We start from the raw sequence: 115,343 nt of genomic DNA on the forward strand, positions 1-115,343 counted from the left end.
TCCCCGCCCCCCGGGGGGGGCTCGCCGCCCCCCCCCGGGGGGGGCGCGGGGGGGGGCCGCCCCCGGGGGGGGGGCCCCCCCCGCCGGGGCCCCCCCCCCCCCCCCCCCCCCCCCCACCACGTCACTCCGAGTCGCGCTCCGGCGCCAAGCCACCGGCATCACCCCGGGGACGAGCGCCCGTGCCGCCAGTAGCCCACGAAGTCCACGTGCGTCTTCGGCACCCCGCACTCCCCCACCAGGTACCGGCGCGCGCCCGTGGCCAGCGACGACTCGCCGACGGCGAAGGCGTGCACCGCTCCGCCGGCCCCGGCGAGGTCGAGCTCGCACAGCGCTGCGAGCGCCGCCTGGCCCGGCACCGCGTCGGCGGCGTCCCGCACCACCCAGCGCAGCTCCACGCCGGCCGGAGCCCGGACCTCCTGCCGGTCCTCGGCGGTGGGTACCTCGACGACGGCGATCCCGCGGGCGTCACGCGGGAGCGACTCGCAGATGCCCGCCACGGCGGGCAGGCCGGACTCGTCGGCGACGAGGAGGGTCCAGTCGTGCGCGTGCCGTGGGTCGTAGCCGATTCCCTGGTCGAGCAGGCCCACGCGCGCGCCCCGCTCGGCCGCCTCCGCGAACCCGGCGCCCGGCCCGGACGGGTGGGCGTCGCCGGGGTGCTGGTCGCCGTCGCCGTGGAGCACGAAGTCGACGTCGATCTCGTTCAGGTCGGGCCGCGCGGCGCGGACGGTGTAGTTGCGGACCCAGGGGCGCCGCGCCTTCGGCGTCGTCAGGTACTCGGCGTACCAGAGGGCGGAGGAGCGGGTGGGCAGACGCAGCATGTCCTGGCCGGCGCGGGGCAGGAAGAGGCGGAACCACTGGTCGTACCCGGCCGGGGTGAACTGGGCCAGCCCGTCACCGCCGAGCGTCACGCGCATCATGCTGGGCGTGACGCGCTTGGTGTTGACGACCTCAGCCATGACGACATGCGGATCGACCGCTTTGCGTCCCTTGTATCCCATGCACTGAGGTTAGGCATACCTAAGTAGGTTTGACCAGGGTCTGGTCCGCATCGATCTCGCGCGGGTTCCGGATGCCGATCAGGGAGAGCAGACCGCCGGCCACCAGCAGCGCCGCGGTCACGAGCAGGGCACGGTGGAACGAGGCGACGTCGAGCACGCCGCCGGTGATGATGCCCGCGAACGCGACCGTCACCAGCCCGGCCACCCGGGCGACCGCGTTGTTGACCGCCGACCCGATCCCGGCGTCGTGGGGCGGGACGGCACCGAGGATGGCCGCGGTCAGCGGCGCCACCGTGATCGAGAGACCGAGCCCGAACACGAGCTGGCCCGGCAGCACCTGCGTCGGGTAGAACGCGGTCTCGTCCATCGCGAGCATGAGGAGGAACCCGCCCGCGGCCACGATCGGCCCGACCGTCATGAACAGCCGCGGCCCGTACCGGCCGGACAGGGTGCCGAACCACGCGGACAGCGCGATCATCGCGAGCGTGGTCGGCAGCTGCGCCACCCCGGACCAGGTGGCCGAGTACCCGGCGACCTGCTGCAGGAACAGCGTCAGCACGAACCCGCCGAGCGAGAGGGCGCCGTAGATGGCCGTGGTGGCCAGGTTGCCCCACGCGAAGTTGCGCGCCCGGAACAGCCGCAGCGGCAGCATCGGGTCGACCGCCCGCCGCTGGTGGATGACGAACGCCACCAGCAGCAGGGCACCACCCAGCGCCGACACGAGGACGCCGGGCGAGGTCCACCCGAGCCGGTCGCCCTCGATGAGCCCGAACACCACGCCCGCGAGCCCGAGCGCGGCGAGCACGGCGCCCGGGACGTCCACCCGGCGGCCCGGTTCGCCCTCCCCGGCAGGGACACCGCGCAGCAGCCAGAGCGTGAGCGCGACGACGGGCACGTTGATCCAGAACACCCAGCGCCACGACACGAAGTCGACCAGCATGCCGCCGACGAACGGGCCGACGATCATCGCCGCCGTCGTCCAGGACGTCCACCGCCCGATCGCGCGGGACTGCGCCTCGCCGGAGAACGTCGCGACGATCAGCGCCAGGGAGCTGGGCACCAGCAGGGCGCCCGCCACGCCCTGGAGCGCACGGGCGACCACGAGGACGGGCCCCGTCACCGCCACCGCGCACAGCACGGAGGCCACGGCGAAGCCCACCAGCCCGACCGCGAGCACCCGCCGGCGCCCGTAGACGTCCGACACCGAGCCCGCCACGAGCATCAGCGCACCCAGGGTCACCAGGTACGCGTCCACCACCCACTGCTGCAGCGCCAGGCCCTCGGCGCCCGGGCCGCCGAGCTCCCGCGCGATGGCGGGCAGCGCGACGCTCACGACCGTGCCGTCGAGGAAGGACACGAACGAGCCGAGGATCGCGACGAGGAGCACTCGCCGCTGGAGCGTGGTCACGAGACACACGCTATGCCCCGCCACCGACACCCGCGCCGCCTCGGGGCCGGCACCGCCCGGACCCGGCGATGCGGCACCATCGGACCATGGACCTGACGATCCGCCCCGCGACCGCCGACGACGCGGCCGCCTGCGCCGACATCTACGGCTTCTACGTGCGCCACACCCACGTCAGCTTCGAGACCGAGCCGCCCGGCACCGCCGAGATGGCCCGACGCATTGCCGGCTACGCGGCCGGCCACGCCTGGCTCGTCGCCGAGGACCGGGCCACGGGCGACGTCGTCGGCTTCGCCTACGGCAGCCCGTACTCCGCGCGCGAGGCCTACCGCTGGGCCGTCGAGACCAGCGTGTACCTGGAGGTGGGCCGACGCCGGACCGGCGCCGGCCGGGCGCTCTACGAGGCGCTCTTCGAGCGGCTGGCCGAACGCGGCTACCGGCGCCTCGTGGCGGGCCTGGCCCTGCCGAACGACGCCAGCCTGGGCCTGCACATGGCGCTCGGCTTCGAGGTGGTCGGCACGCTGCGCCGCATCGGGTGGAAGCACGGCCGGTGGCGCGACGTCATGCGCCTCCAGAAGGACCTCGTGCCCGAGCTCGGCGGGGCGCCGCCCGCCGGCGAGCCCGGCTGACCCGCCCGCCCGGCACCTACCCGCTGCACCCACCGCCGTCAATTCGGCGCTGCGATCATCGCCCTGCACCGCTGCGGTGCAGGATCCGTGCATGGACCGCATCGTCCGCGTCGCGACACCAGACGACGCCGCAGCCTGCGCCGGGATCTACGCCCCCTTCGTCGCCGACTCGGCGGCGACCTTCGAGACCACCCCGCCGGACGCTCGCGAGATGACGCGCCGCATCGAGCGGTTCTTCGGCCGGGAGACCTGGCTGGTGCTGGAGACCGAGGGGGTCGTGGCGGGCTTCGCCTACGCCAAGCCGTTCGCCGACCGGCCCACGTTCCGCTGGACGCTGGAGACCAACGTCTACGTGGCCACGGACCACCAGCGCCGCGGCGCCGGCCGCGCGCTGTACGACGCGCTGCTGGAGCGGCTCGCCCGGCGCGGCTACCACCGCGTGGTGGCCAGCATCGTGCTGCCGAACGACCCCGCCGTCGCCCTGCACGAGGCCGCCGGGTTCCAGCGGGCCGGCTCGTTCGAGCGCATCGGCTGGAAGCACGGCCAGTGGCACGACGCCGTCATGTTCCAGCGCGACCTCGTACGCGACGACGGCATCACGCCGGGCAACCGCACCGCCGACGCCGAGCTGCCGAGCCTGCTCACGCCCGAGCCGCTGGAGGTCACGCGCACGCCGCTGGTGCGCCCGCACCCCGCCGAGGACCTGGTTGCGTACTTCGGCGACTGAGCTTTTTGGGCTCGCAGGCGGCCCCGCCCGTTCCCTAGGGTCGCTCCCATGAGCATCACCGTGCGCCCCGTCGGCTACGACGACCAGCCCGCCTACACCCGCCTCGGCGGCGAGGCGTTCGGCGCGCCCGACGGCGGACGCGCCGTCCCCACGCGCGAGGAGTGGACGGCCGCCGGCTTCCGGGAGTGGGGCGCCTTCGACGGCGACGACCTGGCCGCCCGCCTGCGCGTGTACGGGTTCACGTCGTGGTTCCACGGCGCGCAGGTGCCGACGGCGGGCGTCGCCGGGGTCGCCGTCGAGCCCGAGCGACGCGGCTCGGGGCATCTCGCGCGGCTCTTCGCGGCCGCCCTGGCCGAGGCCCGCGAGGGCGGCGAGACCATCTCGACGCTCTACCCGACCGCACCCGGCATCTACCGGGGGCTCGGGTACGAGGTGGTCGGCTCGTTCGACGACGTCGACGTGCCGCTGCCGAACCTGGGCCGGGTGGCCGTGCCCGACGGCGTGGTCACCCGCAGGGCCGGCGTGGCCGACTTCGATGCCGTCGTCGCCGTCCACCGCGCCTGGGCCGCCCGGCAGAACGGGCCCGTCTCGCGAGCCGAGAAGCCGTTCTGGACCCCGCCCGAGAAGTTCTTCGCCGACTACACGGGCGTCACGCTCGCGATCGACGAGCGGGGCGCCGCAGGTCCGGCGGGCGAGGTGGTCGGCTTCGCGAGCTGGATCCGCGGCGAGGGGTACACGCCCGCCACGGCGGTCATGGAGGTCGACGACCTCATCGCCCTCACGCCGGACGCCGCCCGCGCCCTGTGGCGCACGGTCGGCAGCTTCTCGACGGTGGTCGGCACGGCCCGCGTGTCGACGTCGGGGCTGGACCCCGCCTGGCTCGTGCTCCCCGACCTGACCACCACCGTGCACTCCGCGCACCCGTACATGCTGCGGGTCCTGGACGTCGCCGGAGCGCTGCGCGGCATCGAGTCCCCGCTGGAGGGCGTGCGCGTCCCGTTCGCCGTCCGGGGCCCGGCCGACCTCACGGGCACCTGGACGCTCACCGTGTCCGACGGCGTCACGCACGTCGAGCAGGACGACGTCGCCGTCGAGGACGCGCACCACGAGCGGCCCGTGCTCACCGCGAACGGGCTGGCGCTGCTGTACGCGGGCGTGCAGTCGGCGGCGAACCTGCGGTTCGGGGGCCACCTGACCGGCCCGGACACCCACGACGCGCCCCTGACGACCCTCTTCGCGGGCCGTCAGCTCCACGTCCGCGACTACTTCTGATCCTCCCCCGTCCCCGGCGGCGGATAATCGGCGGGTGGAGATTCCTGCCGGCTGGTCCGTCGTCCTCGTCGTCACCGCGCTCTGGAACCTGGTCATCTGGCCGCGGTTCTGGCAGCGCATCGCCGCCGACCCGCGGTCGCGCGACGCCGAGGGCCGGGCCACGCGGTTCCGTACCGTGCACGCCGTCCTGATCACGGTCTCGCTCGCCCTCGCCCTGGCGGTCGGCGTCCTGGGCGTCCTCACCCTGTTCTGACGACGGCGCCCGCCGACGTCCGGGCACTGCCCGCTTGTCACCATACCTGGAGGTAGGTATGGTGCCGCCATGACCACGGCCACAGCCCGCGACCGGCTCGTCGACGCCGCGCAGGACCTCTTCGCCACCCAGGGTGTGGGCGCCACGAGCCCGCGCGCCGTGCTGGTCGCGGCGGGCGTCGGCCAGGGCAGCCTCTACCACCACTTCCCCACCAAGCACGACCTCGCGGTGGCCGCCGTCGGCGCCACGGTGGACGACGCGCTCGCCCGCGCGATGCGGACCCTGCGCAGCGACTCCCCCGCCGTCCAGCGCGTGATCGCCTACCTCGAACGGCCACGGGACGCCCTGGCGGGCTGCAGGATCGGCCGCCACACGTCCGACCAGGCCGTGATGGACGACGAGGGCCTGCGCGACGTGCTCACCGCCTACTTCGTGCGGCTGCTCCGCGAGCTGACCGCGATCTTCCGCGAGACGGGCCTGCCCGACGAGGTCGCGCGCGACCGCGCGCACGCCGCCCTCGCGATCATCCAGGGCGGTTACGTCCTGGCCCGCGCCACGCAGGATCCCGACGCGCTCACCGCAGCGGTGCGCGGCTTCGTCGGCCTGCTGACCGAGAAGGAGAGCATGTGACCCTCCGCGAGCGCCTCCGCGCGCTGCCCGCGTTCGCCCGGCCGGGCCTGCCGGTGTTCGACCCGGGCGCGGCGCCCGGCACGCCCCACGAGCTGTTCGAAGCCTGGCTGAACGAGGCGATCGACGCGGGCCTGCTGGCCCCGCACGCCGCCACCCTCTCGACCGCCGACGCCGCGGGGCGAGTCCACGCCCGCACGCTGGTGCTCAAGGACGTGACGGCGCAGGGGTGGTGGTTCGCGTCCCAGTCCTCGGGGCCCAAGGGGCAGGACCTGGCGGCCAACCCGCACGCCGCGCTGACGTTCTTCTGGCCCGAGCTGGGCCGGCAGGTCAAGGTGACGGGCAGTGCGGCGTCGGCCGGGGCCGAGGTGAGCCGTGCCGACTTCCTGGCACGTCCGGACGCCTCGCGCGCCGCGGGCCTGGTGAACCGGCAGAGCGAGCCGCTGGGGTCACGGGACGAGTACGTGGCGGCCTTCACGGAGGCCCTGCGCGCCGTCACCGCGGACCCGGGGCTGGCCGCGCCGGACTGGACGGCCTACGTGCTGACGCCGGTGAGCGTCGAGTTCTGGCAGGCGCCCGACGACGGGCCGCACACCCGCCTGCTCTACCGGGCCGACGCCGGCGGCTGGTCCGCCGGTCTGCTGTGGCCGTGATCCCGACCCACCCCGCCCCCGACGAAGGGACATCCCCCGTGAGCACCGCCGCCGACCTCGTCCCGCACGCCCTGACCGACTCGGCTGCCGGCCTGGACGCGCTCGTGTCCGCCGTCGGGCACCTGACCGCCGAGGACCTGGCGGGGCCATCGACCCTGGAGGGCTGGACCCGCGGGCACGTGCTGTCCCATGTCGCGGGCGTGGGTGCCGCGCTGCTGGGGCAGGCCCGGGCCGCCGAGCGCGGCGAGGTGGTCCCGGTCTACGCGAGCCGCGCGGCGCGGGACGCGGCGATCGAGGCCGGGTCCGGCCGCGCGCTCGACGAGCACCTGGAGGTGCTGTCGCGCCTGCGCGACGACCTGTCGCGCACCTGGCCGGCCCCTGCGTCGCCGTTGTGGGACGCCCCGAGCGGCTACCGCGACGGACCCCTGTCGGGCTGCGTCCTGGCCTGGTGGCGGGAGGTGCGCATCCACGCCGTCGACGCGACGTCCGGCACGGCGGCGCCGATCGGGTACGGCACGTGGGACGACACGCTGTGCGGCCACCTGCGCGCGTTCCTGGCCGTGCGCCTGCCGGACGGTGTCGCGGTGGACGACATCGCGGGCGACCCGCGGGACGTCACGGTGTGGCTGGCCGGGCGCGTGCCCGCGACCCCGCTGCCGGGCGAGCTGCCCGAGCTGGGGCCGTGGCCCACGTCGAGCCGCTGACCCCGTACGGTCCGCAGGCCTCTGGACACGGACCGCCGTGTCCAGGGCCTGCCGGTCCGAGGCTGTGCAGGGCCGGGCCGGTTAGGTTCCTCGCATGAGAGGCACAGCACCACACGCCCCCGGCCCGGCGGGCCCGCCCGACGTCGTCGGGATCGTGCTCGCGGCCGGGGCCGGCACCCGGTTCGGGATACCCAAGGCCCTGGTCCGCGACGACGACGGCACCCCGTGGCTGGAGCTCGCCTGCCGGGCGCTGCGCGAGGGCGGCTGCTCGGACGTCGTCGTGGTGCTCGGGGCACGGGCCGACGAGGCCCGGGTGCTGGTGCCGGCCGACGCGCGCCCGGTGGTCGCGGCCGGCTGGTCGGACGGTGTCGCGGCGTCCCTGCGCGCCGGCCTGGCGGAGGCCGGGCGCACCGGCGCGGTGGCCGCCGCCGTCACGCTCGTGGACCTGCCGGGCCTGCGGCCCGACGCGGTGCGCCGGGTGCTGGGGACGCTCACCGAGCAGGCCGCCCTCGGCACGCTGGCGCGCGCCACGTATGCCGGCGATCCCGGGCACCCCGTACTCGTCGGCCGTGCCCACTGGGGGCCGCTGGCCGACGCGGTGCACGGGGACACCGGCGCCGGACCGTACCTGCGCGAGCACGGGGTGCGGGCCGTCGACTGCACGGACCTGGGCGGCGGGACCGACGTCGACCACCGGCCGTGACCGGCCCCGGCCGGGGGGTCAGGACGCCTGCCGCACCCCCGGCACGACCCGCTCGCCCTCTCCCCCGGCGAGGTCGCTGAGCACCTCGGCCGCCGCCAGCTCGTCGCGGGCCGCGAGGCGGTCGAAGCCGCGCACCGCGGGGTAGACGTACGGGCCCAGGGTGCCGATGAGCACGGCGCCGGTCACCAGGACGCCCATCAGCACCGGGATGACCGGGTCGTAGGAGCCGAGCTCGTCGTACCCGAGCCCGAGGAGCAGCGGGCCGAAGGCGCTGCCCAGGATGAACACGGCCTGGACCGGGCCCACGATCTGGCCGAAGCTGCGCATGCCGAGGTACCGCGTGATGAGCAGGGCGAGCAGGTCGCCCTCGATGCCGAACGCGATGCCGATGAACGCGACCGCCACGGCCGCCGTGGGGAACGGCGGGTACAGGAAGAGCATGCCGACGATGGGGGCGAGCATCACGACCGGGCCGACGATCGCGCCGTGCACGCGGTCGATGACGATGCCGCCCAGGACGCGCCCCACGAGCGAGGCCAGGCCGAAGACGACCAGGAGCTGGGCCGCCTGGTCGGCGCTCAGGCCGCGGTCGGTCATCATCGGCACGAGGTGCACCTGCAGCCCGACCACGACCACGCCGACCATGCCCAGACCGAGCGCGATGCCCCAGAACTGCCGGGTGCGCAGCGCCTCGGCGAACGTGAGGCCGGGCAGCTCGAGGCGCACGTCGCGGTCGCCGGCCTGGGTCTCGGCGACCAGGCGTCCGCGGACGTGCCGTTCGGCACGGCCCCGCACGAACAGGGTGATCATCGTGACGGACACCAGGGCCGCGACGACCCCCATGGCGGCGTAGGCCTGCCGCCAGCCGACGCTGTCGATGAGCGCCCCGGCGAGCACGGGACCGAGCGCGGCCCCCAGGCCGATGATGCCGGTCACGACGCCGACGGCGAGCGCCCGGTTGTTGTCGAACCAGCCCACGACCACGCGCGTGGCCGGGACCGCCGTGCCGGCGCCGAAGAACCCGACGAGGAAGCACGGCACGAAGTAGACGGCCTCGACGGGCGGCGTCAGGCCGATCGTGGCCATCGAGGCCGCGAAGAGCACGAACGACGGCACCAGGATGTACCGCGCGGCGTACCGGTCCACGAGCCGGCTGACCACGATCAGCCCGATCACCATGCCGACCGCGGCCACGGAGTACGCGCCGGTCACCGTCGTGCGGCTGAATCCGGTGTCCTCGACGATCGGCAGCACGAACACGCCGGTGGTGGCCAGGTAGAGCTGCGGGCCGACGGCGTTCGCGGTGCCCGCGCCGACCACCACCCACCACGGGCTCCGGGGGCGGGCGGCCGGACGGGGGACGGAACTCATGGGCTGCTCCTGGGGGCTCGACGTGCTCGGGTCGGGTACTCGGGGGCGGGATGGGCGCTGCTCGGGTGGGTGCTGCTCGGGTGGTGCTGCTCGGCGCGAGCCGGTCAGGCGGCCGGGAGGGCCACCTTGGTCAGCTCCTCGGAGACGCGCCACACCCGGGCCGCCTCGGTGAGGCTGCGCAGCGGGCGGTGCATCCGCTGCTCGGCGGGCGGGCCGCCGAGGGTGCCGGGGCCGCTGGGGCCGTACAGGGCGCCGGGCCGGGCGGCCGGGTCGGTGGCGGCCATGAGCGCGGGCAGGCCCGCGGTCTCCGCGGTGCCCAGGAGGATCCCGTGCTCGGAGAGCCAGCGGATCCGGCGGATGTGGGGCGTGTCCTGGCCGCGGCCGAGCTCCGGCCGCGCGGCCAGCAGGCTGGTGGGCGCCACGCCGGGGTGCGACAGGTTGCTGGTGATGCCCCAGCCGTGGGCCTCGCTGCGTCGCTGGAGCTCCAGGCCGAACAGGCCGAGGGCGATCTTGGACTGCCGGTAGGCCCGCATGACGTCGTACGACCGCTCCCAGTTCAGGTCGTCCCAGTGCATGGAGCCGCTGGCCGAAGCGACGCTGACCTGCGACGTCACCCGGGCGCCGCCGTCCCGCAGCAGGGGCATGAGCTGGGCGACGAGCGCGACGTGCCCCAGGTGGTTGGTGCCGAGCTGCAGCTCGAACCCGTCGGCGGTCGTCAGGCGCCGGGGCGGCCGCATCACGCCGGCGTTGTTGACGAGGAGATGGATCGGGTCGCCCTCCCCGCGGAGAGTCTGGCCCAGGGCCGCGACGCTCTCCAGCGAGGACAGGTCGAGGCTGCGCAGCGAGACCCGCGCGCCCGGCGCGACCCGCCGGATCCGCGTCATGGCGGCCTCGCCCTTGGCGGGGTTGCGGACGGGCATGACCACCTCGGCGCCCGCGGCGGCGAGCCGTGCGGCGATGCCCAGGCCCATGCCGTCGCTGGCGCCGGTGACCACGGCGCGCCTGCCGGTCAGGTCCGGGACGGTGATGTCGATCGATGTGCGTGGCATTGTTCTGCTCCCTGCCGTGACGGCTGTCGTGGTGCTCGCGGCCCGCTCGGGCCACGGCACCGATCCTCGGCGGGGCGTCAGGACCTATCCAGGACCTGGCGATCACAGGCTCGCCGGGCCACCGCTCACGCCGTACGGCCACCGCTCACGCCGTATGGGGGGATCGGCGGGCCGTGGCTGGACCGCCGGGCACGGGGTAGAAACGAGGCAGGACTCGACGAGAGGGACACCGTGATCGATCGCACCGGGCTGGCGGAGTTCCTCCGCCGACGCCGTGAGCAGCTCCAGCCCGAGGACGTGGGCATGCCGCGAGGCCGGCGTCGGCGGACGAACGGGCTGCGCCGCGAGGAGGTCGCCGTGCTGTGCAACATGTCGACCGACTACTACTCCCGGCTCGAGCGGGAGCGCGGCCCGCAGCCGTCCGAGCAGATGATCGCGTCCATCGCGCAGGGACTGCACCTGTCGCTCGACGAGCGTGACCACCTGTTCCGGCTGGCCGGCCACAACCCGCCGCCGCGCGGCAGCACCAGCGCGCACATCAGCCCGGGCCTGCTGCGCATCCTGGACCGGCTCGACGACACGCCCGCCGAGATCGTCACCGAGCTGGGCGAGACGTTGCGCCAGACACCGATGGGCGTGGCGCTGACCGGGTGCACCACCGAGTTCACCGGTCCGGCCCGCAGTGCCGGGTACCGCTGGTTCACCGACCCCGGGGCGCGCGACCTCTACGCACCGGACGAGCACGCCTTCCTGACGCGGATGTACGCCTCGGGGCTGCGCGAGCTGGTGACCATGCGGGGTCCGCAGTCGCGCGCCGCGGAGCTCGCCGCCCTGCTGCTGAAGCAGAGCGAGGAGTTCCGCGAGGTGTGGGAGGCGCACGAGATCGGGGTGCGCCCGCACGAGGTCAAGCACTTCGTGCACCCCGAGGTGGGGGCGCTCGAGCTGAACTGCCAGCGGCTGGTCGACCCGGGCCAGGTGCACTCCCTGATGGTGTACACCGCCGTACCGGGCAGCGAGAGCCACGAGAAGCTCCAGCTCCTGTCGGTCCTGGCCCCGCAGCCGGTGCGCTGAGACCGCCGGGCGGTCGCGCCGGACGGCCGCCGAGTGAGAGACGTCACGGCGCGTATCACGTGATTCATGCCACAGCGCTCGTTCCGCTTTTCACAAGCCCGCTATCGTTCTTGCCGTGACTTCATACCTCCAGACAGCCCCGCGTCCTTCCGAAGAGGTCGACGTCGCGCTGATCGGCGGAGGGATCATGAGCGCCACCCTCGGCGCGCTGCTCACGATCCTGGAGCCGACCTGGCGTATCGGGATCTACGAGCGCCTCGACGAGGTCGCGCTCGAGTCGTCGAACCCGTGGAACAACGCGGGCACCGGCCACTCCGCGCTCTGCGAGCTGAACTACACGCCGGAGCGCAAGGACGGCTCCGTGGACATCTCCAAGGCGGTGAAGATCAACGAGCAGTTCCACACCTCCCGCGAGTTCTGGAACCACCTGCTCACCGCCGGCCTGATGGAGGGCACCGACTTCATCAACGTCACCCCGCACATGACGTTCGTGCGCGGCGCCGAGAACGTCGACTTCCTGCGCCGCCGCTACGACGCGCTCAGCGCCCACCCGCTGTTCAGCGACATGGAGTTCAGCACGGACCCCGCCGTCATCGGCACGTGGGCCCCGCTGATGACCCTGGACCGCGACGCCGACGAGCCCATCGCCGCCACGCGCGCCGCTGCGGGCACCGACGTCGACTTCGGCTCCCTGACCCGCAAGCTGGTCGGCTTCGCCACCGCCCACAACACCGAGCTGCACCTGAACCACGAGGTGCGCGGCCTCAAGAAGCTCCGGGACGGCCGCTGGCGCCTGGCCCTGAACGACCGCACCTGGAACGCCGGCACCCGGCGCCGCACCGTCACCGCGAAGTTCGTCTTCGTCGGTGCCGGCGGCGGCGCGCTGCCGCTGCTGCAGGCCTCGGGCATCAAGGAGGCCCGCGGGTACGGCGGCTTCCCGATCTCCGGCGAGTTCCTGCGCACCGCGAACCCCGAGCTCGTGGCCCAGCACAACGCGAAGGTCTACGGCAAGGCCGACGTCGGCGCCCCGCCGATGTCCGTGCCCCACCTGGACACCCGCATCGTGGACGGCAAGGGCTACCTCATGTTCGGCCCGTACGCCGGGTTCAGCCCCAAGTACCTCAAGAAGGGCAAGTACCTGGGCCTGATCACGTCGCTGCGCCTGCACAACGTGTTCTCGATGCTGGGCGCCGGCGTGAAGAACCTCGACCTCACCGGCTACCTCATCGGCCAGGTCGCGGCCGCGCCGGAGACCAAGTTCCACGAGCTGCAGCGGTTCATGCCGACGGCGCAGCCGGCCGACTGGGAGAAGATCACCGCCGGCCAGCGCGTCCAGGTCATCAAGTGGGTCAAGGGCAAGGGCGGCGTGCTGGAGTTCGGCACCGAGGTCGTGGCCTCCGCCGACGGCACCATCGCCGGCCTGCTCGGCGCCTCGCCGGGCGCCTCGACCGCCGTCTCCGCGATGACCGGCCTGCTGGAGCGCTGCTTCCCCGAGAACTACGCGACGTGGAAGCCGCAGCTCACCTCGATGATGCCGAGCCTCGGCGGCGGCGCGGACTACGACACCGCGCAGCTCACCGCGGCGGAGAAGGTCACCGCGGGCGCCTGACGACGTCCCGACCCGCACGAACGCGGGGGTAGTTGCGCTCTCCGGACCGTGAGCGCAACTACCCCCGCGTTCGTCGTCGGACACCGTGGGGGCGTCAGCCGCCCAGGGTGCCTTCCGGGAGGGCGCGCAGCCTGGCCAGCGGCGAGACCAGCACGCTCCACGTGGCGAGGCAGTGCACCGCCGCCATGAGCAGGATGGTCTCGCGGACGCCGAGCACCCCGCCGAGCCACCCCGCGACCACGCCCGCCACCGGCATGGTGCCGAAGTTCACCACCTGCATCACCGTCATCACGCGCCCCCGCAGGCCGGCGGGCACGTAGCGCAGGCGCCACGCGTTGCGGATCACGTTGCCCGACACCACGCACAGGCCGACCAGGAACCCGCCGGCCCCGCTGATCGCCGCGCCCCAGCCCGGCAGGCCGGCACCCACCAGCAGGGCCGCCGGGCCGGAGAGCACGAGCAGGACGGTGGAGGCCCGCCCGCTGCCGAGGCGCGTGCTCAGGAACGGCGCGACGACGGCGCCGAGCACGCCACCGGCCCCGGCCGCCGCGAGCACCGCGCCGACGCCGGCCTCCGTGAGCCCGAGGTCGCGCACCAGGAACAGGACCAGGAGGGCCCCGTACCCGGTCAGCCCGAAGTTCGACGCCCCGCCCATGCCCACGAGCCACGGGATGTAGCGGTCGCGGCGGACCAGGTCCACGCCCTCCCGGATCCGCGCCGCGAGCGACCCGGCCGGGCCCGGCTCCGCGGCGGCCGGGCGCGCCACCTGGATGCGCCACAGGCACACCGCCGACCAGAGGAACGTGGCGGCGTCGAGCGCGAGCCCGACCGCCGCCGTCAGCCACTGGGCCAGCAGACCACCGAGGCCGGGGCCGGCCACGTTCGCCGCGGACTCGGTGCCGAAGAGCCGTGCGTTCGCCGCCTCGAGCTGGCCGGCGGGCACCACCTCGGGCAGGAACACCTGGTAGGCGGTGCGGAAGAACACGGTGCAGACGCCGCCCACCAGGGCCACCACGGCGACCTGGACCAGGGTGAGGGCACCGAGCGCGAACGCCACCGGCACGCTCCCGAGCGAGACCGCGGCGGCCAGGTTGGCGGCGATCATCACCGCCCGGGCGGGGAGCCGGTCGACCCACGCGCCGACCGGCAGCCCGATGACGAGCCAGGGCAGCCAGGCCGCGGCGGTGATCAGGCCCATCCAGGCGGGTCCGGCGTCGAGCTGCGTCACCGCGAGCAGCGGCAGGAGCGCCGAGGTCGTCGCGTTGCCGACCACGCTGACGCCCTCGCCCAGCCACAGGAGGCCGAAGGCCCGGTTGCGCGCGAGGGGCAGGACCGCCCGCGAGGGCGCGATCGTCGTCATGCGGCCAGACTATATCTACAAGACTTCTTGTACAACAGTCCTTGTCGAACTAGGGACGGGACGGGAACGCCCGCGCGAAGAGGAACACGTGCTCAGCCCTCCCCTCGGCCTGCCCCGTGCTTCCCCGCTCCTTCCACCGCCGCACGAGGTCGTTGACCTCGTCGGTCAGCTCCTGCAGCTCGTCCGGGGTGAGGCGCAGCCAGCTGTCCGTGGAGAGCTCGGCCCTGGTCCACTCGTCGTCCTGCTCGGGGCGTTCCAGCCAGGCGCGCGCCCGCTCGACCTGCCGCGCCAGCATGAACTCCTCGGCGGCCACGGCCTGCCGCTGGCTCTCCGCGTCGGGCGGCAGCGTGGACCGGCCCCAGGTGATGGACCGCGCCGCCCGGCGCCACCAGCGTTCACGCCGGTCGCGGGCCAGGTCCGGGGCCTCCTCGACGAGCCCGGCGGACGCCAGCACCTTCATGTGGTGGCTGATGCTCCCGACGGCGAGCCCCGTCCGCTCGGCCAGCACCGACGCGGTGGCCGGCCCCTCGGCCGTCAGCGAGTCGAGGAGGCGGGAGCGCGCCGGGTTGGCCAGGGCCGCGACAGCCCTGCCCTCGGTGAGCGTGCGGACGTCGTGGGTAGGCATGGAGGCAGGGTAGGACGGCGGTCCGGGCGCCGTCGCCTCCGACGGCGCCCGGCCCGTGCACCCGGCGGTCAGCCCAGCTCGGCCAGGATCGTGGCCCAGCGGTCCAGCAGCGCGTCGACCACCTGTGTCGCCGTGGCGGTGCGGGGCATGCGGGCGCGGACGGCGAGGCCGTCGTCCGTGCGGGAGACCCAGACCTGGAGGTCGTCGGCCCGGGTCGCGGCCGACACGTGGTGCGCGCGGCTCCCGGCGGCCGCCGCGTGGCCGGGCAGCCGCCGGTAGTCCAGGTAGGACACCTGGAAGATGTCCCTGCGCGGGAACCGCAGCGGCTGCGGCAGCGTCCCGACGACCTGTTCCAGCGGTACCGCGGCCAGCTCGCGCGCCGCCCGCAGCGCCTTGCCGGTCTCGGCCAGCGCGGTGTCCGGCACGGTGCGTTGCGCGTCCCCCGCGGGTGCGGCCCAGGCCCGCGCGGACGGGTGCCCGGTGCCGGAGTCGATCCGCAGCGGCACCGTCGTGGTGTGCCACCCGACCGAGCGCCGCGCGGCGTCGTCCGCACGGGTGTGCACGGGCAGCAGGGTCTCCAGCGTCGCCGGCCCGCCCAGGTCCGCCACCGCGCGGGCGAGCGTGACCAGCACGGCCGCCGACGTCGACGCGCCCGCCGAGCGGGCCCGGGCGGCGACGGCGCCGGCGGTCGCGGCGTCGGCCAGCGTGCGCACGACCGTGCGCTGCGGCGCCCGTTCGCCGTGGGGCACGCCGAGCGGCAGCGGGAACGTGGGCAGCGCCCAGTCCCGCTCGCGCAGGAAGCCCTGCCAGGTCGCCAGGCGCGGGTCGTCGGCGCCGACGAACGGGAGGCCGGCCGGATCGGCGGGAAGGAGACGGGCGGGGCGGACGGCCATGCGGGCGCCGTCGGCGCGCTCGGCGTACCGGGCGGCCAGCTCGTCCACGATCACCGTGGTCGACCAGGCGTCCGTGTGCAGGTGGTCCAGGCCGAGCACGACCGTGGACCGGTCCGCCCGGCTGATCGCGGCGGGCAGGAACGCGGGGTAGCCGAACGGCGCGCACCGCCGGGACAGCTCGGCCACCAGGTGGGCCCGGGTCTCGTCGGCCGTCCGGGTGACCGGGCCCTCGTACGCACGCCAGGCCAGCGCGTCGGCGTCGTGCCGCACCAGCCCCACGGCCTCCGGGTCGGGGCGCCGCACCGCCTCGACCCGCAGGCCCGGGTGGGCCGCCACCAGGTCGCGGAAGGCCCCCTCCAGCGCGGCACGGTCCACGGGGCCCGCGACGTCGAACGCGGCGGCGATCCACACGCTCGGCTCGCCCCCGCGGGCGCCGAGCAGGTGGTTGCGCTGGTTGTAGGTGGGCACCGCCGGTCCCGGCACGTGCCCCGCCCCCGGCGTGACGTCCCAGGTGACCACCTGGCCCGGCGCCGGCTCCCAGAGGTCAGCCGAGAGAACCCGCACCGGTCGCCTCCAGGCGCTCGACCCCCGCGCCGCCGGCAGCCGCGCCACCCACGGCCGCCCCGGCGGCACCGCCCACCGCGGCCTCGAACGTCGCGGTCAGCTCGGCCACGTACCGGTCGGCCGCCGCCTGCGCCGAGGGGACGTCCGGGGTCTGCATCACGACGTAGAGCCGCTCGTGGTCCCGGTTGACCCACAGGGAGGCGTTCGCGGTGCGGCCCTCCCCCGTGAAGTGCAGGCCGTTGTCGTAGGCGGGCCGCCCCGCGCCGGGAAAGCGCCGCAGGTCGAGGTAGCTGATGAGCTGCGGGCTGCCGAGCGAGGCCGGGTCGAGCACGCCGCCCGCGAGCATGACGCCGAGCGCGGCGTGCACCGGCACCGCCGCGACCTTGCGCGCGCTGCGGAACGCGGCGTCCGCCGCCGGCAGCACGTCGGTGAACGACGCCGGGACGCCCCCGCCGGCCACCGGGAAGGCGACCGGGGCGAAGTTGCACAGCCAGCCCTGCGCGGTCTCGAAGCCCGGACCCCGCGAACCCACCACGGTGACCCCGAACCAGTCGGTGGCGCCGGTCAGCCGCGCGTCGGTGAGGGCGATCCCCGCGAACACCGCGCCGGTGAACCGCGCGCCGTGCGCGGCGGCCAGCTCGTCCAGCCGCGCGAGCCCGCCGGCATCAAGGAGCGTCGTGGAGCGGATCCGGACGGGCGCCGTCTCCCCCGGCGCGAGGCCGAGGTCGAGCGCGAACCGGGGCAGGCGCCCGCCGTGCGCGGTCACCGCGTCGGCCCAGGCCCGGATCTCCGGGGCGTCGGGCGGCGTCGCCGCGGCGAGCGCGTGCTCCGCGCGCGCGTGGTCGAGGAACGAGCGGGCGGTCGCGGGCTCCGGAGCAGCGGGTTCCCCAGCGGCGAGTTCCGGAGCAGCGGCGTCGAGCACACCGAGCTCCTGCCCGTACAGCTCCTCGAGCTCGCTGAGCACCATGAGCTGGGACGCGCCGTCGGTGAAGGCGTGGTCGCACCCCCAGAACAGGCCGAAGCCGTCGTCCGTGACGACGGCGCCGAGCGCGAAGGGCGACCACCCGTCGGGCCGGCAGGCGGCGTCGAACGTCGCGGTGAGGTGGCCGGTCAGCCACTCGTCCCACGACCGGCCGGGGGCCGGCGAGAACGCGGGGACGTCCACGACCTCGAAGCCCACGGCGTCCGCCGGGACCAGGTGCCGCACCGGGTCCCCGCCGGTGGCGCAGGCATCGACGTCGAACCAGGTGCGCAGGCCCTCGTGCCGCCGCACGAACCGGGTCAGCGCCCGCGCGAGGGCGGCGCCGTCGAACGGCCCGTCGAGACGGGTGGCGGTGCCGGTCCAGGCCCGGTGCCGCCCGCCGGAGGACCGGCGCGCCGCGTAGGCGCGCAGGTGGTCGCCCTGCAGGAACGACGGCGGGCCGGGGTCCACCGGGGCGGACGCCGCGGCGGCGAGCGCGGCCGCCGTCGGCCGGACGTGCAGCACCTGGCCGGGTGCCGTCGTCCACGTGCCCATGGCGCCGAGGATCATGCGACCGCCTCCCGCAGACCGGCGGTGCCGAAGGCCCGCAGCACGGTGCGCAGCTCCGCGACCAGGGCGTCCATCGCGGCGTGCGCCTGGGGGGTGTCGGGGTACCGGGTGGACACGTTGAGCCCGTCGTGGGTGCGCAGGAACCAGAGGTAGAGCTCGTCGGTGCCGTAGGCGGGGCTGCGCAGGGTGCGGGCGGCCCACGAGCTCCAGCGCTCGGCCCCGGGCACGAACCGGGTGTCGACGTAGGACACCGCGAAGTGCGGGCTGTCGGCGATGCCGCCCAGCTCCGCGACCCGCGCGAACGAGTAGCGCACCAGGGGCTTGCCCGCCGAGACGGCGGCGTGCACGCGCTCGACGGCGGTGGTCAGGGCGTCGCCGTCGAGCACCCGGGCGGGTCCGGGCCGGCCGTCGACGTCGCGCAGCAGCGGGCCGGTGCCGCTCAGGTCGAGGTCCACGGGGCACAGGCCCACGTACCAGCCGACGGCGGACGCGTGCTGGGGCGCGTACCGGGTGTGCATCGGCAGCACGAACCGGAGCCGGTCCAGGCCGTGCACCCGGCGTGCGGCGTGCGCGAACGCCGCCAGCACACCCGACTGGGCGGACGCCCCGCGGGCGCGGCTGCGGGCGCTGAGGTCGTCGGTCTGGTCCGCGCTCGCGAGCCATTCCGACCGGGACGCCTGCGGGCGGGCCGCCTCGGCGGCGTCGGCGGCGGGGCGCGTGATGCCGGCGTAGCGCGGGAAGGCCGCGTCCGGGCCGAGGAAGTCGAGCCAGCGGCGCACGGGTTCGCCCTCGCGGGCGAGCGTCATGGCGAGCTTGCGGTCCTCGGCGGAGAAGTCGACGTGGGAGCCCACCTCCAGCGCGCGCAGCTCGGCGTCGGGCACGCCGCGGCGGGCGGCGTCGTAGAGCGAGACGATCTCCTCGAACCACAGGAGCTGGGAGTAGGCGTCCATGACCGAGTGGTCGGCGCCGAAGGCGAGCACGAAGCCGGCACCGTCCGAGGCGCCGGGTTCCGGCACGACGCTCGCCAGCACGCAGTGCGGCCAGGCCGTGGGCGAGACGTCGGCGAGCAGGCTGGGCAGCAGCGCGGCCACCTGGCCGGCGCTCAGGTCGCCCACCACCAGGTCCCGGACGGTGACCGCCTCGGCCGGCGCGGTGACCCGGCGCCAGCCGGTCCCGTCCCGCGTGACGGTGGTGCGCAGCACCTCGTGACGGCTCATCCAGGCGTGGATCGCCCGCCGCAGGGACTCCGGCTCGTACGGGCCGGGGACCCGCAGCACGGAGCCGATCCACGAGCCCGGCTCGGAGTCGCGCAGGTGGGCCTCGTGGCCCGGGGACAAGTCGCGCGGGTCCTGCTGCCAGCGCCCCGCGTCGGCCCGCGGTGTCCACGACGTCACGGTCCCGGCCGGCAGGTCGTAGGCCGACAGCTCGGTGTATTCCATACGTGCGTGCCCCTCGAATCGTTGTGTGGGCACGGCCAGCACGACGTCGGACGAGTTCCGCGGTCCCCTTGCGGCGACCTTTATACCGGATATGCCGGGTGAAAGTTAGTCCCCCCGGATATGCCGGGTATGGTCTGCCACTTGAAGACGACCGTGCCCGAGCCCGGACGGAGCCGAGCGTGACCCACCCGCCATCCGCGCTGCGCCTGCAGTTCGCCGACGACATGTTCCTGCGCCGGCACGACGGCGCCGCGAGCCCCGCGGTGAACCAGGTGCTGTGGCGCCTGGACGGCCCCTACGACGCCGATCGCCTGCGTGACCTGGCCGAGGGCATCGCCGCCGGGGCGCTGCACCGCCGCGTGGTCCGCGCCCGGGTGCCCGGCGCCCGGCACCGGTGGGCGCCCGCGGGCACCCTGCCCGTGCTCGACCTCCAGACCGCCGCCGTGCCCGACGACGGCATCGGCTCGTGGGCCCAGGCCCAGGCCGACGTGCCCCTGGACCCCGCCCGCGGCCGGTCGTGGCGGCTGGCCGCCGCGGACGTCGTGGCGGCCGGGGACGACGACGGTGCCGTGGTCGGCGGGATCGTCTCCCTGACCTGCGCGCACGCGGTCGCGGACGGGGCCGCCCTGATCGACGCCCTGGTGCGCGCCTCGACCCGCGCCGACCCGATCGTCGTCCCCGCGCCCGAGCGCGGGGGGCGCGCGCTGCTCGCCGACGCCGCCGACGCCGCCGGGCAGGCCGCGGCCGTCGCCCGCTGGGCCCAGGCGCGGGCCCGGCAGGCGGCCCGTGCGCGCCGGGCCGCGGAGGCGGACGCGGGCACGGCGGCCGGCGCCGACACGGGGGCCGGCGCCGACACGGGGGCCGCAGCGGAGCCGGCCGCCGCGGCCGCGCCCGCCGGTCAGCCCGCGCCGGAGCCCTCGGGCAGCCCCGTGCCGGACCCCGCCTGGCGCGTGCCGGTGCTCCACGTCGAGCTCCCCTCCGACCGGGTGGCCGAGGCGGCCGCCGAGCGCGGCGGCACGCCCAACACGTGGTTCGTCGCGTTCCTCGCGCGGCTGGTGCACGCCACCGGGCGTTTCCCGGGCGAGCCTGTCCCGGTGGCGCTGCCGGTGGCCACCCGCGAGCCCGACGACCCGCGGGCCAACTCCACCAAGATCGCCCGGGTCACCTTGCCGGCCGAGGTGCTCGCCGCGCGCGACCTCGGCTGGGTGCGGGCCGCGGCCAAGGAGGCGTACGCCGCCGTCGGGCAGGCGGAGCCCGGGGCGGCCCCGGTGCCGCTGGAGCTGGTGCAGATGCTGCCCGACACGGTCGTCAACCGCCTGCCGCAGCCGCCCGTCGCGGCGGCGCTGGCCTCCAACCTGGGCAAGCCGCCCGCCGGCTACACCCAGGCGCCGGGTGGTCCGGTGCGCGCGGTCGCGACGCTCTCGCACTACCAGGGCGCCACGGCCGCCGAGCTGCGCGCGGCCGGCGGCGGGCTGGTCGCCTTCTGCACCACGGTGGGCCCGACGACGACGCTCAGCGTCGCGGCCCTCGACCCGGACCGCGTGACCGACGACGCCGCGCTGCGCGACCTCGTGCTCACGGAGGCCGGTGCCTGGCGGCTGCCCGCGGTGCCGTGGTGAGCGCGGCCGGGCGGCGGTCAGTCCCGCGTGCCGCCGTCGATCGCGTCCGCGGCCGCCGCGACGGCCCGGGCGGCGGGCACGAGCTGCGCCCCGAGGGCGGCGGCGCGGGCGGCGGTGGCGTCGTCGAGCACCTCGGCCAGCGCACCGGTCAGGACGCCCGGCCTGGTCAGCGTGCTCGCACGACGCGCGACCCCGACGCCCGCCCCGCGCAGCAGGTCGCCCCACAGGGGCTGGTCGGCCGAGTACCAGCCGACCACGGCGGGCAGCCCCGCCCGCAGCACCGCCCCGGTGGTGCCCGCCCCGCCGTGGTGCACGGCGGCCCGGCAGCGGGGCAGCACGGCGGCGTGGTCCACGGCACCGACCAGGCGGACCCGTCGCCCGTCCGTACCGTGCGCCCCCGAGAAGTCGTTCCACCCGGCGCTGACCAGCGCCCGCACCCCGAGCTCCGCGCACGCTGCCTCGACGGCGGCCACCAGCGCGGGCGGGTCGGCCACGGGCATGGAGCCGAAGCCGACGTAGACGGGCGGGTCCCCGGCGTCGAGCCAGGCGTCGAGGCCGGCGTCGGGCCCGGAGCCGGACTCCCCGAGGCGGGCGCGGGCGGCGTGGTCGAGGGCCAGGAAGCCCGTGAACGGGCGGCGCGGCCCCCACTCGGCGGCCAGCCCGGGCACCAGTGCCGGGTCGTACGCCTGGATCTCGACGCCGCCGGCCTCCCGGAGCCGGGTGGGCAGGTGCACGCGGGTGCCCGGCAGGCCGAGGGCGGCGCGCTGCGCGTTCTCCGCGCGGCGGGTCAGGCTCCACCGCACTCGTTCCCCCAGCGCCCAGGCCGTCCGCGTGGCCCGCGGCCCGCGCACGCCGCTGACGGGCGACACCACGCCGTTGGCCCGCACCGGGCAGTAGTGCAGCGCGGCGGTGCGCAGCCCGCGCCGTTCGGCCACCGCGGCGGCCACCTCCTGCCCCAGCAGGCCGGTCACGACCGTGTCGGCGCCGCCGGCATCGTCGAGCAGGGCCGTCAGGCCGGTCCGCAGCTCGTCCCAGCCGGCCGCCGCCACCGCGCGCAGGGCGCGCACCCGGCGCACCGGACGGGCGGAGCGCATGTCGCGGCGCACCAGGTCGGAGCCCAGCAGCGCCGCCGAGTCGATGCCCAGCGGCACCGGGTCGAGCCCCAGCCGCTGCGCGAGCGGCAGGAGGTTGGGCGCGACACCGGTCACCACCTCGTGCCCGCGCCGACGCAGCTCCAGCGCGACCGCGAGCGCCGGCTGGACATCTCCTCGACTGCCCACCAGGGCCATGACATGACGCACGCGCGCACCCTACCCACCCGCCACGACCTCGTGTCGCTCTCACCCGCCACCGCACCCGCGCCCGCCCGACCGTTCCTCGCCCGCCCCGCACCGGAGGCCCCGTGACCAGCCCAGCGACCATCACCGACCCGGCGGTGACCAACCGCCTCACCTACGACGACGACCTCTTCCTGCGCACCCGTCGGGTGCTCGGCGTCGCCGTCGTGAACCAGACCGTGTGGCGCCTGCCGGTGCCGCTGGAGCCGCGCGCCGTGCAGGCCCTGCACCGCGGGCTGGCCGACGGCCCGCTCCAGCGCGTGGTCCGGCCCGGCCGGCTGCCCGGGGCGCGCGCCCGGTGGTCGGCGTCCGCCGTGTCGCTGGACCCGACGATCGAGGCCACCCCCGTGCGCGACGACGCCGTGCTCACCTGGGCGGACCGGCAGGCCCAGGCCAACCTCGACCCCGAGACCGGCCCCACCTGGGCCCTCGCGGCGGCTCCGACGGTGAGCGGCGGCAGCGTGCTCAGCTTCGTCACGTCGCACGTGGTGGCCGACGGCGGGATGCACGTCGGCGCGCTCCAGGCCGCCGTCGCCGCGGCCGGGTTCCGGGCGGACGGCGGGTCGTTCACGGCGTCCGGCACGCGGCGCCTGCCCCGGGACGGCGAGCGGATCCGGACGGGACTCGTGGCGGACCTGCGCGACGCGACCGGCCAGGCGCGCGCCGCCGCCGCCGGCCTGCGGCAGGCCGCCCGGCAGGGGCCCGTGCCGCCGGTCCTGGCCCAGCAGTCCTCGGACCGGCCGCGCCCCGGACCGCGGTCGGACGACGCCCAGCCGGCCCACCCGCCCGTCGTCGTGGTGGACACCGACGCCGCGACCTGGCACCGCACGGCCCACGCCGCCGGCGGGACGGCGAACTCGCTGCTCATCGCGGTGTGCACGGAGATCCTGCTCGCGGCGGGCGCGGCGACGGCCGGCATGCCGGTGCGCGTGTCGATCCCCGTGAGCCTGCGCGGCAAGGACGACCTGCGCTCGAACGCCACCTCGGGCGTCTCCATCGCCGTCGACACGACGGTGACTCCCGCGCCCGAGCGGGCGGGGGTCGTGGCGGACATGGGTCAGATCCGGTCGAGCGCCGCCGCGGAGTTCCGGGCCCTGACGACCGGGACGCGGGTGGACACGCTCGGTCCGCTGAAGCCGCTCATGCAGATGGTGCCGGACGCCGTCGCCCGGCGTGCCGCGCGCGACGCCACCGCGCCGCTGTGCCTGGCCTCGAACCTCGGCCGGCTGCCCGCGGGGTTCGCGGCCCCGCTCGGCACGCCGGCGACCAGCGTGCTCATGCGCGGGGTGACCCAGGGGCTGACGCGTGGGCGGCTGCGCCAGATGCGCGGCGGGCTGGACTCCTGGTGGTCCGAGCACGACGGCGTGGCGACACTCGTGGTGCTCGGCCTGGACATGGACCGCCTGGGCGAGCCCGCGCAGGTGCGTGCGGCGGTCGAGACGGTCTACGCCCGGCACGGCCTGCCGGTCCGCTTCTGGTGATGGCCGGCCGAGTCCCGCTCGGCCGGGCGGCGCCCGGCGGCTGAGCGGCGGGGGCCCGTGGGCCGTCAGGCCGCCATGCGGACCGGTGGGTGGCCCTTCGGTTCCCGGAGCGGGTCCGGGGCGGACGCGCTCCGGCGCCGTCGGCGCCGCGTGCCCAGCACCCCGGCCGACGCCGCCGCGAACGACAGCACGCCGAACCCGGTCGACCAGGCGTCCAGGTGGATCGTCACGGCGAAGGCGACGATCGCGGCGACGGGCACGGCCATGCCGATCGGCACCGAGTAGCGGGCCAGCCGCAGGGCGCGCGCCGTCCGCGCGACGCCCCAGCCGACCACGGACCAGGTCAGGAACGTCAGGACCGCGCCGCCGAACGACGCGAAGAGCTCACCGGCGTTGTGCGCGCCGGCCGGGGGCCCGAACCAGAAGAGCTCCGTGGTCGCGACGAGCACCAGGAACCCGACGATCGCGACCGCACCGGTCGCGAGAGAGCGTGTCAACACTCGGCCTCCGCACTGAGGGACTGCCCCGGCGTTCCCGGTGCGGCCCCTTTATACCAAGTCGTTACCGCACACTGTCAGCACGGCACCGTCAATTCACCCACACATGACCACGCGAAGGCAAAGCACGCCGCCCCCTGACGCGCCCCGCAGACCGTCCCGCGCCCCGTCAGAGCGCCTGCACGATCAGCTCCACCTGCTCCTTCGCGTCCCCGAACAGCATGGCCGTGTTCTCACGGAAGAACAACGGGTTCTGCACCCCCGCGTAGCCCGTGGCCATGGACCGCTTGAAGACGACCACCTCGCCAGCCTGCCACACCTGGAGCACCGGCATGCCCGCGATGGGGGACGCCGGGTCGTCCTGCGCGGCCGGGTTCACCGTGTCGTTGGCGCCGATCACGAGCACCACGTCGGTGGCGGGGAGGTCGGCGTTGATCTCGTCCATGCCGAACACCTGGTCGTAGGGCACCTTGGCCTCGGCGAGGAGCACGTTCATGTGCCCCGGCAGCCGCCCGGCCACCGGGTGGATGCCGAACCGCACGGTGGTGCCGCGGGCCGTGAGCCGGGCCACCAGGTCGGCCACCGGGTACTGCGCCTTGGCCACCGCCATGCCGTACCCGGGCACCACGATCACCGAGCGGGCGGCGGTGAGCAGGGCGGCCACCTCCAGCGCGGTCGTCTCGCGGTAGGAGCCCGGCTCGACCGGGCCGCCCGGAGCGGCGGCACCGGCCTCGGCGCCGAACCCGCCCAGGATCACGCTCACGAACGACCGGTTCATCGCGCGGCACATGAGGTAGCTGAGGATCGCACCGGACGAACCCACGAGCGCGCCGGTGATGATCAGCAGGTCGTTGCCCAGCATGAACCCCGCCGCGGCGGCCGCCCACCCCGAGTAGGAGTTCAGCATCGAGACGACGACGGGCATGTCGCCGCCGCCGATCGCCGCCACCAGGTGCCAGCCCAGCGCGAGCGCGACGAGCGTCATGAGCAGCAGCGGCAGCAGCCCCGGCTCCGGCGCCGTCAGGAACCACCAGAGCAGCCCGCCGGACGCGACGAGCGCCGCGAGGTTCAGCCCGTTGCGGCCGGGCAGCAGCAGGGGCGAGGAGCGCAGGCGGCCCGACAGCTTGCCGAACGCCACCACGGAGCCGGTGAAGGTCACGGCGCCGATGAGCACGCCCAGGAAGACCTCGACGAGGTGCACCGTCGCGCCGGCCCCTGCCGTCGCGGGCTCGGAGAGGTAGGAACCGAACCCGACGAGCACCGCGGCCGCGCCGACGAACGAGTGCAGCAGCGCGATCAGCTCGGGCATCTGGGTCATCTCGACGGTACGGGCCCGCCACGTGCCCACCGCCGCCCCGACGAGGAGCACCAGCAGGATCAGCCCCGCCGTCACACCGACGGGCCGCTCGGACCGCACCAGCGAGAGAGCCACCGTCGCCGCGAGCGCCAGCCCCATGCCGGCCATCCCGAGCAGCACGCCGCGCCGCGCCGTCTCCTGCCGCGACAGCCCGGCCAGCGACAGCACGAACAGCACGGCCGCGACGAGGTACAGCGCCTGGACCACGGACTCGGTGCTCATGGCTCCTCCGGGGTGCGGTGGAACATGCCGAGCATGCGGTGGGTGACCAGGAATCCCCCGAAGACGTTGATGCTCGCCACCGCCGAGGCGAGCACCGCGAGCACCGTCACCACCGGGTCCGACGAGCCGATCTGGAGCATGCTGCCGACCAGGATGATCCCGGAGATCGCGTTGGTCTGGGACATCAGCGGCGTGTGCAGGGCGTGGGTGACGTGCGAGATCACGTAGAAGCCGACCACCACGGCCAGCGCCAGCACGGTGAAGTGGGTGGCCTGCTCGGCCGGCGAGGCCGCCACGGCGAGCGCCCCGAGCACGGCGGCGAGCGCGACCAGGGCGGTGCGGGCGACCGGACGGCGTCCCGTGGTGCCCGGCCCGGCAGCGGCGGCTCCGGCCCCGCCGGCACCGCGCTCCGCCGGGACCTCCTGTGCCGGAACCTCCTGTACCGACACCGCGACCGGCGGGGGCGGCCACAGCACCTCGCCGTCGCGGGCCACCGTCATGCCGCGCACCACGACGTCGTCGAGGTCGAGCACCAGGCGGCCGTCCCGGCCCGGTGTGCCGAGCTGGACCAGGTTGGCCACGGCGGTGCCGAGCAGCTCGGAGGTGTGCCGCGGCATGCGGTCGGGCAGGTCCGTGTAGCCGAGCACGACCACGCCGTTGTCGCTGACGACGCGCTCGCCGGGCACCGTGAGCTCGCAGTTGCCACCGCCGGGCGCGGCCAGGTCGACGATCACGCTGCCGGGCCGCATCGCCGCGACCATCTGGGCGGTGACGGTGGTCGGGGCGGTTCCCCGCACGAGCGCCGTCGTCACGACCACGTCGGCGGCCGCCGTCTCGACGGCGTACGCACGCAGCGCCGCCGCCTCCTGGTCGGCGGTGAGCGCGGAGGCGTAGCCGTCGGCGCTGACCTGCTGGGCGGCGGCGTCGGCCCGCACCACGGTGGCGCCCAGGGACTCGATCTGCTCGGCGGCCTCGGGCCGCACGTCGAACGCGCGCACCCGGGCGCCGAGGCTGCCGGCGGCGCCGACGGCCGCGAGCCCGGCCACGCCCGCGCCGATGACGAAGACGGTGGCGGGTGGCGTGGTGCCCGCCGCGGTGACCTGGCCGGAGAACATGCCGCCGTACTCGGCGGCGGCCTCGACCACCGCGCGGTACCCCGCCACGTTGGACAGCGCGCTCAGCACGTCCAGCGACTGCGCCCGGGAGATGCGGGGCACGGCGTCCAGGGCGAGGGCGGTGACGCCGCGGTCGGCGAGCTCGCGCAGCAGCCCGGGTCGCGTGGCGGGCGCGATCTGCGCGATCAGGACGGCGCCGGGCCGCAGGGCCGAGAGTCCCGGACCGGCGAGCGACGCGGGCGCCCGGGTCACGACCACGACGTCGGCGGCCCACGCCTCGGGTCCCGGCACGACGACGGCACCTGCCGCCGCGTACGCCGCGTCGGGATAGCCCGCCCCCGCACCCGCTCCCGCCGCGACCGCGACCTCGTAGCCGAGGCCCACCAGCCGGGCGGCCGTCGTCGGGGTGGCGGGCACGAGCAGCCCGCCGTCGTCCGGTATGCCGATGCGCATGTGACCCTCCTCGCTCACGTCCGCAACCTACCGCGCCCCGCCCGCACGCCGTCCCGTCAGGCGGACACCACCGGCCGCGGGAACGTGACCGGCAGGCTCACCGGCTGCCTGAGCCACAGGACGCGGTCCCAGGCGACGTCGGCGGGCGGGACCCGGAGCGTGAGGTCGAGGCGTCGCAGGACGGTCTCCACCGCGATGCGCGCCACCAGGCGCGCCGTCCGGGGCGCGGGGCACGCGTGCGGCCCGGTGCCGAAGGAGACGTGGGCGCGGCTGCCGACGTGGTCCCACGGGTCGCCCGTGTCCATGCGCGGGTCGGTGTTCGCGGCGTGGATCGCGAGCACGAGCGGGTCCCCGGCGGCGACGTGCGTGCCGCCCAGCACGATGTCCCGGCGAGCGAACCGCGGCAGGGTGTGGATCGTCGGGGTGGAACGCCACAGCACCTCGTCCATGGCGTTGTCCAGGTCGATGCGGCCCCCGTGCAGGCGACCGGAGAACCGCGCGTCGGTGAGCGCGAGCAGCAGCGTCTGCCCTACCCATGCCGTCAGCGTCAGGTTGCCGGACCAGGCGACGACCAGCAGCGAGTGCACCACCTCGACGTCGTCGTGCAGGTTCGGGTGCGCGACCAGCGTGCTCGCGAGGTCCCGCCGCGGGCTCGCACGCCGGGCCGCCACGAGCGCGCCCGTCATCCGGTCCACCTCGGCCACGGCGTCCGCCGCGTCGGCGCCGCCGCCCGCGACGCGCCGGGTCAGGTCGAACAGACGCTGCCCGTCCTCCGGGTCGAACCCGATCATGTCGGCGACCACCAGGAACGGGATCACCGACGCGTACTCGAGCATGAGGTCGGCGCGGCCGCGCTCCTCGAAGCGGTCGATGAGCAGGCTGCAGAAGGAGCGGGCCTTGGCGGCCGTGATGCTCTCGGAGACCTGCTCGAACGCGTCGTCCAGCGGCACGCGCAGCCGCCGGCGCAGCGCCCCGTCGCTGTGGTTGGCGGCGAACCGCTGGTGCGAGGTGAGCACGGGGTGCAGCCCGGACCCCGGGGGCAGGCCGCCGCGCGCGTGCCCGTTCCACGTGCGCGGGTCGGTCGCGAAGGCGTGCTCGTTGCGCATGACGTCGTAGACGAGCCGCTGACCCATGACGAGCCACGCGGGCACGCCCGGTTCCAGCTCGACCGGGGCCACCTCGCCCCACTCGCGCTCGAGCTCGTCGTAGAACACGCGCGGGTCCGGCATGGCCGAGGCGTCGACCAGCGACCGCAGGGGCACCACGCCCGCCACGGCGTCGAGCCCGAGCGCTTGCCCGATATGACCTAGTTCAGGTATTTTCATGGATCCACCGCTCTGTGCAGTCACCTGTGATCGCCCAGGGTGAATCCACCCGTGTCGCCGTCGCGCGCCGTGACCACGGCCCTGGCCGTGGCTACGATGTCTGCGAGGGCATACACTGTCGCACCCTCGAACCACCCTGTCGAGACCCATCCGGCCAGCACCTCGGTCGACCTGATCGAGGGCACCACCCGACGAGCAAGGGGGGCACGTGACTCTGTACGCCGAGCGGGAACGCCCGGACGACCTGGTGCAGAGCGTCGCGCGCGCCCTCCGGGTCCTCGAGGTCGTGACGCGGTCCCCGGGCCTGCCGGTCAAGGCCATCGCCCGCCGCAGCGGCCTCAACCTCTCCACCACGTACCACCTGGTGCGCACGCTCGCCTACGCGGGCTACGTGGCCCGCCTCAAGGACGGCACGTACGACGTGGGCGAGCAGATCAGCAACCGGTTCTACGAGCAGCTCGGCTCGCTCGGCCGCGGCCCCGACACCCGCGAGGTGCTGCGCCACCTCGCCCAGAGCACCGGCTACAGCGCCTACCTGGGCCGGATCAGCGCCGGCCGGGTGGTCGTGGTCGACTACGCCGAGGCCCCGGGCTCTCCCTACCTGGAGGACCTGGAGCGCGGGCTCGACGTCTCGGCCCACGCCACCGCCCTCGGCAAGGCCCTGCTGCTCGGCATGTCCCGGCGCGACCGTCACGAGCTGGTGGTCGACGCCGGCCTGCGCAAGTTCACCGCCCGGACGGCCACCGACATCACGGCCCTCGACGGACAGCTCGCCCGCCTGCGGGCCGACGCCGTGGTCGAGGAGCACGGCGAGTTCCGCGACGGCATCACGTGCGCCGCGCACCTGGTCCCCCGCCGGCACGGCGAGGCCGCCTGGGCGGTCGGCCTGACGGTGCCGGACGAGGTGGTGCCGCAGCACGCGCGCCGCGAGCTCCGGCTCGTCGCGGGCGATCTCGCGACCGTCTGACGTCTCAGGGCGACCTCAGGGCGCGATCCGGCGCAGCCCGGCCAGCCGGTCGGTGTTGCGGAACACCAGCACGCGCGCGAGCCGGTCGCCGTCGAGCTCGGTCACGGCGGCCATGGCGGGCGCGCCGTCCAGCAGCGCGAGCATGCCGAGCGACCCGTTGATCTCGGCGGGCACCCACTCCATCCGGCCCACCGTCTCGTCCTGCGCGAACGCCACCAGCGCCCGGGACACCTTGTCGGCGCCCCGGATGACCCGGCGCGCCGCGCGGACCACGCCGCCGCCGTCGGTCACGAGCTCCACCTCGGGTGCGAGCGCCGCCAGCACGCCCGCGACGTCACCCGTGAGGCACGCCGCCAGGAACCGCTGCGTGACCTCGGTGTGCTGCGGACCCGCGGGCGTGTAGCGGGGACGCCGCGACCGCACGTGCTCACGCGCCCGGTGCGCCACCTGCCGCACGGCGACGACGTCCCGGTCGAGCGCGTGCGCGACCTCCTGGTAGGGCAGCTCGAACACCTCGCGCAGCACGAACACGGCGCGCTCCAGCGGCGAGAGCGTCTCCAGCACCACCAGCAGCGCCAGCGACACCTCCTCGGCGCGCTCGACGGGATGGGCGGCGTCAGGCGTGGTCAGGAGCGGGTCGGGCAGCCAGGGCCCCACGTAGGTCTCGCGGGCCCGCTGCAGCGCCCGCAGCCGGTTCAGCGCGAGCCGGGTGGTGATCCGGACCAGGTAGGCCCGCGGCTCCAGGACGTCGGAGCGGTCCGCCGCCGACCAGCGCAGCCACGCCTCCTGGACCACGTCCTCGGCGTCGGCGGCCGCGCCGAGCATCTCGTAGGCCACCGTGAACAGCAGCCGACGGTTCTCGGCGAACGGTTCCGTCAGCGCGTCCGGTGCCGGGCGCGGGTCGGCGCCGCCCGCCACTACGCCTCCCCCACCTCGGCGAGCGGCCCGCCGAGCGGCACCTCGCACCGGTCGCCGAAGCCCTGCGCGCTCAGCCCCATGGCGGAGTTGATCCGGCTGCGCAGGTTCTCCACGGCGACGATCGCGACCAGCTCGGTGAAGGCCTCCGCCCCCAGGGCGTCGGTCAGCCGTGCGGCGAGCGCGTCGTCCACCGCCGGGGGCGTCGCCGTCTCCGCCTCGGCGAACGCGAGGACGTCCCGCTCCAGGCCGGTAAACCGGTCGCTGGTGCGCCAGACCGGCACGTCGTGCAGCTTCACCGGGTCCACGTGCCCATGCTGCGCCTCCCAGTACCCGAAGTCCACGCACCACGTGCAGCCGACGGACACCGAGGCGGCCATGATCGCGAGCGACTTCAGGCCCGGGTCCAGGGCCTTCCAGCCGGACACGCCGAGCTCGGTCAGCGCGTAGGTGCGGGTCACCTTCCCGTGGTGCCCCACGGCGACCAGCGGGTCCAGCACCTCGCCGTACCGCCACCGCGAGTACGCGGCCATGGCGCGGTTGGTCAGGGTCCTGGGCAGCACGGTGCTGATCCGGGTGCTGATGCTGCGGGCCGGTGTGCCGGTCATGACGGGCTCCGTTCTCGGACGGGGGCTGCGGACACCATCCAGACACCTCCTGGGCGCGGGACGTGACACGGCGCGCAGGTGACCCCGGTCACATCACGGTTGGCTCACCGGTAGATCTCGGGCAGCCCGACCAGCCCGCCGGTGCGGCGCACCTCAGCCCGGCACGCACAGCGTCAGCGCCTCCCGGTGCGCCTCGACCGTCAGCGGGACGGCGCCGACCAGCTCGCCGTCGGCGTACGCGACCAGGCCCGCCGGGCCCGCCAGGCGGACGGCGGAGGTGCGCAGCGTCGTGACGTCCGGCCGGCCGACGTGCCGGCCGGCCTTGATGCGCGCGTCGAACGCGAGCACCCGGAACCGGCCCACGGCCTGCACCAGGGTGAGGTCCAGCAGGCCGTCGGCGGGATCGGCGTCCGGGCAGATCGGCACCCCGCCGCCGTAGAACCGGGTCAGCCCGACGGCGAGCATGTACCCGTCCTGCTCCACCACCGGCTCCCCCACCGGGTGCAGGCGGTAGCCGAACCTCCGCAGCCGCAGCCACTCCAGGTAGACCGCGACCTTGTAGCGGGCCGGACCCGCGGGCCACCGCATGCGGTTGGTGCGCGCGTTGGTCAGGGAGTCCAGCCCGGCGCACAGCACCGTGACGAAGTGGTGCGCCGTGCCGTCTGCGGTCGTCACGGTCCCGGTGTCCACGCGGCGGCGCACGCCGTCCAGCGCGAGGTCGGCGGCAGCCGCGGCGTCGCCCAGGGGGATGCCGTGCTCGCGCGCCAGGTCGTTGCCGGTGCCCGCGGGGACCAGCGCGAGCGGGACGCCGGAGTCCAGCACCGGGCCCAGCACGGACGCGACCGTGCCGTCGCCGCCCACCACCACGAGCACGTCGGGGTGCTCGTCGACGGCGCGCCGTGCGAGCGCGACGGTCTCGCTCGCGCTGGACCCCTGGTGGACCCGGACGTCGGCGCCCCGGGCCCGCAGCCGCTCGACGGCCACGCGCCCGGAGGCGGCGCCCGCGCCGCGCCCGGAGACAGGGTTCACCAGCACGGCCACGTGCCCGCCCGACCGCTCTGTCATGCGCAGAACCTAGCGGAGACCGGCCGCTAGCCGGCGGGCAGGCGATCTCGTTCGCCGCGCGGGCCCGCCCGCAGCACCGACAGGGCCACCATGCAGGCGATGAAGCCCAGCAGCCAGCCACCGGGGATGTCGCTCAGCCAGTGGTAGTCGAGCCACGACATGAGCGCACCCGCGATGGCCACGATGACGCCGACCACGGGGATCATCGTGCGCAGGCGGCTCAGGCTCGGGTGCAGGCCGCTCTGGGAGAACAGCAGGCAGAGGATGAAGAAGCCCGTGAAGAACGTGTTCGCCGCGTGGCCCGAGGGGAACGCCTGGCCGCCGGCGTGCAGCACGTCCATGTTGTGGTGCGGTCCGGTGCGGCCGAGGCCGAACTTGGTGCCGTAGCCGATCGACGCGATGGTGGCCAGCCCGGCGAGCACGGCCATCACCGGCCGACGCGTGGCGATGCTCCAGAGCGAACCCGGCCCGCCCTGCTTCCACGCCACGTAGAGGGCCGTGCCCCCGACCATGGGGATGGTGAACAGCCGCTCGCCGGTCACGCTCGCGACGATGTCGAGGAAGACCTTCTCCCAGCCGACCGGGTGGTGCGCGTCCACGTAGTAGTGGAACTGCCAGTCCCAGGCGATGAACGGGCCGCGCACGACCACCTGCCAGATGCACACCGCGAAGACGAGCACCCCGATGACCGCCGCGACCAGGGAGCTGCGCCACGTCGGACGGGTCGGCGGGTCGAGCAGAGCCTCGGCTGACTGTGACTCCACGCGTGTAACACCCCTGCCCTCTGGTTGCGCCATCGAGCCGATCCTACGGGTTTCAGGGTGAATGTTCGGTACCAGATATGTGTCCGGCGGGGGCCGTGCGTAACGATTCGCCCCACGACCTCGGGCGTCACCGGGGCGGCGGGGCCGTGCTCGCCCGGACGCGGAGCTCCACCGGCACCACCTCGTGCAGGTCCGGCCCCGTGGCGTCAGCCACCTCGGCTGCCGTGGTCTCCGCCAGGCGCACCTCGTCGGCACCCGTGCGCCGGCCGTCGCGCACCTGCTGCAGCAGCCGCGCCACGAGCCGCCGACCGATCTCGTCGAAGTCCTGCGCGACCGTCGTCAGCGGCGGCCAGAGGTGCTCGGCCAGCAGGATGTCGTCGAACCCGACCACGGAGACCTCGGCCGGCACGGCGCGGCCGGCCTCGTGCAGCGCACGGAGCACGCCCGCGGCCATCTCGTCGTTCGCGCAGAACACGGCGGTGACGTCCGGGTCGGCCGCGAGCCGCCGGCCGGCCTCGTACCCCGAGCCCGCGGTCCAGTCCCCCGCCACGGCCTCGGGCACGACGGCGCCGGCCGCGCCGAGCGTCGCCCGCCAGGCCTCGGCGCGCACCTGCGCGGGCGCCGAGCCGGCGGGTCCCGCGACGTGGTGCACCGTGCGGTGCCCCAGGTCGAGGAGGTGCTGGGTGGCCCGGCGGGCGCCGTCGGCCTGGTCGGCGCCGACGGCGGGATGGTGACCCACGAACCGCGAGTCGGACACCACCACGGGCATCCGGGGCGGCAGGGCGAGCGTGTCGGGCGTCGCCGTCTCGGCACGCACGATCACCAGGCCGTCGATCGCCTGGTGCGACAGCCGGGTCACGGCGGCGGCCACGTCCTGCGACGACGGGCTCTCGACGTCGACCAGCGTGACCGTGTAACCCTGGGCCCGTGCCGCCTCGACCACCGCCTCGACCGTCCGGGACTCGCCCGTGCGGGCGAGCCGGTGGGCGATCATGCCGATGGTCCGAAAGCTGCCGTACCGCAGCGCCCGGGCCGCGGTGTTCGGGGCGTAGCCGAGCTGCGCCATCGCCGCCAGCACCCGGTCCCGGGTCGCGGGCCGCACGTTGTCCAGGCCCATCGACACGCGGGAGACGGTCTGGGTCGAGACCCCGGCGAGCTCCGCGACGTCGGCCAGGGACGGGCTCCTGCCCTCCACGGCACCCACCTCCTCGTGATGCGTCTGCCCGGTGCGCGCTTGACACTCCGGGAACTCACGAGCACCCTAGTCCGCGTCACCATGTTGACGTCAACACTACGCCGACGTGCTGACCCCACTCGTGAAGGAGCGACCTGCTGTGACCACGCTCGCATCGCCACCGGCCGTGCCCAAGCCCGCGAGGCGGATGCGACGCCGCACCCGCTGGACCGGATGGGGGTTCGTCGGCCCGTTCATGGCCGTCTTCGCCCTGGTCTTCCTCGCACCCATCGCCTACTCGCTCTGGCTGAGCCTGTTCCAGACGCAGCTCGTGGGCGGCACGTCGTTCGTCGGCCTCGACAACTACGCCCGGGCGCTGAGCGACCCGCAGTTCTGGGCCGGCGTGGGCCGGGTGACCGCGTTCCTGCTGGTCCAGGTGCCGGTCATGCTCGGCATCTCGCTGCTGGTCGCCCTCGCGATCGACAGCGGCCGGCTGTACGGGCGGGACTTCTTCCGCCTGACGATCTTCCTGCCCTACGCCGTGCCCGGCGTCGTGGCCGCCCTCATGTGGGGCTTCATGTACGGCGAGCGGTTCGGCCTGGTCGGCAACTTCAACGACCTGTTCGGCACGAACATCCCGGACCCGCTGGCCTCCGCGCTGGTGCTCCCGGCGATCGGCAACATCGTGACCTGGGAGTTCGTCGGCTACAACATGCTGATCTTCTACTCGGCACTGCGTGTGGTGCCCACCTCGCTGTACGAGGCCGCTGAGATCGACGGCGCAGGCCCCTGGCGGGTGATCTCGGCGATCAAGCTGCCCGCCATCCGCGGCGCCCTGGTGGTGGCGACCATCTTCTCGATCATCGGCTCCTTCCAGCTCTTCAACGAGCCGAGCATCCTGCAGCCGCTGTCGCCCAACTACATCTCGACGCACTACACGCCGAACCTGTACGCCTACTCGCTGTCGTTCTCCGGCCAGCAGTACAACTACTCGGCCACGGTGGCGATCATCATGGGCGTGCTCACGATGCTCGTGGCCTACGTGGTGCAGCTGCGCGGCATGCGCAAGGAGGCCTGAGCCATGACCAACGTCCTGCTGACCGCGCCCACCGTCCGGCCCCGCCGCTCGCGGCCCCGCCTGCGCACGCGCCGCACCTCGCACGCCCGGCCCACGCGCAGCGTGCTGCTCACGGTCCTGACCGCCCTGATCGGCATCTACGCGCTGATCCCGCTCGTCTGGCTGCTGATCAACGCGACCAAGACGCAGCCCGACCTGTTCAGCTCGTTCGGCCTGTGGTTCAGCGGCGACTTCGCCCTGTGGGACAACATCGTGGGCGTCCTGACCTACGACGGCGGCGTGTTCGGCCGCTGGTTCCTCAACACGCTGCTGTACGTGGTGCTGGGCGCGGGCGGTGCCACCCTGCTGGCCCTGCTCGGCGGCTACGGCCTGGCCAAGTTCAGCTTTCCCGGCAAGCGGGCAGTGTTCGCCGTCGTCATCGGCGCCGTGGCCGTGCCGGGCACCGCCTTGGCCGTGCCCACGTTCCTCATGTTCGCCAACCTGGGCCTGACCAACACGCCCTGGTCGGTGATCATCCCGTCGCTCATCTCGCCGTTCGGCCTCTACCTCATGTGGACCTTCGCGGCCGACGCCGTGCCCGACGAGATCATGGAGGCCGCCCGCATCGACGGCGCGAGCGAGGCCCGCACCTTCTTCCAGGTGTGCCTGCCGATGCTGGCCCCCGGCATCGTGACGGTGCTGCTGTTCACCGTGGTGGCCACGTGGAACAACTACTTCCTGCCGCTGATCATGCTGCGCGACCCCGACTGGTACCCGCTGACGCTGGGCCTGAACGCCTGGAACGCGCAGGCGACCACCGCGGGTGGCGAGGCCATCTTCAACCTCGTGATCGCCGGCTCGCTCCTGACCATCCTGCCGCTCGTGGTGGCCTTCCTGCTGCTGCAGCGCTACTGGCAGTCGGGACTGGCCGCCGGCAGCGTCAAGGAATGACCCGCACCCCCTTTCCCCAGATCTGACGATGAAGTGAGAGGAACCACCATGACCATCCGCCACCACCGCGCCGTCGGCGCGTTCGCCGCGGCGGGCGCCCTGGCGCTCGCCCTGACCGCGTGCGGGTCCGGGTCCGACGGCGGAGATGCCGCGGAGACCGTCTCCCCCGAGGACATCTCGGCGGCCCTCGAGGAGGGCGGCGACCTGCTGGTCTGGGCGTGGGAGCCCACGCTGGACAAGGTCGTCGAGGACTTCGAGGCCGAGTACCCGAACGTGGACGTCGAGCTGGCGAACGTCGGCACCGGCAACGACCACTACGTCGCGCTGCAGAACGCGATCAGCGCCGGCTCGGGCGTGCCCGACGTCGCGCAGATGGAGTACTACGCCCTGCCGCAGTTCTCGATCGGCGGCTCGCTCGCGGACCTCGCGCCGCTGGGCGCGAGCGAGCTCGACGGCACCTACTCCCCCGGCCCGTGGGGCGCGGTGACCGACGGCGACGCCGTGTACGGCCTGCCGATGGACTCCGGCCCGATGGCCCTGTTCTACAACGCGAAGACGTTCGAGAAGGCCGGCGTCGAGGTGCCGGCCACCTGGGACCAGTTCGTCGAGGCCGCCAAGAAGATCCACGAGTCCGACCCGAACACGTACATCACCGCGGACAACGGTGACGCCGGCTTCGCGACCTCGATGATCTGGCAGGCCGGCGGGCACCCGTTCGAGGTGGACGGCACCGACGTGACCGTGAACCTCGCCGACGAGGGCTCCGCCAAGTTCGCCGAGATGTGGCAGCAGCTCCTGGACGACGACCTGGTGGCGAACGTGCCGGCCTGGTCCGACGAGTGGTTCCAGGGCCTGGGCAGCGGTGAGATCGCCGCGCTCGTGACCGGCGCCTGGATGCCGGCGAACCTGGAGTCGGGCGCCGCCCCGGCGTCGGGCGACTGGCGTGTGGCCCCGATGCCGCAGTGGACCGAGGGTGCGAACGAGACCGCGGAGAACGGCGGCTCGGCGCTGTCGATCACCGAGGCCAGCGACAAGAAGGCCCTGGCCTACGGCTTCCTGCAGTACGCGAACGCCGGCGACGGCGTCGCCACGCGCCTGGAGGGCGGCAACTTCCCGGCGACGCTCGCCGACCTGAACGACGAGGCGTTCCTCGGCGAGGAGTCGGAGTACTTCGGCGGCCAGAAGATCAACGAGGTGCTCTCGGCGTCCGCCACCGGCGTGGTGGAGGGCTGGCAGTACCTGCCGTACCAGGTCTACGCCAACAGCGTCTTCCCCGACACCGTCGGCCAGGCGTACACCGGCTCGACCCCGCTGACCGACGGCCTGGCCGCCTGGCAGGAGTCGATCGTCAGCTACGGCAACGAGCAGGGCTTCACCGTCTCCGAGTGAGCCGGCCGCACCACCATCGATGACGGCGGCGGGGGCCTCCCCCGCCGCCGTCCGTGTCACGAAGAACCCCGAGGAACCACACATGCCCACGTTCGAGATCGGCCCCGAGGACTTCCTGCTGGACGGCGCGCCGACCCAGGTCGTCAGCGGCGCGCTGCACTACTTCCGCGTGCACCCCGACCAGTGGGCCGACCGCATCCACAAGGCGCGGCTCATGGGCCTGAACACCATCGAGACGTACGTGCCGTGGAACTTCCACGCGCCCGAGCCCGGCGTGTTCGACCTGGACGGACGCCGCGACCTGGGCCGGTTCCTGGACCTCGTGGCGGCCGAGGGCCTGCACGCCATCGTGCGTCCCGGCCCGTACATCTGCGCGGAGTGGGACGGCGGCGGCCTGCCGGCGTGGCTGCTGGCCGACCGTGCCGTGGGCGTGCGGCGGCACGAGCCCCGGTTCCTCGACGCGATCGGCAAGTACTACGCGAGCCTGCTGCCGCTGGTGGCCGAGCGTCAGGTGACCCGCGGCGGCCCGGTGCTCATGGTCCAGGTCGAGAACGAGTACGGCGCGTACGGCGACGACCCGGTGCCCGAGCGGCAGAAGTACCTGCGGGCACTCGTGGACATGGTGCGGGGGCAGGGCATCGACGTGCCGCTGTTCACCTGCGACCAGGCGAACGACGAGATGCTGGCCCGCGGTGGCCTCCCGGAGCTGCACAAGACCGCGACGTTCGGCTCGCGCAGCACGGAGCGGCTGGAGGTGCTGCGGCGGGCCCAGCCCACGGGCCCGCTGATGTGCATGGAGTTCTGGAACGGCTGGTTCGACTCGTGGGGCCTGGAGCACCACGTGGCGCCCGCGGAGGCCAACGCCGCCGACCTGGACGACCTGCTCGCGGCAGGGGGCTCCGTCAACCTGTACATGTTCCACGGCGGCACCAACTTCGGGCTCACCAGCGGCGCGAACGACAAGGGCATCTACCGGCCCATCGCGACGTCGTACGACTACGACGCGCCCCTGGCCGAGGACGGCACGCCGACCGCCAAGTTCTGGGCGATGCGCGAGGTGATCGCGCGGCACCGGGCCGTGCCGGACGCCGGAGAGCCGGCGGGCGACGCCGCCCGCGGTGCCGCGCCGGTGCTCGACGTCGACCTGACCGCACGGGTGCCGCTGGCCCACGCCCTGCCGAGCCTGCTGCGCGAGGACCTGCACTCCTTCACGTCGACGCCCACCACGGACGACCTGCGGTCGTGGTCGGGCTTCACCGTCTACCGCACCCGGATCCAGGCCGACGACCTCGTGCTGACCGCGGACGAGGTGCGCGACCGCGCCGTCGTCCTGGTCGACGACGAGCAGGTGGGCGTGCTGGACCGGGGCTCCCACACGTTCGCCGTGGCGCTGCCCGCCCGGGCGGGGGACCTCACCCTGCTGGTGGAGGACCAGGGCCGCGTGAACTACGGGCCGCGGATCGGTGAGCCCAAGGGCGTGATCGGGCCGGTGCGCACCGCGACACGCACGCTGGACTCCTGGGAGGCCGGTGCGCTGCGGATCGAGGACGCGCCCGAGCTGCTGCGCCCGGCGCTCGACGCGCCGAGCCGCGCGCTGCCCACCCCGGGGCCGGACGGCGCGGCGCGGCCGGTCGGTGCCGGCCTGTTCCGGGGCACCTTCGACTCGGCGGCCGGAGCCGACCACTTCCTGCGGCTCGACGGCTGGACCAAGGGCCTGGCCTGGGTGAACGGCTGGTTGCTCGGCCGCTACTGGAGCCTCGGCCCCACCCACACGCTGTACGTGCCGGGACCGCTCCTGCGCGCGACGGGCAACGAGCTGGTCCTCCTGGAGCTCCACGGCGCGGCCGACGCGCGCGCCCGGTTCGTGGCCGCCCCGGACCTGGGCGTCACGGAGCAGTAGCGGGCGGTGCGCGGCCGCGTCGGGCTCGACCGGACCGATCGGTTCGACCGGACCGATCGGCTCAGCAGGTGCGGCTGGCTCAGCAGGTGCGGCTGGCTCAGCAGGTGCGGCTGGCTCAGCAGGTGCGGCTGGCTCAGCAGGTGTGGCTGGCTCAGCAGGTGCGGCTCGACGGACATGCTCGGGAGAAGACCTTGCCCGCGGGGGTGTGTCACTGGCTGTAGACAACGTCTACGCAGGGTGACACACCCCCGCGGGCAAGGTTGTCTCCGCGCGGGGTGGCTCCCCACCCCGGTCCTCTCCCCCGGCTCGGTCCTCTCCCGCGGCCCGGACCTTTCCCCGACGGCCCGGACCTTGCCCGCCGCCCGGACCTTTCCCCGACGGCCCGGACCTTGCCCACCGCCCGGAACTTTCCCCACGGCCCGGGCCCACCGTCCGGCCCGGGGCGGGTGCCCGGCACGGGGCGGGTGCCCGGCACGGGGCGGGTGCCCGGCACGGGAGGTCAGACCCGCACGCCGTCCTTCCAGACCTCGGTCACCAGCGGCACGCCGGGGCGGTACGACAGGTACAGGTGACTCGGAGCGTCCAGGACCACGAGGTCGGCACGGGCGCCGACCCGCAGGTGGCCGACGTCGTCGCGCCGGAGCGCGAGCGCCCCACCGGCCGTCGCGGACCAGAGGGCCTCGGCGGGGCTCATCCGCATCTCGCGCACGGCGAGCGCCACCACGAACGGCACGGACGAGGAGTACCCGGAGCCGGGGTTGCAGTCCGTGGCCAGCGCGACCGGGACCCCCGCGGCGAGCAGACGGCGGGCGTCCGGGTAGGGCGAGCGCGTGGAGAACTCGACGGCGGGCAGCAGGGTGGCGACCGTGCCGCCCCCGGCGCCCCCGGCGCCCCCGGCGGCCCCGGCGGCCCCGGCGGCCCCGGCGGCCCCGGCAAGGCTCCCGGGCCCGGCGTCGCGGCCAGGCCCGGCGGCCGGCGGCATCCCGTCCTCGGCGAGGTCGGCGGTCCAGGAACCGGCCAGTGCGTCGACGTCGGCGTCGGTCAGGTGGGTGCAGTGGTCCACGCTGGCCGCACCGACCTCGACCGCGAGCCGTGCGCCCGGGCCGGCCGAGAGCTGGTTGCCGTGCACCCGGGCGAGCAGGCCCGCGCGCAGGCCGGCGTGCAGCACGGCGCGGGACTCGTCCTCGTCGAAGGCGGTGGGCGCTGCGGGCTCGCAGAAGACGTCGACCCAGCGGGCGTGCGGCGCGCACGCGGCGAGCATGGGGCCGGTCACGAGGTCGAGGTAGCCGGCCCGGTCCCCGGAGTACTCGGCCGGGACGGTGTGGGCGCCGAGGTAGGTCGTCTCGGGCGTGAGCTCGCGCGCGATCCGCAGCATCCGGGCCTCGGTCGCGACGTCCTGGCCGTAGCCGCTCTTGATCTCGACCGTGGTGGTGCCCTGGGTCAGCATCTCCCGCACCAGGGCGCGGCCCCGCGCCCGGAGCGTCCCCTCGCCGGCGGCGCGCGTGGCGGCGACCGTGGTCGCGATGCCCCCGCCCGTGTACGGCTCGCCGGTCATCCGGGCGGCGAACTCCGCGGCGCGGTCGCCCGCGAACACGGTGTGCGAGTGCGAGTCGACGAACCCCGGCAGCACGGCCCGGCCCGCCAGGTCGACGGCGTCGTCCGCCGCGGGGGCCGACGACGCCGGTCCCGTCCAGGCGATCCGGCCGTCCGCGACGACGACGGCGGCGTCCCGCACGATGCCGAGCCCGCCCGCCGCGTCGGCCCGATCCGGACCGGAGCGGCCGGTGCCTGCCGGGCCCGTGCCCGACCGACCCCCGTGCGCGGGGTCGTTCGTGACCAGCTCGCCGATGTTCGTCAGCAGCACGCTCATGCGCCGTCCTCCCTCGTCGTGGCCGCACGCAGCCCGTCGGCCGCCGCCCAGACCTCCCCGATCGCGTCGGCCAGCATCCGGGCGACGTCACCGGCCCGGTGCTCGCCGTCCCGCACCACGGGCTCGCCGCCCGCCACGACGTCGGACACGTCTGCCGCGCCCGCGACGAGCACGACCTGGGCGGGATCGGCCCCGGCCGTGCGGACGGTGTCCAGGCGCACGGAGACCAGGTCGGCGGGGGCACCCACGGCGATCCGCCCGGCGTCCGGCCGGCCGAGCGCGGCGTGCCCGGCCGACGTCGCCGCCTCGATCAGCGCCGCCAGGCCGAACCGGCCGCGCCGCCCGGAGGCGAGCCGCTCGTGCTCCTCGATGCCGCGCACCTCCCCCAGCACGTCGGCGCCCACGTGCTGGTCCGTGCCGACCGACAGCGGGCTGCCCGCTCGCAGCAGCCGAAGGCCGGGGGCGAGGCCGTCGGCGAGGTCGCGCTCCGTCGTCGGGCAGAGGCACACGCCCGTGCCGGAGGAGCCGAGCAGCGTCACGTCGTCGTCGGTCAGGTGGACCGCGTGCACGGCCGTGGTGCCGGGGCCGAGGGCTCCGGCGTCGTGCAGCAGGCGGGCCGGGGTGCGGGCGAAGGCCGCGAGCGCCGCCTCGTTCTCCGCGGGCTGCTCGGAGAGGTGCACGTGCAGCGGGGCGCCGGCCTCACGGGCCCAGCGGGCGACCTCCCGCAGCTCGTCGGGCGTCACGGCGCGCACCGAGTGGGCGGCGGCGCCCACGAGCACGCGGTCGTCGGCGGCCCAGGCGGCGCGCAGGGCGTCCACGCGGCGGGACCACGCGTCGACGGTGCCGTCGCCGAACCGGGCCTGCTCGGGGGCCGGCGGCTGGTGCCCGCCGGCGTCGAGGCCGCCGTGCAGGTAGCAGGTGTCGAGCAGCGTGAGGTGCACGCCGGCGCCGTGCGCGGCCCGGCGCAGGGCCTCGGCCATGGCGTTCGGTCCGCCGTCCGCGGGCGGGTACGGGGTCCCGTCGGGGCGGTGGTGCACGTAGTGGAACTCGCCCACGGCCGTGGTGCCGCCCAGGGCGAGCTCCGCGTACAGGGCGCGCGCCAGCCGCTCGTACAGCGGCGGCGTGAGCGCGGCGGCCAGGGCGTACATGTCCTCGCGCCAGGTCCAGAAGGAGCCGCCGCCGGGCCGGTCCACGGCACCGTGCGTGCGGCCGCGCAGCGCGCGGTGGAACGCGTGGGAGTGCGCGTCGGCGAACCCGGGCAGCACCAGCCCGGGCAGCCGGACATCAGTGGCCGACGGCGCGGCGCCGGTCTCGACGGCGACGAACCGCCCGCCCTCGACGTCCAGCCGCACGGACTCGGCGACGGCGCCGGACGCCCGGCCCGCCGCCGCGCCGTCCGGGACCCAGGCACGTTCGCACCAGAAGCCGCTCATCGCCCGGTTCCCGTGGTCCCCGGACGGTCACCGTCGGGTGCTCCTCGTCGAGGTTCGGTGCCCCTCGGCCTGCTCACGGCCTCGACGGCTTCGGGCGCGGTCAGCAGGTCCGCCAGTACGGCCGTCAGCGCGCGGACGCCGGCGTCGCAGTCGGCCTCCGGGGCGTGCTCGGCCGGGGAGTGCGAGACACCGGTCGGGTTGCGGACGAACAGCATCGCCGCGGGCACGCCGGACGCGGCGAGGATTCCGGCGTCGTGCCCGGCGCCCGTGCCGATCACGGGAGCGGGCAGCGTGGAGCCCGGCCGCCCCACGACGTCGGCGAGCCGTGCCGCGAGCGCCGGGTCGAACACGGTCGCGGGTGTCCACGACTCCTCGACGACCCCCCAGGCGCCGAGGCCACCACCATCTCGCACGACGCGCCCGGTGAACGCAGGCCCAGGTGCGGAATCCGGCTCTGGTACCGCAACCAGATCCGCGCTCACCTGGGGCGTGCCGATCACGCGGCGGACCGCCTCCTCCGTCTCGGCGCGGGCGTCGATCCACGCCCGGACCCGGGACGGGATCGCGTTGACGCCGTTCGGCTCGACCTCGACCTTGGCCAGCGTGGCGAGCGCCCCGGCGTGCTCGGCGGCGGCGCGGACGTCGGTGATGAGCCGCGCCAGGTCGAGCATCGGGTCGTGGCGGTGGGCCAGCGGCGTGGTGCCGGCGTGGTTGGCCTCGCCCGCGAGGTCGACGCGCCAGCGTCCGTGCGGCCAGATCGCGGCGCCGACGGCGACGGGCGCCGCCTCGTCCGCCGGCAGGTCGGCGAGGTAGCGCCCCTGCTCGACGTGCAGCTCGACGAAGACGCCGATCCGTGCCAGGGCCTCGGGGTCCCGGCCGTAGTGCTCCAGCCGGACGCCGCCGGAGGCGCGCCCGACCCTGGCGAGGACGTCCGCGAGACTGTCCCCGCCGCCGTCCCGCAGCGCCAGCAGCCGGTCGGCCGGGACCGTCCCGGTCAGCGCCCGCGACCCGAGGCACGCGAGCCCGAACCGGGCACCCTCCTCGTCGGAGAAGTTCACGATCCCCAGCGGACGCCGCGGCACCACCCCGGCGTCCCGCAGCGCGTCGAACGCCGCGAACGCGCTCGCCACGCCCAGCGGCCCGTCGAACGCGCCGCCGCCGGGTACGGAGTCGAGGTGGCTGCCGGTCACGACGCCGGGACCGTCGGCGTCGGGGTCGCCCCACCAGGCCCACTGGTTCCCGGCCCGGTCGAGCGCCACGTCCAGCCCGCGGGCGGCCGCCTCACCGGCGAACCACTCGCGGAGGGTCAGGTCGTGCGCGGTCCAGGCGAACCGCTCGTACCCGCCGGACGGTGCCCGGCCGACGTCGGCGATCGCGTCCAGGAGCCGGCTGACCGCCACCGTCACGCCCCCTCCCGCATCGGCACCCGCAGCCCGCCGCGCTCGGCGGCCGCGACGGCGTCGTCGTACCCGGCGTCCACGTGCCGCAGCACGCCCGTGGCCGGATCGTTGGCGAGCACGCGCGCGAGCTTCTGCGCGGCGAGCGCCGTCCCGTCCGCCACGGACACCTGCCCGGCGTGGATCGACCGCCCCATGCCGACGCCGCCCCCGTGGTGGATCGACACCCACGTCGCACCGGAGGCCGTGTTGACCAGGGCGTTCAGCAGCGGCCAGTCGGCGATGGCGTCGGAGCCGTCGGCCATGGCCTCCGTCTCCCGGTACGGCGAGGCCACCGACCCGGAGTCGAGGTGGTCGCGCCCGATCGCGACGGGCGCGGAGATCTCCCCGGACGCGACGAGCTCGTTGAACCGCAGCCCCGCGACGTCGCGCTCCCCGTGCCCGAGCCAGCAGATCCGGGCGGGCAGCCCCTGGAAGGCAACGCGCTCCTGGGCGGCCCGGATCCAGCGGCCGAGGTGGTCGTTCTCGGGGAACAGGTCGAGCACGGCCTGGTCGGTCACCGCGATGTCCCGCGGGTCGCCCGACAGCGCCGCCCAGCGGAACGGCCCCTTGCCCTCGGCGAACAGCGGCCGGATGTAGGCGGGCACGAACCCGGGGAAGTCGAACGCCCGCCCGTACCCGCCCTGGCGCGCCTCGTCGCGGATCGAGTTGCCGTAGTCGAACACCTCGGCGCCGGCGTCCTGGAAGCCGACCATGGCCTCGACGTGCCGGGCCATGGACTCCCGCGCCCGCTCGGTGAACCCCTCCGGATCCTTCTCCGCGAGCGAGGCCCAGTCCTCCAGCGCCACCCCTGAGGGCAGGTACGACAGCGGGTCGTGCGCCGAGGTCTGGTCCGTCACGACGTCCACCTCGACGCCCCGGCGCAGCAGCTCCGGCATGACGTCGGCACAGTTGCCGACCACGCCCACCGAGAGCGCCCGGCGCTCCTTCTTCGCCGCCAGCGCCAGCTCCACACCCTCGTCCAGGGAGGAGGCGATCACGTCGAGGTACCGCGTCTCGACGCGCCGGTGCAGGCGGGCCGGGTCGACGTCGACCACCAGGCACACGCCGCCGTTGAGCGTGACGGCCAGCGGCTGCGCCCCGCCCATGCCGCCGCAGCCCCCGGTCAGGGTGAGCGTGCCGGCCAGGGTGCCACCGAACCGCTTGGCGGCCACCGCGGCGAACGTCTCGTAGGTGCCCTGCAGGATGCCCTGCGTGCCGATGTAGATCCAGGACCCCGCCGTCATCTGCCCGTACATGGTCAGGCCGAGCTGCTCCAGGCGCCGGTGCTCGGGCCACGTGGCCCAGTCCCCGACCAGGTTCGAGTTGGCGATGAGCACGCGCGGCGCCCACTCGTGCGTGCGCAGCACGCCCACGGGCCGCCCGGACTGGACCAGGAGGGTCTCGTCGTCGCGCAGGTCCGTCAGCGAGCGGACGATCGCGTGGTAGCTCGGCCAGTCGCGGGCCGCCCGGCCGGTGCCGCCGTAGACCACCAGGTCGTCGGGGCGCTCGGCCACCTCCGGGTCGAGGTTGTTCATCAGCATGCGCAGCGGGGCCTCGGTCTGCCAGCTGCGTGCGGTCAGGGTGGTGCCGCGCGGGGCGCGGACGGCGACGGGGGTCCCCCGGTCGTACGGCTGGTTCACTGCGGTCTCCTTCGGTTCGGCTCGTGCGGCTCTGCTCGGGTCGTGCTCTGCTCGGTCGGGCTGCGGCGGGCTGTCCGGGTCGGGTTCCGGCTGGTTGCCCCGGCGGTCCGGCAGCCGCCTCGGGCATTCGCTCGATCTGGTTCGGTCCGGCAGTCCGGTCGGGCCTCAGTCCAGCGGTCCGACGGCGTCTGCCGCCGCCCCGGCGACCTGCCCACCGGCGACGAGCCCCACCACCTGCTCGATCTCGGGTGCGAGGTACCGGTCCGGTCCGGGACCGGGCACGACGGCGCGAACGGCGTCGTGCACCGCGCCCGTGCCCGCCGCGGAGGCGTGCTCGCGCAGGTCGAGCGCGCGTGCCGCCGTGAGCACCTCGATCGCGAGCACCCGCGTGAGCCCGTCGACGGACCGGCGCAGCTTGCGGGCGCCGGCCCAGCCCATGGACACGTGGTCCTCCTGCATGGCGGAGCTCGGGATGGAGTCCACGCTCGCGGGCGCGGCCAGACGCTTCATCTCGGAGACGATCCCGGCGGCCGTGTACTGGGCGATCATGTGCCCGGAGTCGACGCCGGGGTCGTGCGCCAGGAACGCGGACAGCCCCTCGGAGCGGGCCACGTCGAGGAACCGGTCGGTGCGCCGCTCGCTCATGCTCGCCACGTCGGCGGCGGCGACCGCGAGGAAGTCCAGCACGTAGGCGACGGGCGCACCGTGGAAGTTGCCGTTCGACTCCACACGGCCGTCGGCGGTGACCACCGGGTTGTCGATGGCAGACGCCAGCTCTCGGCCCGCCACCGTCGCGGCGTGCTCCAGGGTGTCGCGGGCCGCGCCGTGCACCTGCGGGGCACACCGCAGCGAGTAGGCGTCCTGGACGCGGGTGCAGGCGGGGTTCCCGGCGTCGTCCAGCTCGCGGTGGCTCGCCATGAGCGGCGAGCCCTCAAGGACGCGCCGCATGTTCGACGCCGACGCCGCCTGGCCGGGGTGCGGCCGCAGCGCGATCAGGTCCTGCGCGAACGGGGCGTCCGAGCCGAGCAGTGCCTCGACGGACAGAGACGCGGCGACGTCGGCGGTGGTGAGCAGGCGGCGCAGGTCGTGGATCGCGAGGCAGAGCATGCCGAGCATGCCGTCGGTGCCGTTGATGAGGGCGAGGCCCTCCTTCTCGGCGAGGGCGAGGGGTTCGATGCCGGCGTCGGTGAGCGCGCGGGCGGCGTCGGCCTCCTGACCTTCGATGCGTACCCGCCCCTCCCCCATGGCGGCGAGCGCGACGTGCGCGAGCGGCGCGAGGTCGCCGGAGCAACCGAGCGACCCGTACTCGTGCACGACGGGCGTGATCCCGGCGTTGAGCATCGCCGCGTAGGTCTGCGCCGTGACGGGCCGGGCGCCGGTGTGGCCCGTGACCAGGGTGGCGAGGCGCAGGAGCTGGAGCGCGCGCACCACCTCGGTCTCGACCTCGGGCCCGGACCCGGCGGCGTGCGACCGGACGAGGCTGAGCTGGAGCTGGGCGCGCTGCTCGGCGGGGATGTGCCGCCGGGCGAGCGCCCCGAAGCCGGTGGAGACGCCGTAGTGGGGCACGGTGTCGTCGGCGAGGTCGTCGATGACGGCGCGCGCCTGGGCCATCCGGGTGATTGCGTTGTCGTGGATTTCAACGGACGCGCCGTGACGGGCGACGGCGACCACCTGCTCGACGGTGAGCGGGGTGCCGTCGAGGACGACGTGGCGGGGCAGATCCGGGTCGGCCGGTCCGGAGCCGGGCGTCGGGATGCCGAGCGCGCCGGTACGGGGCGCGCCGGCCTCGGGTGTCGAGGCGGTCGTGGCCGGAGTGCCGCTGTCCGGCGTCGGCGCCGTGTCGTGCAGGGTGCTCATGCGCCCATGGAACCCCGCCGCGGGCTGCTTGGCGCGGGTTCGAACGCGGATAGGGTCTGGGATACGAGACGCATGGGTTGATCGGTAGTTCGTCAGGTGATCGGCAGCCCGGGTTGCCGATCACCTGACGAACTGCCGACCACCCGGCACGCCGACGCCAGGAGGCAGAGATGGGCGGGAGCAGCGCCGTACCCGCCGCGCGGAGCACCGCGCGGCTGCTCAGCTTCCTCGCCGCGCAGCCCGGACCGGTGCCGGCGGGCGCCATCGCGCACGGCATCGGCATGCCGCGCTCCAGCGTCTACCACCTGCTGTCCGTGCTGGGCGACGAGGGCTTCGTGCGCCACTTCCCCGACGAGCGCCGCTACGGGCTCGGCGTCGCCGCGCTCGGCCTGGGCAGCGCGTACACCCGCCAGGCGCCGCTGACCCGGCTGGCGGCGCCCGTCGTCGCCCGGCTGGTCGAGAGCGCCGGGGAGAACGGCCACCTCGCGGTGCTCAACGGCCGCGAGGTGCTGTACCTGGTGGAGCAGCGGGCGGCGGGGCGGCCTCCGCTGGTGACCGACGTCGACGTGCACCTCCCCAGCCACCTCACCGCCAGCGGGCGGGCCGTGCTCGCGCTGCTGCCCCCGGCCCAGGTGCGGGCGCTGTACCCGACGCCCGGGTCGTTCACGGACCTGACCGGGGCGGGGCCACGGACGCTGCGGGAGCTGCGGGACGTGCTGCGGCTCGCCCGGTCGCGGGGGTACGCCGAGGAGGACGGCGAGGTGACGGCGGGGTTCGCGTCGGTGGCCGCCGCAGTGGTGGACCACACGGGGCGGCCGGTGGCGGGACTGGCGGTGACCTTCCGGTCAGAGGCGTACGACGACGCGGGGCGGGCCGGGTTGGCGGAGCGGGCTGCCGTTGCGGCGCGCGAGGTGAGCCGGCGACTGGGAGCGCGGGAAATTCCTCACTGACCTGCAATGATGCATTTCTCTACACTGACACCGAAGCACCCAGGAAAAGGGACCATGAGTCAGGCCGAGAACGTTCACAAAAGGCGTCCATGCGAAATTGATTGACGCCCGCGGGAGTTCCCGCCCTCGACTCAGACCCTCGACAGGTCGGCCACCGGAACGGTGAACTCGCGCGTCCGGAGCACTCCCGCGGCCACCACGACGGCCTCCTTGCCGGTCCATCCTGGCCGGATCGTCTTGACGATGCCCTGGGCGCCACGCTCGATGCTCGACACCCCGGTGACCTTCACGGCGACACCCGCCGCAATTCCATCACCCATTGCCTTCTGCTTTCCGTCCACGTGCGGGCCAGGTGCCCGCATCGATGAGTGGCTGAGCCTGCCAGTGGAGCGAGGAATGCGTCAAGATCAATAGCGAATGAAGAAATAGAACGCGCGAACGCAATTCGTGTCCGACATTTCTCTACACGAAGGAACCCATCGCGTCAGTTAGCGACAGAGGTCGCCATGGGACGATCCAGACCGCGGCCGCAAAGCGCCCAACCGGTACAACTCACCCGGAGAGAACCGCCCGCCCAAACGCTTCGTGGAGGACTCCTGACCGAACCTCGCCCCGAGTCGGCACACCTACTCCGCTCCGACACTTCGTCCACCTCGGCGAACGCTCGTCATCCAGGACTGCAGCGCCGCCCGGGCGGCCTGTTGAGCGCCGAAGGGACTCCGGTGAACTGCCGCCCGCCGCCGCGACCAGTAGTCCATCGACGCGCCGGCGTGACGCTCTTTCGGAGATCACCGTCGCCGACTACACCGCCACGGTTTCAGCACACTCAACCCATTGGCCCGACCAACTCGACCGCCCCTGAATCGAACTCCTCGCGATGCGAGGATGCCGATCCAAACTCCGTCCAGTCCCAGCTCAAAACCGCGAATCCACCGATCTGCAGCCCTCGGTCCGTCGAGGCCACCTGCGTCCGACCGGCGAACTTCAAGATCAGTTGGCCGTCCAACTCGAGGAGCAACGAGTCCTCGCTCGCCTCTCCCCGAGTTAACTGCATCAGATTGTCGTATGGCCGGCCGAACCAGCCACTAGGCAGAATCAGTCCGGCACATTCCACGACGCTGAAGAACCGACGGATTGCGGCAAGCGCATCGAAGTTGGTCATCACGATGCCAACCATGATGCATCGAGCCCCACGATGTAAACCATTCCCCGCCGTGGAGCGTTCAACGGCCACCGACTCACTGTGATGGGGCGGGTAGATCTACTCGCAAGACCTACCGGAGATAGGCCGCACGAGCACAGATGGGAACGTTTCCAACACCGTCACACTACAAACGATGCGATCCTTCGTCGCCAGGTCGGGATCACCAGATGGTTCCGTCACATGCCACTGCAGGAACCTTTGCCACCAATGCACCAACGACCCAGCAACGCTATCCATCCATCTGAGTCAGTTGCCTCAGCCGCGGATTGCCACCTCCATGGCTACTACTTTCAGGATAGTCAAGAATCCAAATCATGCCGGTCCCCGGACACCGGTAAACCAGCGTCCACCTTTGAGGGTCGATCGACACTCTTACCAGATGCCGATCCCTGTACTCAAGGGCCACAGACCCGTCGAACTGGTCACGAGAACGGCAGACGCATTTCAATTGGCCCTCTGGCAAAATCATCCCGACATCCCGACATCCCGACATCCCGCAATTTTGACAAATAGCCCCCGAATGGACGCCCCGGAAACAATCACCCTAATCATCGCGGCACCGGTCTTGGCTGGGGCGCGAAGTTGTGACGCAAGCCTTCCGGCGCGAGAAAATGCGTACACACAGTATGCAACCAGCAATAGGAGTATGGTGACAGGGAGTAGTGTCATCAATATTTCGACAGTCTTCGACATACACACCTCATGCTAAATTACACCACCCCCTTGATTGCATTACGACCACTTATCGGAGCAATCGAGAAACTCGTTGCGGATACACCGACTCTAAGTGGGTTTTCTCGCCTCATTCGGTGACGGGGCGTTCAAGATGGAGCAGGACGAGCGCGGCGGCGGTGATCTCGATGATGCGCCAGGGATCCAGTGTGACTCGTCGCAGTACGGGCCAGGTCGCCTTGAGCAGGGCGTTGGCCCGCTCGGCCGGAGCGCGTAGCGCGTTGATCGTGGCGTTGAGGCTGACCGCGTCAGCGTTCAGATTGATCCCCTTGAACGGCGCGATGATGCCGATCCCGGCACCCTCGTCCCCTTGTCGGTCAGCGTGGGTAAACCTTGCCGCAGCGACTGCATACAGCAATAGCAGGGCATGAGCCCGGGCGGCGATGATGTCGCCGGTCGTTCCCAGCTCGACCGGGGAGATTCACTCGGGGTACCCGGCCGGCCCTGTCAGGACCTGCAGGTCCCGCCGTGCTGAGCGAAAACGCGCCAGATAACCAAACAGACGAACCGCTCAGGCCAGGCTACCCACCATGTGAATTATCGAGGCTAGAGACCTACATTCCGCCCCCCTCGCCCTCAGAATGTAGTTTCTCACGCCGTGCTCGACGGGCTGCGACCAGACCTCGCGTACCTTTGACCCCAGAGGGGATAAACACGCCCGGCCATGCGAACTCGCGCTCAAGAAGCCACAGTATCATCAATACCACGGCCGAGAGAAGAAAGTACGGGAGAAGCCAAGGGGTATTAGCAAACACGTCGCGACCGAAAGCGCCTACCAGAAGCGCCATGAACCCTAGATTCAGACTGAACACACCAACATATAGGAATGATCGAATAAAGGCCGCAGCCTCATCGCGATCTCCCCAAAACTTCTTTGCCTCTTCGTCAAGATCAACCCGCCGACCCTTTCCCACCGAACGCCATACCACTGCGCCAATCACAAATATTGCGACGCCGATTCCAATGACGCTAACCGCAATCGCGATTATACGAAATGGCCAGGTGAATGCCCACACAAAGGATCACTCCTTAGATCGCCAGTCTCTTGCCAAGAATCTGTCTTGCCAGATTCCTGTTCTGAATTCGGGCCGCCGCTACGCCAGCACCGGAGCCCGCCAGGCCGCCGATCGCACCACCAAGCGCTAGGCCCCCTGCCCCGCCAATCAGAGTACCTGGCCCGGGCATGCCCAGAGTTCCAAGGCCTGCTCCAAGGAGGCTGGCGGCGCCCGCACCTCCCGCAGCACCGGCCGCGCCGTAGATCAATGCCATACCGGTCTCGTTGCCTGCCTGAGCTGCCGCCAGCCAGAATCGATCAGACGACTCAAGACACCTAAAGCCATCCCCACAGTAGCCGCTCCACGTGACAAGGACGCCAATCAGACTGTAGGCCAAGACACCCCGCCCGACGTCGCGGGTGGAGGCATTCCAGGCATCCCAGAACGCCCAGCGCCAACCCTTCTCTTTACTTATGTCTTCTGGGATGTATTCGTCAATGAAGCCCTTGGCTCCCTCAATAACGTCTCCTGCGTCGGGTACCCCCGGAGCGTCCAGCTCGACCGACGGACCGTCACCGCTAGCGGTAACCGGTGGGTCAGTATTGTCACTTGAGTCGCTCGCGCCTGATCGACCTTCACGCACGCGTTCAGCATCGACGATCTCCCCACCGCTACCATAGTCGCAACTCCAACCAGATTCGCAGGTCTCCCGCAAACCCGTCGGATCGGAGAACGTGGTGGGGTTGCTGTGGGCGTAAGCGTAACCGTGCCATTGTTGCGGATCAGCCAGGTCCATCACCGGGTCCACCGAGACGAACACCCCGAGCCCCGGGTCATACATCCGCGCCCCGACCGCAGTCAGCCCGGTGGAGTCGGCAGGCTTGTCCAGGAACCCGTGGTCCCCAGCCCAGCCAGCCACGTCACCAGCACCCGGTACGGTCGGGCCCGCGGTCCCCCGTTCAGCCCCGAACGGGTCGGTGTACCGGCGCGTGACCGTGCCACTCTGGTACGTGATCTGCAGGCTGCCCGTCCCATGGTGGTCCGGGGTGATCGTGAACGTCTCATCCAGGAGCATCCCGGTACGCATCGCGATCGTCTTACCCGCGAAGGAGTAGTACCGCACCGCCGAGACCTGCCCTGAGGCTGAGGCCGTTACTTCCTGACCGCCGGGCAGGTACACCGTCACCGTCCGCCCGGTCCCTGAACCCTGGGCCCGGACCAGCCGCTCACCGTCAGCGGTGTAAACGTACTGCCCACCAGCGATCGCCTCACCGGCATCGGCCACGTCACCGTCGGCGTTGCCGTCCTGGCCCACCGAGGCCAGCTCGCCCTCCGCGTCCCAGGTCAGCGACTGCGTGACCAGACCGCCCTGACCGTCAGGCATGCTCCGGCCGGTCATGCTGCCCGACGCGTCCCAGTTGAACTCCGAAGTACCGGCCGTCTGACCAGTAGTCGTCACGGAGCTCACCGCGTGCGGCCGCACCGAATCCACACCCTGAGTCGGGTGGGCATACTGCGCCGTCGTCGTACCGCCAGGGGTGCGAGCGGTCACCGTCTCCCGGTTGCCCGTGACCTCGTACGTGTACGAGTTCCAGTACGGGTCCGCGCCGCCCAGGGCGGAGACCGACCGGGCCGCCGTACAGTCCCCGCCAGCCGGCGTCCACGCCTGAGCAAGACGCCCCGCCCAGTCGTAGGTAAAGCACTGCCTGTCCGGCGCCCGGCCACCACCCGTGTGCGGGTTGTCCTTCGCCGACACGAGGTTGCCTGCCTTGTCCCACGCATAGGTCGTGTTCAGTACCGCCGGCACTGTCCCGTCTGCCTTCTCGACGGACTGCCGAACGTCCAGCAGTCGACGGGTCCCGTACTCGTAGCCCAGGGCGTACTGGTACGAGAACGGCCCACCGAGGTCCATGTACTCCAGCTGGCCATACGTCGACCAGTTGGAGCCAACGACGTACAGGTCGAAGTCGCCCGCCCCCGACAGCCACGACGGCTGGTTCGCGGCGTCGTAGAACAGCCGCGTCTGCTCCGCCGGCAGGTTGCCTGCCGCAGGCAGGAACGTGTCCGACAACCGGCCGTCGGGGTTGTACGTGTACGTGGTCGTGTACGACTGGCCCTTCAGCGCACCCAGCGAGTCGTCGTTCGGCAGTGTCACCCGCTGCCCGAGCGGTTGGTACTCGGGCGAGTACCCCGTGACCGCCGTCGTGTACTCGCCGTTCTGCACGCGAGTGCTCGACGCCAGCTGCCCCACCGACACCGTGTCGTAGGCCCACCGGGACCGCACCGTGCCGTCCACCCCTCCGCTGCGAAGTGTGGTCTTGCGGTTCAGGTTGTCGTACGTGTACCCCAGCACCTGCCCACGGGCGTCGGTCGTGGTCAGCACGTTGCCGACCTCGTCGTAGGTCGTGATCACCCGGCCCTTGTCCGGGTCGTCCGCCAGGGTCTGCCGGCCGCGCAGGTCGTAGTCGTACGACCAGGTGTTGCCCGCCGGGTCGGACACGCCGATCAGGCGGTCGGCGTCGTCGTAGCTGTACCGGGTGGTGTGGGACGTGCCGGACGGGCCGTCACCCTCGTACTGGCGCAGCTGTGTCGTGTTGCCGTGCGCGTCGTTGATCGTGGTGGTCGGGGTTCCGCCCTGTGGCGGGTCGACGTGAACCCGGTCACCGGCATAGCTCGTGGTGGTGGTCCACGTCGGGTCGTAATAGCCGTGATCGTTCGGTGCGCCGTCCTCACCCACGTGGAACGTCTCGTCGACGACACGTCCCGCACCGTCGTACTCCCGGTAGGTACGGGCGGGCACCGCCTTCGTCGGGATCGCCAGAGCACTCCCGGACGGCGCCGACGAGTTGTACCAGCCGTCATCCGTGAACACCGCCAGACCGCGCGAGTCGTAGGCCGTGTCGTGCAGCACCCGTCCTGGGTTGCGCTCGTCCGCGGACGGCGTCTGCGTCTGGATCGACCGCAGCAGACCGTCCAGGATGTCCACCGATGTCAGGTAGCCAGAGGCATCGGAGTTGAGCGTCTGCGTCGTGACGGCGTTCAGGCCGCTGGCGCGGAGCACGTACGTGTACTTGGTGTGGGGCGTGTCGGTGCCCTTGACCCGTCCTGGCTTCCACACCTGCTTGAGCCGTCCGAAGACGTCGTAGCTGCCGGATGTGACCTTGCCGTCAGGATCGGTCACCTTGACCGGGACGCCCCAGGCGGGTTCCAGGTCGGTGACCGTCTCGTGCTCCGCCAGCGGTCCGGAACCGTCCGGGTCCGGCGTGGTCACGGTGGTACGGGTGTTGAGCCCGTCCGCCGAGTCCGTGTACGCGGTGACCGTGGCACGGTCCTTGGCGTCCAGGATCCGCACCGGCCGCGCGTACCCGACGCCGGGTTCCTCGTAGACGGTGCGCTCCACCGGCATGTACACCGGGCTGCCCGCACTGTAACGGTCCAGTTCCTCGGACCGCGTCAGCAGGCCGCGGGTCGGCGCATCGCCGACAGCGCCACCGTCGTAGGCGTACCGGACGTCGCTGATTGCTTCCGCCTCGACCGGGGTGTCGTCCTGGTCGCACTGATCGGCTGCCACCTTCACCTGCCGCCGTACCAGGGTCAGCATGTTGGCCCCGAGGTTCCGCGCATAGGTCGTCCACGTGCACGTCTCGTCGCCGCTCACGGCGACGTCTCCGTGGTCAACGACCTTCTGGGGCATGCCGTAGGTGTCGTCCAGGTCGATCTGAACGCGGGTGACTCGTGATGAACGTGCCGCCTCAGGTGTGGGGACCGTGGTCTCGGTCGCCTGCACACCTGTGTGATACGCGGAGGTGGTGATGCCCTCCGTGTCCGTCGCCGTGGCGTTCGACGTCCACGGGGTGCTCACGGTGGACTCGACCTGTGTGGACCCGTCGAAGGTGATCTGCTCACGCACCATGCCCGCGTACTGGTCTAGGTCGTAGATCTCGTCGACCGGGACGGACTTACGGACCGATGTGTCGGAGCGGGCGTCCTGGTCCCCGTGCATGCCCCGGAAGTACCTGGTCGCGGTGTGCAGGCGTGGAGCCCCGGGCGTCTCGGTGTCACCGACGTAGGTGTCCACCCTGGAGTAGCCACGCAGTTCGCCCCACGTGCGGTGCTTGGGCCGGACCAGGTCGTTGTCGTCGTGGTGCCACGCCGGACCACCGGTGTACTGGTAGGTGGTGACCTTCGGTGCTCCACCGATCGCGTCTCCCGCACCCTCGGTGACCGTCTGGACGCGGTAGTGGTGGAAGTACTCCTCGACCTGCTCCTCGGTCGCCGGACGTGTCCAGAAGACCGGGAAACAGCGCTTGGTGTTCTGCCAGGGGTTCAGCCCGGCGACGTTGGACGTGGTGCACTCCTTGCCGGAGTAGGCCACCGCGATCTGCCCTCCGGAGCTGGACCGAACGCGCGAGATCCGTAGCCGGGTCATCGCGGTCTCGTCGCCACCGGGCGTTGCCACGCGATTGGCCAGCTGCACGGCGTCGAACTCCGTACCAGCCACGAGGGTGACGTCGTCAGCCGTGTCCGCCGTGGCACCCATGCCGGTGTGCTCGATCCGGTCCAGCCACAACGTCGGCATCGTCGCGCCCACGCTCGGCAGGCTCTGCGTCAGCTCCCACGACTCGACCGGCACCAGGGCACCGCTCTTGCGGACCTGGGTGGTGATCGTGGTCAGACGCTCACGGTCGTAGAACACCGGGGCCTGCACGTCCGGGCAGGTGGTTGTGGAGGAACAGAACTGGTCCAGCGGCAGGTCGGGCCAGTACGCGCTGTTGGCCACCGTCCGCTTGCTCACCGCGCAGTCGAAGGTGCTGGTCGGGATGCACCGCTCCGCGTAGGTGAAAGCCACCCGCGCCGACGGCGTCGTCTCGCCGGTACGGGTGCCGTACTCGATCGCGACCAGGCGGCCACCGGCGGAGTAGGAGGCCACCCCGGAGTTGTTGTCGTACCCGTACTTGTTTCCGTAGCGCGTGTACTTGTACGTCATGGTGTTCCCGCGCACGTCCTCGACGTAGTCGAGATTCCACCGCCACGCCTGCCCGCACTGCGAGTCCGCGAACGCCGACGCGTAGCACGGCTCGCCAGGATGGTTTCCGTAGACCGGCACCTGGAACACCGAGTTCAGCGCCGCCCCGTCCGATGCGACCTTGCCCCGGCCGAAGTAGTACCGGGTGCCGTCGTCCGTGGTCACCACCCAGTACTCACCCTCGTGGGAATCGCCCCAGCCGCCCTCGACCCGCTCCACGAGCGTGTTGTCGTCGTTCTTCGGCCGCCAGACGCCCCCGGAAGCGCGAACCAGCTCGGTGGCCGAGCCATTGAACACCAGGGTCGCGTTGTTGGTCTTCCAGCAGAGGTCACCGGTGTCGTGCGAGATGTTGTTCGCACCGCTGGTCTGGTCCTCGGTACAGGGCACGTACTTGCGCTCGACGTACCCGGACAGGTTCGCCTCCCAGCCGTCGCCCACCATCGACGACTGGACGTTGCCCGACGCCACCTTCCCGTCCACCGCCTGCGACGAGTAGGAAAGCGAGATCTGCGGCGTCAGTCCGCCCGGGACGTCGGGAGTGCGGAGCGGCTCGGCCCAGGTGAACCCACCGGTGCTTCCACCCACCGCCCATGCCGCGGAGGAGTCCAGCGAGGTGGCGCCCCAGTCGCCGTTCGGGCCCGACTCCTCGGCCACGACCGCAAGCACCACGGCGGCGGACGCCTCCGACTCGACCTGTGCCGCACGTTCTGTGGCGCGCGGGCTCACCGTTCCGCTCGCGGTCGTGGCCTCCGTGTCGGGCGCGGCCGCCGCGGGCAGGTCGATCTGGCCCGACAGCGTCAGGTCGCCGCCCTTTCCTTCGAGACGGACTTCCGACACAGGAGTCCGTTCCTGACACGCCTTGACCTCCGGCGTGGTCAAAGCACAGACGGGGAGCCGGACCAGTGTGAGACGAGACGCCAGGTCAGCGCCGGCGTCGGCCAGGTGCGACACGTCGAGACCCACGCGCGCCGGCACGTCACCCGCAGCGGTCGCTCGACCGTTCGAGGCGTCAGCCGTCGTAGACGTCCCCTCACCCGTCGCCTCCACCCGGACGACGCCGCCCACCGCGCCCAGGCGCTCGGCTACGTCCCGAGGCTCGTGCGTGACCTGGACTCGCCGGGCGTCCTCCGCGACAGCTGCTCGGCTCTTGCCGCGGACCGCGCGCAGGTCCACCGACAGCCCACCCGCGTGTGCTGACGATGACGACTCACCCACCGTGGGCACGTCCATCACGGCGGCCCCGGCATCCGGCCATTCGATCGTGACCGGCTCCTCCTGGGCCGTTGCACCGGCCTCGTCTCCACCGGGCAGATGGCTGGGGGCGGTCGCGTCGATCTCACGGACCGGTATGTCTGACTCGGTGGCCTCGTCGGCAGTGTTCTCGTCAAGGAGCTCGCGTCCGTGCGCGCGGCGCTCCTCGACGGACCAGCTCTCACGGTCCGCCCCGTCGAGTGGGTCGGCCACCGCTGGAACAACGGTCGGCACGCCCATGACCAGGGCAAGAACGGCTGCCGTCAGACCTACTCGTGCCCGACGCAGCACACCCGCTGCCTGAGTGCGCATCCGCAAGATCGTCATCGTGTCCCTCAGTCCCCTCATCACCGCTCGCGCCCTGTCTGCCGGAGTTGCGATCGGGCTCACGGGGTCTCCTCGTACCTGCAGAGCCGCTTGAGCTTGTCGGGGATGTCCGAAGCATTCCCCGCGCCCAGCAGCTGATCCTTGTAGACGCGAACCTCATCGATCGCGCCCACGAACGGCGACCTGGACTCGCCGGTCGAACTGATTCCCGAGCCAAGCCGGAACAAGCCCTGCGCGTTCCACGTCGCTCGGTACGCCGGGTCCTGCCCGTCGTTCAGCTTCGATCGGGAGACCTCGCCGAACCCGCCGGCCTTGCACGCATACGCATGGATCGTGTCGGTACCCGCGTCATGCACACCGGCGACCATGTACCACTCGCCCAGAGTCACCTCGACCGGGACGCGCGCCATCGAGATCCCTCCGTCGTCCTCGGTCATCCAGAACGACCAGCAGCGTTTCAGACCGTCCGGAGCAGTCACGTCGTTCACTCCACAGGCGGCATTCTGCGTATAGCCCAGATGGAAGCTCCCGGACAGGTCACCGTTAGGCAGTCGTCCGGCCTGCGACACGGCCACAGAGCTGCCACCCAGCTCATCAGCACGCAGGAACGCCACGACGGAGAACGACTGATCGGTACCTACCACCGGCCCCGTGGTGCGTGCCAGATCCGTCGGGCTGTCGAAGACCAGTGCTCCGTCCGGAACGCCGCCGGTCTCAGGCGTGGACCGCAAGGGAGACAACTTCCCCACGCCCTGGTACCCCCAGCCCCAGCCCACACCCGCGGTCCGGCTCAGGTCGGAACCGGCGAGGCGGTTCTGCGCCGTCATGGGCGGGGAGGTCTGCCAGCCGACGTCGTTGAACTGCCAGTGCCCCGTCGCGTGCGGGAACCGCACATAGAACACGTACTTCGTCACCCCGGACGTTCGCCCCGAGGCATCCTCGGACTGGACCGCGAAGTAGTGGTATCCCGGCGACTCGATCGGCGTCGAGATGCGCAGGCACTCACCGGGCGTGACCGACCAGCCGTGCGCCTCGGGTTCGGAGGTGTCCAGGTCCCACCAGAACCGCGTGATGTCGGCCGACCCGTTCGGGCACACGTCGAACCAGGCGTTGGTCCCCACGCCGCCGGCAACCTGCTCGCGCGGGTAGTTGGAATCCGTGATCCTCGGGTCGGCCGGATCAGTGAAGTCCGTCCGGAACCGGCACGACGGCGACTCGTCCCATCCGGCGTACTCGTTGGACGACCTGACCGCTGCTTCCCAGCGGTACTCGGTATTCGTCGCCAGTCCCTGGACCACCTTCGCTGCCTCGGTGTTCGGCCCGACCGGCGGCGACCAGTCCGATGTCCAGATGGCCACTCCGGTGTTGAACTCGTAGACCCGGAACCGGATCACCACGTTCGTCCCATCAGGGTCCGAGGCCTTCGCCACCAGCGTCGGGTTCTTCCCCCGGATCACCGGCCGGTCGGCCAGCACGTTCGTGCAGTCGAAGGACTCGGTCACACCGCCCGGGCTGATGTTGATGTCCATCGACGAGGCCGACGGCGGGTTCGGAGCGCGGTCGTAGATCACCTCGAGGCTGGCCGTCGAACCCTCGTAGCGTCGCCACCACGACATCGAGCTCTCGTCACCCGTCCGCACCAGGAACGTCATCCACGACACGTCTGCGGCCGCCTGCTCCTTGGCTCGCTTCGTCACCTCGAACGCCGTCCGCGTCACCCGGTTGGCACAGCCGTCGCGGTGCGTGACCGACCTCGTCTCCTGCCACCCCCGCAGCGCGGGCTGGCTGTCCCACACCGTCGCGCTGTCGATCGGATCAGTGGCCAGGACGTCGACCTCCCGGTTGGTGCAGTCGAACTGGTGCACGCCGACCACCCGGAACGTGGCCCGGTAGACGTCCTTGGCCTCCAGCTGCCCGAGCCACACCCCGTTGCCGTCGCGCAACGACTGGAACTGGAAGTACTGCCGCTGCAGGTTCGTCACCGGGCACCGTGCCGGGTCACGTGCGGGCTCGCACAGGCCCACACCCTCGGCCCCGTCGAACTTCCAGTGCGGTGTGTCCTTCCACGCCGCGTAGTTCTGCACCATGGTGTAGCCCCAGGGGGTCGCGGCGCCCAGCTCCGGGTCGAGACTGACCGGCCAGGTCGTGCTCGCATCACTGAACATCTGCGCATCCGGGATCACGGTGACGACGCCGTCGGCACCGACCTCGACGTCCATGGTCGTCACGTTGTCGCCGGCCGAGGGCCCGTCCGACCCGCCCGTGGCCGCGGCACGCGCGGAGACCGCTGCGCCCGCGGAGTCACCGCCCGCAGAGTCCCACTGCAGCGCCGCACCCGACTCGAAGCGCACCTCGTCGTCATCGACGTCCACGACCTCGAACCCTGCATCGGCGGACCGCACCGCGAGGCCGGGCGACGTCTCTACGGGGAACGAGAGCGACAGCGGCGCAGCATTCGCTTCCGGCAGGAGGTCACCGGTGAGATGGTCGAGCGCAGCGGGGTCGGCCAGTTCCACCACCGGGGTCGCCCTGACGCCGTCCCGGTCGGTGGTCACCGACAGGGTGACACCCTGCCCGAAGTCGTACGACACACCCCGGCCGGCCACCACCGCCTGCCCGGCCTCCCCGATCGGCAGGGATGCCGAGTGCATGCTCACCCGCTCGTCAGGCTGCCCCAGCACCACCAGCGGGAGCCCGGCGCCGGTCGCGCCACCCGGGTTCAACCACATCGGGGTCACGCCACCGACGACAGGCAGCATGCCCGCGAGATCGCCCGTTGCCACCGGCTCCGCGACGACCTGGACGTCCACCGGGGCCCACTGCCCGTCCCCGTCGCTGTCCTGCCGCTGCGCCTGCGTCGACGTCGTCATCACCACGTCCCCGGAGCCAGGATCGAGCACCCCGGTCTCCCAGGGCGTCAGCGAGTCGGTGATCGTCACGGCCTCGCCCTCGCACACGGCGAGCAGGGCGGCGGCGTCGTCGACCGTGGCAGCCTCGCCGGTGCACTCCGGCGCCTCGTCCAGGGTCGCGCCTGACAGCGGTGTGCTCGACGGGGCCGCCAGTGCAGGGACGACCGCTCCCGGGAGGAACGTGCACACCGCCAGCGCTGCGACGACCAACCTCACCGTCGAGCTGGTCGGCGCCAGCGAGCCTGCAGATCGAACATGCATGGGGCGTGCCTTTCGGACCGAACACAGAGGTCAAGATCAGACCAATCGGTCCGCAAGAAACGATTCCCACGAGCCGCGGCGGTGAACGTCCCACGAGCCAGGCAAACGGCACAACGTGGACGCTTGTCCAGATCGGCTCAGCATCACCGGGCCAAGAATCGATTCGATGCTCAGGTTTCATCCAGAGCGAGCACAGTTGCCCGCCTCGAGAACGGCGATATTCCGGGGCCGAGGCTGGTCGACCACCGATTCACCCGGTTCAGATCGGCCGTTATCAAGTCGCAACCAACCCACGCAAAATCCAACAAACCGCATTACTTCGATCAAATTCGTCGGATTAGTTCAGAGACCTCCGCAACCTGCCCGCCCGGACCACGACCGCAAACCCTCCGACCCCCACAAATCGCCTACAGTTGGCATCGCGCCCCCACCCCTGCCGTCCCGGGAGATGTCTTCGTGAGTTCACACCCGCGCGAGTTCCGACTTCTCGTCACCGGTGGAGGGACCGGCGGCCACACGTACCCCGCCCTCACCACGCTCCGGACGCTCCAGGCCCGGCTGGCGCAGGAGGGCACCCCGGTGGGCGTCCTGTGGGCCGGCACCGAGAACGGGCTGGAGGCCACGGTCACCGCGAGCGAGGGCATCCGCTTCCTGCCCGTCGCCACCGGCAAGCTGCGCCGGTCGAGCAACCCGCTGGCCATGCTCTCGGCCACCAACATGAAGGACATGGCACGGGTACCCCTCGGCGTCGCGCAGGCCCGGTCGATCGTGGCGGAGTTCAAGCCCGACGTCGTCCTGTCGACCGGCGGCTACGTCGCCGTACCGGTCGGGCTGGCCGCGAGCATGCTGCGACGTCCGCTCGTGGTGCACGAGCAGACCGTGGGGCTCGGGCTGGCCAACCGCCTGCTGGCCAAGCGAGCCACGCGCGTGGCGGTGTCGTCGCCGTCCACGGTCGAGCTGCTGCCCGAGCGGATCCGTGAGCGGGCCGTCGTCACCGGCAACCCCGTGCGCGCCGAGGTGATGGCCGGGGAGCCCCTCAAGGCGGTCGACGCCCTGGGTCTCGACTCGTTCGACCCCGACCTCCCGGTGCTCTACGTCACGGGCGGCGCGCAGGGTTCGGTGCAGATCAACACCCTGGTCACCGAGGCCCTGCCGTGGCTGCTGCAGCGGACCAACGTGATCCACCAGTGCGGCCCGAACAACCTCCAGGACATGTTCGAGAGCACCGCCTCGCTGCCCGCCGAGCTGGCGGCGCGCTACCGCGTGATGGGCTTCGTCGGCCCCGAGCTGCCCGACGTGCTCGCCCTGGCCGACATCGTCGTCTCGCGCAGCGGCGCCGGGACCATCGCGGAGCTCACCGCCCTGGGCAAGCCCGCGGTGCTGATCCCGCTCCCCTCGGCCGCCGGGAACGAGCAGGCGCACAACGCGCGCCGGCTGCAGGACCTGGGCGCCGCCATCTCCCTGGAGGGCGACGTCACCTACCCGGACCTCCGCGGGGCGCTGGCCGGACTCCTGGAGAACGCCGGACGCCGCGAGCGGATGTCCCGCGCCTCGCGCGAGAACGGCCACCCGGACGCCGCGGAGCGCCTGGTCGACGTGCTGCTCGAGGCGGCGCAGACGGCAGCCGGCTGAACACGCCGGCCCCGGCACGGGACCCTGGTCACGAGACGGCGGACGACGCCGGCGCCAGTGCCTTCGCCAGCAGCCGCGCCAGCTCCCGCAGCTCTCCTGCGTCGAGCCCCGCGAACGGCGTGCGCTCCAGTGCCCCGGCGATGACCTCGGCCCGCACCCGCCGCCCCTCCTCGGTCAGCACGACGACGCGTGACCGCCGGTCGCGCGGGTCGGTGGCACGCTCGACCAGCCCCCGCTCGACGAGCTGGTTGGTGACGAAGCTGAGGTTCGGCGCGTTGCAGTAGAGCCGTTCGCTCATCACCTTCATCGACGGCGGAGCCTCCTCCGGGTCGATGACCCACAGCGCCTGCGCCGTCTGCAGCGTGAGCCGGTGCCGCGCCACGAGGTCGGCCACGCGGTCGCCCGTGATCATGGAGAGCTCGTGGTTCGCCTGGACGACGGCTTCGAGTTCGGTCTGGCTCATCCGCCGATCCTACGCGAGATTACTTCGAGACTCGAAGGTGTTAGGGTCCAAACTACTTCGAGACTCGAAGCATCTGACGCTTTCTGACGGAGAGGCACGCACATGCACACCTACCGGGGCACCACATCCCTCGTCACCGGGGCCAGCCGCGGGCTCGGCACGGCCTACGCGGACGAGCTCGCCCGCCGCGGCTCGGACCTCGTGCTGGTCGCACGGTCCGCGACCGCGCTCGACGAGGTGGCGACCCGCCTCCGCGCCACGCACGACGTCGCTGTCACCACCCTCGCGGCAGACCTGACGGACCGCGAGCAGGTCACCAGCCTCCTGCACGACCTCGACGCGGCAGCCCCCATCGACCTGCTCGTCAACAACGCGGGCATGGGCCCGGCCGGCCCGTTCCTGGACCGGCCGCTCGAACCCGCACAGCTCTCGGTCGACCTCAACGTCTCCGCGCTCATGACGCTGACGCACGCCTTCGGCGTCCGGATGGTGGCCCGAGGTCGCGGCGGAATCCTCAACGTCGCCTCGACGGCGGCCTTCCAGCCCATGCCGTACCAGGCCGGCTACGCCGCGACCAAGGCGTTCGTGCTGTCGTTCACGGAGGCCCTGGCCGAGGAGCTGCGCGGCACGGGCGTGCACGCCATGGCCGCGCACCCCGGTGCCACCGAGACCACATTCTTCGAGGGCACCTCGCACACCATGGACCCGCGGATCACGGACTCCCCCGCCGACGTCGCGCGCCGCACCCTCGACGACTTCGCCCGCGGCCGGAGCGCCTCCTACCCGGGCCGCCTGCTCAGCCAGGTCAGCTCGCGGGTCCACCGGTTCCTGCCCCGCTCCACCACGGTCCGGCTCGCCGGCAGGATCAACCGCATGCTGGGCCTCGACGCCGTCCGCGCCGCGTAGCCCGAAGGACGCCCCCGCGCGCGCCGTCCGGAACCCCAGCCGGCGGGCGCTCGCTCGGTCATGGACGCGCCGCTCCCGCGACACCTGCGACCATGGGCCCGTGACCACCGTTCTCCTCGTCATCGACCTCCAGGCCGACGTCGTGGCCCCCTGCTTCGACGCCGACGGCGTCGTCGCCCGCTGCGCCGCCCTCATCGAGCGGGCCCGCCGCACCGGCACCCCCGTCGTCTGGGTGCAGCACCACGAGCCCGGCCTCGACCGCGGCACCCCCGGCTGGGCCCTCGCGGACGGCCTCGCACGGCACCCGGACGAGCCCCTCGTGCACAAGGCGTACCGCGACTCGTTCGCCGAGACGGACCTGCGCGCGACGCTGGACGGATTCGGGGCCACACGCCTGGTCGTCGTCGGCGCGCAGTCCGACTTCTGCGTGCGGACCACCACCCAGCGCGCCGCCGCGCTCGGCTACGACGTGACGCTGGTGAGCGACGGCCACACCACCACCGACAGCGAGTGGGACGGCGTGCACGTCACGGGCGAGCAGATCGTCGCGCACACCAACATGTACTTCTCGGGGCTGCGCTACCCCGGGAGCACGTTCGGCGTCGCGCGCCACGACGAGGTCGCGCTCGCCGGCTGAGGCGCCCGCAAGGTCCGGCCGCGACCGTACGGTGATCCCATGAACGACGACCCCTACCTCCTGCTCCCCACCGCGCCGAGCGTGGACGAGTACGTGCACCTGCGTGCGGCGTCGGGCCTCTCCCCGAAGACGCCCGAGCAGGCCGCCCCGGTGCTCACGGCGAGCTGGGCGTTCTGCCACGTCCGCGAGGTCGCCACGGACACGGCGGTCGCCATGGGCCGCACCCTGGGCGACGGCGGCTGGTACTTCCACATCGCCGACATCGCGACGCTGCCGGAGCACCAGAGCCGCGGCCTGGGCCGCCGCGTCATGACGTGGCTCCTGGCGCAGATCGCCGAGCGTGCGCCGGCCGACCCGTACGTCACGCTCAACGCGGACGCGCCCGGGCGGCCCCTGTACCGCAGCCTGGGTTTCGTCGAGACGGCGCCCGCGAGCGTCGCGATGCGCCTGAGAACCACGGACTGAGAAGCCGGATTGAACCGATCCCCCCTTTCACCCGTCGTGAGGGGCAGAGGCCGGCACCGGGTCGGCCTGCGAACGAGAGGGGCGGACGTGCGCACAGGAGCAAAGGTGGGGATCGGCGTCGGGGCGGCAGTGGTCGTGGTCGGGGCGGCCGCGGCGATCTGGGGTCCGGGCCTGTACGCCGACTGGGTCGGTCCGGCGGACGCAGCACCCACGCTCGAACAGTCCGCGGCGCCACTGACCGACGCCGACGCGGCGGACGGCACATGGACCATCGGCGAGGGCTCGTTCGCCGGCTACCGCCTCGACGAGGTGCTGCAGGGCCAGGACGTCACGGTCACCGGCCGCACCGAGGACGTCACCGGTTCGGTCACGGTGGCGGACGGTGCCATCTCGGCGGCGACCGTGGAGGTCGACATGTCCACCGTGGCGACCGACGAGGCCAACCGTGACGCGTACTTCCGCGACCAGGCGCTGGAGGTGGGCACCTACCCGACGGCGACGTTCGAGCTCACCGAGCCGGCGCCGATCGAGGAGGGTGCCACCGCCGTGGAGCTGACGGGCGAGCTCACGGTGCACGGCGTGACGCATCCCGCCACGGTCGAGGCCGAGGTCGCGGGCGACGCCGCGAGCGGCGAGCCGGTCCAGGTGGTCGGCAGCGTGCCGGTCACGTTCGCGGACTTCGACGTCGAGGCGCCGGACCTGGGCTTCGTGACGGTGGAGGACGATGGCAGCATCGAGTTCTCGCTGCAGCTCCAGAAGTAGCCCCGGCGAGCGGCCCCAGGAGGTGACGGAGGCGTGAACACAGGCGCGGGCGCGGAGGACGAGCTCCTTGCGGCGGTCCACGACGCGCACGCCGACGCGCTGTACCGGTACGTGGTGCGGCGCACGGGCGACGAGGAGGAGGCGCGCGACGTGGTGCAGGAGACCCTGCTGCGCGCGTGGCGCCACCCCGAGGTGCTCGAACGTCCCGAGGACTCGGTGCGCGCCTGGCTGTTCACCGTCGCGCGCAACCTCACCGTCGACCACCTGCGCAGCGCCCGCCGCACCCGCGAGCGGGCCACGGGGCACGTCCCGGACCAGGAGGAGCGGGACACGACGCAGGCCGTGCTCGACTCGTGGCTGGTGGCCGACGCCCTGGTGTCGCTCTCGCCGGCGCACCGAGCGGTCGTCGTGGGCGCGTACTACGGCGGCCGCTCGGTGGCCGAGCTCGCCACCGAGATGGGCATCGCACCCGGGACCGTGAAGTCCCGCCTGCACTACGGGCTGCGCGCGCTGCGGCTGGCCCTGCAGGAGAAAGGAGTCACCTCATGATCCCGGTGGCAGACGAGGGGCACGGCGGCGACCGGTACGCCGAGTGGGACGCCGCGTACGTGCTCGGCGCCCTGAGCCCGAGCGACCGCCGGGCGTACGAGCGACACCTGGCCGAGTGCGACGCGTGCCGCGCCGCCGTGGCCGAGCTCGCGGGCATGCCCGGCCTGCTCAGCACGCTCACCGCGGCGCACGCGGAGGCGCTGGCCGCCGACCTCCCGGACGGCGAGCGGCCGGACGGCGGCGGACCCGCCCACCCGGGAACCGGCACGGCGGACGTGATCCCGCTCGCGGGCCTCGCCGGAGCGGCCCGCCGTTCCCGCCGCCGACGCCGCACCCTGGGTGCCGTCGCGGCCTCCGCCCTGCTGGCGGTGGGCGTCGCGGGCGGCACGCTGCTCGGGAACGACACCCCGGGCGACACCCCCGACGGCACGACGACGGTCGCCGCCGCGGGCGCCCGCACCGTCCAGCTCCGCCCGGTGGGCGACGCCGACATGCGCGCCGAGCTCGTCGTCACGCCCACCACCTGGGGCACGAGCCTGCGCTGGAGCTGCCACTACCCGCCCGCACCCGGGCAGCCGCCCGAGAAGAGCTACGTGCCGCCGGAGCCGATCACCTACGACCTCGTGCTGGTCGCGCGGGACGGCGCGCGCACGGTCGCGGGCACGTGGTCGTGGAAGGGCGGGGCGACGATCGGGCTGGACGCGTCGTCAGCGGTGCCGCTGACCGAGGTGGACCGGATCGAGATCACGCTCGACGGGCAGGAGGAGGCCCTGGCGTCCGCGACGCTCTGAGCGGCGCCACGTTCACTCCCGGTGCGTGGGCTCGTACCGGGGCTCCAGGACCACGAGCGCCGTCTCGGTCGACCGCAGCGCGGCGTAGGCGTCGAGGTGCGGCTCCACCTCGCGCCACCGGGCCCACAACCGGTCGCGCTCGTGACCGTGCGCCGCCCGGGCGCGCACCAGCCGGTCGCCGTCGACCAGGTCCGCCGTCGCGTCCGGGTGCGGCTGCAGGTTGAGCCACCACTCGGGGTCGCCGTCGGACCACCCGTTCATCGCCAGCGTGACGATGTTCGGGCCGTCCTCGACGTAGGCGAGGATCACGCTGTGCTCGCGGCACGTGCTGCGGCCCGAGGTGGTCAGCCGCAGCATCCCCCAGCTCCCCGCCCTCGGCCTGCGCAGGCCCAGGCGACCGCCGGTGAGACGGTAGAGGCGGCGGTGCAGCCCCCACGCCGTCCGGACGAACCAGCGCGGCGGGACCCGCACCTCAGACGTGCTCTCGCCAGCCATGCCGACCTCCGCGTCCGCGTCGTCGCCCGCCGGGCGCCCCGTCGCAGCGGCGCCGTACGGGCCTGCTCCCTCCAGCGTAAGGAACCCGGCGAGCCGGGGCCATCGTTCCCCGCGGACGATCTGGCGCCGCCGGAAGACGAGCGGCGGGCCCCGGACACCGGGACCCGCAGCGCGCACCGTAGGGAGGTCAGCCCCAGATGGCGTCCGCCCACTCCGGGTGGTCGACGAACGGGTTGCGGTTGTGCTGGAACTGCTCGTAGATCACGTCGTTGCGGTGCGCCTCGAAGTCCGACACGGGATCGGCGGCGTTCCAGGCCAGGAGCGTGGACAGCCGGCCGTGGTACGGGGCCGATCCGTTGTTCACGGAGTCGTTGGGCTCCAGGTCGGCAAAGCTGTCCTCACCCTCCCAGCGCACCGCCATGTACAGGATCATGCGGGCGACGTCGCCCTTCACCTCGTCGCGGGGCTCGAAGGAGTCGGCGTCCGTGAAGTTGCCCGGTGCGCCGCTCACCTCGCTGCCGCCCTCGTCGAAGTCCTTGTTGCCGCGGATGCTGTTGACCTGCACGTCCGTGGGGCGCAGGTGGTGCAGGTCGGTGCCCGGCCCGGTCGAGGTGCCGAAGTCGCCGTGGGACTTGGCCCAGACGTGCTCGCGGTTCCAGTCGCCCACGTCGCCGCCGTTCAGGTTCTTGGCCCGCGACTCGCCGCTGTACAGGAGGATCACGTTGTCCGGGTCGGCGGGGTCCTCGTCCGTGGCCATCAGGCCGTCCCAGACCTCGCTGTAGGACAGGGCGTCGGCGTCGCTGATGATGTCGTTGAGCTCGGCCTTGAGCGCGTCGCCCGTCAGGCCCTCGGCGCTGTCGTAGTAGCCGGCGGGGACGTCGGCCACGGCGGCGGGCCGCGCCGCCTCCGCCGTCGTCGCGCCCTGCCCGGCGACCTGGCCGGCGTCGTACCCGGCGACCTGCGCGACCGCACCCGGCGCCACCAGCACCCCGGCACCGACCGCCAGCGCGGACAGCCCGCCCCACAGCGCCGGCCCGATTCCCTGTGCCCGTCCGAGACGTGTGCGCATCGTCGACCTCCGTGTCCGTCGGCCCGCGACCCCCTGCGGGCCACGGCGCCTCGCCCACCCTGACACGCCCCGGCCCTGACCTGAGGTGACATCAGTAAACTTTGGGTGAAATCTCGTGACATCAGCCTCTTTCACCCGGATGACCATCAAGCGGTTGCTGCCAGAATCAGCCGGATCCTGGCAGCGACCGTATGGTCACGCCGCGACGACCGCGACGCCGCCGCGGCCGCCGTCGACGTCGAGCACCGTGCCGTGCACGAACCGGGCGTCGTCCGAGGCGAGGTACACCACCGCGGCGCCGATCGCGTCCGGGTGGCCCGGCGCGCCGGCCGGGGTGCCGACCGTGATCTCCTCCGAGAACGAGACGTCCGGATCGAGCTCGGGAGGGCGCACGACGCCCGGCGCGACGGCGTTGACCCGCACGCCCTGGGGGCCGAGCTCGGCGGCCCACGAGCGGGTCAGCGACTCCAGCGCGGCCTTGGTGGAGGCGTAGGCGCCACCGACGGGCAGCGCCAGCCGGGCCACCCACGAGCCGAGGTTGACGATCGCGCCGCCGCCGGCGGCGACCATGCGGGGCGCGACGGCCTGGGTGAGGAAGTACGGGGCCTTGACGTTCACGGCGTAGAGCCGGTCGAGGGCCTCCGCGTCGGTCTCGGCCAGGGTCGGCGCCGAGCGGTAGATGCCGGCGTTGTTCACCAGCACGTCGACGCGCCCGCCCAGCACCTCGGCGGCCGCCGCCGCGAGCGCGTGGCTTGCCTCCGGGCTGCCGTCGAGGTCGGCCCGGACGAAGTCGGCGACGCCGCCCGTGGCGCGGATGCCCGCCACGACCGCCGCGCCGCGTTCCTCGTCGCGGCCCGAGACGACGACGTGCGCCCCCTGGGCCGCGAGCGCCTCGGCGATCGCCCGTCCGATGTTGCTGGTGGACCCGGTCACGAGGGCGGTCCGGCCCGTGAGTCGCTGTGTCATGCCGGCGACGCTAGGAACTCTTTTTTGGACTAGCAAGTCCAGAAAATTGGCCGTAGCGTCGCCACCGTGAAGCTCACACCCAAGGGTCAGGCCACCCGGCAGCGCATCCTCGAGGGCGCCGCCGGGTACCTGCGCGGCACCGACCCCGGTGCGGCCACGCTCGACGACGTCCTGGCCGTCACGCGTACCAGCAAGGGTCAGCTCTTCCACTACTTCCCGGGCGGCAAGGAGGAGCTGCTGCTCGCCGTCGCACGCCACGAGGCCGACCGGGTGCTCACCGACCAGGAGCCGCACCTGAGCGCGCTCGACTCCTGGGAGTCGTGGTGGGCGTGGCGCGACGCCGTCCTGCAGCGGTACCGCGCCCAGGGCCGGCACTGCCCGCTGGGCGCGCTGATGGACCAGGTGTCGAGCACCGCGGGGGCGAGCGAGGTGGTGACCGAGCTGCTGGACCAGTGGCAGCGCCGCGTCCGGGACGGCGTCCTCACGATGCAGGCCAAGGGCCTGGTCAGCCCGGGCCTGGATCCCGCCGTGGTGGCCGGCGCGTTCGTCGCCGGCATCCAGGGCGGGGTCCAGGTGCTGCGCGCCACGGGCAGCACGGACCAGCTCCAGGCGGTCCTGGACCTGCTGCTGGACCACCTGCGCACGGGGCCCGCCCCGGCGGGGCCGGACCGTGCCCCGGACCGTCAGGCGACGCCGCGGTAGGTGGTCTCGTCCAGGCCCGACTGGGTCGGGTCGTGGTCGACCTCCCCGACGTCGTACATCGTGGTCATCCAGTGGTAGAAGTTGTCGCCCCGGTCCCGGAGCAGCCCGTAGAGGCGGCTCGTCATCCGCCGGCGCACGTCCGCCAGGTCCGGGTCCTCGTACGCGTTGGACAGCTCGTCCGGGTCCTCCTGGAGGTCGTAGAGCTCGTTCACCGAGTCGGGGTTGACCACCAGCTTGTACCGGTCCTCCCGCAGCATGCGCTGCGGGTAGGGGAAGTGGTGCCCGTGGAACTCGCACACGATGTCCTGCTGCCACTCGACGTCGAGCCCCCGCGCCAGCGGGAGCAGGCTGCGTGAGTCGACGGCGGGCGCCGGGTCGGCCCCGGCCAGCTCCAGGATGGTCGCCGTGCAGTCCAGCAGGCTGACGAACTCGGTGCGCACCTGGCCGGCCGGGCCGCCGGGGACCCGCAGCAGGCCGGGCGTGCGGTAGATGTCCTCGTACATGGCCGGGCCCTTGTCGTGCAGGCGGTGCGCGCCGGTGAACTCGCCGTGGTCGCACGTGAAGAACACCGCCGTGTCGTCCACGAGCCCGAGCCGCTCCAGCGCGTCCAGCACCCGCCCGATCTGCTGGTCGATGAGCGTCACGTAGCCCCAGTAGACCGCGATGAGCTTGCGCGTCACCTCGATCGGCATGGTGTCGAAGGTCCAGTGGGCGCTGTAGTTGGCCTGGACGGGCGGCTTGCCCTCGAACGTCTCCGCGACCGAGGCGGGCAGCTCCACGTCGGCCGGGTCGACCAGGTCGAAGTACTCGTCCGGCACGATGTACGGCAGGTGGGGCCCGAAGAAGCTCAGCTCCAGGAAGAACGGCCGCTGTCCCGACCGGTACTCGTCCGCGTACCGCTCCAGCAGCTCGATCGTCCGCGTCGCCAGGTAGTGCTCGAAGGTGGCCTCCACGGGCTGGTGCAGCCGGGCCGCCAGCAGGTTGCCCGGGCCGCCGTTGGGCAGCGTGCCGCGGATGCGGTCGCTGATCTCGTACGGCGGCAGGTCGTGCTCGGCGAGGTAGGCCAGGTAGTCCTCGTTCTCCACGGGGTTGTGCCACCCGGGCAGGTCCGGCCCGTCGAACCCGAACGACGCGGCGTTCTTCACGGTGCCGGCGTGCCACTTGCCCACCAGCCCCGTGTTGTACCCCCGCTCGCGCAGGGCCTCGACGAAGGTGAAGGTGCCGTCGGCCAGGTCCTCCTGGTAGCCCACGTTGCGCTCGTGGTTGGCCAGCACGCGGTGCCGGAACGGCGCCTGCCCGGTGAGCAGGCTCGCGCGCGACGGCGTGCAGATCGCCGTCGGCGTGTACCACCGGTCGAACCGGGTGCCGGACGCCGCGAGCCGGTCCAGCACCGGCGTGGCCGCCAGCGGGTTGCCGTAGGCCCCCAGCGTGTCGGCCCGGTGCTGGTCGGTCATGAGGAACAGGACGTTCGTACCTGCCACCGGGTCACTCACCCGCCTGGACGAACTGGTCGCCGAGGTAGAACTCCGCGGGGTCCACGGCCTCGGGCAGCTGCCCGGCGTCCACGAAGTACTCCTGCATGCCCGTCAGCCACGTGTCGGTGGTGCCGTCCTGCGTGAGCGCGTCGGCCTCCTGGGCGTCGAGCACGTCGACGTTCGCGGCGTCCGCCTCGACGTCGGCGGCCTCCAGGCCGTTGAAGTCGGCGGTGAGGGCGATCGTCTCGTCCAGGTGGTCGGCCCGGTAGTCCATGGCCTCGCGCAGCACCTTGAGCACGGCGTCGACCTTCTCCGCGTCGTCGGCCACGACGTCGTTCCCGGCGACGAACGCCGTCGGGAAGGCGATCGTCTCCTCGAAGTCCGTGTTCTGGGCGAGCTCGACCAGGTCGGGCACCTGCTCCTTGACCGTGGCGAGCGCCGGGTACCAGAAGCCCGCGGCGTCGACCTGCCCCGAGGACAGCGCCGACACGATGGCCGGCGGCTCCATGGGCACGAGCTCGACGTCGTCCTTGGTCATCCCTGCCTGCTGCAGGGTGAGGGTGAGGATCATGTCGCCCGAGGTGCCCTCCGGCACGGCGACGGTCTTGCCCGCGAGGTCCTCGACGGACTCGATGCCGGGCTGCGCCACGACGCGGTCGGCCCGGCCCAGGGTGTTCAGCGCGACGATCTTGGCCTGCCCGGAGGCGGGCAGCCAGAACGCGCCGGGCCCGATGTACCCGAAGTCGAGGTCGCCCGTGCCGAGCGCCTGGACCTGCAGCGGCCCGTTGGTGAACGACGACGTCGTGGCGTCGATGCCGTGCTTCTCCCACAGGCCCTGGTCCTGCGCGATCGCCAGGAGGCTGGTGCCGTTGAAGTCGGGGATGTAGCCGAAGTTCACCTCGATGGTGCCGCCGTCCGCGCCGGACGCGCCGCCGGAGCAGGCGCCCACGGAGAGCACGAGGGCGAGGCCGGCGAACGCGGCGCCGAAGGTCTTCCTGGTCAGTCGCATGATGTCCTCTGGTTCTGGGTCGGGCCCGGCCGCGGTCAGCGGGCGGCGGGCTGGTGGTAGACGGCGCGCCAGACGCGGTTGCGCAGCTCGGCGAACTCGGGGCTGAGCCGCACCTCCTCGGTGCGCGGGTAGGGCAGGTCCACGTCGATCACCTCGTGGATGCGGCCCGGCCGGGCGGCCATGACCACGACGCGGCCGGCGAGGAACACCGCCTCGTCCACGTCGTGGGTGATGAACAGGACGGTGCGCTTCTCGCTGCTCCACGTCTGCAGGAGCTGTTCCTGCAGCCGGACGCGGGTCAGGGCGTCCAGGGCCCCGAACGGCTCGTCCATGAGCAGGATCGAGGGGTCGACGGCGTAGGCGCGGGCGATCGCGCACCGCTGCTTCATGCCGCCCGACAGGGTCTTGGGCAGCGCGTCCGCGAACTGCTCCAGGCCCACGAGGCGCACGTAGTGCTCGGCACGCTCGCGCCGCTCTGCGGCAGGCAGGCCGGCGACCTTGAGCCCGAACTCGACGTTCTTGCGCACGGTCAGCCACGGGAACAGCGCGTACTGCTGGAAGATGACGCCGCGCTCGGGGCCGGGCCCCGTCACCGGGGCGCCGTCGACCAGCACCTCGCCCGACGTCGGCGCCTCCAGGCCCGCGACGATGTTCATCAGGGTGGACTTGCCGCAGCCCGACGGCCCGACGACGGTGACGAACTCGTTGTCCGCGACGTCGAGCCGGACGCCGTCGAGCGCGACGAACTCCTCGTCCTTCAGGGCGAACGTCTTGCGCGCGTCCCGGACGGAGATCTTGGCGGTACCCGCCAGGGTGCTGGTGGTCATCGGCGCTCCTGCCATCCGGTCAGCCTGGTCTCCGCGAGCAGCAGCAGCCGGTCCATCACGAGACCGAGCACCCCGATGGCGACGATGCTGACGAAGATCGTGGCGAGGTCGTAGTAGGTCTGGGCCTGCTGCATGCGGAACCCGAGGCCCGCCTGCGCCGCCAGCAGCTCGGCGGCCACGAGGGTGGCCCACGCCGAGCCGAGGCCCACGCGCATGCCCACGAGGATGAACGGCGACGACGCCGGCACCACCACGCGCAGGAAGATGGTGCCGTCCTTGGCGCCCAGCACCCGGGCCGCGTTGATCAGCGTCCGGTCCACGCTGACCACGCCCTGGTACGTCGAGATGACGCACGCCAGGAACGCGGCCAGGAAGATGACGAACACCTTGGGCAGCTCACCGATGCCCATGAGCACCAGCACGAGCGGCAGCAGCGCGAGCGGCGGGATGGTGCGGAAGAACTGGATCCACGGCTCGAACAGGCCCCGGGCCGGCACGTACCAGCCCATGAGGAACCCGACCGGGATCGCGGCCGCCGAACCGAGCAGGAACCCGGCCAGGACCCGGCCCAGGCTCGCCGGCAGGTCCTCGGCCAGGGTGCCGTCGGCGGCGAGCTGTACGCCCTTGGCCAGCACCTCGGGCGGTGTCGGGAGCTGGAGTCCGGTCAGGGCCAGCACCCACCAGATGCCGATGCCGCCCACGATCGAGACGGTGTTGAGCACCAGCAGGGTGGTTCTGCGCCCGGCGCGCCGCCGGGGTGGTGACCCGGTCCTCGCCGGGGTCGGGGTGGACACGGTCGCGGTCACTGGGCTCTCCTCAGGCGTGGGGGCAACGACTCGGGAAGGACCTCGCGCAGGGCTCCGCGGCGTCCGGCCTCGGGGTGGGGGTAGCCGGCCAGGAGGGGCGAGAGGTGGAAGGCGGCGGCGAGCGCGCCGAGCGCGCCGTCGGTGTCGCGCAGGCGGCCGGGGCGCACGAGCACGGGCTCGGCGGCGGGCAGCGGGTGCAGCTCGTAGCGCAGCGTGGCGGCCGCCTGCTCGACGATCACGGGCGCCACGTGCACGATCTCCCCGCCGATCACCACCTCGTCGGGGTCCAGCGTGAGCGCGGCCATCGCGAGCACCCGGCCGACGGCGGCGCCGACCTCGCGCAGCACGCCCTCGGCCGCCGGGTCGCTGGTGGCCACCACCGCCGCGAGGTCGTCGAGCGTGTGCACCTCGACCCCCTGCGCGCGGCAGGCGGCCAGCACGGCGGGCGCCGACGCGACGGTCTCCAGGCAGCCGCGCTTGCCGCAGCGGCACCGCGTACCGGCCGGGTCGACGGACACGTGGCCCAGCTCCCCCGCGAACCCGTGGGCGCCCGTGCCGATGCGGCCGCTGACCACGAGGCCGCCGCCCACGCCGTCGGACAGCCGCACGTACAGCAGGTCGGTGGCGCTCTCGGGCTGGGACACGGCCTCCGCGAGCGCCGCGAGCCGCGTGTTGTTGTCGACCACGACGGGGGCGCCGAACCGGTCGGCGAACGCGCCGCGCACGTCGTCGGGCGCGGAGCGGCGCGCCCACGGTACGGGTGCGCCGTCCGGCCGCCGTCCGCCGTAGGGCCCGACGACGCCGATGCCGACCGCCTGCAGCTCGCCGAAGTGGAGGCCGTGCTCGCTGGCGAGCCGGTCGATGAGCGCGAAGGCGAGGTCGAGCCGCTCGGACCACGGGGTGTCGTCCGCGTAGTGCTCGACACCGGACGCGACGGTCTCGCGCGTCGCGTCGGCGACGGCCGCCCGGACGCGCCGGTGCCCGAAGTCGACGCCGAGGTACTGGCCGGACCCGGGGTCCAGCGCCAGCCGTTCGGCGGGCCGGCCGCTGCCGCGGCGGGTGGCGGCGTCGGTGTCGAGCACGACGATGGCGCCGCGGCGCAGGAGCTCGGCGGTGGTCTCCGAGAGGGTGGTGCGGGACAGGCCCACGCGGCGGGCGAGCTCGGCGCGGCTCAGGGGACCGTCGCGCAGGGCACCGAGGACGCGGCCTTCGTGGGCGCGGCGCGCGGTGCTGCCGGGTGTCGTCGTCGACATGCGAGCGACCATAGGAACCTCCGTTTTTTCCGTCAACACCCCGGCAAAATACCCGCCCCTTTCGCCCGCCTCCCGAACAGAACCCCGGTTCGTCGAGTGCTGGATCTTCGCCCTCCTGGCACACGAAGAAGGGCGAAGATCCAGCACTCAACGGGTTCGGTCGAGGGTGTGGGTGCGGACGTAGGCGAAGCGGGCCTCCGCGCCCGGGGTGTTCATGGCGACCAGACCGATACGCAGGGACTTGTCCGACGGGAGCGTCCAGACCCCGCCCCAGCGCCAGGTCTCGCCGTCGGTGCTGGAGGCCATGCGCACCTCGTACTCGTCGTGCGCCGCGTCCTCGTGCACCGCCAGGCGCAGCCACGTCGCCTCCCCGGGGGCCGCACCCCACATCGGTGCGGCGTACACGGCCGCCGGAGGCGTGCTGGTCGGCCGGGCGGCCTCCTTGGTGAACTCCACCATCTGCGCGACGCTGCCCGGCTTGCGCTGCAGGCCGAGCTGGGAGTGCACCAGCTTCACGAACTGGTCGTCGTCGGCGTACAGGACCAGGCCGGCCTGCTTGTTCACGCCGACGCCGTCCAGCTCCAGGCGGGTCTCCACCAGGTAGTCGCCCTCGGGGGCGTCCCGTGTCAGCACCGAGGCGGTGTTGTTCCCGAGGTACAGCTCGGCGGCCTGGGTCGGCCACGCGAGGGCGCCGTCCTCCAGCCGGACGCCGTCCGCCGGGCCGCGGACCCAGGTCCAGCCCGATCCCGGCCCGCCCGGCACCACGTCGCCGTCGAACTCGTCCGAGGCGTCCGGCAGCAGCGCGCCGGGCTGCGGGTCCGGCACCCGCTCGGTCACCGGCTCGGCGGCCGCGACCAGGCTGACGTTGTCGGCGTCGGCCCGGCCGTGCGCAGTCACGCCCACCGGCGCGGGGTTCCCGGACGGATGCCCCCGGTCCCGCAGCATGACGGTGCCGAGCGGGTCCTTGAGATTGTCGGCCGAGACGGTCGCGGTGTACGTCCCGCCGGCGCGGTCGAGGGTCACGACGGACCAGTCCTCGTACCCGAACGTCTCCGGCAGGTCCGCGGCCGCCCGGACAGCGCGCGGCCCGTGACCGGACTCGACGCGCAGCTCCCCGGCCGCCCGGTCCACCCATGCGGTCACCCGGTGCGCGCCCGTGCCGAGCGTGAGCCCCGCGGCGCCGTCCGCACCGGGTACGCGCACGTCCGCCTGCGCGCGCACGTCGCCGCCGGTTCGAGCCCGGCTGACCAGGGACGATCCGTCGAGTCGCACGTACGGCCCGGCATCGGGCGCCTCGGCGACCGCGACGTCGCCGTCGGCGCGCCAGCCGTCGAGGGAACCGTCCGCGAACGTCGTTCCGACGGCGCCGGAGGTGACCGGCGCGGCCTGCGGACCCGACGACGGCCCGGCGCCCGCGTTGACCACCGGCCAGCCGTCGATCCAGTCGAGCCGGTCGATCATGAGCGGCCGCTTGGACAGGTTCAGCACGCCGTTGCGGGTCTCCACGGGCGGGAAGTCGGGGTCCTCGGCCGGGATCGCGTGGTAGGCCATCCAGTCCTGGCCCGCCAGGTCGGTGACCACCGAGTGGTGGCCCGGGCCCACGAAGCCGTTGCCGTTCGAGGTCAGCACGTAGCCGCCCTTGCTCGACTCGGCGATGAGGTCCACGCCGTCGTCGTCCAGGAACGGGCCCCGCGGGCTCTCGCTGCGCCCCACCTTGACGGTGTAGCCGCTGTAGGCGCCCTCGCAGCAGCCGGCGTCGGAGTACATCAGGTAGTAGAGGTCGTCGTGGCGCACCACGTAGGCCCCCTCCATGCGGCGGCCCTGCGCCACCTGGGTCACGGGACCGGTCAGCTCCCCCGCGCCGGGTGTCAGCTCCGAGACGCAGACGACGTCGTAGCTGCCCCAGTACAGGTAGAGCGTGCCGTCGTCGTCGGTGAACAGGGCTTGGTCGATGTTGCCCGTGGGGCAGCCGTCGATCGGTGCCGACGGGACGAGCAGCTCGTCGCGGTGGGTCCACGGGCCGGTCGGCGTCGGCGCGGTGGCCACGGCGAGCCCGCCCGTGGAGAGCCCGTAGGTGAGCAGGTACTCGCCGTCGACGTAGCGGATGTCGGGCGCCCAGGCGCGGGAGTTGTCCCGCCAGGTGGCCGGGACCTCGTCCGGCTGGATCACCTCCCCCGCGTACTCCCAGGTCACCAGGTCGGTGGACCGCAGGATCGGCAGGATCCGCTCCCCCGGCTCGCCCTGGCTGTTGAACACGGGGTTCTGCGTGCCGTACGCGTACCAGGCGCCGTCCTTGCCGCGGATGACGGCCGGGTCGGGGAAGGTGTCGGTGACACCGCCGGTGACGGGGTTGGCGTAGGTGCCGGCGGTGGTCGGGACGACGGCGTCCGGGACGACGGCGTCGGCGTCCGCGGCCAACGGGAGCGGGGCGACCCCCGCGGCGAGCACGGACGCGACGAACGCCGCGACCCAGCCGGTGCGGACAGGTCTCCGTTGATCTGATCCAAGGCGCATGCCCCCATCGAACGAGCGCCGATTTTCTCCGGCAAGTACCCGACAGAAAAAGTAGGGAATTCTGCCGGAGCCCGACGGTTCCGGTCCTCCGCCGCTACTGATCCCGGTTCACCAGGCCCCAGGAGACCGTCATCCACCAGCAGACGGTCGCCCACGGCCTGCTGAACAAGACTCAGCCCGGGCCGGGGCGGGGCCCCGGGCGGGTCGGGGCGGGTCGGGGCGCCACCGGCCGCAGACGCCCCTGCCCCGCACAAGTTGCCTTCTACCCAGCGATTGGGCCCGAAAACCGACGTGGTTCCGGGCCCAATCGCTGGGTAGAAGGCAACTTCCGCAGTCCGCTCCTACTTGATCGCACCCATCGACAGCCCGCGCACGAGCTGCTTCTGCGCCACCCAGCCGGCGATGATCACCGGGAGGGACGCCAGCAGCGCCGCCGCGCACAGCCGGGCCAGGAACAGTCCCTCGCTGGTCATCGTCGACACGATGAGCACCGGCACCGTCGCCGCCCGCGAGGCGGTGAGGTTGAGCGCGAAGAAGAACTCGTTCCACGCGAAGATCACGCAGATCAGCGCCGTGGCCGCGATGCCGGGGGCCACCATCGGGATGAGCACCGACCGCAGGGTGCGCATCAGCCCGGCGCCGTCCACGGACGCCGCCTCCAGCACCTCCCCCGGCACCTCCAGGAAGAACGACCGCATCATCCACACCGCGATCGGCAGGTTCATCGCGGTGTACAGGACCACCAGGGTCCAGATGTTGTCGAGCACCTTGAGCTGCCCGGCCACCACGTAGATGGGCACGATGACGGCCACGACGGGCAGCATCTTGGTGGAGATGAAGAAGAACAGCACGTCGCTCACCTTCTCCACCGGCCGGATGGACAGCGCGTACGCCGCCGGGATGCCCAGCAGCAGCACCAGCACGGTCGAGACGCCGGTCGCGATGGCGGAGTTGGCCACGTACGTGCCCGAGCCGCCCTCGATCACGGCCCGGAACTGGTCCAGCGTGGGCGTGAAGAACCACGTGGGCGGGTCGGACGCCGCCTGGTTCTCCTGCTTGAACGCCGTGGCCGCCATCCAGGCCACCGGGAAGAAGAAGGCGAGCGCCAGCAACCAGGTCAGCGTCGTCAGCACGCCACCCGTGGTTCGACGGCGGTACGCGCGCGTCACGTCGGACATGCTCACTCCTTGACCTCGAAGCTGCGGAAGATGAGGCGCAGCGCGGCGGAGGCCACGATGATCGTGGCGATCACGACGACGACGCCCATGGCGGCGGCCTGCCCGATGTCGAACCCGAGGAACGCGCGCTGGTAGATGTAGAACGGCAGGTTGGCGCTGGCCGTACCGGGCCCGCCCGCCGTCATGAGGTAGATCTGGTCGAACGTGTTGACCACGTAGATGACGCCGAGCAGCACGCCCAGCTCGATGTACCGGCGCAGGTGCGGCAGCGTGATCGAGGTGAACGTGCGCCACGGCCCCGCGCCGTCGACCGACGCCGCCTCCAGCACGTCCTTCGGCTGGGCCTGGAGGCCCGCGAGCACGAGCAGCATCATGAACGGCGTCCACTGCCAGACCAGTGCCATCAGGATGGCGATCACCGGGTACGTCGACGTCCAGTCCACGGCCTCGATGCCGACCAGCCCGAGCGTCCAGTTGAACAGCCCGTACGTCGGGTTGAGCATCGCGACGGACCACAGCACCGAGGACGCCACGGGCATCACGAGGAACGGCGTGATGAGCATGGTGCGCGCCACGCTGCGGCCGAAGAACGGCCGGTCCAGCAGCAGCGCGAGCACGATGCCGAGCACCATGGCCACCAGCACGCAGCCGAGGGTGATGACCACGGAGTTCAGCGCCGTCTGCCGGAAGGTCGAGTCCGCCACGATGTCCACGTAGTTGGACAGGCCCACGAAGATGTCCTCGCCCGGCCGCAGCAGGTTCTGCGAGCGCAGCGAGTACCAGATGGTCACGAGGAACGGGAGCTGCGTGACGATGATCGTGAAGATCAGGGCGGGCAGCAGCGGCCCGCGCCGGCGCCATCCCTCCGCGCGGCTCACGGCGCGCTCGGACGCCGCGGCCCGTGCCGCCCGCCGCGAGCCCTCGAGCCGGTCGATGGTCGAGGTGCTCATTGCTCCTCCTGGGCCCGGTAGGTCTCCGCCACGGTGTCGGCGTAGCGCTGGGACTGTGCGATGGCCTCGTCCACCGAGACCTGGCCGGCGATCGCCGCGGACATCTGCTGGCCCACGCGCGTGCCGAGGTCCTGGAACTCGGGGATGCCCACGAACTGGATGCCCGGGTAGGGCACCGCGTGGGTCATGGCCGACTCCTGGGTGGCCCCGTTCATCGACTCCAGGGTGGCGTCGGCGTACGCCTGCGAGACCTCGGCGTACTCGGGGATCTCGTAGGTGGACAGCCGGCTGCCCGGGGGCACCCGCTCCCAGCCGATCTCCTCGCCGACGGTCTTGATGTACTCCTTGTTCGTCATCCAGGACACGAAGTCCCAGGCGGCGTCCTTGTGCTGGCTCGTGGAGGGGATGGCCAGCGACCAGGAGTAGAGCCAGCCGGCCGACTCGGTGTCCGCCACGGGTGCGGGCGCGTAGCCGACCTTGCCCGCGACGGTCGAGGACGCCGGGTCCTCGATCGAGGAGACCATGGAGGTCGCGTCGTACCACATGGCCGACTGGCCCTGCGCGAACCGCGTGAGGCAGTCGCCGAAGCCCGACGTCGCGGCGCCCGGCTGCCCGAAGGACCGCACGGTGTCGACGTAGGTCTCGATGGCCTCGCGGCTCTCGGGCGAGTCGAGGGTGGCGTTCCAGTCCTCGTCGAACCAGCCGCCGCCGAACGTGTTGATCGCGGTGCTCATGGGAGCCATGACCTCGCCCCAGCCGGCCAGGCCGCGCAGGCAGATGCCCGAGAAGTCCTGTGCCGGGTCGTTCAGCTCGCCGGCGAGCTCGCGCACGTCGTCCCAGGTCGGGTTGGCGGGCATCTCCAGGCCCGCCTCCTCGAACAGGTCGGCGCGGTAGGCCAGGAAGGACGACTCGCCGTAGAACGGCACGGAGTACATGTCGCCGTCGCGCGAGAGGGCCTCACGGACGCTGGGCACGAAGTCCTCGGCGTCGTAGCCCTCGGTGTCGTCGATGTACGGCTGCAGGTTCTCGATCCAGCCGTTCTCGGCCCACATGGGCGTCTCGTAGTTGGAGATCATGACGACGTCGAACTCGCCGCCGCCGGTGGCCACGGACGCCGTGATCTTGGCGCGGGCCTCGTTCTCGGGCAGCGACACGAACCGCACGTCGACGCCCGGGTGGGCGGCCCGGAACTCGTCCTGCAGCGAGATCGCGTCCTGCATCTGCGGGTTCGAGACGATCGCGACCACGATCTGCTCGCCCTCGCCACCGCCCACGGCGCCCGCCCCGGCACAGCCGGACAGGGCCAGCGTGACGGCTGCCGCCCCGGCGGCCAGCGTCGCTCTCACCGGCACGCCCGGCGCCGGGTTACCCCTTGGAGGTCGGAACATCCTCGTCCTCTCCTTGGCACAGCCTCTCCGCCGCGCTCATTTGAGAAATCTTGCTTGCTCATCTGCATCCGCAGAGTAGTTGGGTATGCTCAGGTGAGCAAGACCCCCCGCTCAACAGTCGCTCAACCGTTCCCCGCCACCGCCTGCGGGGAGTGAGGATGCAGGTGACCCAGAACGACTCCAACCTCATGGTCGAGGTGAGTACCGACTACTACGTCGACGGCAAGTCGAAGGTGGAGATCGCCCGCCATCGCGGCATCTCCCGCTTCCAGGTCGCCCGCCTGCTCACGCAGGCCCGGGAGCAGGGCGTGGTCCGCATCGAGATCACCCCGCCGCGGGCCGACGGCGAGCGCGGCGCGCGCCTGGCCGCCCGGCTCGGCGTGCGCGAGGTGCTCGTCGCGGCCAGCGGCGAGGACACGCTGAGCACCCGGGAGAACGTCGCGGTCGAGCTCGCCCGCACCGCGCGCGAGCACATCACGGAGGGCTCGACCGTGGGCGTCTCGTGGTCCCGCACGGTCGAGGCCGCGGTGCGGCACATCGGCCGGCTGCCGCACTGCGACGTCGTGCAGCTCGTCGGCGCCTTGCCCGTGGAAGGCAGTGGCAACTCGCTGGCCCTGATCACGACGTTCGCCCAGATGCCAGGCGTGCGCACCTGGCCCGTGTGGTCACCGCTCCTGGTGGCCGACGCCGCGACCGCCGCCGGCATGCGCCGGCAGCCGGAGATCGCCGACGCACTGGCCCGCGCGGACCACCTGGACGTCGCCGTGGTGGCGATCGGGAACTGGTCCGAGCGCACATCCACGGTGTTTCCCCAGATCAGCACCGAGGAGCAGGAGGCCGCCACGGCCGCGGGCGCGGTGGCCGAGTGCTCGGGCCGCCTGTTCGACTCCACCGGGCAGCCCGTGCGCACCAGCCTGGACGAGCGGGTCGTGGGCGTGACGCTCGAACAGCTCGTCGCGACGCCCGAGGTGATCGCCATCGGCTACGGCGCCGCCGTCGCCCCGGGCCTGGTGGCCGCCGTGCACGGCGGCATCGCCACCACCCTCGTGGTGGACGACGCCGCCGCGACGGCCCTGGAGACCCTCACCCCCTGACTACGCGCTGACGCGCGCGACCAGGGCCTCCACGGTGGCGCGGGCACCCTTCTCGTGCAGGGATGCCAGCGCGGAGGCATACGCGGCGGTGAACCGGCCGTCGTCGACGAGGTCACCGAAGACCTCGCGGTCACGCAGGAAGGCGAGCGGATCGTCCTGCTGCGCCAGGGCTGCGGCGTGCAGCCGCTCGGCCAGCCGGTCCACGATCTCGATCGGCTCCCCCGCCTCGTCCACTCCCTCGTCGTACCGGGCCCAGGAGGCGACCACGAGCGCGGCGTGGTCGATCGGTCCGCCGTGCGCCAGGTGGTACCGGACCACGGGCAGCAACCACTTGGGGATACGGTCCGACGACTCGGCGCACAGCCGCGCCAGCGTGTCCGCCACGTGCGGGTTGGCGAACCGCTCGATGAGGGTCCGCTTGTACAGGTCCAGGTCGATGCCGGGCACGGGCTCGAGCGTGGGCGTTCCCTCGTCGTCCATGTAGCCGAGCAGGAACCGTGCGAACACGTCCTGCCCCGCGACCTCGTGCGCGTACCGGTGGCCCGACAGGTACCCCACGTAGCACAGGGCCTGGTGGCTCGCGTTGAGCAGCCGCAGCTTCATCAGCTCGTACGGCTCGACGTCGGCCACCACCTGCACCCCGGCGTCCTCGAACGGGGGCCGGCCGGTGGGGAACGTGTCCTCCAGAGCCCACTGCTCGAACGGTTCGGCCACCACGGGCCAGGCGTCGTCGATGCCGAACCGTTCGGCGACCAGCGCCCGGTCGGCGTCGGTGGTGACCGGGGTGATCCGGTCGACCATCGAGCTGGGGAACGCGACGTGCTGCTCGATCCAGTCCGCGAGCTGCGCGTCCTTGGCACGGGCGAACGTGGTGAACGCCCGCTTCGCGACCTCGCCGTTGCCCTGGATGTTGTCGCAGCTCATCACGGTGAACGGCGGCACGCCGCGGTCACGCCGGCGGCGGAGGGCCTCGGTGACCAGCCCGAACGTCGTCGCCGGGACGGCGCCGTCGGCCAGGTCCGCGGCGACTGCCCCGTCGGCCAGGTCGAACTCGCCGGTCACGTGGTGGATGTTGTACCCGCCCTCGGTCACCGTGAGCGAGACGATGCGGACCTCGGGCGAGGCCATCTTCTCCAGCACGGCCTCCGGGTCGTCGGGCGCCAGGAGGTACTCCGTGATCGACCCGATCACGCGCGCCTCCAGGCGCCCGTCCGGGTGCTTGAGCGCCAGGGTGTAGAGGCCGTCCTGGGCGGCCAGCGCGTCGCGCATCCGGGCGTCGCCCGGCAGCACGCCGACCCCGCAGACCGCCCAGTCCAGCGCCTTGCCCTGAGACATCAGCCGGTCCAGGTACATGGCCTGGTGCGCGCGGTGGAAGCCACCCACGCCCAGGTGCACGATCCCGGTGGTCAGCCGCGACCGGTCGTAGGTAGGGACCGTGAGGTCCGCGCCCTGGGGCGCGGACGCCACCAGGCCGTCCACGGTCTCTTCGCTGAGTGCCGTCATCGTGCTCCTCCGCCGCCCTTCTGACTCCTGCGTGAAACGCCGTCAGGCTAACAGATGAGCGTCGGAGGAAGCACAGATGAGCGCCTGGTCAGGCCGGGGGCTCGACCGGGAACGGCTCGCCGAAGTCCGCCGACCGGCTCACGGCGCTCCACCGCAGGTCCGACTCCAGCAGGCGGCGGTCCTGCGCCGCGGACATCTCGGCGGCGTTCACGCCGAGCGGCAGGTTGTCGGGCAGGTCGTCACGCCCGGCGAGCGTGACGAGGATCTGCGCCGCCCGGTCCGGGTCGCCCGCGGCGCCCGCGCCGGACTGTCGCATGCGCGCGTTCATGGCACCGACGGTGGACTCGTACTCCGGCGGCACGTCGGCCACGGTCATGGACGCGCCGGCCCAGTCCGTCCGGAACCCGCTGGGCTCCACGACGAGCACCCGCACGCCGAACGGCGCCGTCTCGACCCGGAGCACCCGGCTGAACCCGTCGATGGCGAACTTCGCCGCCTGGTAGGACGCGATGCCCGGCGAGCCGCCGACCCGCCCGCCCACGGAGGAGAACTGGATCACGAGGCCGCCGCCCTGCTCGCGGAGCAGGGGGATCGCCGCCTTGGACACGTTGTAGACGCCCCAGAAGTTGGTCTCGAACTGCGTGCGGAAGTCGGCGTCCGAGGTGGTCTCGATCGGGGAGACGTTGGCGTAGCCCGCGTTGTTGACGATCACGTCGAGCCGCCCGAACCGGGCCGACGCCTCGGCGAGCGCCGTCCGGGCCGCCGCCGGGTCGGTCACGTCGAGCCGGAGCGGGAGCACCCGGTCGCCGTACTCGGCCACGAGGTCGTCGAGCTGTTCGGGGCGGCGCGCCGTGGCGGCGACCCGGTGGCCGGCGGCGAGGGCCGCGCGGACGAGGGAACGGCCGAAGCCGCGGGAGGAACCGGTGATGAACCATGTCTGCTGCATGGCTTTAATAAAACACCGTTGCTCTAAGTTGTACAACCCCGTTGCGCTAAGATGTGACCATGACGACAGGCGACTTCCAGCGGGCCCGCTCCCCCGAGGCCAAGCGCGTCCGGGAGGTCGCCATCCTCGACGCCGCCCGCCGGCTCGGCAGCGAGCGGGGCATCCGGCAGGTCACGCTGACCGACATCGCGGACGCCGTGGGCATGCACAAGTCCGCGATGCTGCGGTACTTCGAGACGCGCGAGGAGATCTTCCTGCGCCTCACGGCCGAGGGCTGGCGGGACTGGGCGCCGGACCTCGCCGAGCGCCTGCGCGGCCTCGCGCGGCCCGACGCCGACGGCGTCGCCGCCGCGTTCGCCGCCTCGCTCGCCGCCCGCGGGATGTTCTGCGACCTGCTGGGCCAGACGCCGCTGAACCTGGAGCGCAACGTGTCGGTGGAGAAGGTCCGGGAGTTCAAGCTCACGACCGGCGAAGGGCTGGGCGTCATCGTCCCCGCCGTCCGCGCCGCGCTGCCGGGCCTGACCGAGCAGGACGGCGTCGACCTGGTCGCCGCCGCGACCTCGATGGCCGGCACCTTCCACCAGATCGCCACACCGGGGCCGGAGGTCGCGGAGCTCTACCGCTCCGACCCGCGCATGGCGCACGCCCTGGTCGAGGTGGAGCCGCGGCTGGCCCGGATCCTCGCCGCGATGCTCCGGGGCCTGGTCAGCGAGCGCACCGCCTGAACCGGCCGCGCCGACTGAGCCGTCACCCGCGGACGGCTGCCGCGTACCGCCGGGACAGCAGCGCCAGGTGGTCCACGAGGGCCGGCGGCCCGTCAGCCGTGAAGTCGAGCCCGAGCATGCCGATCCACACGGCCACCGTCTCGATGCTGTCCCCGCCGGTGACCAGCACGCACGTGGCGTCGTCCCGTGGCTCGACCGTGCCGACGGCGGGGTTGATGCGGTCCAGCACCTCGTGCGCCGGTGCGTGCACCAGGATCCGGGCGTGCACCGCCCAGCCCGTGCGCGCCACCTCGCGCACCACGAACTCGGTCAGGTCGAACGGCGGCTCCACGGGGGTGAACCGGCGTCCACCCGGTGTGCGCAGCTCCAGCCAGTCCACGCGGAACGGCTCCCACCCGCCCGAGGCCAGGTCCCGGCCCACGAGGTACCACCGGCGCTGCCACGCGACGAGGCGCACCGGCTCCACCTCCCGCGGCTGCTCGCGGTACCAGAACCGCAGCCCCTGGTGGTCGCGGATCGCGGCGGCAAGCGCCGTGAGCAGCGCGGGGTCGACCGCGGGGTCGGTGACGTTGCTGTCGGTGTTCACGGGGCCCGCGCTCGTGGCGTCCCGCAGGGCGGCGACCTGGCGGCGCAGCCGGTCGGGCAGCACCTGCTCCAGCTTGCCCAGCGCGCGGGCGCTGCTCTCCTCGATCCCCGCCACGGCGTTCGCGGCCCGCAGCCCCACCGCGATGGCGACCGCCTCCTCGTCGTCGAGCACCAGGGGTGGCAGCCTGCCGCCCACGCCGAGCCGGTACCGCCCGCCCGGTCCGCGGACGGCGTCCACCGGGTAGCCCAGGTCGCGCAGGCGGGCGACGTCGTTGCGCACCGTACGACCGGTGACGTCGAGGCGCGCGGCGAGCTCGGCGCCGGACCAGTCGGCGCGCGACTGCAGCAGGCCCAGGAGGGCCAGCAGCCGCCCCGCGGTGGCACTCATGGGACTCCTCTTCTCGCTTCTCGAACCCGATCTCGAATCAGCTCAGAATAGAGGAAAGAAACGTTCCTGAACCCTTCGTAGTGTCGGAGACATGGACACCACGACGAACACCTCAGCCCCCACCGACATCCGGCCGTTCCGCATCGCGATCCCCCAGGCGGACCTCGACGACCTGGCCGACCGCCTCGCCCGGACCCGCTTCGCCCCGGCCGCCCCTGGCGACTCCTGGGACTACGGGACTCCCGAGTCCTACCTGCGCGGCGCCGTCGACCGCTGGCGCACCGGCTTCGACTGGCGCGCCGTCGAGGAGCGGGCCAACAGCTTTCCGCAGTTCCTCACCGAGATCGACGGCCAGGCGGTGCACTTCCTGCACGTCCGCTCCGCCGAGCCGGGCGCCCGGGCGCTCGTCCTGACCCACACCTACCCGGGCTCGTTCCTCGACTTCGTCGACATGATCGGCCCGCTCACCGACCCGGTGGCCCACGGCGGCAGCGCCGAGGACGCGTTCCACGTGGTAGTCCCGTCGATCCCCGGGTTCGGCTTCAGCACCCCGCTGAGCGAGCCGGCCGACGGCGGCTCCTGGACCATGGCCCGCGTGGCCCGCACCGTCGACACCCTGATGCGCCGGCTCGGCTACGAGTCCTACGGCGCGCACGGCAGCGACGCCGGGGCCATGGTCGGCCGGGAGCTGGCGGTCCTCGACCCCGCGGGCTTCCTGGGCGCCCACGTGCTCCAGCTCTTCTCGTTCCCCACGGGAGCCGAGGGTGAGATGGACGGGTTCGGCCCCAAGGAGTTTGCCGCCCTGGGGCACCTGCAGTGGTTCCAGAGCGTGGGCGGGTACAACGCGATGAACGGCTCCCGGCCCCAGACGATCGCGGCCGGGCTCAGCGACTCTCCGGTGGCCCAGCTCGCCTACAGCGAGCTGTTCGAGAACTTCGGCAACGGCACCAGCAGGGTCTCCCTCGACCAGGTGCTCGCCCAGGCCAGCCTCTACTGGCTCACCAACACCTCGGCCACCTCGGTGCGGTACCACTACACCGAGCAGCGCTCGGGCGCGGAGCCGGTGGTGAGCACGGGCCGGATCGGCGTGGCCGTCTTCGCCGACGACTTCCAGACGATCCGCGCGTTCGCCGAGCGCGACAACGCCCGGATCGAGCACTGGGCCGAGTACCCGGAGGGCGGCCACTACGCGGCCCTGGAGGTCCCCGAGGTCGTGGTGGAGGACCTCCGCGCCTTCTTCCCCCACCCCTGACCACCCCGGCAACGCCGAGTGCTGGACGTTCGCCCTCTCCGACCCCCGGAAGGGCGAACGTCCGGCACTCGGCGTCGGCTCAGTGGGCCTCGTGCGTGTGGGGCTCGCCGCCCGAGACGCCGTTCAGCTCGTTCGGGGTGACGCCCAGCTCGGCGGACTTCCAGACCTCACCCGTCTCGATGTCGACCGCGTGGATCGAGTCCGTGGCCGGGTCGGTCACGTACACCGAACCGTCCAGCGTCAGGATCGCGGGCCGCGGCTCCTGCCACTCGACCGGCTCCTCCCACTCGTCGATCACCGGGACGGACTTCGTCAGCTCGCCCGACTCCGGGTCGATCACGTGCACCTGGCCGTCCGTGCCGAGCACGAGGGCCTCGCCGTCGTCGCCCCGCGCGAGCGACCGGAACGTGTACGACGACGGCAGGTCGACCAGCTCGAGCGACCCGTCCCGGGTGTCGATCAGGGAGACGCGGGTGGGACGCTCCAGCTCGGCGTCCTTGTCGGTCTTGTAGTCGCCCAGCACGATCGGCGATGCCTCGGAACCGGCCTGGTTGCCGATGCGGCCGTAGCTGTCGGGGGCCTCGACCTTGGTGATCTTGCCGTCCGCGTAGACGACGGCGCCGTCCTCGCAGCCGATCACCACGGCCTCGTCGGCCGCGACGGCCTCGCCGTGCACGCCGGGGCACTCGTCCGACGCCGCGATCTCCTCGCCGTCGCCGTCCAGCACCCGGATGCCCGTCCGCGCGTCCTCGGTGCCCTCAGAGACCACGAGCGTGTCATCGGTCAGCTCGACGGCCACGCCGTGGTGGGCCGACGGCGTCGTGTACTCCCGGGCGGCGGCGTCGGCGTCGGCCACGTGCTCGGAGTCGACGACCCGGACCAGGCCGGTGCCGTCGTCGAACAGGGCCGTGCGGCCCTCGTGCACCACGACGTGACCGGGTTCGGTGGCGTCGTACCGCACGTCCGTCAGGGTGGGCTCGGCCGTCCAGTAGTGCGAGTGGTCACCGTGCGCCTCGGCCCAGGTGCCCAGGTCGAGGGCCTGGAAGCCGCCGGTGGTCGAGACCATCAGGTGCCGCTCGTCGCCGGCCGGGTTGAGCCGCGTGAAGCCCTCCAGCTGGACCTCGCCGACGGGCTCGAGGCTCATCGCGTCGAGCACGAGCACACCGCCGTCGTAGGTGACGGCGACACGCGGCGTGCTCGCCTGGACCTCGGTCGCGTCCGGCGCCTCGTGCTCGTCGGCCCCGTGCTCGTCCGTACCGGCCGACGACGACGGCGAGCCCGCCGCCGCACCGTCGTCCGCCGCGCAGGCGCTCAGCAGGAGCAGGGACAGGGCGGCGCCGAGGCCGGCAGCCGTGCGGGTGGTGTGGTTTCTCATCGTGGTCGGGCGGCCCGGCCGGGGTCGCCCGCTCCTTTCTTCTAGAATGACAACCATTCTCATACCGGGCCAGAGTCAACCACGTATGAGAACGATTCTCAAACAGCTCGCAGGAACGCCCGTCACCGGCCGTGCGGCACCTCGTCGTGGCGCGCCAGGAACCCGACGACACGATCCACCACCCGCGCCGGCGCCTGGGCCCGCACACCGTGACCTGCGCCGGGCACGACCACGACCTCGGCACCCGGCAGGAGCACCGCGATCCGACGCTGGGCCGCCGGCGGGTCGGACACCACCGACGCGCCACCGTAGATCGCCAGCAGGGGCGGGGCGAACGATGCCAGCTCCGCGTCCTTGAGGGGCCGCGCCCACCGGACCGCCAGGCGGAAGCCCTGGCCGGCACGGACGTTCGCGAGCTCCACCTCTGTCATGGTGAGCCCGGGCGTGAGCCACTCGCTCATCGCCCGCCAGCCCTCCTCGGTGCGGTCGCCACCGAACCGGACCAGCCGCAGCAGCGCCCGCCACGGCGTACGCGCGACGACCCCGTTCGGCTCGATCAGGGACACGCTTGCCACCCGCTCGGCCGCGTACAACCCGACGAGGGTCGCGTGCCAGGCACCCCGCCGACTCCCCCAGAACGTGCACCCGCTCAAGGCCGAGCCCGTCCAGCACCTCGGCGAACCAGGTACCAAGGTCGGCCTCATGAGCCATCGGCGCAGTCTGCACGCTGCGCCCCGGGCCTCCGACGGTGTCAAGGGCGAGCACCGGACGCCCCCGGGCCAGCCCCTCGACCACGGAGTGCCAGTGCAGCCCGTTCCCGAGAACGCCATGGAGCAGGACCAACGGCAGGCCGTCACCGGCCCCGGACCGCCGCACGTGCGTCGTACCGAACGACGTGGTGACGTCCGCCGTCTCAGCAGGCAGCGGCCAGAGCCCTTCCATCGCCTCGTAGCTGCGGAGGTAGGCCTCTCGGGCCTCGTCGCTCGAGAACCGGCCGATCTTCGCCATGGCGCCCTCCCTCTCGGTGATGGTATGAACGTATCACTTATGATGGTTCAGGCATACCAATAAGGCGGCCCAGGTCGCCCGAGACGACGAGAGGCGGCCCACATGCCGCGACTGGCCGACCACGACCAGCGCCGAAAGCAGATCACCGACGCCGCGCGCCGTGTCGTCGCGCGCGACGGACTCGGCTCCGCCACGTTTCAGTCGGTGGCTGCCGAGGCAGGCATCTCGGTACGCCTGGTCCAGTACTACTTCGGCACCAAGCGCGCGTTCCTGCTGGCGACCCACCAGGCCGTGGTGGCCGACGCCGGCGCCCGGTTCGCCCGGGGCCTGGGCGCGCTCGGCCCCGACCCGACGCCGCGGGAGGTGATCCGAACCGTGCTGGCGGAGCTGCTGCCGATCGACGCCGCGCGCAGACAAGACACAGTGCTGCTCAACACGTTCCACACCGCGGCACTGACCGCACCTGCCGAGGAACCCGGAATCGTCGCCGACGACACCCTGGGCGCGCCGCGCTTCCTCGTCCGGACGATCGCGGAACAGCTCCGTCGGATCCGCCCCGGCGGGCCGGCGTCCCCGGAGGACACTGCCGACCTGGACGCCGAGCTGATCGTGGCCGCCACGGCCGGACTTGCCCAGACCCTCCTCGTCGATCCGAACGCCGCCGAGCGCGCCGACGCCCTGCTCGACCGGCTGCTGGACCGGATGGCCGCGGGATGAACGTGCCCTCCGTCCCGCTGGGTCAGACCCCGCCCAGACCCGAGTACGCGGCGACGAAGGCGACCCCGACCACCACCGTGCCCGCGACCGCGAGTGCCACCGGCACCGCACCCCGGATCCGCCGCACCAGCATCACGGCCAGCAGCGCGAGGCCGGCGACGCCGATGAGCGTCCAGTACACCGGGCTCGTCGTCTCCCGTACGACGGTCAGCCCGTACAGCGCCTCACCCGCACCGATCCCCGCGAGCAGTGCCGTGCCGAGCGCGGCTCGGACGCCGGCGGCCCGCAGCCACACGGCCGCCATGCCCACGAACGGGCCGGCCACGACCCCCACGACGGAGAAGAGGAGCGGGTCGTAGACGAGACCGCGCACCTGGGACGCGACCGTGTAGCCGAGCACGAGCAGCACGAAGCTCACGGCGCCGAGCACCGCCGCGGGACCGGTGCGCATCCGGGACCAGTACAGGAGCGACGCCGTCAGCACCGTCCAGCCGCTGGCCGAGTTCGCGAACGACGCGAAGGAGTCGGGCAGGAACCCCTGGGCGTAGGACGTGAGGCCGCCCAGGAGGAAGCTCAGGGCGACGACGGCCAGCGCCCGCACGAGCGGACGGGTCAGGACGGCGTCGGCGGACGACGCCCGGGTCACGGTGGTCATACCGGGAACCTAACGACGGTGGTCGTCCCCGCACATCGGACCCTGGTCGGACGGCGTCCGACCAGGGGTGGACACGGGCTAGCGTGAGCGGATGGCAACCCTTCACGACGTGGTGTTCGACTGCCGGCACCCCGCTTCCCTCGCACGGTTCTGGGCCCTGGCCCTCGACGGTTACGACGTGGCCCCCTACGACGACGAGGAGCTGACCCGGCTGCGCACCCTCGGCGTCCACGACTCCGAGGACGACCCGTCGGTGCTCGTGGGGGCACCCGGCCGCACCCCACGGCTGTTCTTCAACCGGGTGCCCGAACCCAAGACCGTGAAGAACCGCGTGCACCTTGATGTGCGCCACCCCGACCGGGACGCCGAGGTGGCGCGCCTGGTCGCTGCCGGCGCGACGGAGGTCGGCCGGCACGAGGACTGGGTGGTCATGACCGATCCCGAGGGGAACGAGTTCTGCGTGTTCCCGGCCTAGCCCGCTGGGCGGCCCAGGTCCGGCGCGGACGCAGGATCGCCCCCGGCGGTGCGGCACAGCTCAGCGAGCCGCCGTCCCGCCCCGCCCGGCCTGCCGGGCGGGGCGGTTCCGGTGCCACCGACAGATACGCGTGCCCGGTCGGGGTGACCGTCTCCACCGCGAACCGGCTGCTGGTGTCGCCGTCCGGTCGTCGCTGGGTCCAGCCCGGCGCCTGCTTCGCGTGGTTGCAGCGCACGCACAGGCCTTGACCGTTGCCCACGCTCGTGGAGCCGCCCTCGCCGAACGGTCGCACGTGGTCGGCGTGCCGCATCGGCGCGTCGCAGTACGGCGTGGCACAGATGCCGTGCTGCCTCGCCCGCAGCACCGTGGTGATGCCCCGGGTGAAGAAGCGGCTCGTGCTCGTCGTGGCCAGCAATCGGCCGGCCGGGTTGACGTAGATCGCGCGGAGCCAGGCCGCGTCTGCGTCGACGCCCGCGGCCACGAGCTCCCGCGCCACGGGAGCGGGTACGACCCCGACCCCTGCGGCGGATCCCTCCAGCAGCACCGCCGGGTCCTCACCACCGGCGAGCAACGCCTCGTCCGACACGAGCAGGTTCACCGTGACGGGCACGTCGTCGGCCCGCTCGCGGCCGGTCACCCGCTCGATCAGCGTGTCGGCCATGACCTGCCCGCCCGACCGCTCGTCACCGGCGGCCCTGGCGGCTGCGGCGTGCGCCGCGAGCTGCGCGTAGGCCTGGACGCCCTGTTTCATCGGCACCAGTGCGGTCAGGTACACCATCAGGTCGGGTGCCGGACGCACCGAGACCCGACGCTCACCCTCCGCCTTCGCCAGCCGCTTGACGCACGCGTGGACGTCCAGCCGCGCCGCCAGCTCCTTGATGCGGGCCGTGAGCCGCTTGCCGCCCAGGCCCGCCAGCGTCCGCAGGTCGCCGCAGATCTGCTCGTCGATGAGCGCGCGGTGCTCCGGGCTCAGGTGCGAGGTCTCGCGCACGAGCGTCCTGGCGCGCCATTCGCTCAGGGCTCCGCGCCGGAGGGCCTCGAGGGTGTAGGGCATCTGCCGCACCCACACGCCGGCGTCACCCACGAACGAGCCCGCCGCGTTCGGCGAGAGCCCCATGGCGAGACCGACCTGGGACGCGACGCCCCGGCCTCGGCGCTCGGCCCGGATACCCTGCGCGGCCTCCGCGGCCCGGGTGGCCTCGTCCAGCGCCACCACGACCCGAGCCTGGGCGGCGGACACCGTGTGCTTGATCTTCTCCAGCTCTTCGAGCAGGTCCACCCAGGCCGCCCGGGTCTCCCCCGGCACGCCCCCGCGGTCGCCACCGGGCAGGACACCGTGCGCGATCACTCCGCGCAGCAGCGCGGCGACGCCCGCGTCGAGGATCGCCGCGTCGTCACCGGCTGTCGCCGAGGCATCGGGCAGCGCAGAATCGAGCTCCTCACCTGCCTCAGCCGCACCGGTCATTCGCCTCGTCATGCCACGATTCTATCGAACACGTGATCGATTCGCTGGCCTCGCTCACCGGCCTGTGGACAACCCCGCCGCCGCCCCGGTCACGAGTCCCGCGCGGCCTCCACCGGCTGCCGCAGGATCGTCCGCCGCCTCTCGGGCGGCACCCGGCGGAAGTCGCTCAGATAGATCTCGTGGTGCCGCCCGGTCGGACGCAGCCCGTTGCCGGGCACGAACTCGTCGTGCATCCGCGCGAGCACCGCCGCCTCGTCGTCGAACGACCCGACGTGCAGCGTCTGCACGCAGCGCCCCTCCGACAGCGGGGCGAGGCGGACGTCGTCGAGCCGCGCCGGACCGCTCCGTGCCCGCACGTGCTCGACCGCGGCGCCGAAGGCGTCCGCCCTGATCCAGTCCGGCTGCAGGATCATCAGCGTCCAGTCCCACCGCGACTTGTCCCGGGCGACCGTGAAGGAGTTCATGTCCCGCGCCCACCACAGGCCCTCCAGCGGCATGACCACGAAGTCGCGGCCCAGGTCCCGCCTGCTCGCGAACTTCAGCGCGTAGGCGACCGGGTACAGCGCCTCGACGGCCTCGGCGAGCACCGGGGTGTTCGGGTCGCCGTGGCCGTCGACCATCAGGTACTGCTGGTCGGGCACGTCGAGCAGCCGGAACCGGCCCTGCTGCGCCCGATAGCCGTCGAGGCTCTTCTTCAGGTCGACCTTGTCTGCCATGACAACCCCGCATGTCGAGAATCCGGCGTCGGTCCCGTCCCAGGGACAGTAGCGGGCACCGAGAACCCGCCGCCACGAGAACCCCCGTCACCAGGGCCCACCACAGAACCCGTCACGTCCGCCCACCACGAGAGGAACGACCATGGAACCCCACGAGATCGCGGAGGTGCTGGACCGGCCGTTCAGCCAGGAGCTGCTGGCGCGCGACATCACCCGCCTCGCCTACGTCGCCCCGGACGGCACGCCCCGCACCGTCCCGATCGCTTTCGTCTGGAACGGCACGCACGTGGTCATGTGCACCACGAAGAACGCCCCGAAGCTGGCGAGCCTGCGTGCCAACCCCGCCGTCGCCCTGACGATCGACACGGAGGTGCACCCGCCGAAGATCCTGCTGATCCGCGGCCGCGCCGAGCTCGACGTCGTGGACGGCATCCCCGAGGAGTACGTGAGCGCCAACACGACCTACGAGATGACTCCCGAGCAGCGGGCCGAGTGGGAGGCGGAGGTGCGGTCGCTCTACGACGGCATGGTGCGGATCGTGGTGACCCCCACGTGGGCCAAGCTGATCGACTTCGAGACCACGCTGCCTACCGCAGTCGAGGAGCTCGTGCGGCAGCGGGCGGAGCGGGAACAGGCCGAGGACCGGCCCTGACCCGGCGTCCGGCCCTCCGCACGGTCGCGGCGGGCCGATCCCGATCCCGGGCCTACTGCTGCGGCAGCCAGGGCCCCCACCGGTCGCCGGGCGCCTGGTTCCGTGTCCACCAGCGCGCCACGTAGGCCGTGCCGTCGTGGACCGCGACGTCGCCGGCCTCGAAGATGCGCGACGGAGTCCACTGCGCCACACCGTCCCGCTCGGCGATCTCCTGCCACGGGCCGTAGGCCGCACCGGGCTCCTGCCCGCGCGTCCACCAGGCCGCCCGCCAGGTCGAGCCCGCGAACGACACCTCGTCGCCCGCCCCGTAGGCCGACGCCGCCGCCCAGGCCGGTGCCGACGGCGCGCACCCGTCGTCGCACACGCTGAAGGACGCGAGGACCGCCTTGTGGTCCGAGGGCCAGACGGCGTCCGGCGTGAGGATCTGGTCGGCGCTGTCGTCGTCGACCCGCTCGTTCCGCACGATCGTCGACTGCGGCCCGACCACGGACGCCGCGTCGATCGACACCCGCTCGTCGGGCGTGACGAAGACGTAGTCGATGCGGTCGCGCTCGTCGGCCTCGGGCGCCCAGGTGAGCTCGGAGGTCGGGAAGAGCGGGTTGTCCGAGGGCCAGGTGACGCCGGGGTTCGCGACCGGGTCGGGGTACACCTCGCGGTAGGCGTCGACCAGGCCGCCGTCGAGCAGCGCCTGCGTGCTCTGCCACGGGATCACGAGGCCGTTGTGGTCCTGGAGGTCGGCGGTGGCCGCGGTCCAGTCCTGCACCGACGGCTCGTTGAAGTCCCCGCCGACCACCGCGATGCGGCCCGCCGCCCGCTCGGCGGCGACGTCCTCGACGAGTGCCGCGACCGTCGCCGGGCGGCCGGACTGACGGTTGGCCTCCAGGATCGCGTCCACGTCCGTGACCGGGCCGCCCGGGAGCTTGTCCCACGTGTCCCAGCCGTCCGGCCAGTCGCCGAGCACCGCGCCGCCGTAGCCGCGCGGCAGGTAGGTGGCGTACCAGCGGTACTCGAGGTGGCCGCCGTAGGCCACCACGTCGGTGCCGTTGACGTCCAGCACCGCCTTGGTCCACCAGCGGTCCACGGTGCTGGTCTCCAGGATCGGGTAGCGCGAGACGATGCCGGTGTCGGTCGCGATGACGTGGTCGTAGCCGAGCAGCGCGGCGACCTGCGCGGGCGCGTCGCCCTGCTCGGGCATGAAGGTGACGTCGGCGTCGGTCTCCCGCAGCACGTCGGCGATCTCCCGGGCGCCGTCGTCGATCTGCGTGCCGCCGTGCCACACGTTGAACGTGAGCACGTTGAGCTCGCTCACGCCGTCTACCTCGGGCTTCGGCTCCGCCGGCGGCACGGCAGCGCCGTCCTCGACCGTGAGGTCGACGGGACCGGCGAGCACGTCGTAGCCGTCGTCCTGGAGCAGGTAGACGTCGTAGTCGCCCGCGCCGACCGATGCGGCGTTGTGGGTCCAGCCGTCCCGGTCGCCCGGGCCCCAGGTGACGGTGCCGGTCGCGTCCGGCACGTACCGCCAGTCGAGCGACGCCGGCCCGCCGGGCACGGCGCCGTCGCGGTAGATGCCGATCCAGTTGCGGTCGTGGACGGCGCCGGTGGCGTCGAAGGAGATCGAGACGGACTCGTCGGCGCCGATCACGGACCGGTCGAGGCCGAGGGACGGCTCGGCGGCGGAGGCGACCGGGGCGACCGCGAGAGCGGCGAGGACGCCGCCCGTCAGGAGGGTCGCGAGGAGTCCTCGGCGAAGGCGTGCGGATGACATCGGCTGGTTCTCCCGGGCTCGGAAACGCGCTGCGGCCGTGACAGTACGAGGCGAGCATGGCCGGTCCGTGGCCGGGAGGTGAACTGCCGCGGCGGTTCAGTCCCTGGTGTCGGCCTTCCGGCGGGACGAGCGCCGGGCCTGCACCGCGAGCCCCGCCAGGGCGAGCACGGTGCCCGCCACCACCAGCCCCTGGACCCACGGCCCGAGGGCCACCCCGGCGGTGACGCCGTCACGCAGCTCGACCTCGGTGACGATCAGGCCGGCCTGGTCGGCGGGCAGGGCGGGCCCGGCGGTCCCGTCGGGCGCGAACACCTGGCTGGTGCCCGTGGTGGAGAGGTTGACCACGGCACGGCCGGTCTCGACGGCGCGCATCCGGGCGAAGGCGGTCTGCTGCAGGTTCTCGTCGGTGCCCCGGAAGTCGGCGTTGTTCGTCTGGAACATGAACGCCTGCGCGCCGTTGCCGATGCCCTCGCGGACGACGTCGTCGAACACGACGTCGAAGCAGATCGCGAGGCCGACGACGGCGTCGCCCGTGTCCACCGCGGGCACGTCGGTGCCGGGCGTGTACTCGCGCCCCAGCAGGTTGACGAGGCTGGGCACGATGGCGCCGTAGAGCCACCGGTCCGGCACGTACTCCCCGAACGGGACGGGGTGCCGCTTGGCGTGCGAGGCGGTGGCGCCCTCCTCGGTCCACAGGAACGACGTGTTGTAGATCAGCTCGCCCTTCGACGACGCGGCGTTGACCAGCAACGGGGCGTCGTACTGCCGGGCCGCTGTGTCCAGGGCCCGTTCCGTGGCGGGGTCGGCGAGGGGATCGCTGCCGACGCCGCCCTCGGGCCAGACCACGAGGTCGACCCGCTCGTCCGCCAGGGGTGCGGAGGCGGCGAGCTGGGCGTCCAGCAGTGCGCCGGGTGCGCGCTCGTCGGAGTAGGCCGCGGGGCCGTTCCCCTGGACGGCGCCGATCCGCAGGGTGCCGGCGTGCGACGTCGGGAACTGGGGCGTGACCAGCAGCAGGACCGCGAGCGCCACGGCGGGCACGGCAGTCGGCAGAGTGGCGGGCAGGACGGCGGTCCACCGCCGCCACCGCCGGGCTGCCCCGGCGCCGTCCTCCGGGACCGGGACGTCGTCGGCCCGTGCCGGGGCCGTGGTGCGCGCGACCCGGACCACCTCGATGACGGCGGCGCACAGCAGCACCATGCAGAAGCTGAGCCCGGACACGCCGAGCCAGGACGCGACGGGTGCGATCGGGCTCGCGGACTGGCTCATGCCGAGGCGCCCCCAGGGGAACCCGCCGTACGGCCAGGAGCCCATGGCGAGCTCGCGCGTGGTCCAGGCGCCGGCGACCAGGAGCGGCAGCACGACCAGCCGCACCACCCCGGTCGAGCGCCACCGGGGCAGCCACCGGTAGGCGAGCGTGACCAGCGGGGACAGGGCTGCCGTGAAGAGGGTCTGCGCGGTGGCCAGCGCCACCCAGGGCACCCAGCCCAGGGGGTCGTCACCCAGGAACCGCGACGACCAGGACACGTGCGGGAACCAGAAGACCGCGCCGAACGCCGCACCGACCAGCACCGCGCCCCAGGCTCGCCGTCCGACGAGCGTGAGCAGCGCGAGGGTCACGGCGACGAACGCGAGCGGCCACCACCCGAGGGCGGGGAAGGCACCGTCGAGCGTGACACCGGCCAGCGCCGCGACGGGAACCGCTGCCGCGAGCGGCAGGAGCGGCGGGTCGAGGGGCTGGGTCCGCGCGGTGGTCCGTGCCTCGGGGGCGGGGCCGGTGCCGGGGGCCGGCTGCGAGAGGGCTGCCTGCGTCACGACCGGAGTCTCCCATCCCTGGCTGGGAACGGCGGCCCGCCCGGCGATGAGACACTTACCGGCCTGTAAGTTTTCGTGGTTACGATCGCCCGACGGACAGACCCGATCGATACGAAGGAGTGCCGTGGTGGACCAGCGCGAGCAGGAGGTGGGTCTCCGGATGGACACCCAGGAGCCCGACGGGACGCCCGTCTACCTCGACCCGGACCGCCCGGTCCCCGAGCGGGTGGCCGACCTGCTGTCCCGGATGACCGTGCCCGAGAAGGTGGGGCAGATGCTCCAGCTCGACGCGCGCGGCGACTACGAGGGCGACATCCTGCGCAAGCACGTGGGGTCGATCCTGCACACCTCTCCCAGCCGGCTGGAGCGCGCGCACGACCTCGTGGCGCAGACCCGGCTGCGCATCCCGCTCCTGGTGGGCGAGGACTGCATCCACGGCCACTCCTTCTTCGAGGGCGCGACCATCTTCCCGACGCAGCTCGGCATGGCCGCGACCTGGGACCCCGCGCTGGTGGAGCAGGCCGCCCGGATCACCGCGGTCGAGGCGTCCGCGACCGGCGTGCACTGGACCTTCAGCCCGGTGCTGTGCATCGCCCGCGACCTGCGCTGGGGCCGGGTGGACGAGACGTTCGGCGAGGACCCGTACCTGATCGGCGAGCTCGCCTCCGCGATGGTGCGCGGCTACCAGGGCACCGGCCTGGCCGACCCGACGGCGATCCTGGCCACCGCCAAGCACTTCGCCGGGTACTCGGAGACCCAGGGCGGCCGCGACGCGTCCGAGGCGGACATCTCCCGCCGCAAGCTGCGGTCCTGGTTCCTGCCCCCGTTCGAGCGGGTCGCCAAGGAGGGCTGTGCCACCTTCATGCTGGGCTACCAGTCCATGGACGGCGTGCCGATCACGATCAACGACTGGCTGCTGAACGACGTGCTGCGCGGCGAGTGGGGCTACACCGGCACCCTGATCACCGACTGGGACAACGTGGGCCGCATGGTCTGGGAGCAGAAGGTCCAGCCCGACCACGCCCACGCCGCCGCGGCGGCCGTCCGGGCGGGCAACGACATGGTGATGACCACGCCACAGTTCTTCGAGGGCGCCCAGGAGGCCATCGACGCCGGCCTGCTCGCCGAGTCCGACCTCGACCGCGCCGTGGCCCGCATCCTCACCCTGAAGTTCGAGCTCGGCCTCTTCGAGAACCCGCGCCGGCCCACCCTCGCCCGGGACGGCGCGCTCGTCGGCTGTGCCGACCACGCGGCCGTCAACCTCGACGTCGCGCGCCGCTCGCTCGTCCTGCTGCGCAACACCGGCGGCACGCTCCCCCTCGCGGGCGGCTTCACCACCCGGGACGACGCCGGTCGCGCCGCCGGGGCCGGTGCCGACCGGCCCCGGCGCGTCGCCGTCGTCGGGCCGCTGGCGGACGCCGCCCAGGAGCAGCTCGGCGACTGGGCGGGCAGCTCGGGGCAGGCCGACTGGCTGCCCGACGGGCACCCGCGCGACATGATCACCACGGTGCTCGACGGGCTGCGCGACCTGACGCCGCAGGACTGGACGGTGACCAGCGCGCTCGGGGCCGAGATCGTCTCGCTCGTCACGCCGCCCGAGGGCGACACCCTGCCCGACGGCCAGCCCCGGCCCAAGATCGCCGTGCCCCGCGACCCCGACCCGGAGCTCGTCGCCGAGGCCGTGGCCCGGGCGCAGGAGGCCGACTACGTCGTCGCCGTGGTGGGCGACCAGGTCGAGCTGGTCGGCGAGTACAAGTCGACCGCGACGCTGGAGCTGGTCGGCGGGCAGGTGGCACTCCTGGACGCGCTGGCCGCGACCGGGACGCCGCTGGTGGTCGTGGTGATGGCATCCAAGCCGCTCGTGCTGCCCCAGTCGGCCCTGAACGCGGACGCGCTGCTCTGGGTGGCCAACCCCGGCATGCGGGGCGGGCAGGCGATCGCCGAGCTGCTGCTCGGGCTGATCGAGCCGTCCGGGCGGCTGCCGATCTCGTTCGCGCGGCACGCGGGCCAGCAGCCGGTCTACTACAACCAGATCCGGGGGCAGCACGGCAGCCGGTACGCCGACCTGACGCAGGAGCCGGCCTTCGTGTTCGGCGAGGGCCTCTCGTACAGCACGGTGGAGTACTCGGACCTGCGGGTGGCCGACGCCGAGGTGGGCCCCGACGACACCGTGCGGGCGACCGTGACGCTGACCAACACGGGCACCCGCCCGGCGCGCGAGACCGTCCAGGTCTACGTCAGCGACTCGGTGACGTCGGTGAGCTGGGCGGACAAGGAGCTCAAGGCGTACCGGCAGGTCGACGTCGCCCCCGGGCAGCGCGTGGTGGTGGAACTCGCCCTGCCGGTGGCGGACTGCACGATCGTGGACCGGGAGGGCCGCCGCGTGGTCGAACCCGGCGGCTTCGAGCTCCTGGTGGGCCGCTCGTCCCGCGACGCGGACCTGCTGCGCGCCCCCTTCACGGTGCTCCCCCGGTGAGGTCGTGACGTTGCGTCGAGGTCGGTACAGCCCTCTGCCGACCTCGACGCGACGTCACGACCTCGGCCGTCAGCGGGTGGCCAGGAGGAACTGGTCCGGGCGCAGGGCGCGGGAGACGATCCGGGTGTCGCCGATCCAGCCGTAGAAGCCCTGGCCGAACGTCCCGGCGCCCTGCGTGCCCCCGAGGGCGAACGGCTTGCCGACCGTGCTGATCCCGCGCGACACCGTCGCGGCGTTGCGGGCGATCTTCGAGCCGTCCACGTACAGCGTCGTGTACCGGCCGTCGTTGACGATCGCGATGTGCGTCCAGCGACCCACGGGCAGCGCGTGGCTCCAGGAGGTGGGGTCGTCGTCGATCGGCACCGGGTAGACCACGAACTGCAGGAACCGCTCGCCCGTCACGTTCAGGCTGCACGGTGCGTCGTCCTCGGACCACCCGCCGCTCTTGCCGGCGTCGCCCGCGCGACCCTCCCAGCTCAGGATGCCCATCCAGGAGTGGTCGCCCTGGAAGGGCTCCGGGAGCTTGACGAAGGTCTCGATCGTGTAGCCCGACTCGAACGTCATGCCGTTGACCGGCGCGTGCGGGCCGGTGTGCAGCACGGCGCCGCGGTCGGGCCCCTTGCCGCCGTCGAACCGGAGGCTCGCGTGGGCCGGCTGGTCGTCGTGGTGCTCGGCGGACCAGGTGAGCGCGGCGGGCGCGCTGTCGTGCAGCAGCACCGAGGTGAGGTGGTTGCCGTTCCCGCTCAGGTCACGGACGACCGTGCCCGGTGCCACGGGGGCGCCGTCGGTCGCGGCCCCCGCCAGGCCCGCCTCGTCGAACCGCCAGTAGGCGACGGTCCCGCGCGGCATCACGGCCGACGGCGGCCGCGGCGCGGGCACCACCGGCGGCGCGAACGCGGCGAAGCGCTCGTCGAAGTCGATCTCGACGGTGAACCGGTCGACGTCGCCGCTGAGCTCGACGTGCTCGTTCTCCAGGGGCGTGGGGTCTGGCTTCGCCCCGAGCCACGGCGAGAACGTCTCCACGTCGATCACGCCGCGGGACAGGTCGAACGAGTAGTAGCGGAGCATGCCCGCGCCGCCGTAGTAGCGGTCCTGGTAGTTGGTGATGTGCAGGTGCACGGCGTGGCCGGCGTCGTTGGTCAGCATGGTGCGGCCGGACGGCCAGTAGTGCCCGCCGAGCGCGAGGAAGATCTGGTCGTTGGTCGTGATGAGACGGTCCCAGAGCCGCTGACCGTTGTCGGACAGGTGGGCCTGGCCGTCGTCCTCGGCCCAGACGAGGTCGTGGGTGGTCAGGATGGCGGGCAGCGTGTCGTGCTCGTCCAGCACGCCCTGGGCCCAGGCCAGCCCGGCGTCCGACACCCGCCAGTCCAGGGCGAGGACGAGCCACTCCCGCCCGCCGCCGCGCACCACGTGGTAGCTGTTGTAGCCGTCGGGCGAGGATCCGCCGTAGGTCTCCATCCGGGCGAACCGCCGCGGGCCGAAGGTGCGCAGGTACGGGGTGTCGCCCCGCTGGTCGTCGCCGGAGACGTCGTGGTTGCCGGCCAGCACGCTGTACGGCATGCTGCCGGCGGCCTCGAACGCTCGCCGCGCGGCGAGCATCTCCGCCTCGGTGCCGTGCTCGGTGACGTCGCCGAGCTGGGTCATGAAGACGATGTTGTCCCGCTTCCGCTCCCGGACCAGGTGGCGCAGGGTGGCGCGCACCGGTTCGGGGTCGGAGCCGCCCTCGTCCAGGAGGTACTGGGTGTCGGGCAGGACGGCGATGGTGAAGCGCGGGTCGGTGCCGTCCGGCAGCCCGCCGCTCGCCTCGGTGATCGAGGGGGCGGCCGCTGCCGTGGCGGCGGAGGCTGCTGACAGGACCGGTACGGCCGCAGCGGCCCGGAGCAGGGATCGGCGCGAGAGCTTGGTGTCCACGGCTCACAGCGTGGCCGGGGCGGTTGGCGTCGGGGTGACGCGCAGCGGAACGGAGGCCGGCGGGACGGCGACGCCGGGGCGCCGTCCCTCGCTTTGGTCTCCCGGCCCTGATCGGTCTAGACTCAGGGGGCTCGCCCACCTGGGCGAATGCTCTGGGGCTGTGGCGCAGCTGGTAGCGCACCTGCATGGCATGCAGGGGGTCGGGGGTTCGAGTCCCCCCAGCTCCACCGGTGTGATGGCGCGGGACATCGTTGATCGGTGTCCTGTGCCATCGTCGTTTCACACAGCCGCCGCCCCGTCGTGATGGTGGGGCGCGACCAATGCTGAGCGGTGACAGAGTCTCCGAGGGTGCCCCGCGCAGCGGTGTTGCACTGTGTAGACATTGTCTACGGTCAGCAACGTCCCCTCGCGGGGCACGCGCACCAACGACCGGGTCAGGCTCGCGGAGCCGCCCGGAGGGTACCCGGTTGACCTCAACCGTGGTTGAGGTTCTAGCGTCGGAAGCATTCGACGAGAGGACGAGGACATGCCCGTCTACACCCTGCCTGACCTGCCCTACGACTACGCGGCGCTCGAACCGCACATCAGCGGGCGCATCATGGAGCTGCACCACGACAAGCACCACGCCGCGTACGTCGCCGGCGCGAACGCCGCGCTCGACGCGCTGGCCCAGGCCCGCGAGACCGGCGACCTGGCCGCGGTGAACCTGTACGAGAAGAACCTCGCGTTCAACTTGGGCGGGCACACCAACCACACGGTGTTCTGGCACAACCTCTCGCCCGAGGGCGGCGGGGAGCCCGACGGCGAGCTCGCGGCGGCGATCGCCGACCAGTTCGGCAGCTTCGCGGCCTTCCAGGCGCACTTCGCGGCCGTCGCGACCGGCATCCAGGGTTCCGGCTGGGCCGTGCTCGGCTGGGACGGCATCGGGCAGCGGCTCGCGGTGTTCCAGCTCTTCGACCAGCAGGCCAACGTGCCGCTCGGCATCACGCCGCTGCTCATGCTGGACATGTGGGAGCACGCGTTCTACCTGGACTACCTGAACGTCAAGGCGGACTACGTCACGGCGTTCTGGAACCTGGCGAACTGGTCCGACGTCGGCGCGCGGCTCGACCGGGCGCGCGCGGCCACCACGGGCCTGCTCGTGGCGGCGTGACACCGCACGACGTGACGCAGGGCCCGGCCGCCGGCCGGGCCCTCGTCCGTCACCGCCGCGTGGTCTGCGGCTTCGGCTTCGCCGGCTTCGGCGTCAGCGACGGCCCCGTCGACGCCGGGTCCGGACGCTTCTTGCCGTCCTCCCCGATCATCCGGGGGGCGGGCTTGATGGGCCAGCGCTCCACCACCCGGCTGCGCAGCTCGTAGCCCCGCCTGGCGGCGACGACGTCCCACACGACGGCGACCAGCACGACGGCGGCCGAGCCCACGAGAGTGATCAGCGCCTGCGGCACGAACCCGCCGAAGGTCTCGTCCGCGTCGCCGTACAGCGTCGCGACGTCCTCCATCCCTCCCGTGCCGAGGCTGTACACCCCCCAGCCGAGCACGGCCCCGAGCGCGGCCAGCAGCGCCAGGGCCTGCACGAAGATCACCGGCTGATGGTTGGCGTACTTGCGCAGCAGCGTCCGCGGAGGGCGCGGGGCCGTGGGGTCGTCCAGCGCCTCACGCAGGATCTCCTGCTCCCGCTGCTGTACGGCCGAGTCGGCGAAGAACCCCACGACCAGGAGCACGACGGCCGCCACCATGAGGGCCGCGAAGACCCAGACCCCGGCCAGGAGCACGACCTCGATGCTCTCCCCGTACTCCACGCGCGGACCGGCGTCGGTCCTGGTGCGGAACGGGTGCGTGACGAACAGCCAGAGCTGCATGAGGCTGAACCCGAGCGCGAAGCACACGATGCCCACGTACTCGAACCAGGTGGCCCGCCGCCGTGTGCGCAGGAGGTCGTCCGGGAGCCCCGTCTCGTCGTCCGCGTCCGACGCCGGCGCGGCGCGGCGCCACGCCGCCCCCTCGTCCGGGGTGGTCCAGTGCGCGGCGATCTCGAGCCGACGCCGGTGCTGCGCCGGGCGACCCCCGTACGCGAGCAGCAGGAACACCCCACCGACCCCGGTGGCCGCGAGGAAGATCCAGAGCAGGTACACCTCGCTGCCGTTGACCGTGAAGGCGGCGATCACGGACATCAGCAGGCCGACCCCTGCCACCACGTAGGCCATCACGAGGAACGGGCCGAACGGCGGCTCGGCCGCCACCTGGTCGACCTGGCTCGGGTGCGGCACGGCCGTCCGGGGCGCACCCTCCCGGGCCGCTCGGGCGATGGCGCGCGACGTGATCACCTCGCGCAGCGCGAACAGCACGGTGGTGACGATGCCGGCGGCCAGCGCGAGGACGAGCACAGGCGCCATGGCGGCCCGGGCGAGCTGGTCGAGCGCGCCGCGCACAGCCGGCTCGTAGGTCAGCGCCTCCTCCGCGACCATGGCGACGGCCAGGAGGAGCACGAAGGACGCCCCGATGCCGAGGAGGAAGGGAGCGAGCGCGTTGATCGCCGCGTTCACGACGTTCCCCGCGAGGCCCACCGGGTACACCCGCCAGTGCGGCTGATCTGCAGGTCGTTGTGTTGTCATGGCGCGGGCAGTCTATCCATGGGGATGAAAAAGGGCCCGGCCGACGGCCGGGCCCTTCATCCGGTGGAGCTGGGGGGACTCGAACCCCCGACCCCCTGCATGCCATGCAGGTGCGCTACCAGCTGCGCCACAGCCCCAGAGTGGTCTCCCCCGAGCCGTTCGGCCGGGCGAGCGTCGTTAGTCTATGCAGACCGGCGCCCGGGACCAAATCCAAACCCGGTGCGCTCCGTCACTGCCGCGCCTCGGGTCCCGACTGCCACGTGTCCAGCGGGTACCCGGCACCCACGTTGTGCGCCACGAGCCGCCACGCCGGCGTCGCCCCGGGCGCCGAGGCGTGCAGGTGGGACCAGTGCACGTTGTGCAGGCCGTGCAGCCCGCGCCACGTCGCGGGATCCAGGCCCAGGAGCCGCGTCACGGCCTGCGTGATCGCCGACCCGTGCGACACCACCACCAGGGTCTCCCCCGGGCTCAGGGTCTCGGCGTGCCGCAGCACCGCCTCCTCCATGCGCCGTGCCACGACGCCCTTGGACTCGACGCCCTCGACCGGCGGCTCGCCGCCGCCACGCCAGACGGCGTGCTGCTCCGGCCAGCGCTCGGCGATCTCGGCGTCGGTCAGCCCCTCCCAGATGCCGAAGGAGCGCTCACGCAGCCCGGCGTCGGTCACGACCTCCAGGCCCACGTGCCGCGCGTACGCGGCCGCCGTGTCCCGGGCGCGCTGCAGGTCGCTGGCGACCACCAGCGACGCCTTGTGGGACGCCGCCAGCGCCGTGGCGCCCTGCTCGGCCTGCCACCGGCCCACCTCGTCCAGCGGGATGTCGATCTGGCCCTGCAGGCGCAGGCCCGCGTTGTACGCCGTGCGCGCGTGGCGCAGCAGCACGATCGCCCCTGCGGTCACCGCTGCACGTCCCCCGCCAGGTGGATCGCACCGTCGTCGGGGTCGCGGTACTCCGCCGGGTCGCCGCCACCGCGTGCGTCCTCCGGCAGCGGGATCGCCGGGCAGTCCTTCCAGAGGCGCTCGAGCGCGTAGTAGGTGCGGTCCTCGGCGTGCTGCACGTGCACCACGACGTCACCGAAGTCGAGGAGCACCCACCGCGCCTCCGACTTGCCCTCCTGCCGGATCGGCTTGACGCCCTCCTTGAAGAGCGCCCGCTCGACGGCGTCGACGATCGCGGACACCTGACGCTCGCTCGCGCCCGAGGCGATGAGGAACACGTCGGTGAGCACGAGCTGCTCGCTCACGTCGAGCGCGATGATCTCCTGCGCCTTGACGTCGCTCGCGGCGCGCGCGGCGACGATCGCGAGCTCTGTGGCCCGCTCGGTGGCGGTCATGCCCTGCCTCCTCCTCCGAAGCCGGGCAACCCGCCCAGCAGTGCCGCGGCCTGGTCAGGCTCGATGGAGCTGTCGCCCTCCAGTACCAGCTTCCAGATCAGCAGGCCCAGCACGAACGCGACGACGACCAGGATGACGTAGTGCAACCAGGTGTACTGCGGGCCCTCGTCCTCCTCCTCGTCCCACTCCTCCTCCACCTCGCGGCGGGCGGACCGGGACGGCGCGGCGGGGGCCGGGAACTGGCCACCCGCGCCGGGGAACGGTGCCTCGGGCCCGGGGCCCTGGGGCGCGGCGCCACCGACCGGCCCGGACCCGGGGCCCGGGCGCCGGGGGAACGGGGAGCCGGGATCAGCGGGAGCACCACCCGGTGCGAGGGACTGCGGCGCCGACGCCGGCCCGGCGGCCTCCCACGGCAGCGCGGGTGCGGCCGCCGCGGAACCGCTCGGCGGAGCGCCGGCCGGGGCGCCCGGCCGCTGCCCCAGTCCGCCCGGGGCGCCGGGACGTGTACCGAAGGGTGACGGCGGGTTCGACGGCGGCTGCGTCGGCGCAGGCGCCGCGGCGCTCCACTGCGTCGTCTGGCCGGGGTCGCCGGAACCGCCCGGGGCCTGGGGGGCCGGCGCGGAGAACCGTCCGGACCGGCCCTGCTGCGGGGCCGGCGGGACCGGGGCGGCGGGCTGGCGGCTACCGAAAGGGCTGGGCGGTCCGCCCTGCGGGCCTTGGCCGCCAGGGCCGGCGGGGCCTCCACGGCCGCCCGGCGCGGAGCCGGGACCGGCGGGGGCGGACGGCCCTCCCGGCCGGCCCGGGCTGAACGGCGACGGCGGGTTGCCGCCCGGCTGCTGCACGGGCGTCAGCCGGCCGGTCGCGTCCACGCCGCGCGTGCCGCCCGTGGCCTGCGGCGGCCGTGCCACCGGCGGGTTCTGCGGCGACCAGCCGCCCTCGGGCGCGGCCGCGCCGCGGTGCGGAGGCTGCTGGGCCTGCCCGCCCTGCGGCGGGTAGGAACCACCGCCGGCAGCGGCGGCCGCGGCAGCCTCACGCTCGCGGATCTCGCGGCGCGTCATGGGACGACCTTTGTTGTCACTCATCGTGAAGACCTCGATACAGTCCGTGCTTGGCGATGTACTGAACCACGCCGTCAGGCACCAGATACCAGACCGGCAACCCCTCCTGCGCCCGACGACGACAGTCGGACGAGGAGATGGCGAGCGCAGGAACCTCGAGCGTCGTCACACCGTCCCGAGGAAGCCCGTCCACGGAGAGCATGTGCCCTGGCCGTGTGACAGCGACGAAGTGTGCCATGTCCCACAGCTTCTCGGCATCCTTCCACCGAAGAATCTGCTGGATGGCGTCCGCTCCCGAGATGAAGTAGAGGTCCGCGTCGGGACGCTGCTCCCGCAGGTCCCGGAGGGTGTCCACCGTGTAGGTGAGGCCTTCGCGGTCGATGTCGACGCGGCTCACCGTGAAGCGCGGGTTCGACGCCGTGGCGATCACCGTCATGAGATAGCGGTGCTCCGCCGGGGTGACCCGCTGCTTCTGCTTGAACCCCGGCCGGCCCGTGGGGACGAAGACGACCTCGTCCAGCCCCAGGTGTGCCGCCGCCTCGCTCGCGGCCACGAGGTGGCCGTGGTGGATGGGGTCGAACGTGCCACCCATCACTCCGATGCGGGGGCGGGTCCCGGCGGGGGTACTCATGCGGTGGGCGCGCTCATCTGGTCGTCAAGCTCCCGTCGGGTGGCTCAGTGTCGGTTTCCGACGTTGCGGAACGCGTAGGTGACGACCAGCGCGGCGACGAGGGCGCCGAAGGCGATCAGGCCCAGCGCGATCGGCGAGATCGGCTCGTTGGCGTGCTCCGAAGCGGCCTCGGCGGCCAGGACGGCGGTGTGCAGCACGGGTCTTCCTCCCAGTCGGACGTGCTCAGGTGGGCTTTAGTCTCTCACGGACGTCTTGCGGCGAGTGCACCGCGGCACTGGGTCGCAAGGAGATCCTGCGGAGGTCTCCCGGACCCCCGGGACGTGTCACGGCTTGATGTGCCCGTCCCCGGTCACGACCCACTTGGTGGTGGTCAGCTCGGTCAGGCCCATGGGGCCGCGCGCGTGCAGCTTCTGCGTGGAGATGCCGATCTCGGCGCCCAGGCCGAGCTCGCCGCCGTCGGTGAACCGGGTGGAGGCGTTCACCATGACCGCCGCGGAGTCCACCTCGGCCACGAACGTGTCGGCCGCCGCGATGTCGCGCGTGACGATGGCCTCGGTGTGCCCGGAGGACCACGTGCGGATGTGCTCGATCGCCGCGTCCAGCGAGGGCACGACCCGCACCCCGAGCTCCAGCGCGAGGTACTCGGTCGCCCAGTCCTCGTCCGTCGCGGGCACCATGTCGGCCCCGGCGGGGGCGAACGACATGGCCGCCGGGTCCCCGTGCAGCACCACGCCCGCGTCGGCCAGCGCGGCGAGCGCCGCCGGCAGGAAGGCCGCCGCGGCGTCCTCGTGGACGAGCAGCGTCTCGGCCGCGTTGCACACGCCGACCCGCTGGGTCTTCGCGTTCATCACGATCGCGACGGCCATGTCGACGTCGGCCGTGGCGTCCACGTAGACGTGCACGTTGCCGACGCCCGTCTCGATGACGGGCACGAGCGACTCGCGCACCACGGTCTGGATGAGGTCGGCGCCGCCGCGCGGGATGAGCACGTCGACCAGGCCGCGCGCCCGCATGAGCGCCACCCCGCCCTCCCGGCCGTACGCGTCGATCGACTGGACCAGGTCGGCCGGCAGGCCGCGCGCCTCCAGCGCACCCCGCATGACCTCGACGATCAGCGCGTTCGACGCCGCCGCCGCGCTGCCCCCGCGCAGGATCACGGCATTGCCCGACTTGAGGGCCAGGCCCGCGGCGTCCACGGTCACGTTGGGACGGGCCTCGTAGATCATGCCGACCACGCCCATGGGCACCCGGACCTGACGCAGCCGCAGGCCGTTCGGCAGGGTCTGCCCCCGCACCACCTCGCCGACCGGGTCGGGCAGGCCGGCGACGTCGCGCAGCGCGTCCGCGATCGTGCCGATCCGCTCCGGCGTCAGGGCGAGGCGGTCCAGCAGGCCGTCGGACATGCCGTTCGCCCGGCCACGCTCCAGGTCCTCCGCGTTGGCGGCGACGATCGGGTCCGCCGCGGCCACCAGGGCGTCCGCGACGGCGCGCAGGGCGGCGTCCTTCGTCATCCGGTTCGCCGTGGCCAGGGCGCGGGCCGCGACCTTGGCGCGCCCGGCGACGTCGCGCACCGCGGAGGTCACGTCCGCGGAGCGCGGCGGCTCGGCCGCTCCGAGGGTCTCGCCTCCGGTACGGGTCACCTCGTGGCTCACTGTCGTCATGCGTCGAGCGTACGTCGGACAGGGGCCGATGCCGAGGGCGATCCCGTGGTGCGGACGCTCACCAGGAGGGTCGCGCGCTCCGCGGCGGCACGAAGTGCGTGAACGCGGGCTCGTGCCCGGACACCCCGGTCACCGGGTCGAAGACCCCGAAGTAGTCGGGGCCGAGCCGCCACGCGGCACGGTTGGTGGCCCGCGGGCTCAGCGCGGGCCAGCGGCCGGACTCGACGCGCTCCTCGAGCACACGCACGGCGACCAGCTCCTCGGCCAGGCTCACGGTGAGGTGCGCACCCCGCTCGACGTACAGGTTCCGGTAGCGCTCAGGGTGACCCACGTGGGCCACCCGGTCACCGAAGGACCGTTCGTACGACGGCGGCGCGCCGCCGTCACCGGTGGTGTGCAGCGTGAGGACGGGCGACGGCGTGGTGCCCTCGGGCCGGTGCTGCACCAGGTTCGCCCGCGCCTGGGGGTCGGCCTCGATCACCGGTGCGGCGGCGAGCGCGGTGAGGTCGGCGGACAGGTCGGCACCGGGTGCCGCGGCGTAGGCGGCACGGACCTCGCGGAGCATGCCGGAGTGCACGAGCCGGCGCGACCAGCTCCCGTCGAAGGAGGCCGAGGCGTTACCGCCGAGCTTGGTCTCCCAGTCCACGCGCGCCGTCGGGCCCAGGCCGAACGAGTAGGCCCACATGAGCCACTGCGCCTGGCCGCGGGTGCGGTCCTCCACGCTGCCGGGTTCCGGTGCCGACACGTCGTACCAGCCCGTGATGTCGTTCAGGGAGGCGATGAGGGCGATCCTGGCCCGGCCCTCCGGCGTCTCCGCAGCGGCGGCGACCGCGTCCACGAGGGCGGCGCGGCCCGCCCGCGCGTCGGTGGGGTGCACCAGCTCGATCGGGTTGCCGTCGGCGTCGGTGCCGTCGGTGAGCAGCACCTTGGTCGCGAGGTTCACGTCGAGGATCGTGTCGAGCATGCCCACCACGTCGATCGCACCACCGATGGCCAGCACGCCGTCGATCCGGTCGGGTTCGACCTCGGCGTGCTTCAGGGCCGTCACCGCGCCCATGGAGGAGCCGGTGGTGAAGGTGCGCTCGGGCTCACCCACGTGCTGCTCGAACCAGTCGAGCAGCCGGGACTGGTCCGCCACGGCCGTGGGCACGGTGAAGTCGTAGCCGCCGTCCTGGAACATCGACGCCGCCAGGGCGTAGCCGTGGTCGGTGAGCACCTCCTCGGACGCCGGCTGGTTGCCGAGCAGGTGCGGCAGCGGCTGGCCCGCGAAGATCTCGGAGGGGTAGTTGCCGTGGCTGTACAGCAGCAGCGTGCCGTTCCAGTCCTCGGGGACCAGCACGCGGTAGGCCGCGCCGGCGATCTCGCCCTCGTACTCCGTCGGCGGCGCGTCGGCCGTCGCGGCGGCCCGTTCCGGTCCTGCCGACGACGGCGCGGCCGCCGCCGGGACGCTCAGCAGGGGTACGAGCACGGCGGCCAGGGCCGCCGACGCCGTACGGGCAGGGTGCCGGGTGCGTCGCATCTGTTGCTCCTCGGGTCGTGCGGCGCGCCCGGGGTGCGCTGCCGCCTACCCGTTCCGACGTGCTGCCGCCGGGGAACTCATCGGCCGGTCGAGCACCAGGTCGTCCCGGTGCACGACGACCCGGTCGTACCCCTCGCCCAGCTCGTCGCGCAGGGCGTACGTGGAGCGCCCGAGCAGCGCGGGCAGGTCGCTCGCGTCGAAGGCGACCAGGCCGCGGCCGATCACGGCACCGTCCGGCGCGACGAGCTCCACCGGGTCGCCCGCCTCGAACTCGCCCTCGGCCCGCGTGATCCCGGCGGGCAGCAGCGAGGCGCGGCCGCCGAGCACGGCGCGCGCGGCGCCGTCGTCCAGGTGGAGGCGGCCCTCCGTGCGTGCGGCGTGCGCGATCCACAGCCGCCGGGCCGAGGTGCGGCGTCCGGTGGCGGCGAAGAACGTGCCGACGTCGTCCCCGGCGAGGGCCGCGGCCGCGTTGGCCGCGAGCGTCAGGACGACGGGTACGCCCGCGCCCGTGGCGATCCGCACCGACTCCAGCTTGGTGACCATGCCGCCGGTACCGACCGCGCTGCCGCGGGCGGTCACCTCGACGCCCGCCACGTCCTCCAGGTCGGCGACCAGCGGGATGCGGCGCGCGCCGGGGCGCGACGGCGGGGCGTCGTGCAGGCCGTCGACGTCGGTCAGGAGCAGCAGGGCGTCGGCCCGCACCAGGTGGGACACGAGGGCGGCGAGGCGGTCGTTGTCGCCGAACTTGAGCTCGTCGGTGGTGACGGCGTCGTTCTCGTTGATGACGGGTACCACGCCGAGGGCGAGCAGGCGGTCGAGCGCGCGCTGCGCGTTGCGGTAGCGGGCGCGCCGCACCGTGTCCTCGGCGGTGAGCAGGATCTGGCCGATCTGGAGGCCGAACGCGGCGAACTCCTCCTGGTACCGCCGCACGAGCTGGCCCTGGCCCACGGAGGCGGCGGCCTGCATGGTGGCGAGGTCCCGCGGCCGGGCCCCGAGCCCGAGCGGACCGATGGCGGCCGACACCGCACCGGAGGTGACCAGCACCACCTGCGCACCCGCGGCCTGCCGGGCCGCCAGCACCTCGACGACCCTGCGCAGCGCACCGACGTCGAGGTGCCCGTCCGGGCCCGTCAAGGAGGACGAGCCGACCTTCACGACGACGCGTCGCGCCGAGGTGATCGCGGACCGGGCACCTGCCGAGGAGTCGTGCGAGGAGTCATGGGAGCTCACGCCCCCATCCTCGCCGCACTGCGTGCCCGGGTGCGCGCTCATTTCACGACCCGGGCAGCCCCTGTGTCCGTCAGGCGTCGTCCGGGTCCGTCCAGTGGCCCGACTCGCGTTCCGTCCACAGCTCCTGGCGGGCCGCCGCCTTGGCGTCCATGCGCTCGTGGTGCTCGCGACGCTTCTCGCCACGGGTGGGCCGCTCGTTCTGGTCGAGCCGCAGGTCGGTGCCACGACCACCGAGCAGCTCCGGCCCGGTCTGGAGCGTGGGCTCCCAGTCGAAGACGACGGCGTTGCGCGGATCGCCGATGCGCACCTCGTCACCCGCGACGGCGCCCGCCTTGAACAGACCGTCCTCGACGCCGAGCTTGGCGAGCCGGTCCGCGAGGAAGCCGACGGCCTCGTCGTTGTTGAAGTCCGTCTGCCACACCCAGCGCTCCGGCTTCTCGCCGCGCACCTCGAACCAGTAGTCGGTCTCACCACCCAGCCGCCGCACGGTGAACTTCGACTCGTTCACGGCACGCGGGCGCAGCACGATCGGCGCGGGCTCGGGGGCCGGCGCGGCCGCCCGGGCCTTCTCCACGATCTCGGCGAGCGCGAACTTCAGCTCGCGCAGGCCCTCGTGGCTCGCGGTGGAGATCTCGAACACGCGCAGGCCACGGGCCTCCAGGTCGGGGCGCACGAACTCCGCCAGCTCGCGCGCGTCGGGCACGTCGATCTTGTTCAGCACCACGAGCCGCGGACGCTCCTCCAGCGGCACCCGCCCGCCCGCGATGCCCAGGTCACCCGAGTAGGCCGACAGCTCGGCCTCGATCACGTCGAGGTCGCTGAGCGGGTCGCGGCCCGGCTCCAGCGTGGCGCAGTCGAGCACGTGCACGATCATCGCCGTCCGCTCGATGTGCCGCAGGAACTCCAGACCCAGACCCTTGCCCTCGCTGGCGCCCGGGATCAGGCCCGGCACGTCCGCGACGGTGAAGCGCGAGTCCCCCGCCTGCACCACGCCGAGGTTCGGCACCAGGGTGGTGAACGGGTAGTCCGCGATCTTGGGCCGGGCGGCCGAGATCGCGGCGATCAGCGACGACTTGCCGGCACTCGGGAAGCCGACGAGCGCCACGTCGGCGATCGTCTTGACCTCGAGCTCGAGATCGGCGGTCTCGCCCTCCTCGCCGAGCAGCGCGAAGCCCGGGGCCTTGCGCTTCGGCGACGACAGCGCCCGGTTGCCCAGGCCGCCCTTGCCACCCGCGGCGGCCACGTACTCGGCGCCCTCGCCCACGAGATCGGCCAGGACGTTGCCGTCGAGGTCCTTCACGACGGTGCCGTCCGGCACCTTGAGGATCAGGTCGCCACCCTTGGCGCCGTCCCGGTCGTCGCCCATCCCCTGC

At 73.1% G+C, this 115,343-nt stretch carries 98 protein-coding genes, 2 tRNA genes and 1 pseudogene (1 of these 101 running past the window's edge); 35 read left to right on the forward strand and 66 right to left on the reverse strand.

The features are described 5' to 3' along the window. Positions 1-158: 158 nt before the first annotated feature. On the reverse strand, positions 159-956 hold the full coding sequence (locus ACIBBF_RS05280) for a siderophore-interacting protein (protein ID WP_397411230.1): 798 nt from the start codon (positions 954-956) through the stop codon (positions 159-161). Between the two features lie 61 nt (positions 957-1,017). Then, positions 1,018-2,406 carry a DHA2 family efflux MFS transporter permease subunit gene (locus ACIBBF_RS05285; RefSeq protein ID WP_397411232.1) on the reverse strand — a complete coding sequence of 463 codons (1,389 nt, stop codon included), beginning with the start codon at positions 2,404-2,406 and terminating at the stop codon, positions 1,018-1,020. Between the two features lie 86 nt (positions 2,407-2,492). Here ACIBBF_RS05285 and ACIBBF_RS05290 point away from each other — a divergent pair, with 86 nt between their 5' ends. The 8 genes from ACIBBF_RS05290 to ACIBBF_RS05325 all read left to right on the forward strand — a co-directional run bounded on the left by ACIBBF_RS05290 (position 2,493) and on the right by ACIBBF_RS05325 (position 7,971). Then, entirely contained in the window at positions 2,493-3,032 is a 540-nt protein-coding gene (locus tag ACIBBF_RS05290; RefSeq protein WP_397411234.1) for a GNAT family N-acetyltransferase, read from the forward strand. A gap of 91 nt (positions 3,033-3,123) precedes the next feature. Continuing rightward, entirely contained in the window at positions 3,124-3,759 is a 636-nt protein-coding gene (locus tag ACIBBF_RS05295; RefSeq protein WP_397411236.1) for a GNAT family N-acetyltransferase, read from the forward strand. A gap of 48 nt (positions 3,760-3,807) precedes the next feature. Then, the gene (eis, locus tag ACIBBF_RS05300) at positions 3,808-5,031 is read left to right on the forward strand and encodes an enhanced intracellular survival protein Eis (RefSeq protein ID WP_397411238.1); all 1,224 of its coding nucleotides are present in this window, start codon (positions 3,808-3,810) and stop codon (positions 5,029-5,031) included. Positions 5,032-5,065: 34 nt separating this feature from the next. After that, the gene (locus ACIBBF_RS05305; protein ID WP_397411240.1) at positions 5,066-5,284 is read left to right on the forward strand and encodes an SCO4848 family membrane protein; all 219 of its coding nucleotides are present in this window, start codon (positions 5,066-5,068) and stop codon (positions 5,282-5,284) included. A 69-nt stretch (positions 5,285-5,353) separates the two neighbouring features. Then, a complete protein-coding gene (locus ACIBBF_RS05310; protein WP_397411243.1) occupies positions 5,354-5,914 on the forward strand; it encodes a TetR/AcrR family transcriptional regulator in 561 nt (186 codons plus the stop codon). After that, the gene (locus tag ACIBBF_RS05315) at positions 5,911-6,564 is read left to right on the forward strand and encodes a pyridoxal 5'-phosphate synthase (RefSeq protein ID WP_397411245.1); all 654 of its coding nucleotides are present in this window, start codon (positions 5,911-5,913) and stop codon (positions 6,562-6,564) included. Before ACIBBF_RS05310 ends, ACIBBF_RS05315 begins: the two co-directional genes overlap by 4 nt. A gap of 38 nt (positions 6,565-6,602) precedes the next feature. Beyond that, positions 6,603-7,268 (forward strand): maleylpyruvate isomerase family mycothiol-dependent enzyme, encoded by a 666-nt coding sequence (locus tag ACIBBF_RS05320; RefSeq protein WP_397411247.1) that lies wholly within the window; start codon positions 6,603-6,605, stop codon positions 7,266-7,268. 94 nt (positions 7,269-7,362) lie between these two features. Next, positions 7,363-7,971: an NTP transferase domain-containing protein gene (locus tag ACIBBF_RS05325; protein WP_397411249.1), complete on the forward strand. Its 609-nt coding sequence runs from the start codon at positions 7,363-7,365 to the stop codon at positions 7,969-7,971. Between the two features lie 18 nt (positions 7,972-7,989). On the opposite strand, the gene ACIBBF_RS05330 is transcribed toward ACIBBF_RS05325, so the two are convergent. Both ACIBBF_RS05330 and ACIBBF_RS05335 read right to left on the reverse strand, forming a co-directional pair. Continuing rightward, positions 7,990-9,342: an MFS transporter gene (locus ACIBBF_RS05330; protein WP_397411251.1), complete on the reverse strand. Its 1,353-nt coding sequence runs from the start codon at positions 9,340-9,342 to the stop codon at positions 7,990-7,992. A gap of 104 nt (positions 9,343-9,446) precedes the next feature. Then, entirely contained in the window at positions 9,447-10,391 is a 945-nt protein-coding gene (locus ACIBBF_RS05335) for an SDR family oxidoreductase (RefSeq protein ID WP_397411253.1), read from the reverse strand. Between the two features lie 231 nt (positions 10,392-10,622). On the opposite strand from ACIBBF_RS05335, the gene ACIBBF_RS05340 reads away from it, so the two are divergent. After that, positions 10,623-11,462 (forward strand): helix-turn-helix transcriptional regulator, encoded by an 840-nt coding sequence (locus tag ACIBBF_RS05340; protein WP_397411255.1) that lies wholly within the window; start codon positions 10,623-10,625, stop codon positions 11,460-11,462. Positions 11,463-11,577: 115 nt separating this feature from the next. Further along, positions 11,578-13,071: a malate dehydrogenase (quinone) gene (gene mqo, locus ACIBBF_RS05345; protein ID WP_397411257.1), complete on the forward strand. Its 1,494-nt coding sequence runs from the start codon at positions 11,578-11,580 to the stop codon at positions 13,069-13,071. Between the two features lie 94 nt (positions 13,072-13,165). Here the strand turns inward: mqo and ACIBBF_RS05350 are convergent, their stop codons facing one another. The 5 genes from ACIBBF_RS05350 to ACIBBF_RS05370 all read right to left on the reverse strand — a co-directional run bounded on the left by ACIBBF_RS05350 (position 13,166) and on the right by ACIBBF_RS05370 (position 19,483). Continuing rightward, positions 13,166-14,431, reverse strand: coding sequence for an MFS transporter (locus ACIBBF_RS05350; protein WP_397411259.1), 1,266 nt, complete (start codon positions 14,429-14,431; stop codon positions 13,166-13,168). Between the two features lie 49 nt (positions 14,432-14,480). Continuing rightward, positions 14,481-15,056 (reverse strand): ArsR/SmtB family transcription factor, encoded by a 576-nt coding sequence (locus ACIBBF_RS05355; RefSeq protein WP_397411261.1) that lies wholly within the window; start codon positions 15,054-15,056, stop codon positions 14,481-14,483. Between the two features lie 68 nt (positions 15,057-15,124). After that, a complete protein-coding gene (locus ACIBBF_RS05360) occupies positions 15,125-16,513 on the reverse strand; it encodes a hypothetical protein (protein WP_397411263.1) in 1,389 nt (462 codons plus the stop codon). Beyond that, positions 16,494-18,044, reverse strand: coding sequence for a hypothetical protein (locus ACIBBF_RS05365; RefSeq protein WP_397411265.1), 1,551 nt, complete (start codon positions 18,042-18,044; stop codon positions 16,494-16,496). Before ACIBBF_RS05365 ends, ACIBBF_RS05360 begins: the two co-directional genes overlap by 20 nt. Further along, positions 18,041-19,483, reverse strand: a complete 1,443-nt coding sequence (locus tag ACIBBF_RS05370) for a condensation domain-containing protein (protein ID WP_397411267.1) — start codon at positions 19,481-19,483, stop codon at positions 18,041-18,043. Before ACIBBF_RS05370 ends, ACIBBF_RS05365 begins: the two co-directional genes overlap by 4 nt. 179 nt (positions 19,484-19,662) lie before the next feature. Between ACIBBF_RS05370 and ACIBBF_RS05375 the strand changes: the two genes are divergently transcribed. Next, positions 19,663-21,102 (forward strand): hypothetical protein, encoded by a 1,440-nt coding sequence (locus ACIBBF_RS05375; RefSeq protein WP_397411269.1) that lies wholly within the window; start codon positions 19,663-19,665, stop codon positions 21,100-21,102. Between the two features lie 17 nt (positions 21,103-21,119). Here ACIBBF_RS05375 and ACIBBF_RS05380 read toward each other — a convergent pair whose 3' ends face one another. After that, positions 21,120-22,403: a glycosyltransferase gene (locus ACIBBF_RS05380; protein ID WP_397411271.1), complete on the reverse strand. Its 1,284-nt coding sequence runs from the start codon at positions 22,401-22,403 to the stop codon at positions 21,120-21,122. A gap of 101 nt (positions 22,404-22,504) precedes the next feature. On the opposite strand from ACIBBF_RS05380, the gene ACIBBF_RS05385 reads away from it, so the two are divergent. Then, positions 22,505-23,920: a hypothetical protein gene (locus tag ACIBBF_RS05385; RefSeq protein ID WP_397411273.1), complete on the forward strand. Its 1,416-nt coding sequence runs from the start codon at positions 22,505-22,507 to the stop codon at positions 23,918-23,920. Positions 23,921-23,985: 65 nt separating this feature from the next. On the opposite strand, the gene ACIBBF_RS05390 is transcribed toward ACIBBF_RS05385, so the two are convergent. The 4 genes from ACIBBF_RS05390 to ACIBBF_RS05405 all read right to left on the reverse strand — a co-directional run bounded on the left by ACIBBF_RS05390 (position 23,986) and on the right by ACIBBF_RS05405 (position 28,913). After that, complete coding sequence (locus ACIBBF_RS05390; RefSeq protein ID WP_397411275.1) at positions 23,986-24,420, reverse strand: hypothetical protein; 435 nt, start codon at positions 24,418-24,420, stop codon at positions 23,986-23,988. Positions 24,421-24,586: 166 nt separating this feature from the next. Then, positions 24,587-25,996, reverse strand: a complete 1,410-nt coding sequence (pntB, locus tag ACIBBF_RS05395) for a Re/Si-specific NAD(P)(+) transhydrogenase subunit beta (RefSeq protein WP_397411277.1) — start codon at positions 25,994-25,996, stop codon at positions 24,587-24,589. Next, entirely contained in the window at positions 25,993-27,564 is a 1,572-nt protein-coding gene (locus ACIBBF_RS05400) for a Re/Si-specific NAD(P)(+) transhydrogenase subunit alpha (protein WP_397411760.1), read from the reverse strand. The genes pntB and ACIBBF_RS05400 overlap by 4 nt, the downstream gene beginning before the upstream one ends. Before the next feature lie 56 nt (positions 27,565-27,620). After that, on the reverse strand, positions 27,621-28,913 hold the full coding sequence (locus ACIBBF_RS05405; protein ID WP_397411279.1) for a cytochrome P450: 1,293 nt from the start codon (positions 28,911-28,913) through the stop codon (positions 27,621-27,623). 184 nt (positions 28,914-29,097) lie between these two features. Between ACIBBF_RS05405 and ACIBBF_RS05410 the strand changes: the two genes are divergently transcribed. Continuing rightward, entirely contained in the window at positions 29,098-29,856 is a 759-nt protein-coding gene (locus ACIBBF_RS05410) for an IclR family transcriptional regulator (RefSeq protein ID WP_397411281.1), read from the forward strand. A 15-nt stretch (positions 29,857-29,871) separates the two neighbouring features. On the opposite strand, the gene sigJ is transcribed toward ACIBBF_RS05410, so the two are convergent. The 5 genes from sigJ to ACIBBF_RS05435 all read right to left on the reverse strand — a co-directional run bounded on the left by sigJ (position 29,872) and on the right by ACIBBF_RS05435 (position 34,412). Further along, the gene (gene sigJ, locus ACIBBF_RS05415) at positions 29,872-30,774 is read right to left on the reverse strand and encodes an RNA polymerase sigma factor SigJ (RefSeq protein WP_397411283.1); all 903 of its coding nucleotides are present in this window, start codon (positions 30,772-30,774) and stop codon (positions 29,872-29,874) included. Then, a complete protein-coding gene (locus tag ACIBBF_RS05420; protein ID WP_397411286.1) occupies positions 30,774-31,379 on the reverse strand; it encodes a carboxymuconolactone decarboxylase family protein in 606 nt (201 codons plus the stop codon). The genes sigJ and ACIBBF_RS05420 overlap by 1 nt, the downstream gene beginning before the upstream one ends. A gap of 153 nt (positions 31,380-31,532) precedes the next feature. Next, complete coding sequence (locus tag ACIBBF_RS05425) at positions 31,533-32,444, reverse strand: diacylglycerol kinase family protein (RefSeq protein WP_397411288.1); 912 nt, start codon at positions 32,442-32,444, stop codon at positions 31,533-31,535. 26 nt (positions 32,445-32,470) lie between these two features. Next, on the reverse strand, positions 32,471-33,208 hold the full coding sequence (locus ACIBBF_RS05430) for a phosphatase PAP2 family protein (RefSeq protein ID WP_397411290.1): 738 nt from the start codon (positions 33,206-33,208) through the stop codon (positions 32,471-32,473). A gap of 127 nt (positions 33,209-33,335) precedes the next feature. Further along, positions 33,336-34,412 carry a LacI family DNA-binding transcriptional regulator gene (locus ACIBBF_RS05435; RefSeq protein ID WP_397411292.1) on the reverse strand — a complete coding sequence of 359 codons (1,077 nt, stop codon included), beginning with the start codon at positions 34,410-34,412 and terminating at the stop codon, positions 33,336-33,338. 178 nt (positions 34,413-34,590) lie between these two features. On the opposite strand from ACIBBF_RS05435, the gene ACIBBF_RS05440 reads away from it, so the two are divergent. The 4 genes from ACIBBF_RS05440 to ACIBBF_RS05455 all read left to right on the forward strand — a co-directional run bounded on the left by ACIBBF_RS05440 (position 34,591) and on the right by ACIBBF_RS05455 (position 39,679). Further along, a complete protein-coding gene (locus tag ACIBBF_RS05440; protein WP_397411762.1) occupies positions 34,591-35,460 on the forward strand; it encodes a carbohydrate ABC transporter permease in 870 nt (289 codons plus the stop codon). A gap of 3 nt (positions 35,461-35,463) precedes the next feature. Beyond that, positions 35,464-36,390 carry a carbohydrate ABC transporter permease gene (locus ACIBBF_RS05445; protein WP_397411294.1) on the forward strand — a complete coding sequence of 309 codons (927 nt, stop codon included), beginning with the start codon at positions 35,464-35,466 and terminating at the stop codon, positions 36,388-36,390. 48 nt (positions 36,391-36,438) lie between these two features. Beyond that, on the forward strand, positions 36,439-37,779 hold the full coding sequence (locus tag ACIBBF_RS05450; protein ID WP_397411296.1) for an ABC transporter substrate-binding protein: 1,341 nt from the start codon (positions 36,439-36,441) through the stop codon (positions 37,777-37,779). A gap of 82 nt (positions 37,780-37,861) precedes the next feature. After that, on the forward strand, positions 37,862-39,679 hold the full coding sequence (locus ACIBBF_RS05455) for a glycoside hydrolase family 35 protein (protein WP_397411298.1): 1,818 nt from the start codon (positions 37,862-37,864) through the stop codon (positions 39,677-39,679). 499 nt (positions 39,680-40,178) lie between these two features. Here the strand turns inward: ACIBBF_RS05455 and ACIBBF_RS05460 are convergent, their stop codons facing one another. From ACIBBF_RS05460 to hutH, 5 genes are all read right to left on the reverse strand, one after another. Next, positions 40,179-41,549, reverse strand: a complete 1,371-nt coding sequence (locus tag ACIBBF_RS05460; protein WP_397411300.1) for an amidohydrolase family protein — start codon at positions 41,547-41,549, stop codon at positions 40,179-40,181. Beyond that, a complete protein-coding gene (locus tag ACIBBF_RS05465; protein ID WP_397411302.1) occupies positions 41,546-42,982 on the reverse strand; it encodes a formimidoylglutamate deiminase in 1,437 nt (478 codons plus the stop codon). The genes ACIBBF_RS05460 and ACIBBF_RS05465 overlap by 4 nt, the downstream gene beginning before the upstream one ends. Further along, on the reverse strand, positions 42,979-44,388 hold the full coding sequence (locus tag ACIBBF_RS05470) for an allantoate amidohydrolase (RefSeq protein ID WP_397411304.1): 1,410 nt from the start codon (positions 44,386-44,388) through the stop codon (positions 42,979-42,981). The genes ACIBBF_RS05465 and ACIBBF_RS05470 overlap by 4 nt, the downstream gene beginning before the upstream one ends. Then, positions 44,385-46,061, reverse strand: a complete 1,677-nt coding sequence (gene hutU, locus ACIBBF_RS05475; protein ID WP_397411306.1) for a urocanate hydratase — start codon at positions 46,059-46,061, stop codon at positions 44,385-44,387. The genes ACIBBF_RS05470 and hutU overlap by 4 nt, the downstream gene beginning before the upstream one ends. Positions 46,062-46,226: 165 nt before the next feature. Beyond that, positions 46,227-47,918, reverse strand: coding sequence for a histidine ammonia-lyase (gene hutH / locus ACIBBF_RS05480; protein ID WP_397411308.1), 1,692 nt, complete (start codon positions 47,916-47,918; stop codon positions 46,227-46,229). A 170-nt stretch (positions 47,919-48,088) separates the two neighbouring features. Here hutH and ACIBBF_RS05485 point away from each other — a divergent pair, with 170 nt between their 5' ends. After that, entirely contained in the window at positions 48,089-48,868 is a 780-nt protein-coding gene (locus tag ACIBBF_RS05485; RefSeq protein ID WP_397411310.1) for an IclR family transcriptional regulator, read from the forward strand. A gap of 131 nt (positions 48,869-48,999) precedes the next feature. Here ACIBBF_RS05485 and ACIBBF_RS05490 read toward each other — a convergent pair whose 3' ends face one another. From ACIBBF_RS05490 to ACIBBF_RS05515, 6 genes are all read right to left on the reverse strand, one after another. Then, complete coding sequence (locus ACIBBF_RS05490; protein ID WP_397411312.1) at positions 49,000-49,188, reverse strand: hypothetical protein; 189 nt, start codon at positions 49,186-49,188, stop codon at positions 49,000-49,002. 506 nt (positions 49,189-49,694) lie between these two features. Then, on the reverse strand, positions 49,695-50,033 hold the full coding sequence (locus tag ACIBBF_RS05495) for a hypothetical protein (RefSeq protein ID WP_397411314.1): 339 nt from the start codon (positions 50,031-50,033) through the stop codon (positions 49,695-49,697). 268 nt (positions 50,034-50,301) lie between these two features. After that, positions 50,302-50,565 carry an Imm27 family immunity protein gene (locus tag ACIBBF_RS05500; protein ID WP_397411316.1) on the reverse strand — a complete coding sequence of 88 codons (264 nt, stop codon included), beginning with the start codon at positions 50,563-50,565 and terminating at the stop codon, positions 50,302-50,304. Positions 50,566-50,874: 309 nt separating this feature from the next. Next, the gene (locus ACIBBF_RS05505; protein WP_397411318.1) at positions 50,875-51,162 is read right to left on the reverse strand and encodes a hypothetical protein; all 288 of its coding nucleotides are present in this window, start codon (positions 51,160-51,162) and stop codon (positions 50,875-50,877) included. A gap of 671 nt (positions 51,163-51,833) precedes the next feature. Beyond that, positions 51,834-58,289, reverse strand: a complete 6,456-nt coding sequence (locus ACIBBF_RS05510; RefSeq protein WP_397411320.1) for an RHS repeat domain-containing protein — start codon at positions 58,287-58,289, stop codon at positions 51,834-51,836. A 173-nt stretch (positions 58,290-58,462) separates the two neighbouring features. After that, on the reverse strand, positions 58,463-61,573 hold the full coding sequence (locus tag ACIBBF_RS05515) for a LamG-like jellyroll fold domain-containing protein (RefSeq protein ID WP_397411322.1): 3,111 nt from the start codon (positions 61,571-61,573) through the stop codon (positions 58,463-58,465). 456 nt (positions 61,574-62,029) lie between these two features. Here ACIBBF_RS05515 and ACIBBF_RS05520 point away from each other — a divergent pair, with 456 nt between their 5' ends. Continuing rightward, positions 62,030-63,205 (forward strand): UDP-N-acetylglucosamine--N-acetylmuramyl-(pentapeptide) pyrophosphoryl-undecaprenol N-acetylglucosamine transferase, encoded by a 1,176-nt coding sequence (locus ACIBBF_RS05520; protein ID WP_397411324.1) that lies wholly within the window; start codon positions 62,030-62,032, stop codon positions 63,203-63,205. 28 nt (positions 63,206-63,233) lie between these two features. On the opposite strand, the gene ACIBBF_RS05525 is transcribed toward ACIBBF_RS05520, so the two are convergent. After that, complete coding sequence (locus ACIBBF_RS05525) at positions 63,234-63,668, reverse strand: MarR family winged helix-turn-helix transcriptional regulator (RefSeq protein WP_397411326.1); 435 nt, start codon at positions 63,666-63,668, stop codon at positions 63,234-63,236. 102 nt (positions 63,669-63,770) lie between these two features. Here ACIBBF_RS05525 and ACIBBF_RS05530 point away from each other — a divergent pair, with 102 nt between their 5' ends. The 6 genes from ACIBBF_RS05530 to ACIBBF_RS05555 all read left to right on the forward strand — a co-directional run bounded on the left by ACIBBF_RS05530 (position 63,771) and on the right by ACIBBF_RS05555 (position 67,778). Continuing rightward, positions 63,771-64,574: an SDR family NAD(P)-dependent oxidoreductase gene (locus ACIBBF_RS05530; protein ID WP_397411328.1), complete on the forward strand. Its 804-nt coding sequence runs from the start codon at positions 63,771-63,773 to the stop codon at positions 64,572-64,574. Positions 64,575-64,674: 100 nt separating this feature from the next. Next, positions 64,675-65,211 (forward strand): cysteine hydrolase family protein, encoded by a 537-nt coding sequence (locus ACIBBF_RS05535; protein WP_397411330.1) that lies wholly within the window; start codon positions 64,675-64,677, stop codon positions 65,209-65,211. 39 nt (positions 65,212-65,250) lie between these two features. Beyond that, the gene (locus ACIBBF_RS05540; RefSeq protein ID WP_397411332.1) at positions 65,251-65,676 is read left to right on the forward strand and encodes a GNAT family N-acetyltransferase; all 426 of its coding nucleotides are present in this window, start codon (positions 65,251-65,253) and stop codon (positions 65,674-65,676) included. Positions 65,677-65,763: 87 nt separating this feature from the next. Next, a complete protein-coding gene (locus tag ACIBBF_RS05545; protein ID WP_397411334.1) occupies positions 65,764-66,438 on the forward strand; it encodes a YceI family protein in 675 nt (224 codons plus the stop codon). A 33-nt stretch (positions 66,439-66,471) separates the two neighbouring features. Next, the gene (locus ACIBBF_RS05550) at positions 66,472-66,987 is read left to right on the forward strand and encodes a sigma-70 family RNA polymerase sigma factor (RefSeq protein WP_397411336.1); all 516 of its coding nucleotides are present in this window, start codon (positions 66,472-66,474) and stop codon (positions 66,985-66,987) included. Then, positions 66,984-67,778: an anti-sigma factor family protein gene (locus tag ACIBBF_RS05555; protein ID WP_397411338.1), complete on the forward strand. Its 795-nt coding sequence runs from the start codon at positions 66,984-66,986 to the stop codon at positions 67,776-67,778. The genes ACIBBF_RS05550 and ACIBBF_RS05555 overlap by 4 nt, the downstream gene beginning before the upstream one ends. 12 nt (positions 67,779-67,790) lie before the next feature. Here the strand turns inward: ACIBBF_RS05555 and ACIBBF_RS05560 are convergent, their stop codons facing one another. The 3 genes from ACIBBF_RS05560 to ACIBBF_RS05570 all read right to left on the reverse strand — a co-directional run bounded on the left by ACIBBF_RS05560 (position 67,791) and on the right by ACIBBF_RS05570 (position 70,308). Next, on the reverse strand, positions 67,791-68,273 hold the full coding sequence (locus tag ACIBBF_RS05560) for a nitroreductase/quinone reductase family protein (protein ID WP_397411340.1): 483 nt from the start codon (positions 68,271-68,273) through the stop codon (positions 67,791-67,793). Positions 68,274-68,460: 187 nt separating this feature from the next. Then, entirely contained in the window at positions 68,461-69,342 is an 882-nt protein-coding gene (locus tag ACIBBF_RS05565) for an endonuclease I family protein (protein WP_397411342.1), read from the reverse strand. 195 nt (positions 69,343-69,537) lie between these two features. After that, complete coding sequence (locus ACIBBF_RS05570) at positions 69,538-70,308, reverse strand: SDR family NAD(P)-dependent oxidoreductase (RefSeq protein WP_397411344.1); 771 nt, start codon at positions 70,306-70,308, stop codon at positions 69,538-69,540. Positions 70,309-70,374: 66 nt separating this feature from the next. Here ACIBBF_RS05570 and ACIBBF_RS05575 point away from each other — a divergent pair, with 66 nt between their 5' ends. Further along, positions 70,375-71,010: a TetR/AcrR family transcriptional regulator gene (locus ACIBBF_RS05575; RefSeq protein ID WP_397411346.1), complete on the forward strand. Its 636-nt coding sequence runs from the start codon at positions 70,375-70,377 to the stop codon at positions 71,008-71,010. Here the strand turns inward: ACIBBF_RS05575 and ACIBBF_RS05580 are convergent. From ACIBBF_RS05580 to ACIBBF_RS05620, 9 genes are all read right to left on the reverse strand, one after another. Next, positions 70,992-72,491, reverse strand: a complete 1,500-nt coding sequence (locus ACIBBF_RS05580; RefSeq protein ID WP_397411348.1) for a sulfatase-like hydrolase/transferase — start codon at positions 72,489-72,491, stop codon at positions 70,992-70,994. The two genes, ACIBBF_RS05575 and ACIBBF_RS05580, sit on opposite strands and share 19 nt — an antisense overlap. A 4-nt stretch (positions 72,492-72,495) precedes the next feature. Further along, the gene (locus tag ACIBBF_RS05585) at positions 72,496-73,494 is read right to left on the reverse strand and encodes an aliphatic sulfonate ABC transporter substrate-binding protein (RefSeq protein WP_397411350.1); all 999 of its coding nucleotides are present in this window, start codon (positions 73,492-73,494) and stop codon (positions 72,496-72,498) included. A gap of 35 nt (positions 73,495-73,529) precedes the next feature. Next, on the reverse strand, positions 73,530-74,321 hold the full coding sequence (locus ACIBBF_RS05590; protein WP_397411352.1) for an ABC transporter ATP-binding protein: 792 nt from the start codon (positions 74,319-74,321) through the stop codon (positions 73,530-73,532). Further along, complete coding sequence (locus ACIBBF_RS05595) at positions 74,318-75,127, reverse strand: ABC transporter permease (RefSeq protein ID WP_397411354.1); 810 nt, start codon at positions 75,125-75,127, stop codon at positions 74,318-74,320. Before ACIBBF_RS05595 ends, ACIBBF_RS05590 begins: the two co-directional genes overlap by 4 nt. Further along, positions 75,124-76,380 carry an ROK family protein gene (locus ACIBBF_RS05600; protein WP_397411356.1) on the reverse strand — a complete coding sequence of 419 codons (1,257 nt, stop codon included), beginning with the start codon at positions 76,378-76,380 and terminating at the stop codon, positions 75,124-75,126. Before ACIBBF_RS05600 ends, ACIBBF_RS05595 begins: the two co-directional genes overlap by 4 nt. Positions 76,381-76,527: 147 nt before the next feature. Next, entirely contained in the window at positions 76,528-78,894 is a 2,367-nt protein-coding gene (locus tag ACIBBF_RS05605; protein ID WP_397411358.1) for a family 43 glycosylhydrolase, read from the reverse strand. A 341-nt stretch (positions 78,895-79,235) separates the two neighbouring features. Further along, complete coding sequence (locus ACIBBF_RS05610; protein ID WP_397411360.1) at positions 79,236-80,072, reverse strand: carbohydrate ABC transporter permease; 837 nt, start codon at positions 80,070-80,072, stop codon at positions 79,236-79,238. A gap of 2 nt (positions 80,073-80,074) precedes the next feature. Beyond that, positions 80,075-81,022, reverse strand: a complete 948-nt coding sequence (locus tag ACIBBF_RS05615; RefSeq protein ID WP_397411361.1) for a carbohydrate ABC transporter permease — start codon at positions 81,020-81,022, stop codon at positions 80,075-80,077. Next, positions 81,019-82,410 (reverse strand): ABC transporter substrate-binding protein, encoded by a 1,392-nt coding sequence (locus ACIBBF_RS05620; RefSeq protein ID WP_397411363.1) that lies wholly within the window; start codon positions 82,408-82,410, stop codon positions 81,019-81,021. The genes ACIBBF_RS05615 and ACIBBF_RS05620 overlap by 4 nt, the downstream gene beginning before the upstream one ends. Positions 82,411-82,568: 158 nt before the next feature. Here ACIBBF_RS05620 and ACIBBF_RS05625 point away from each other — a divergent pair, with 158 nt between their 5' ends. Beyond that, a complete protein-coding gene (locus ACIBBF_RS05625; RefSeq protein WP_397411365.1) occupies positions 82,569-83,504 on the forward strand; it encodes a sugar-binding transcriptional regulator in 936 nt (311 codons plus the stop codon). Here the strand turns inward: ACIBBF_RS05625 and ACIBBF_RS05630 are convergent, their stop codons facing one another. Both ACIBBF_RS05630 and ACIBBF_RS05635 read right to left on the reverse strand, forming a co-directional pair. Further along, positions 83,505-85,007, reverse strand: coding sequence for a mannitol dehydrogenase family protein (locus ACIBBF_RS05630; protein ID WP_397411367.1), 1,503 nt, complete (start codon positions 85,005-85,007; stop codon positions 83,505-83,507). It abuts the gene before it with no gap. 88 nt (positions 85,008-85,095) lie between these two features. Next, positions 85,096-85,953 carry an SDR family NAD(P)-dependent oxidoreductase gene (locus tag ACIBBF_RS05635; protein ID WP_397411369.1) on the reverse strand — a complete coding sequence of 286 codons (858 nt, stop codon included), beginning with the start codon at positions 85,951-85,953 and terminating at the stop codon, positions 85,096-85,098. 59 nt (positions 85,954-86,012) lie between these two features. On the opposite strand from ACIBBF_RS05635, the gene ACIBBF_RS05640 reads away from it, so the two are divergent. Next, complete coding sequence (locus tag ACIBBF_RS05640) at positions 86,013-86,678, forward strand: TetR family transcriptional regulator (RefSeq protein WP_397411371.1); 666 nt, start codon at positions 86,013-86,015, stop codon at positions 86,676-86,678. A 22-nt stretch (positions 86,679-86,700) separates the two neighbouring features. Here the strand turns inward: ACIBBF_RS05640 and ACIBBF_RS05645 are convergent, their stop codons facing one another. Next, complete coding sequence (locus tag ACIBBF_RS05645) at positions 86,701-87,651, reverse strand: helix-turn-helix transcriptional regulator (protein WP_397411373.1); 951 nt, start codon at positions 87,649-87,651, stop codon at positions 86,701-86,703. A 91-nt stretch (positions 87,652-87,742) separates the two neighbouring features. Here ACIBBF_RS05645 and ACIBBF_RS05650 point away from each other — a divergent pair, with 91 nt between their 5' ends. Further along, positions 87,743-88,903, forward strand: a complete 1,161-nt coding sequence (locus ACIBBF_RS05650) for an epoxide hydrolase family protein (RefSeq protein ID WP_397411375.1) — start codon at positions 87,743-87,745, stop codon at positions 88,901-88,903. 79 nt (positions 88,904-88,982) lie between these two features. Here ACIBBF_RS05650 and aztD read toward each other — a convergent pair whose 3' ends face one another. The 3 genes and pseudogenes from aztD to ACIBBF_RS05665 all read right to left on the reverse strand — a co-directional run. Then, a complete protein-coding gene (gene aztD, locus ACIBBF_RS05655; protein WP_397411378.1) occupies positions 88,983-90,278 on the reverse strand; it encodes a zinc metallochaperone AztD in 1,296 nt (431 codons plus the stop codon). Between the two features lie 122 nt (positions 90,279-90,400). Next, on the reverse strand, positions 90,401-90,844 hold the full coding sequence (locus tag ACIBBF_RS05660) for an alpha/beta fold hydrolase (RefSeq protein WP_397411782.1): 444 nt from the start codon (positions 90,842-90,844) through the stop codon (positions 90,401-90,403). Between the two features lie 109 nt (positions 90,845-90,953). Then, a pseudogene (locus tag ACIBBF_RS05665) lies at positions 90,954-91,286 on the reverse strand (alpha/beta hydrolase); the annotation flags it as partial. A 102-nt stretch (positions 91,287-91,388) separates the two neighbouring features. Here ACIBBF_RS05665 and ACIBBF_RS05670 point away from each other — a divergent pair. Further along, a complete protein-coding gene (locus ACIBBF_RS05670; RefSeq protein ID WP_397411380.1) occupies positions 91,389-92,003 on the forward strand; it encodes a TetR/AcrR family transcriptional regulator in 615 nt (204 codons plus the stop codon). Between the two features lie 22 nt (positions 92,004-92,025). Here the strand turns inward: ACIBBF_RS05670 and ACIBBF_RS05675 are convergent, their stop codons facing one another. After that, the gene (locus tag ACIBBF_RS05675; RefSeq protein WP_397411382.1) at positions 92,026-92,658 is read right to left on the reverse strand and encodes a DUF6518 family protein; all 633 of its coding nucleotides are present in this window, start codon (positions 92,656-92,658) and stop codon (positions 92,026-92,028) included. Between the two features lie 91 nt (positions 92,659-92,749). On the opposite strand from ACIBBF_RS05675, the gene ACIBBF_RS05680 reads away from it, so the two are divergent. Beyond that, on the forward strand, positions 92,750-93,133 hold the full coding sequence (locus tag ACIBBF_RS05680) for a VOC family protein (protein WP_397411384.1): 384 nt from the start codon (positions 92,750-92,752) through the stop codon (positions 93,131-93,133). Here the strand turns inward: ACIBBF_RS05680 and ACIBBF_RS05685 are convergent. Next, positions 93,087-94,610, reverse strand: coding sequence for an HNH endonuclease (locus tag ACIBBF_RS05685; protein WP_397411386.1), 1,524 nt, complete (start codon positions 94,608-94,610; stop codon positions 93,087-93,089). The two genes, ACIBBF_RS05680 and ACIBBF_RS05685, sit on opposite strands and share 47 nt — an antisense overlap. 77 nt (positions 94,611-94,687) lie before the next feature. Then, positions 94,688-95,314: a GyrI-like domain-containing protein gene (locus ACIBBF_RS05690; protein ID WP_397411388.1), complete on the reverse strand. Its 627-nt coding sequence runs from the start codon at positions 95,312-95,314 to the stop codon at positions 94,688-94,690. Between the two features lie 142 nt (positions 95,315-95,456). Here ACIBBF_RS05690 and ACIBBF_RS05695 point away from each other — a divergent pair, with 142 nt between their 5' ends. After that, on the forward strand, positions 95,457-95,966 hold the full coding sequence (locus tag ACIBBF_RS05695) for a pyridoxamine 5'-phosphate oxidase family protein (protein ID WP_397411390.1): 510 nt from the start codon (positions 95,457-95,459) through the stop codon (positions 95,964-95,966). 52 nt (positions 95,967-96,018) lie between these two features. Here ACIBBF_RS05695 and ACIBBF_RS05700 read toward each other — a convergent pair whose 3' ends face one another. Together ACIBBF_RS05700 and lnt are read right to left on the reverse strand one after the other, a co-directional pair. Beyond that, positions 96,019-97,731, reverse strand: a complete 1,713-nt coding sequence (locus ACIBBF_RS05700; RefSeq protein ID WP_397411392.1) for an endonuclease/exonuclease/phosphatase family protein — start codon at positions 97,729-97,731, stop codon at positions 96,019-96,021. Positions 97,732-97,827: 96 nt separating this feature from the next. Next, positions 97,828-99,543, reverse strand: coding sequence for an apolipoprotein N-acyltransferase (gene lnt, locus ACIBBF_RS05705; RefSeq protein ID WP_397411394.1), 1,716 nt, complete (start codon positions 99,541-99,543; stop codon positions 97,828-97,830). A gap of 160 nt (positions 99,544-99,703) precedes the next feature. Here lnt and ACIBBF_RS05710 point away from each other — a divergent pair, with 160 nt between their 5' ends. Beyond that, a complete protein-coding gene (locus ACIBBF_RS05710; RefSeq protein WP_397411764.1) occupies positions 99,704-102,019 on the forward strand; it encodes a glycoside hydrolase family 3 N-terminal domain-containing protein in 2,316 nt (771 codons plus the stop codon). Between the two features lie 69 nt (positions 102,020-102,088). On the opposite strand, the gene ACIBBF_RS05715 is transcribed toward ACIBBF_RS05710, so the two are convergent. After that, positions 102,089-103,930 carry a LamG-like jellyroll fold domain-containing protein gene (locus ACIBBF_RS05715; RefSeq protein WP_397411396.1) on the reverse strand — a complete coding sequence of 614 codons (1,842 nt, stop codon included), beginning with the start codon at positions 103,928-103,930 and terminating at the stop codon, positions 102,089-102,091. Positions 103,931-104,084: 154 nt separating this feature from the next. Here ACIBBF_RS05715 and ACIBBF_RS05720 point away from each other — a divergent pair. Further along, positions 104,085-104,157, forward strand: a tRNA-Ala gene (locus ACIBBF_RS05720). Between the two features lie 299 nt (positions 104,158-104,456). Further along, complete coding sequence (locus ACIBBF_RS05725; RefSeq protein WP_397411398.1) at positions 104,457-105,083, forward strand: superoxide dismutase; 627 nt, start codon at positions 104,457-104,459, stop codon at positions 105,081-105,083. Between the two features lie 49 nt (positions 105,084-105,132). Here the strand turns inward: ACIBBF_RS05725 and ACIBBF_RS05730 are convergent, their stop codons facing one another. The 11 genes from ACIBBF_RS05730 to obgE form a co-directional block, all read right to left on the reverse strand. Then, positions 105,133-106,542 carry a hypothetical protein gene (locus tag ACIBBF_RS05730; protein ID WP_397411400.1) on the reverse strand — a complete coding sequence of 470 codons (1,410 nt, stop codon included), beginning with the start codon at positions 106,540-106,542 and terminating at the stop codon, positions 105,133-105,135. A 64-nt stretch (positions 106,543-106,606) separates the two neighbouring features. After that, positions 106,607-106,679 (reverse strand) — tRNA-Ala (locus ACIBBF_RS05735). A gap of 92 nt (positions 106,680-106,771) precedes the next feature. Continuing rightward, entirely contained in the window at positions 106,772-107,437 is a 666-nt protein-coding gene (locus ACIBBF_RS05740; RefSeq protein ID WP_397411402.1) for a histidine phosphatase family protein, read from the reverse strand. Then, positions 107,434-107,871: a ribosome silencing factor gene (gene rsfS, locus ACIBBF_RS05745; RefSeq protein ID WP_397411404.1), complete on the reverse strand. Its 438-nt coding sequence runs from the start codon at positions 107,869-107,871 to the stop codon at positions 107,434-107,436. The genes ACIBBF_RS05740 and rsfS overlap by 4 nt, the downstream gene beginning before the upstream one ends. Beyond that, entirely contained in the window at positions 107,868-108,929 is a 1,062-nt protein-coding gene (locus ACIBBF_RS05750; protein WP_397411406.1) for a hypothetical protein, read from the reverse strand. Before ACIBBF_RS05750 ends, rsfS begins: the two co-directional genes overlap by 4 nt. Positions 108,930-108,945: 16 nt before the next feature. Beyond that, positions 108,946-109,560, reverse strand: a complete 615-nt coding sequence (nadD, locus tag ACIBBF_RS05755; protein ID WP_397411408.1) for a nicotinate-nucleotide adenylyltransferase — start codon at positions 109,558-109,560, stop codon at positions 108,946-108,948. A 44-nt stretch (positions 109,561-109,604) separates the two neighbouring features. After that, complete coding sequence (locus ACIBBF_RS05760; RefSeq protein WP_182485788.1) at positions 109,605-109,757, reverse strand: hypothetical protein; 153 nt, start codon at positions 109,755-109,757, stop codon at positions 109,605-109,607. A gap of 126 nt (positions 109,758-109,883) precedes the next feature. Then, entirely contained in the window at positions 109,884-111,221 is a 1,338-nt protein-coding gene (locus tag ACIBBF_RS05765) for a glutamate-5-semialdehyde dehydrogenase (protein WP_397411410.1), read from the reverse strand. Between the two features lie 58 nt (positions 111,222-111,279). After that, positions 111,280-112,740 (reverse strand): hypothetical protein, encoded by a 1,461-nt coding sequence (locus ACIBBF_RS05770; RefSeq protein ID WP_397411412.1) that lies wholly within the window; start codon positions 112,738-112,740, stop codon positions 111,280-111,282. A gap of 45 nt (positions 112,741-112,785) precedes the next feature. Further along, a complete protein-coding gene (proB, locus tag ACIBBF_RS05775; protein WP_397411414.1) occupies positions 112,786-113,970 on the reverse strand; it encodes a glutamate 5-kinase in 1,185 nt (394 codons plus the stop codon). 70 nt (positions 113,971-114,040) lie between these two features. After that, positions 114,041-115,343: the 3' portion of a GTPase ObgE gene (obgE, locus tag ACIBBF_RS05780; RefSeq protein WP_397411416.1), read on the reverse strand. 215 nt of this gene lie beyond the right edge of the window; only the last 1,303 of its 1,518 coding nucleotides appear in the window; the start codon falls outside the window, past its right edge; its stop codon occupies positions 114,041-114,043.

The sequence above is a fragment of the Promicromonospora sp. NPDC050880 genome (assembly GCF_044456525.1).
GTDB lineage: Bacteria > Actinomycetota > Actinomycetes > Actinomycetales > Cellulomonadaceae > Promicromonospora.

Excerpts from the sequence above, each read along its gene's own strand:
- ACIBBF_RS05280 (WP_397411230.1), bottom strand. The coding sequence starts at position 956 with ATGGCTGAGGTCGTCAACACCAAGCGCGTCACGCCCAGCATGATGCGC.
- ACIBBF_RS05290 (WP_397411234.1), top strand. The coding sequence starts at position 2,493 with ATGGACCTGACGATCCGCCCCGCGACCGCCGACGACGCGGCCGCCTGC.
- ACIBBF_RS05295 (WP_397411236.1), top strand. The coding sequence starts at position 3,124 with ATGGACCGCATCGTCCGCGTCGCGACACCAGACGACGCCGCAGCCTGC.
- eis (WP_397411238.1), top strand. The coding sequence starts at position 3,808 with ATGAGCATCACCGTGCGCCCCGTCGGCTACGACGACCAGCCCGCCTAC.
- ACIBBF_RS05310 (WP_397411243.1), top strand. The coding sequence starts at position 5,354 with ATGACCACGGCCACAGCCCGCGACCGGCTCGTCGACGCCGCGCAGGAC.
- ACIBBF_RS05325 (WP_397411249.1), top strand. The coding sequence starts at position 7,363 with ATGAGAGGCACAGCACCACACGCCCCCGGCCCGGCGGGCCCGCCCGAC.
- ACIBBF_RS05330 (WP_397411251.1), bottom strand. The coding sequence starts at position 9,342 with ATGAGTTCCGTCCCCCGTCCGGCCGCCCGCCCCCGGAGCCCGTGGTGG.
- ACIBBF_RS05335 (WP_397411253.1), bottom strand. The coding sequence starts at position 10,391 with ATGCCACGCACATCGATCGACATCACCGTCCCGGACCTGACCGGCAGG.
- ACIBBF_RS05350 (WP_397411259.1), bottom strand. The coding sequence starts at position 14,431 with ATGACGACGATCGCGCCCTCGCGGGCGGTCCTGCCCCTCGCGCGCAAC.
- ACIBBF_RS05355 (WP_397411261.1), bottom strand. The coding sequence starts at position 15,056 with ATGCCTACCCACGACGTCCGCACGCTCACCGAGGGCAGGGCTGTCGCG.
- ACIBBF_RS05365 (WP_397411265.1), bottom strand. The coding sequence starts at position 18,044 with ATGATCCTCGGCGCCATGGGCACGTGGACGACGGCACCCGGCCAGGTG.
- ACIBBF_RS05370 (WP_397411267.1), bottom strand. The coding sequence starts at position 19,483 with ATGGAATACACCGAGCTGTCGGCCTACGACCTGCCGGCCGGGACCGTG.
- pntB (WP_397411277.1), bottom strand. The coding sequence starts at position 25,996 with ATGAGCACCGAGTCCGTGGTCCAGGCGCTGTACCTCGTCGCGGCCGTG.
- ACIBBF_RS05400 (WP_397411760.1), bottom strand. The coding sequence starts at position 27,564 with ATGCGCATCGGCATACCGGACGACGGCGGGCTGCTCGTGCCCGCCACC.
- ACIBBF_RS05420 (WP_397411286.1), bottom strand. The coding sequence starts at position 31,379 with ATGACCGGCACACCGGCCCGCAGCATCAGCACCCGGATCAGCACCGTG.
- ACIBBF_RS05425 (WP_397411288.1), bottom strand. The coding sequence starts at position 32,444 with ATGACAGAGCGGTCGGGCGGGCACGTGGCCGTGCTGGTGAACCCTGTC.
- ACIBBF_RS05440 (WP_397411762.1), top strand. The coding sequence starts at position 34,591 with ATGCGACGCCGCACCCGCTGGACCGGATGGGGGTTCGTCGGCCCGTTC.
- ACIBBF_RS05445 (WP_397411294.1), top strand. The coding sequence starts at position 35,464 with ATGACCAACGTCCTGCTGACCGCGCCCACCGTCCGGCCCCGCCGCTCG.
- ACIBBF_RS05450 (WP_397411296.1), top strand. The coding sequence starts at position 36,439 with ATGACCATCCGCCACCACCGCGCCGTCGGCGCGTTCGCCGCGGCGGGC.
- ACIBBF_RS05455 (WP_397411298.1), top strand. The coding sequence starts at position 37,862 with ATGCCCACGTTCGAGATCGGCCCCGAGGACTTCCTGCTGGACGGCGCG.
- ACIBBF_RS05460 (WP_397411300.1), bottom strand. The coding sequence starts at position 41,549 with ATGAGCGTGCTGCTGACGAACATCGGCGAGCTGGTCACGAACGACCCC.
- ACIBBF_RS05465 (WP_397411302.1), bottom strand. The coding sequence starts at position 42,982 with ATGAGCGGCTTCTGGTGCGAACGTGCCTGGGTCCCGGACGGCGCGGCG.
- hutH (WP_397411308.1), bottom strand. The coding sequence starts at position 47,918 with ATGAGCACCCTGCACGACACGGCGCCGACGCCGGACAGCGGCACTCCG.
- ACIBBF_RS05485 (WP_397411310.1), top strand. The coding sequence starts at position 48,089 with ATGGGCGGGAGCAGCGCCGTACCCGCCGCGCGGAGCACCGCGCGGCTG.
- ACIBBF_RS05490 (WP_397411312.1), bottom strand. The coding sequence starts at position 49,188 with ATGGGTGATGGAATTGCGGCGGGTGTCGCCGTGAAGGTCACCGGGGTG.
- ACIBBF_RS05500 (WP_397411316.1), bottom strand. The coding sequence starts at position 50,565 with ATGTCGGGATGTCGGGATGTCGGGATGATTTTGCCAGAGGGCCAATTG.
- ACIBBF_RS05515 (WP_397411322.1), bottom strand. The coding sequence starts at position 61,573 with ATGCATGTTCGATCTGCAGGCTCGCTGGCGCCGACCAGCTCGACGGTG.
- ACIBBF_RS05525 (WP_397411326.1), bottom strand. The coding sequence starts at position 63,668 with ATGAGCCAGACCGAACTCGAAGCCGTCGTCCAGGCGAACCACGAGCTC.
- ACIBBF_RS05530 (WP_397411328.1), top strand. The coding sequence starts at position 63,771 with ATGCACACCTACCGGGGCACCACATCCCTCGTCACCGGGGCCAGCCGC.
- ACIBBF_RS05540 (WP_397411332.1), top strand. The coding sequence starts at position 65,251 with ATGAACGACGACCCCTACCTCCTGCTCCCCACCGCGCCGAGCGTGGAC.
- ACIBBF_RS05555 (WP_397411338.1), top strand. The coding sequence starts at position 66,984 with ATGATCCCGGTGGCAGACGAGGGGCACGGCGGCGACCGGTACGCCGAG.
- ACIBBF_RS05560 (WP_397411340.1), bottom strand. The coding sequence starts at position 68,273 with ATGGCTGGCGAGAGCACGTCTGAGGTGCGGGTCCCGCCGCGCTGGTTC.
- ACIBBF_RS05565 (WP_397411342.1), bottom strand. The coding sequence starts at position 69,342 with ATGCGCACACGTCTCGGACGGGCACAGGGAATCGGGCCGGCGCTGTGG.
- ACIBBF_RS05570 (WP_397411344.1), bottom strand. The coding sequence starts at position 70,308 with ATGACACAGCGACTCACGGGCCGGACCGCCCTCGTGACCGGGTCCACC.
- ACIBBF_RS05585 (WP_397411350.1), bottom strand. The coding sequence starts at position 73,494 with ATGCGACTGACCAGGAAGACCTTCGGCGCCGCGTTCGCCGGCCTCGCC.
- ACIBBF_RS05590 (WP_397411352.1), bottom strand. The coding sequence starts at position 74,321 with ATGACCACCAGCACCCTGGCGGGTACCGCCAAGATCTCCGTCCGGGAC.
- ACIBBF_RS05600 (WP_397411356.1), bottom strand. The coding sequence starts at position 76,380 with ATGTCGACGACGACACCCGGCAGCACCGCGCGCCGCGCCCACGAAGGC.
- ACIBBF_RS05605 (WP_397411358.1), bottom strand. The coding sequence starts at position 78,894 with ATGCGCCTTGGATCAGATCAACGGAGACCTGTCCGCACCGGCTGGGTC.
- ACIBBF_RS05610 (WP_397411360.1), bottom strand. The coding sequence starts at position 80,072 with ATGTCCGACGTGACGCGCGCGTACCGCCGTCGAACCACGGGTGGCGTG.
- ACIBBF_RS05615 (WP_397411361.1), bottom strand. The coding sequence starts at position 81,022 with ATGAGCACCTCGACCATCGACCGGCTCGAGGGCTCGCGGCGGGCGGCA.
- ACIBBF_RS05620 (WP_397411363.1), bottom strand. The coding sequence starts at position 82,410 with ATGTTCCGACCTCCAAGGGGTAACCCGGCGCCGGGCGTGCCGGTGAGA.
- ACIBBF_RS05625 (WP_397411365.1), top strand. The coding sequence starts at position 82,569 with ATGCAGGTGACCCAGAACGACTCCAACCTCATGGTCGAGGTGAGTACC.
- ACIBBF_RS05630 (WP_397411367.1), bottom strand. The coding sequence starts at position 85,007 with ATGACGGCACTCAGCGAAGAGACCGTGGACGGCCTGGTGGCGTCCGCG.
- ACIBBF_RS05635 (WP_397411369.1), bottom strand. The coding sequence starts at position 85,953 with ATGCAGCAGACATGGTTCATCACCGGTTCCTCCCGCGGCTTCGGCCGT.
- ACIBBF_RS05640 (WP_397411371.1), top strand. The coding sequence starts at position 86,013 with ATGACGACAGGCGACTTCCAGCGGGCCCGCTCCCCCGAGGCCAAGCGC.
- ACIBBF_RS05645 (WP_397411373.1), bottom strand. The coding sequence starts at position 87,651 with ATGAGTGCCACCGCGGGGCGGCTGCTGGCCCTCCTGGGCCTGCTGCAG.
- ACIBBF_RS05650 (WP_397411375.1), top strand. The coding sequence starts at position 87,743 with ATGGACACCACGACGAACACCTCAGCCCCCACCGACATCCGGCCGTTC.
- aztD (WP_397411378.1), bottom strand. The coding sequence starts at position 90,278 with ATGAGAAACCACACCACCCGCACGGCTGCCGGCCTCGGCGCCGCCCTG.
- ACIBBF_RS05670 (WP_397411380.1), top strand. The coding sequence starts at position 91,389 with ATGCCGCGACTGGCCGACCACGACCAGCGCCGAAAGCAGATCACCGAC.
- ACIBBF_RS05675 (WP_397411382.1), bottom strand. The coding sequence starts at position 92,658 with ATGACCACCGTGACCCGGGCGTCGTCCGCCGACGCCGTCCTGACCCGT.
- ACIBBF_RS05680 (WP_397411384.1), top strand. The coding sequence starts at position 92,750 with ATGGCAACCCTTCACGACGTGGTGTTCGACTGCCGGCACCCCGCTTCC.
- ACIBBF_RS05685 (WP_397411386.1), bottom strand. The coding sequence starts at position 94,610 with ATGACGAGGCGAATGACCGGTGCGGCTGAGGCAGGTGAGGAGCTCGAT.
- ACIBBF_RS05690 (WP_397411388.1), bottom strand. The coding sequence starts at position 95,314 with ATGGCAGACAAGGTCGACCTGAAGAAGAGCCTCGACGGCTATCGGGCG.
- ACIBBF_RS05695 (WP_397411390.1), top strand. The coding sequence starts at position 95,457 with ATGGAACCCCACGAGATCGCGGAGGTGCTGGACCGGCCGTTCAGCCAG.
- ACIBBF_RS05700 (WP_397411392.1), bottom strand. The coding sequence starts at position 97,731 with ATGTCATCCGCACGCCTTCGCCGAGGACTCCTCGCGACCCTCCTGACG.
- ACIBBF_RS05710 (WP_397411764.1), top strand. The coding sequence starts at position 99,704 with ATGGACACCCAGGAGCCCGACGGGACGCCCGTCTACCTCGACCCGGAC.
- ACIBBF_RS05725 (WP_397411398.1), top strand. The coding sequence starts at position 104,457 with ATGCCCGTCTACACCCTGCCTGACCTGCCCTACGACTACGCGGCGCTC.
- ACIBBF_RS05730 (WP_397411400.1), bottom strand. The coding sequence starts at position 106,542 with ATGACAACACAACGACCTGCAGATCAGCCGCACTGGCGGGTGTACCCG.
- rsfS (WP_397411404.1), bottom strand. The coding sequence starts at position 107,871 with ATGACCGCCACCGAGCGGGCCACAGAGCTCGCGATCGTCGCCGCGCGC.
- ACIBBF_RS05750 (WP_397411406.1), bottom strand. The coding sequence starts at position 108,929 with ATGACGCGCCGCGAGATCCGCGAGCGTGAGGCTGCCGCGGCCGCCGCT.
- nadD (WP_397411408.1), bottom strand. The coding sequence starts at position 109,560 with ATGAGTACCCCCGCCGGGACCCGCCCCCGCATCGGAGTGATGGGTGGC.
- ACIBBF_RS05765 (WP_397411410.1), bottom strand. The coding sequence starts at position 111,221 with ATGACGACAGTGAGCCACGAGGTGACCCGTACCGGAGGCGAGACCCTC.
- ACIBBF_RS05770 (WP_397411412.1), bottom strand. The coding sequence starts at position 112,740 with ATGCGACGCACCCGGCACCCTGCCCGTACGGCGTCGGCGGCCCTGGCC.